This window comes from Xanthomonas sp. NCPPB 1638, from assembly GCF_041475635.2.
Lineage (GTDB): Bacteria > Pseudomonadota > Gammaproteobacteria > Xanthomonadales > Xanthomonadaceae > Xanthomonas > Xanthomonas cucurbitae.
The window spans coordinates 1085013-1200355 of the sequence record NZ_CM192984.1; the positions used below are offsets into that span (position 1 = coordinate 1085013).

Annotated in this window: 92 protein-coding genes, 1 tRNA gene, 4 pseudogenes and 1 riboswitch (2 of these 98 cut by a window edge); of the genes and pseudogenes, 58 read left to right on the forward strand and 39 right to left on the reverse strand. The window is 65.1% G+C overall.

Annotated elements, in window-relative coordinates; translation table 11 throughout:
- On the forward strand, nt 1–2882 hold the final stretch of the coding sequence (locus ACCQ13_RS04730; protein ID WP_159407925.1) for a transducer protein car. Its footprint begins 3121 nt before the window's first position; 2882 of the gene's 6003 nt are visible here — the last part of the coding sequence; its start codon lies beyond the left edge, outside the window; it ends in the stop codon at nt 2880–2882.
- Between the two features lie 22 nt (nt 2883–2904).
- On the opposite strand, the gene ACCQ13_RS04735 is transcribed toward ACCQ13_RS04730, so the two are convergent.
- From ACCQ13_RS04735 to ACCQ13_RS04760, 6 genes are all read right to left on the reverse strand, one after another.
- Nucleotides 2905–3426, reverse strand: a complete 522-nt coding sequence (locus ACCQ13_RS04735; RefSeq protein ID WP_223214401.1) for a fibronectin type III-like domain-contianing protein — start codon at nt 3424–3426, stop codon at nt 2905–2907.
- 177 nt (nt 3427–3603) lie between these two features.
- Nucleotides 3604–5901, reverse strand: a complete 2298-nt coding sequence (locus tag ACCQ13_RS04740) for a xanthine dehydrogenase family protein molybdopterin-binding subunit (protein ID WP_159406718.1) — start codon at nt 5899–5901, stop codon at nt 3604–3606.
- Complete coding sequence (locus tag ACCQ13_RS04745) at nt 5898–6986, reverse strand: FAD binding domain-containing protein (protein WP_167526994.1); 1089 nt, start codon at nt 6984–6986, stop codon at nt 5898–5900. The genes ACCQ13_RS04740 and ACCQ13_RS04745 overlap by 4 nt, the downstream gene beginning before the upstream one ends.
- Nucleotides 6959–7534, reverse strand: coding sequence for a (2Fe-2S)-binding protein (locus tag ACCQ13_RS04750; RefSeq protein ID WP_104605477.1), 576 nt, complete (start codon nt 7532–7534; stop codon nt 6959–6961). Before ACCQ13_RS04750 ends, ACCQ13_RS04745 begins: the two co-directional genes overlap by 28 nt.
- Before the next feature lie 202 nt (nt 7535–7736).
- Nucleotides 7737–8162: a type II toxin-antitoxin system death-on-curing family toxin gene (locus ACCQ13_RS04755; protein ID WP_104605469.1), complete on the reverse strand. Its 426-nt coding sequence runs from the start codon at nt 8160–8162 to the stop codon at nt 7737–7739.
- A 9-nt stretch (nt 8163–8171) separates the two neighbouring features.
- Entirely contained in the window at nt 8172–8393 is a 222-nt protein-coding gene (locus ACCQ13_RS04760) for an AbrB/MazE/SpoVT family DNA-binding domain-containing protein (protein ID WP_104605471.1), read from the reverse strand.
- Between the two features lie 147 nt (nt 8394–8540).
- Here ACCQ13_RS04760 and lexA point away from each other — a divergent pair, with 147 nt between their 5' ends.
- The 4 genes from lexA to ACCQ13_RS04780 all read left to right on the forward strand — a co-directional run bounded on the left by lexA (nt 8541) and on the right by ACCQ13_RS04780 (nt 14653).
- Nucleotides 8541–9146 (forward strand): transcriptional repressor LexA, encoded by a 606-nt coding sequence (gene lexA, locus ACCQ13_RS04765; protein WP_104605473.1) that lies wholly within the window; start codon nt 8541–8543, stop codon nt 9144–9146.
- Between the two features lies 1 nt (nt 9147).
- On the forward strand, nt 9148–9798 hold the full coding sequence (gene imuA, locus ACCQ13_RS04770; RefSeq protein ID WP_167526827.1) for a translesion DNA synthesis-associated protein ImuA: 651 nt from the start codon (nt 9148–9150) through the stop codon (nt 9796–9798).
- A gap of 9 nt (nt 9799–9807) precedes the next feature.
- Nucleotides 9808–11226: a Y-family DNA polymerase gene (locus ACCQ13_RS04775; protein ID WP_104605475.1), complete on the forward strand. Its 1419-nt coding sequence runs from the start codon at nt 9808–9810 to the stop codon at nt 11224–11226.
- Nucleotides 11227–11401: 175 nt separating this feature from the next.
- Complete coding sequence (locus ACCQ13_RS04780) at nt 11402–14653, forward strand: error-prone DNA polymerase (RefSeq protein ID WP_167526828.1); 3252 nt, start codon at nt 11402–11404, stop codon at nt 14651–14653.
- Nucleotides 14654–14962: 309 nt separating this feature from the next.
- On the opposite strand, the gene ACCQ13_RS04785 is transcribed toward ACCQ13_RS04780, so the two are convergent.
- The 3 genes and pseudogenes from ACCQ13_RS04785 to ACCQ13_RS04795 form a co-directional block, all read right to left on the reverse strand.
- Entirely contained in the window at nt 14963–17983 is a 3021-nt protein-coding gene (locus ACCQ13_RS04785; RefSeq protein WP_159406721.1) for a zeta toxin family protein, read from the reverse strand.
- Between the two features lie 14 nt (nt 17984–17997).
- Nucleotides 17998–18621, reverse strand: a complete 624-nt coding sequence (locus ACCQ13_RS04790) for a hypothetical protein (RefSeq protein ID WP_159406722.1) — start codon at nt 18619–18621, stop codon at nt 17998–18000.
- A 216-nt stretch (nt 18622–18837) separates the two neighbouring features.
- A pseudogene (locus ACCQ13_RS04795) lies at nt 18838–19676 on the reverse strand (zeta toxin family protein); the annotation flags it as partial.
- Nucleotides 19677–19923: 247 nt separating this feature from the next.
- On the opposite strand from ACCQ13_RS04795, the gene ACCQ13_RS04800 reads away from it, so the two are divergent.
- Nucleotides 19924–21042 (forward strand): ISL3 family transposase, encoded by a 1119-nt coding sequence (locus ACCQ13_RS04800; RefSeq protein ID WP_159406724.1) that lies wholly within the window; start codon nt 19924–19926, stop codon nt 21040–21042.
- Between the two features lie 66 nt (nt 21043–21108).
- Here the strand turns inward: ACCQ13_RS04800 and ACCQ13_RS04805 are convergent, their stop codons facing one another.
- Together ACCQ13_RS04805 and ACCQ13_RS04810 are read right to left on the reverse strand one after the other, a co-directional pair.
- Nucleotides 21109–21471, reverse strand: a complete 363-nt coding sequence (locus tag ACCQ13_RS04805; protein ID WP_223214402.1) for a hypothetical protein — start codon at nt 21469–21471, stop codon at nt 21109–21111.
- A gap of 87 nt (nt 21472–21558) precedes the next feature.
- Nucleotides 21559–21738, reverse strand: a complete 180-nt coding sequence (locus ACCQ13_RS04810) for a hypothetical protein (protein ID WP_223214403.1) — start codon at nt 21736–21738, stop codon at nt 21559–21561.
- A 288-nt stretch (nt 21739–22026) separates the two neighbouring features.
- On the opposite strand from ACCQ13_RS04810, the gene ACCQ13_RS04815 reads away from it, so the two are divergent.
- A complete protein-coding gene (locus ACCQ13_RS04815; RefSeq protein WP_159406725.1) occupies nt 22027–22845 on the forward strand; it encodes an HDOD domain-containing protein in 819 nt (272 codons plus the stop codon).
- Nucleotides 22846–22863: 18 nt separating this feature from the next.
- On the opposite strand, the gene ACCQ13_RS04820 is transcribed toward ACCQ13_RS04815, so the two are convergent.
- Nucleotides 22864–23373, reverse strand: a complete 510-nt coding sequence (locus ACCQ13_RS04820; RefSeq protein ID WP_159406726.1) for a DUF3757 domain-containing protein — start codon at nt 23371–23373, stop codon at nt 22864–22866.
- A 364-nt stretch (nt 23374–23737) separates the two neighbouring features.
- Between ACCQ13_RS04820 and ACCQ13_RS04825 the strand changes: the two genes are divergently transcribed.
- The 7 genes and pseudogenes from ACCQ13_RS04825 to ACCQ13_RS04855 all read left to right on the forward strand — a co-directional run.
- A complete protein-coding gene (locus ACCQ13_RS04825) occupies nt 23738–25708 on the forward strand; it encodes an OPT family oligopeptide transporter (RefSeq protein WP_159406727.1) in 1971 nt (656 codons plus the stop codon).
- Between the two features lie 553 nt (nt 25709–26261).
- A complete protein-coding gene (locus ACCQ13_RS04830; protein ID WP_159406728.1) occupies nt 26262–27107 on the forward strand; it encodes a transporter in 846 nt (281 codons plus the stop codon).
- A gap of 127 nt (nt 27108–27234) precedes the next feature.
- Nucleotides 27235–29370 carry an alpha/beta hydrolase family protein gene (locus ACCQ13_RS04835; RefSeq protein WP_159406729.1) on the forward strand — a complete coding sequence of 712 codons (2136 nt, stop codon included), beginning with the start codon at nt 27235–27237 and terminating at the stop codon, nt 29368–29370.
- Between the two features lie 365 nt (nt 29371–29735).
- Complete coding sequence (locus ACCQ13_RS04840; protein ID WP_159406730.1) at nt 29736–30218, forward strand: hypothetical protein; 483 nt, start codon at nt 29736–29738, stop codon at nt 30216–30218.
- Between the two features lie 123 nt (nt 30219–30341).
- Entirely contained in the window at nt 30342–31067 is a 726-nt protein-coding gene (locus tag ACCQ13_RS04845) for an AraC family transcriptional regulator (protein ID WP_159406731.1), read from the forward strand.
- Nucleotides 31068–31338: 271 nt separating this feature from the next.
- Nucleotides 31339–32457, forward strand: a complete 1119-nt coding sequence (locus ACCQ13_RS04850; RefSeq protein WP_159406429.1) for an ISL3 family transposase — start codon at nt 31339–31341, stop codon at nt 32455–32457.
- A gap of 611 nt (nt 32458–33068) precedes the next feature.
- A pseudogene (locus tag ACCQ13_RS04855) lies at nt 33069–33227 on the forward strand (transposase); the annotation flags it as partial.
- 113 nt (nt 33228–33340) lie between these two features.
- Here the strand turns inward: ACCQ13_RS04855 and ACCQ13_RS04860 are convergent.
- Nucleotides 33341–34051, reverse strand: a complete 711-nt coding sequence (locus ACCQ13_RS04860; protein ID WP_159406733.1) for a transposase — start codon at nt 34049–34051, stop codon at nt 33341–33343.
- Nucleotides 34052–34376: 325 nt separating this feature from the next.
- On the opposite strand from ACCQ13_RS04860, the gene ACCQ13_RS04865 reads away from it, so the two are divergent.
- On the forward strand, nt 34377–35783 hold the full coding sequence (locus ACCQ13_RS04865; RefSeq protein WP_159406734.1) for a serine hydrolase domain-containing protein: 1407 nt from the start codon (nt 34377–34379) through the stop codon (nt 35781–35783).
- Between the two features lie 242 nt (nt 35784–36025).
- Here ACCQ13_RS04865 and ACCQ13_RS04870 read toward each other — a convergent pair.
- The 4 genes and pseudogenes from ACCQ13_RS04870 to raxX all read right to left on the reverse strand — a co-directional run.
- Nucleotides 36026–36430 (reverse strand): annotated as a pseudogene (locus ACCQ13_RS04870) (transposase); the annotation flags it as partial.
- A gap of 334 nt (nt 36431–36764) precedes the next feature.
- Nucleotides 36765–38867 (reverse strand): catalase, encoded by a 2103-nt coding sequence (locus ACCQ13_RS04875; protein WP_159406735.1) that lies wholly within the window; start codon nt 38865–38867, stop codon nt 36765–36767.
- A 324-nt stretch (nt 38868–39191) separates the two neighbouring features.
- Entirely contained in the window at nt 39192–42176 is a 2985-nt protein-coding gene (gene gcvP / locus ACCQ13_RS04880) for an aminomethyl-transferring glycine dehydrogenase (RefSeq protein WP_159406736.1), read from the reverse strand.
- Between the two features lie 99 nt (nt 42177–42275).
- A riboswitch (glycine riboswitch) is annotated at nt 42276–42390 on the reverse strand.
- Nucleotides 42391–42648: 258 nt separating this feature from the next.
- A complete protein-coding gene (gene raxX / locus ACCQ13_RS04885) occupies nt 42649–43077 on the reverse strand; it encodes a RaxX family RiPP (protein WP_104602200.1) in 429 nt (142 codons plus the stop codon).
- Between the two features lie 196 nt (nt 43078–43273).
- Here raxX and raxST point away from each other — a divergent pair, with 196 nt between their 5' ends.
- The 5 genes from raxST to ACCQ13_RS04910 all read left to right on the forward strand — a co-directional run bounded on the left by raxST (nt 43274) and on the right by ACCQ13_RS04910 (nt 49510).
- On the forward strand, nt 43274–44077 hold the full coding sequence (gene raxST, locus ACCQ13_RS04890) for a RiPP modification sulfotransferase RaxST (protein WP_159406737.1): 804 nt from the start codon (nt 43274–43276) through the stop codon (nt 44075–44077).
- Nucleotides 44078–44171: 94 nt separating this feature from the next.
- Nucleotides 44172–45410 carry an HlyD family secretion protein gene (locus tag ACCQ13_RS04895; RefSeq protein WP_104602198.1) on the forward strand — a complete coding sequence of 413 codons (1239 nt, stop codon included), beginning with the start codon at nt 44172–44174 and terminating at the stop codon, nt 45408–45410.
- Nucleotides 45407–47566, forward strand: a complete 2160-nt coding sequence (gene raxB, locus ACCQ13_RS04900) for a peptidase domain-containing ABC transporter RaxB (protein ID WP_104602197.1) — start codon at nt 45407–45409, stop codon at nt 47564–47566. Before ACCQ13_RS04895 ends, raxB begins: the two co-directional genes overlap by 4 nt.
- A gap of 266 nt (nt 47567–47832) precedes the next feature.
- Nucleotides 47833–49089: a multidrug effflux MFS transporter gene (locus ACCQ13_RS04905; RefSeq protein WP_104602196.1), complete on the forward strand. Its 1257-nt coding sequence runs from the start codon at nt 47833–47835 to the stop codon at nt 49087–49089.
- Nucleotides 49090–49105: 16 nt separating this feature from the next.
- The gene (locus ACCQ13_RS04910) at nt 49106–49510 is read left to right on the forward strand and encodes a hypothetical protein (RefSeq protein ID WP_159406738.1); all 405 of its coding nucleotides are present in this window, start codon (nt 49106–49108) and stop codon (nt 49508–49510) included.
- Between the two features lie 108 nt (nt 49511–49618).
- On the opposite strand, the gene ACCQ13_RS04915 is transcribed toward ACCQ13_RS04910, so the two are convergent.
- The 4 genes from ACCQ13_RS04915 to ACCQ13_RS04930 form a co-directional block, all read right to left on the reverse strand.
- Nucleotides 49619–51634 (reverse strand): M2 family metallopeptidase, encoded by a 2016-nt coding sequence (locus ACCQ13_RS04915; protein WP_159406739.1) that lies wholly within the window; start codon nt 51632–51634, stop codon nt 49619–49621.
- A 236-nt stretch (nt 51635–51870) separates the two neighbouring features.
- Nucleotides 51871–53535, reverse strand: coding sequence for a phosphoethanolamine transferase (locus tag ACCQ13_RS04920; protein WP_104602193.1), 1665 nt, complete (start codon nt 53533–53535; stop codon nt 51871–51873).
- Complete coding sequence (locus ACCQ13_RS04925; protein WP_372372347.1) at nt 53532–54296, reverse strand: phosphatase PAP2 family protein; 765 nt, start codon at nt 54294–54296, stop codon at nt 53532–53534. Before ACCQ13_RS04925 ends, ACCQ13_RS04920 begins: the two co-directional genes overlap by 4 nt.
- Before the next feature lie 88 nt (nt 54297–54384).
- Complete coding sequence (locus ACCQ13_RS04930) at nt 54385–56118, reverse strand: ArnT family glycosyltransferase (protein ID WP_159407927.1); 1734 nt, start codon at nt 56116–56118, stop codon at nt 54385–54387.
- Between the two features lie 170 nt (nt 56119–56288).
- On the opposite strand from ACCQ13_RS04930, the gene ACCQ13_RS04935 reads away from it, so the two are divergent.
- Both ACCQ13_RS04935 and ACCQ13_RS04940 read left to right on the forward strand, forming a co-directional pair.
- Nucleotides 56289–57014 carry a response regulator transcription factor gene (locus ACCQ13_RS04935; RefSeq protein ID WP_104602190.1) on the forward strand — a complete coding sequence of 242 codons (726 nt, stop codon included), beginning with the start codon at nt 56289–56291 and terminating at the stop codon, nt 57012–57014.
- Nucleotides 57007–58308: a sensor histidine kinase gene (locus ACCQ13_RS04940; RefSeq protein WP_372372348.1), complete on the forward strand. Its 1302-nt coding sequence runs from the start codon at nt 57007–57009 to the stop codon at nt 58306–58308. Before ACCQ13_RS04935 ends, ACCQ13_RS04940 begins: the two co-directional genes overlap by 8 nt.
- 61 nt (nt 58309–58369) lie before the next feature.
- Here ACCQ13_RS04940 and ACCQ13_RS04945 read toward each other — a convergent pair whose 3' ends face one another.
- The 5 genes from ACCQ13_RS04945 to ACCQ13_RS04965 all read right to left on the reverse strand — a co-directional run bounded on the left by ACCQ13_RS04945 (nt 58370) and on the right by ACCQ13_RS04965 (nt 61469).
- Nucleotides 58370–58870 (reverse strand): hypothetical protein, encoded by a 501-nt coding sequence (locus ACCQ13_RS04945; RefSeq protein WP_104602188.1) that lies wholly within the window; start codon nt 58868–58870, stop codon nt 58370–58372.
- A gap of 154 nt (nt 58871–59024) precedes the next feature.
- On the reverse strand, nt 59025–59282 hold the full coding sequence (gene minE / locus ACCQ13_RS04950; RefSeq protein WP_003484370.1) for a cell division topological specificity factor MinE: 258 nt from the start codon (nt 59280–59282) through the stop codon (nt 59025–59027).
- Nucleotides 59283–59284: 2 nt separating this feature from the next.
- Entirely contained in the window at nt 59285–60094 is an 810-nt protein-coding gene (gene minD / locus ACCQ13_RS04955; RefSeq protein ID WP_104602187.1) for a septum site-determining protein MinD, read from the reverse strand.
- Between the two features lie 35 nt (nt 60095–60129).
- A complete protein-coding gene (gene minC, locus ACCQ13_RS04960; protein WP_104602186.1) occupies nt 60130–60873 on the reverse strand; it encodes a septum site-determining protein MinC in 744 nt (247 codons plus the stop codon).
- A 2-nt stretch (nt 60874–60875) separates the two neighbouring features.
- A complete protein-coding gene (locus ACCQ13_RS04965) occupies nt 60876–61469 on the reverse strand; it encodes a GNAT family N-acetyltransferase (protein ID WP_159406741.1) in 594 nt (197 codons plus the stop codon).
- Nucleotides 61470–61682: 213 nt separating this feature from the next.
- Here ACCQ13_RS04965 and ACCQ13_RS04970 point away from each other — a divergent pair, with 213 nt between their 5' ends.
- The 5 genes from ACCQ13_RS04970 (at nt 61683) to ACCQ13_RS04990 (ending at nt 66128) form a co-directional block, all read left to right on the forward strand.
- Nucleotides 61683–62876: a sensor histidine kinase gene (locus ACCQ13_RS04970; protein WP_372372349.1), complete on the forward strand. Its 1194-nt coding sequence runs from the start codon at nt 61683–61685 to the stop codon at nt 62874–62876.
- On the forward strand, nt 62877–63518 hold the full coding sequence (locus tag ACCQ13_RS04975) for a response regulator (protein ID WP_104602183.1): 642 nt from the start codon (nt 62877–62879) through the stop codon (nt 63516–63518). It begins immediately after the preceding gene.
- Nucleotides 63519–63802: 284 nt separating this feature from the next.
- A complete protein-coding gene (locus tag ACCQ13_RS04980; RefSeq protein ID WP_159406742.1) occupies nt 63803–64984 on the forward strand; it encodes a polyketide cyclase in 1182 nt (393 codons plus the stop codon).
- Nucleotides 64985–65080: 96 nt separating this feature from the next.
- A complete protein-coding gene (locus ACCQ13_RS04985; RefSeq protein ID WP_167526829.1) occupies nt 65081–65452 on the forward strand; it encodes a DUF423 domain-containing protein in 372 nt (123 codons plus the stop codon).
- A 1-nt stretch (nt 65453) separates the two neighbouring features.
- Complete coding sequence (locus ACCQ13_RS04990; protein ID WP_104602180.1) at nt 65454–66128, forward strand: DNA-3-methyladenine glycosylase family protein; 675 nt, start codon at nt 65454–65456, stop codon at nt 66126–66128.
- Nucleotides 66129–66159: 31 nt separating this feature from the next.
- Here ACCQ13_RS04990 and ACCQ13_RS04995 read toward each other — a convergent pair whose 3' ends face one another.
- From ACCQ13_RS04995 to ACCQ13_RS05010, 4 genes are all read right to left on the reverse strand, one after another.
- The gene (locus ACCQ13_RS04995) at nt 66160–66957 is read right to left on the reverse strand and encodes a M15 family metallopeptidase (RefSeq protein WP_159406744.1); all 798 of its coding nucleotides are present in this window, start codon (nt 66955–66957) and stop codon (nt 66160–66162) included.
- A 110-nt stretch (nt 66958–67067) separates the two neighbouring features.
- Nucleotides 67068–67247 (reverse strand): type II toxin-antitoxin system antitoxin, encoded by a 180-nt coding sequence (locus ACCQ13_RS05000; protein ID WP_104602178.1) that lies wholly within the window; start codon nt 67245–67247, stop codon nt 67068–67070.
- Nucleotides 67244–67528: a hypothetical protein gene (locus ACCQ13_RS05005; RefSeq protein ID WP_159406745.1), complete on the reverse strand. Its 285-nt coding sequence runs from the start codon at nt 67526–67528 to the stop codon at nt 67244–67246. Before ACCQ13_RS05005 ends, ACCQ13_RS05000 begins: the two co-directional genes overlap by 4 nt.
- A gap of 9 nt (nt 67529–67537) precedes the next feature.
- Complete coding sequence (locus tag ACCQ13_RS05010) at nt 67538–68404, reverse strand: SPFH domain-containing protein (protein ID WP_159406746.1); 867 nt, start codon at nt 68402–68404, stop codon at nt 67538–67540.
- Nucleotides 68405–68530: 126 nt separating this feature from the next.
- Here ACCQ13_RS05010 and purT point away from each other — a divergent pair, with 126 nt between their 5' ends.
- Nucleotides 68531–69733 (forward strand): formate-dependent phosphoribosylglycinamide formyltransferase, encoded by a 1203-nt coding sequence (purT, locus tag ACCQ13_RS05015; protein ID WP_159406747.1) that lies wholly within the window; start codon nt 68531–68533, stop codon nt 69731–69733.
- A gap of 6 nt (nt 69734–69739) precedes the next feature.
- Here the strand turns inward: purT and ACCQ13_RS05020 are convergent, their stop codons facing one another.
- Together ACCQ13_RS05020 and ACCQ13_RS05025 are read right to left on the reverse strand one after the other, a co-directional pair.
- Nucleotides 69740–70969, reverse strand: coding sequence for an endonuclease/exonuclease/phosphatase family protein (locus ACCQ13_RS05020; RefSeq protein ID WP_159406748.1), 1230 nt, complete (start codon nt 70967–70969; stop codon nt 69740–69742).
- A 52-nt stretch (nt 70970–71021) separates the two neighbouring features.
- A complete protein-coding gene (locus ACCQ13_RS05025) occupies nt 71022–71936 on the reverse strand; it encodes an arginyltransferase (protein WP_159406749.1) in 915 nt (304 codons plus the stop codon).
- On the opposite strand from ACCQ13_RS05025, the gene ACCQ13_RS05030 reads away from it, so the two are divergent.
- Complete coding sequence (locus ACCQ13_RS05030; RefSeq protein WP_208800482.1) at nt 71827–72558, forward strand: EF-hand domain-containing protein; 732 nt, start codon at nt 71827–71829, stop codon at nt 72556–72558. The genes ACCQ13_RS05025 and ACCQ13_RS05030 overlap by 110 nt on opposite strands.
- Nucleotides 72559–72795: 237 nt before the next feature.
- On the opposite strand, the gene ACCQ13_RS05035 is transcribed toward ACCQ13_RS05030, so the two are convergent.
- The 5 genes from ACCQ13_RS05035 to uvrA form a co-directional block, all read right to left on the reverse strand.
- On the reverse strand, nt 72796–73299 hold the full coding sequence (locus tag ACCQ13_RS05035; protein ID WP_159406751.1) for a putative signal transducing protein: 504 nt from the start codon (nt 73297–73299) through the stop codon (nt 72796–72798).
- 227 nt (nt 73300–73526) lie between these two features.
- Entirely contained in the window at nt 73527–74432 is a 906-nt protein-coding gene (gene tesB / locus ACCQ13_RS05040) for an acyl-CoA thioesterase II (protein ID WP_104602171.1), read from the reverse strand.
- A gap of 73 nt (nt 74433–74505) precedes the next feature.
- On the reverse strand, nt 74506–75276 hold the full coding sequence (locus tag ACCQ13_RS05045; RefSeq protein WP_159406752.1) for an enoyl-CoA hydratase/isomerase family protein: 771 nt from the start codon (nt 75274–75276) through the stop codon (nt 74506–74508).
- Between the two features lie 49 nt (nt 75277–75325).
- A complete protein-coding gene (locus ACCQ13_RS05050) occupies nt 75326–75730 on the reverse strand; it encodes an acyl-CoA thioesterase (RefSeq protein WP_159406753.1) in 405 nt (134 codons plus the stop codon).
- The gene (gene uvrA / locus ACCQ13_RS05055; RefSeq protein ID WP_372372350.1) at nt 75727–78696 is read right to left on the reverse strand and encodes an excinuclease ABC subunit UvrA; all 2970 of its coding nucleotides are present in this window, start codon (nt 78694–78696) and stop codon (nt 75727–75729) included. Before uvrA ends, ACCQ13_RS05050 begins: the two co-directional genes overlap by 4 nt.
- Before the next feature lie 291 nt (nt 78697–78987).
- On the opposite strand from uvrA, the gene rplU reads away from it, so the two are divergent.
- The 3 genes from rplU (at nt 78988) to obgE (ending at nt 80873) form a co-directional block, all read left to right on the forward strand.
- Entirely contained in the window at nt 78988–79308 is a 321-nt protein-coding gene (gene rplU / locus ACCQ13_RS05060) for a 50S ribosomal protein L21 (protein WP_104602167.1), read from the forward strand.
- Nucleotides 79309–79320: 12 nt separating this feature from the next.
- Entirely contained in the window at nt 79321–79581 is a 261-nt protein-coding gene (gene rpmA, locus ACCQ13_RS05065; RefSeq protein WP_003484326.1) for a 50S ribosomal protein L27, read from the forward strand.
- Between the two features lie 239 nt (nt 79582–79820).
- Entirely contained in the window at nt 79821–80873 is a 1053-nt protein-coding gene (obgE, locus tag ACCQ13_RS05070; RefSeq protein WP_104602166.1) for a GTPase ObgE, read from the forward strand.
- Nucleotides 80874–80964: 91 nt separating this feature from the next.
- Here the strand turns inward: obgE and rpsT are convergent, their stop codons facing one another.
- Entirely contained in the window at nt 80965–81234 is a 270-nt protein-coding gene (gene rpsT, locus ACCQ13_RS05075) for a 30S ribosomal protein S20 (RefSeq protein WP_002807888.1), read from the reverse strand.
- 116 nt (nt 81235–81350) lie between these two features.
- On the opposite strand from rpsT, the gene murJ reads away from it, so the two are divergent.
- The 14 genes and pseudogenes from murJ to ACCQ13_RS05145 all read left to right on the forward strand — a co-directional run.
- The gene (murJ, locus tag ACCQ13_RS05080) at nt 81351–82955 is read left to right on the forward strand and encodes a murein biosynthesis integral membrane protein MurJ (RefSeq protein ID WP_104602165.1); all 1605 of its coding nucleotides are present in this window, start codon (nt 81351–81353) and stop codon (nt 82953–82955) included.
- 293 nt (nt 82956–83248) lie between these two features.
- Complete coding sequence (locus ACCQ13_RS05085) at nt 83249–84253, forward strand: bifunctional riboflavin kinase/FAD synthetase (RefSeq protein WP_104602164.1); 1005 nt, start codon at nt 83249–83251, stop codon at nt 84251–84253.
- A gap of 12 nt (nt 84254–84265) precedes the next feature.
- Entirely contained in the window at nt 84266–87097 is a 2832-nt protein-coding gene (ileS, locus tag ACCQ13_RS05090; RefSeq protein ID WP_104602163.1) for an isoleucine--tRNA ligase, read from the forward strand.
- A gap of 269 nt (nt 87098–87366) precedes the next feature.
- The gene (lspA, locus tag ACCQ13_RS05095) at nt 87367–87885 is read left to right on the forward strand and encodes a signal peptidase II (RefSeq protein ID WP_159406755.1); all 519 of its coding nucleotides are present in this window, start codon (nt 87367–87369) and stop codon (nt 87883–87885) included.
- 64 nt (nt 87886–87949) lie between these two features.
- Entirely contained in the window at nt 87950–88900 is a 951-nt protein-coding gene (ispH, locus tag ACCQ13_RS05100; RefSeq protein WP_372372351.1) for a 4-hydroxy-3-methylbut-2-enyl diphosphate reductase, read from the forward strand.
- Between the two features lie 84 nt (nt 88901–88984).
- A tRNA-Thr gene (locus ACCQ13_RS05105) sits at nt 88985–89060 on the forward strand.
- Nucleotides 89061–89419: 359 nt separating this feature from the next.
- Nucleotides 89420–90358, forward strand: a complete 939-nt coding sequence (gene cyoA, locus ACCQ13_RS05110; protein WP_104602149.1) for a ubiquinol oxidase subunit II — start codon at nt 89420–89422, stop codon at nt 90356–90358.
- Nucleotides 90358–92358: a cytochrome o ubiquinol oxidase subunit I gene (gene cyoB, locus ACCQ13_RS05115; protein WP_104602148.1), complete on the forward strand. Its 2001-nt coding sequence runs from the start codon at nt 90358–90360 to the stop codon at nt 92356–92358. Before cyoA ends, cyoB begins: the two co-directional genes overlap by 1 nt.
- The gene (cyoC, locus tag ACCQ13_RS05120) at nt 92355–92987 is read left to right on the forward strand and encodes a cytochrome o ubiquinol oxidase subunit III (RefSeq protein ID WP_208800484.1); all 633 of its coding nucleotides are present in this window, start codon (nt 92355–92357) and stop codon (nt 92985–92987) included. The genes cyoB and cyoC overlap by 4 nt, the downstream gene beginning before the upstream one ends.
- Nucleotides 92987–93322 carry a cytochrome o ubiquinol oxidase subunit IV gene (gene cyoD / locus ACCQ13_RS05125; RefSeq protein WP_104602147.1) on the forward strand — a complete coding sequence of 112 codons (336 nt, stop codon included), beginning with the start codon at nt 92987–92989 and terminating at the stop codon, nt 93320–93322. The genes cyoC and cyoD overlap by 1 nt, the downstream gene beginning before the upstream one ends.
- A 155-nt stretch (nt 93323–93477) precedes the next feature.
- Nucleotides 93478–95358 carry a M61 family metallopeptidase gene (locus ACCQ13_RS05130; protein ID WP_159406758.1) on the forward strand — a complete coding sequence of 627 codons (1881 nt, stop codon included), beginning with the start codon at nt 93478–93480 and terminating at the stop codon, nt 95356–95358.
- A 399-nt stretch (nt 95359–95757) separates the two neighbouring features.
- Nucleotides 95758–97167, forward strand: coding sequence for an aminotransferase class I/II-fold pyridoxal phosphate-dependent enzyme (locus tag ACCQ13_RS05135; protein WP_223214404.1), 1410 nt, complete (start codon nt 95758–95760; stop codon nt 97165–97167).
- Between the two features lie 128 nt (nt 97168–97295).
- On the forward strand, nt 97296–98687 hold the full coding sequence (gene radA, locus ACCQ13_RS05140) for a DNA repair protein RadA (protein WP_104602145.1): 1392 nt from the start codon (nt 97296–97298) through the stop codon (nt 98685–98687).
- Nucleotides 98688–98720: 33 nt separating this feature from the next.
- Nucleotides 98721–98819 (forward strand): annotated as a pseudogene (locus tag ACCQ13_RS05145) (DUF805 domain-containing protein); the annotation flags it as partial.
- A gap of 190 nt (nt 98820–99009) precedes the next feature.
- Here ACCQ13_RS05145 and ACCQ13_RS05150 read toward each other — a convergent pair.
- Complete coding sequence (locus ACCQ13_RS05150; protein ID WP_104602144.1) at nt 99010–99795, reverse strand: response regulator transcription factor; 786 nt, start codon at nt 99793–99795, stop codon at nt 99010–99012.
- An 890-nt stretch (nt 99796–100685) separates the two neighbouring features.
- On the opposite strand from ACCQ13_RS05150, the gene ACCQ13_RS05155 reads away from it, so the two are divergent.
- The 12 genes from ACCQ13_RS05155 to ACCQ13_RS05210 form a co-directional block, all read left to right on the forward strand.
- On the forward strand, nt 100686–102041 hold the full coding sequence (locus tag ACCQ13_RS05155; protein ID WP_208800631.1) for a helix-turn-helix transcriptional regulator: 1356 nt from the start codon (nt 100686–100688) through the stop codon (nt 102039–102041).
- Between the two features lie 208 nt (nt 102042–102249).
- Nucleotides 102250–104118, forward strand: a complete 1869-nt coding sequence (locus ACCQ13_RS05160; protein WP_159406759.1) for an ATP-binding protein — start codon at nt 102250–102252, stop codon at nt 104116–104118.
- Nucleotides 104119–104142: 24 nt separating this feature from the next.
- Nucleotides 104143–106467, forward strand: a complete 2325-nt coding sequence (locus ACCQ13_RS05165; RefSeq protein ID WP_372372352.1) for a hypothetical protein — start codon at nt 104143–104145, stop codon at nt 106465–106467.
- Nucleotides 106468–106643: 176 nt separating this feature from the next.
- Entirely contained in the window at nt 106644–106976 is a 333-nt protein-coding gene (locus tag ACCQ13_RS05170) for a helix-turn-helix domain-containing protein (RefSeq protein WP_104602141.1), read from the forward strand.
- Complete coding sequence (locus tag ACCQ13_RS05175) at nt 106973–108199, forward strand: type II toxin-antitoxin system HipA family toxin (RefSeq protein WP_104602140.1); 1227 nt, start codon at nt 106973–106975, stop codon at nt 108197–108199. Before ACCQ13_RS05170 ends, ACCQ13_RS05175 begins: the two co-directional genes overlap by 4 nt.
- Nucleotides 108200–108581: 382 nt before the next feature.
- Nucleotides 108582–109424: an STAS domain-containing protein gene (locus ACCQ13_RS05180; RefSeq protein WP_159406761.1), complete on the forward strand. Its 843-nt coding sequence runs from the start codon at nt 108582–108584 to the stop codon at nt 109422–109424.
- A 1-nt stretch (nt 109425) separates the two neighbouring features.
- Nucleotides 109426–109788, forward strand: a complete 363-nt coding sequence (locus ACCQ13_RS05185; RefSeq protein ID WP_104602138.1) for an STAS domain-containing protein — start codon at nt 109426–109428, stop codon at nt 109786–109788.
- Nucleotides 109785–110180 (forward strand): ATP-binding protein, encoded by a 396-nt coding sequence (locus ACCQ13_RS05190; protein WP_104602137.1) that lies wholly within the window; start codon nt 109785–109787, stop codon nt 110178–110180. Before ACCQ13_RS05185 ends, ACCQ13_RS05190 begins: the two co-directional genes overlap by 4 nt.
- On the forward strand, nt 110171–111181 hold the full coding sequence (locus ACCQ13_RS05195) for an ATP-binding protein (RefSeq protein WP_104602136.1): 1011 nt from the start codon (nt 110171–110173) through the stop codon (nt 111179–111181). The genes ACCQ13_RS05190 and ACCQ13_RS05195 overlap by 10 nt, the downstream gene beginning before the upstream one ends.
- Nucleotides 111178–112053 carry a sensor histidine kinase gene (locus ACCQ13_RS05200; RefSeq protein WP_104602135.1) on the forward strand — a complete coding sequence of 292 codons (876 nt, stop codon included), beginning with the start codon at nt 111178–111180 and terminating at the stop codon, nt 112051–112053. The genes ACCQ13_RS05195 and ACCQ13_RS05200 overlap by 4 nt, the downstream gene beginning before the upstream one ends.
- On the forward strand, nt 112043–113998 hold the full coding sequence (locus tag ACCQ13_RS05205) for a response regulator (RefSeq protein WP_104602134.1): 1956 nt from the start codon (nt 112043–112045) through the stop codon (nt 113996–113998). The genes ACCQ13_RS05200 and ACCQ13_RS05205 overlap by 11 nt, the downstream gene beginning before the upstream one ends.
- Nucleotides 113999–114304: 306 nt before the next feature.
- Nucleotides 114305–115343 carry the start of a TonB-dependent receptor gene (locus tag ACCQ13_RS05210; protein WP_104602133.1) on the forward strand. The gene runs 1328 nt beyond the window's last position, so 1039 of the gene's 2367 nt are visible here — the first part of the coding sequence; its start codon is at nt 114305–114307; the stop codon falls past the right edge of the window.

The following is a 115343-nucleotide window of genomic DNA, read 5'->3' on the forward strand; positions in this document are numbered from 1 at the left end:
CGTTGGGCGTCGAGCGCATCGGCGATTCGAAGGACGGCGATGCGGGCCTGGTTGCCTTCTTCGTGCGCCACGCAAAAGCCACCGCGTCCGGAAGCGCAGGCCTGCGCATCGATCTTCGTCCCGGACCGGGAACCGGCGGGCATGTATATGTCAACTCGACACCAACGGTGTCTGCAACCTGGGGCGGCGCAGCAAATCTCGGGATGGGCGGGAGCTATCAACACGGCATGGGTGCCGCCGTCATCCTGTCACCGGACACCATCCCCGAATTCGCCAGACTGTTGTTCGACCGGCACGCCGACGATACCACCAGCCTGTTACGCGCTGGCGTGGATGGTGGGGCGATCGGCCTGGATCTGTTCGAAACCAATATCAACGCGTCGCTCAACGTCAACCTGACCGTGCAGCCACTGGCAGTGCGGCATCCCTTCGGTGTGAAACAGCCTGTCGCACCTGGTGCAGCCACCGGTAATCCGCGCAGCGCGGTTGTGGGGTCTTTCCCGTTCGGCGTGACGGCGCAGATAGGTATGCAATGGAGCCAGATGGAATTGCATCTGGATCACGCCTGGCAAGACATCATCGGCCTGGAATTCCAGGGTCGTGTCGGCATCAACGCCGAGGTCAATGCCGGCATCAATCTTGGCGGCGCATTGACATCGGTACTGGGTCGCAATTTCAAGCGGCTGGTCAATGCCATCACTGGCGCCGGCTCGCTGCAGCTGGCAGGCGTACGCGTGGCATCCAGCGACGTGCAGTTGCCAACCGACGCGCTCCGGGACAATGCGCGCACAGGCGCGCTATTGGGCACTGCCAGCTACAAGCGCACCCTTGATGCGCGTGCAGCGCAGCCGGTGACGCGGCAGGGATGGGACACGTTGCGTGCACGGCTCAAGGCCATCTTTCCGGAAGGCAGCACCGAACTGGGCGCGATGGAGTATCCGGCCACGCCGGAAGAGCGCAGCGTCGTGCTGTGCAACGTGCTTCAACGAATCCAGGGGCCCGACGCACTGGCCATCGAAGCCGGCGCGGCGCTGGCCGGGGAGGCCCTGTCACAACAGCGGGCGCAGGCTGCGGATGCGACCGATGCCGCGGCGGCATCGTTATGGACAGGCGGCACGCCGTCCGAGCGCGCGTCGGTCGTCGACCTGCTGCATCAGCTGCGGCAGGAGGACGCCGCAGCCATCCAGCAACGGGCGTGCGTCATTCCCGGCGCCCGTGTGGAGATCAATATGTTCGGACGCGAATCGCTGGATGCGGTGGTCAGTCACGCCATCGGCCACTACGCGCTGGGCGAGAAGATGCGCGACGTTGCCGAGATGCGACGCAAGATTCCCGGCCTGGACGAGGTGTTGCGCAGGTTCAAGGACATCCCGCATGTCAATCAGGTCCGCTTCGTGTTTGAGATGCGGCCGCAGGCCATGGTGGCGATCAACGACGCGCTGGTCGCCAGGCAGCATGCACAAGCAGCAGCGGCACTGGGGTTGCCTGCGTCCAGCGACAAGATGTCTTGGCAGGACGTTCTTATCGCTGCTCAGCAATCGCCGGATCTGTACCGGCTTGCGGCCATCGCCGTGCACAACACCGACGAGAATCCGGTCACCAGCCGTGTCGGCTTGCCGCTGTTGAATGTGGCGTCAACTTCAGTGGCGTCGCATCAGCTGTTCGAGGCGGAGATTCAGTTCCGTTACGGGCTGTACGACCGCATCGAAGGGGCGGAAGTCCTCGAAGCCGGTGCGCGTGCGCTGCGCCGTCCACTGGACCGCCTGCAGCAGGCCGGCGTGCAGGCACTTGGTCAAGCTCAGCGGGCGCAGGTTCCGCCACCGGACCCGGTCTCTCCGCGTGGTGACCGCCCAGGATTACAGGAGGCGCGCGATGCTTCCTTCGAGCGGTATCTGCAGGCGGGCACGCTGCCGGATCGCCCGCACCTGCGCGCACTGACCCGCGAACTTACCCGCTTGGACCAACAGACCCAGCGCGTTGATGAGCAGCGCCGCACCTGCGCTGCCCTGCTGGAGAAGCTGGGCCCGACACAGGCTAAGGCACGCGAACGCATCGACCGGCTACTGGCCAGACTTGCGCCAACAGGCGAGGGCATCTCCGTCGCGGCGATTGCGCCGCCGTGGAGCTTGCGCCAGGTGCTTGCGTCGCTGCAGGCTGATCGCGCCGCGGTGACACAGGCCGATGACGCGCTCGCCCAGGCTTACCATCGCTTGCGCGACCATATGGACAAGCCTGGCAGGGTGCAAGACATTGCGGCCGCTCAGCATGCGTTTGAATTCCTGCTGCAGGCTGCACAAGGCGAGTTCAGCCTGGTTGAAGCGGTCGATTCCCTCCTGCGTCGGACCCAAGAAGCATATGACGCGCAAGAGGCGCAACTGCGCGACGTGGGCGAAAGGTTGGACGACCTAATGCGTCGCCTAAATGATCTGCAGAGCGTGTCTGATCGTGAGCGCGAGTTGATCGAAGACGCCGAGCGCGTTGTCGAGGCCCGACGCCAGAGGCTGCAGGCACTGCAAATGCAGCCGCCGAGCGCCGATGCTTCAGCGAACGATACAACCCGCAAGGTTGAGGCGGTCAGGGCCCTTGAAGATGCTCAAACCAAGCTGGACAGAATGCGGCAGCAATGGGCCGAAACGCGCGATCGCATCGGTGCTCTGGCCTCGTTGGCGCAAGGCCTGCGCGCCTGGCTGGTTGAAGAAGCCGATGCGTTGCGCGAGATCGATGCACACACCAGTGCCGCAGAGCAGACCATGATGCGGGCGCGCTCTATGGGTGACGAGGCGCGGGTTGCCGTGATGGCGACAGTGACGGTCACCGCTCGCGACGATGGCGTGCCCGGGACGATTGCCGAAGGCGAGCTCACCTTGGGCGATAAGCAATGAACAGGGATGCGCCTTGCTCGCTTCAATGCGCTCCTGCCAGCGGGCACCCTTGCAATACGCATCTGGGCTGCTTCACCCGACGGCGTAAGCCCGGCAGCGTCAGGGCGTCGATGATGGTTGGCGTACCAGTGCCGCGTTTACGGCAGTGGGTGATTAGACGGGGAGCCGCCCTGCCGTGCACCCGCGTCGATGACCAGCGCCGCCACGCTGGTCGTCGCAGCAGGCATAAGCCCAATAGTCCAAAACTGGCTGGCAGGCCGTCGGCTGATGCAGACGGTGCGAGCCAGACATCCAACAGGCCCGGCTTCGCGATCGCGGTCATTGCTTGCCCGACAAATATCAGATGCGCGCGACGCAGCTCGAACTGCACGGTAACGTTGCCGCCGCCAGGCAGCCTGACCCTCCGGAAGTCCTCGAGCTCGCGCACCGGGCGCACGACGCTGGCAGTGCGGTCGCGCAGATAGAGCTGCACCACTTCGTCGACGTCGCGGCTGACTTGGTTGCTGATGCGGGCGCTGATTTGCAGGCTGCCGGTGGCTGTCATCCGCGACGCACTCAGCTGCAGATCGGTGTAGGCGATTGGCCTATAGGTCGGGCCATGGCCAAAAAGGGGAACAATGCCGTGTTGGGCACGCCATGGTAGTGCGTGGTGCGATGTCGGGCCCGTCAGTAGATGCCATTACACCGTACTGCGGAATCCGCCGATCCCGCAAGGGGGCGCTCACTCGGCCATCACCTTGTCCGGTGTCATCGGCGTACTGCGGATGCGTTTGCCGGTGGCGTGGAAGATGGCGTTACAGATGGCCGCAGAGACGCCCACTTGGCCGATCTCGCCCACGCCCTTTGCGCCCAGGCTGCTGACCACGCGATCGTCTTCGTTGGCAAAGATCACCTCGACGTCGTGGATATCGGCATTGGCGGACACGTGATACTGGGCAAGATCGTGATTCATGAAGCGGCCGAAGCGATGGTCGCACTGGGTATGTTCGTGCAGCGCCTGGCCGATGCCCCACACCACGCCGCCGATGATCTGGCTGCGCGCAGTGGTGGGGTTGAGGATGCGCCCGGCCGCAATGGCGCTGACCACACGCGTTACCCGCACCGTGCCCAGTTCTTCGTCCACACGCACTTCCACGAACACGGCCCCATGCGTGGCGCGGGTGTACTTGCGTTGCTTGAGCAGATTGGGCAGCAGCAGGAACTTGTCTTGGATCTGCTCCCGTCCGGCCGCCCGCAGCAGTTCCCGCAAGGCGATGGCACTGCTGGAGTCCGCGCGCAGGGCGATGTTGCCATCGGCAAACACCACATCGTCCAGCCTTGCCCGCGCAAAGCGCGAATCGGGCAGGGCCTGCGCTAGCCGCAACAGCTGCGTGCGCAATTTTCCGCAGACGCCATCCACCGCCGAGCCAATCGTGCTCACATGCGAAGAGCCGCCTTCGATGGGAGCGACCGGCAAGGTGGAATCGCCGAGCTGGAAGGTGACCTGTTCCAGCGGCAGGCCCAGGGCCTCGGCCGCAATCATTGCCATCACCGTATAGGTGCCGGTGCCGATATCGCTGGCGGCGCTGCTCACGACCAAGCGCCCGTCGGCATGCAGTACGGCATGCGCACGCGCGAACATCTGCATCGCGTCCCATTGGCCGGTGGCCATGCCCCAGCCCACCCATTCGCGGCCTTCCATGCGCGCGCGCGGCTGCGGCGGACGCTGCGACCAGCCGAAGCGTTCGGCGCCTTGCTGATAGCACTCGCGCAAGGCCTTGCTGGAAAACGGTTTGCCGTCGGCCGGATTGACCTCGGCGTAGTTCTTCAGCCGCAACGCCAGCGGATCGATGCCGACTGCATAAGACAGTTCGTCCATCGCCACTTCCAGTGCATGCATGCCATGGGTGGCACCGGGCGCACGCATGTCCATCGGGCTGTACTGGTCCAGGCTGACCAAGTTGTAGCCCAGGTGCACGTTATCGCAGGCGTACAGTTGCCCGCTCCAGTTGACCACCACTTCCACATAGTCTTCGCTGCGCGAGGTTTCGGCGATCGCCTCGTGCCAGATCGCACGCAGCGTACCGTCGCGGTCGGCACCGAGCTTGAGCCGCTGTACGGTTTCCGGGCGGTGGCCGAAAGTAAACATCTGTTGGCGGGTGAGCACCACGCGCACCGAGCGGTCCAGCAGGATGGAGGCCATCACCGCCAGTGCCAGCTGGTATTGCGGGCGCAGCCCGGAGCCAAACGCGCCGCCCACGTAGGGGTTGCGCACGGTCACCTTGCGCTTGCTCAGGCCGAACACATGCGAGACGTACCAGCGGCTGTTCTGCGAGCCCTGGGTCTTGTCGTAGATGGTGAAGTGACCATCGGCCTCGCGGATCACGGTAGAGGCGAACAGCTCCATCGGATTGTGGTGCTCCACACCGCTGTAATAGTCGGCCTGCACCTGGCAGGCGGCATTGACGAAGGCACTGTCCGGCTCGCCCTTGTCCTTGGGCGGCGGTGTGAAGCCGGCGCGCATGCCCTTGGGCTTGTGCGCGCGGCCCAGCTGGGTCATCAGGTCGGTTTCCTGCGGTTCCTGCGCGTACTCCACCTGCACCAGATGTGCAGCATGCCGCGCCGCCTCGAATGTTTCGGCCACCACCAGCGCGATGGGCTGGCCGCTGTAGCGAATGACGTTGTCGTAGAGCGGGCGGAATGGCGAGCCGGGTGGGGCAGTCATGTCCTTGTAGAACAGATCCATGCCGCGCATATGCGGACGATTCTCATGGGTGACGATCTCCAGCACGCCGGGGACCGCGCGCGCGGCCGCCAAGTCGAAGCCGACGATGGTGCCCTTCGCAATGCTGCTGCTGACCACCACGCCATGGGCCAGATCCGGCACCGGCCATTCGGCGGCATAGCGTGCCTGGCCGGTGACTTTTGCACGTCCATCGATGCGCGGTACACCAGTGCCCGTGGGGCGGAAGCCGGTGCCTTGATCGGCGACCGGTGGCGTCAATTCGGTGTTGGATAGATCGGTGCTACGTGCGTTCATGGCGATTCCTCCAGCGCATGGGGGCGCCCGCGATTGTCGATGCTGCCCTCGCGCGCGACCTCGAGCGCGCGCACGATGGCGCGACGTGCCAGCGGCAGCTTGAAGGCGTTGGCGCCCTGCGGCTGCGCGCCCTCCAGCAACGCGTCGGCCAGGCGCGCGAAACTGTCTGCGTTGGCGGGTAGACCCACCAACTGTGCTTCGGCCTCGGGCCTGCGCCAGGGCTTGTGCGCCACGCCACCCAGGGCAACGCGTACATCGCGGATGCTGTCGTCTTCGGCCAGATCCAGCGCGGCAGCGACCGATACCAGCGCAAACGCATACGACAGGCGCTCGCGGATTTTCAGGTAGGCGCTATGCGCTGCGAACCGCTGCGCCTCGGGCAGGTCGATATGCACGATCAACTCATCCGGTGCCAGGGTGCTGTCCAGCTCCGGATGTTCGCCGGGCAGGCGATGGAAATCGGCGAATGCGATATCGCGTTCGCCCGTGCGGCCTTGCACATGCACCACGGCATTCAGTGCCGCCAGTGCCACGCACATGTCCGAGGGGTGCGTGGCGATGCAATGCGGGCTGGCACCGAGAATGGCGTTGTATTTGGTCAGCCCGCCAATGGCCGAGCAACCACTACCTGGCGTGTGCTTGTTGCACGCCGTGGCGCTGTCGTAGAAATACATGCAGCGCGTGCGCTGCAGCAGGTTGCCACCATTGCTGGCCATGTTGCGGATCTGCGCCGACGCGCCGGCCAGGATCGCCGCACTCAGCAATGGGTAACGTGTTTCCACTTCCGGGTGATAGGCGGTGTCGGCGTTGCGCGCGAGTGCGCCCAGGCGCATGCCGCCATCGGGCTGGCTGGTGATGCTGTCCAACGGCAGGCGATTGATGTCGAACAGGTGGCTGGGCCGCATTAGCTGCAGCTTCATCAGGTCGGTGAGGTTGGTACCGCCGGCAATCAGCCGCACGGGCGCTTCCGACGGCAGTGGATGCACAGCGTGGCCGCGTGGTGCGATGGCAGTGAGCGTCGCCTCGATGCTGTCTGCGCGCGCATAGCTGAGCGGCATCATGCCGGCACCGTCCCTGGTTCCCAGTGGTTACTCGCGCCGTCGCTTGCCTGGCCGGATGCGCCAAGCACATCCATCACCGCGTCGGTGATCTGCGGGTAGGCGCCGCAGCGGCACAGGTTGCCGCTCATCAATTCGCGCACCTGGTCGCGGGTGTGCGCCTTGCCTTCGTTGATCAGGCCGGCGGCCGAGCACAACTGGCCCGGTGTGCAATAGCCGCACTGGAAGGCATCGCGTTCGATGAAGGCGCGTTGCAGCGGATGCAGCTGCTCGCCGTCGGCCAGGCCTTCGACCGTGGTGATGTCGGCACCGTCCTGCATTACCGCCAGTGTCAGGCAGCTATTGATGCGGCGCCCGTTCACCAGCACCGTGCAGGCGCCGCATTGGCCGTGATCGCAGCCTTTCTTGGTGCCGGTGAGATCGAGCCGGTCGCGCAACAGGTCGAGCAGGCTGACCCAGGCTTCCAGCTGCAATTGATGAGGCTGGCCGTTGATGCGCAGGTTGACCGGATAGGTGGGCGCGGACGTGGCCGGTGCCGATGACGTGTCATGGGCGGCGGCGGGCGTGGCATGCATGCGAACCCCGTGGCGATGGCTGAGGAGGGTCACCACCATGACCATGCTGCGGTCAACGCAGGGTGACCACGCCGACACCGAAGCGATGCTTGCAAGGCGATTCCGAGCAGGCCTGGGCATGGTATTGCGATGGGTGCAGTGAGCGTGGTGGCGAGCCGTTGCCGGCTGAGCATCCCGCAGGCGGCGCATCGGCCAGCCCGCTTCAGCCGTAGTGAGGCGTTGATTCGTTGACGCGCTGCTGGTGGCGCACTTGCAGGCGAGGCCGCAACCATGCCGCGCAGGCCGCCTCGTCCAACGTGCCGTCGGCCAGCCCGATATAGAACCCGTAGAGCTCCAGATCGTCTGCCACCAAACTTGCGCCGTTGAGCACGATGAAGGTTTCGCAGGCGACGGCGGCGGTGCGTTTGTTGCCGTCGACAAACGGATGATTGCGCGCCAGGCCATACACCAAGCTGGCGGCAAGTGCCGCCAGATCCGGCGGCGGGTCGCCGTAGGACAGCAACTGCCTGGGTCTAGCCAGCGCCGAGTCGAGCAGCGCATCGGCGCGCACGCCGCTGGCGCCGCCATGCTCGGCCAGCTGACGGTCATGGATGGCCAGTACCAGCGGCCGTTCGATCCAGACGATCATGGCGGCAGGTTACTGCGCCAGCTTGTGCAGCAGCGTGCGTCGCTCGCGCATCACCTGTTCGGCCACGTCCATCTGTGCGGCCAGGGTGGGGTCGAAGGCCGTCAGCTTGACGCCGTCGGGCGTTTCCAAGGCATACAGCTCGTCGCCCTTGCCCAGGCGCAGGCGGGCCAGCAGTTCTTTGGGCAGGATGACCCCGGCGGAATTGCCGATGGCGGTGATCTTGAGTTTCATGGTGGCGTCATGTTTGTACGAAAGTTATAACTCGGCAATCGGTTGCCTGCAAGTCGCATGCATGAAGCGGCTCAGCAAGCCAATCTCGCCTGCTGCGACGGCTTGGTGTACAAATGTACACCTTGTCACGTTGATGCTCGCTCATCCATGTCTACCCTGTCCCCCCAACGCGCTGCGGTACTGGCCTTCCTGCAGGAGCAGGCCCATGCCGGTGTCTCGCCCAGCCTGGCCGAGATCGCACAGGCGTTCGGGTTCGCCTCGCGCACCGCGGCGCAAAAGCATGTGCAGGCGCTGGCCGAGGCCGGCTTGATCGAACTGCGGCCCAATCAGAAGCGCGGTATCCGCATGCCCGGCGCTGCTGGGCGCGATGCCTTGCTGGCGTTGCCGGTGCTGGGGCGGGTGGCGGCTGGTGTGCCGATCGGGGCCGACATCGGCCTGGACCGGCAACTATGGCTGGACCGCGCGCTGTTTTCGCTGCAGCCGGATTACCTGCTGCAGGTGCAGGGTGATTCGATGATCGACGACGGTATCCTGGATGGCGATCTGGTCGGCGTGCACCGCAGCAACGAGGCGCGCGACGGGCAGATCGTGGTGGCGCGGGTGGATGGCGAAATCACCATCAAGCGGCTGGAGCGTGGCCCCGAGCGTCTCCGCCTGCTGCCGCGCAACCGTGCGCATGCGCCGATCGTGGTGGCGGCCGATGCCGACTTCGCGATCGAAGGACTTTACTGCGGCCTGATCCGGCAGGGCTGAGATGAGCGAGCCGGTGCCACTGCGACAACACGGCAATGCGGCGGTGGCCATGCCGCTGGACGCATTGCTGGCGGCGCGCACGGTGTGGCGGGCCGGCCAGGGCACGGCCACCGTCACCGGCGGTGAAGCCACCGGGCATGCCGGGCTGGATGCGGTGCTGCCCGATGGCGGCTGGCCGCGGCGCGCGCTCACCGAACTTTTATTGCCCGCCCATGGCGTAGGCGAGATCGCCTTGCTGCTGCCCACGCTGGCACGCATGACCGGCGCCGGTAGTCGGGTGGTGTTGGTGGCGCCGCCGTTCATTCCGTATGCGCCGGCCTGGCAGGCGGGCGGGGTGGTGTTGCAACAGCTGGAAGTGGTGCAGGCCGAGCCGCGCGAAGCACTGTGGGCGTTCGAGCAATGCCTGCGCAGCGGTGCCTGTGCGGCCGTGCTGGGCTGGCCGCAGACCGGCGATGCCCGCGCATTGCGGCGCCTGCAGGTGGCGGCCGACAGCGGCAACTGCTGCGCGTTCGCGTTACGCGACCGTCGCCATGCGGTGAACGCCTCGCCGGCGGCGCTGCGGCTGGAATTCCTGCCCGAGCGCGATGCCTGGCAGGTGCGCAAGTGCCGCGGCGGGCAGGTGCCGTCGCAGCCGCTACGGCTGGCGCATTGAGGCGCGCGCATGTTGTGGGCCTGTCTATTGCTGCCGCAGCTGGCGCTGGACGCTGTCCTGCGGCGTCTGGAAGAACCGCAGGCACCGTTGGTGCTGGTGCAGGGGCCGGCGCAGCTGCGCAACCTGCATTCGGTCAATGCCGCAGCCGCAGCGGCCGGCTTGAAGGCGGGGATGCGGCTGTCGGCGGCGCATGCGCTGATGACGCAGGTGCGCACCCTCGATTACGACGCGCAGAACGAAGCGCGCACGCAGCGGTTTCTGGCGGCCTGGGCATACCGGCATAGCTCGCTGGTGAGCCAGCAGTGGTCGCGTGCCATCGTGCTGGAAGCGGCAGCCAGCTTTCGCTTGTTCGGCCCCTGGCCACGCTTCGAGCGCCGCTTGCGCGATGAACTGCAGGCGCTGGGCTTCCAGCACCGGCTTGCGCTGGCGCCCACACCGCGCGCGGCGCGCGTGCTGGCCGGCCTGCGCGATGGCATGGTGGTGACCGAACTGCCGGCCTTGCACCGCACGCTGGACACCGTTCCGGTGCGCCGCGCGGCCTTGCCGGGCGATGCCGGCGAGCGCCTGCAGCACATGGGCGTGCGTACGCTCGCCGCAGTGCGTGCGCTGCCGCGCGACGGCCTGCGCCGGCGTTTCGGTGTCGACTTGCTGGAACATCTGGATCGTCTCTACGGCGATGCCGATGACCCGCTGGACTGCTATGCGCCGCCGGACCATTTCGACCAGCGCGTGGAGCTGGGCTACGAGGTGGAAACGCACCCGGCCTTGTTGTTCCCGCTGCGCCGATTGATCGGCGACCTGTGCACCTATCTGTCGATCCGCGATGGTGGCGTGCAGCGCTTTTTGCTGCGGCTGGAACACGAAGCAGGCGCCACCGATGTCGAGATCGGCCTGCTCACGCCCGAGCGTGCGCCCACGCTGTTGTTCGAACTGGCCCGCAACCGGCTGGAACGGGTGGAGATTCCGCAGCCGGTGGTGGCAATGCGGTTGCTGGCACGCCAACTGCCGCCCTTCGTGCCGGCCATGCGCGACCTGTTCGATCAACGCGCGCAACAATCGGTGGACTGGCCGCAGCTGCGCGAGCGGCTGCGTGCGCGGCTGGGCGACGAGGCGGTGTACCGCGTGTTGCCCGCCGCCGACCCGCGTCCGGAACGCGCCTGGCGCCGCGCCATCGGCGATGCGGTGCACGAAGCCGCCGCGCCGGCCCGCCCGCCGCGACCCACCTGGCTGCTGCCGCAACCGGTGCCGCTGCACGATGCGCAGCTGCGCATCGTGTCCGGCCCGGAACGCCTGGAAAGCGGTTGGTGGGACGACGACGAAGCGCGGCGCGACTACTACGTGGTGGAAACCGCGCGCGGCCGGCGTGCCTGGGTGTTTGCCGCGCCCGGCCGCGTGGAGGGGTGGATGCTACACGGGTGGTTTGCGTGATCGGGGGCATGCGCGTGCGGTACGGGGATATCTCCTGGTCGGCGGTTTGTCGTGACAGTGGCCTATGCCGCCGCTGCCCGCACCGCGTGCAATCCGCCGCAGCGCCGGCAGCCAGGCGATCTGTCGCGCAGCGGAAAATCCGTGTGTCCTGGCGCGCTATCGACGAGGTCTGCCCATGAGCGGGGACGACGCCGTCGATGGGGTGGACCGCGACACCCCCGGCGGCCGCATGCCGCGTGGCTGGAACGTTGCGGCACGGCTGCGCGCGGCCAACGACGACATTGTCCATGCCCAGGAGGCCGATGGCCTGCCTGCGTATGCCGAACTACACTGTCTGTCGGACTTTTCGTTCCTGCGTGGCGCGTCCAGCGCCGAGCAGCTGTTCTCCCGTGCGCAGTACTGCGGCTACAACGCGATGGCGATCACCGACGAATGCTCGCTGGCCGGCATCGTGCGCGGCCTGGAAGCGGCGCGTGCCACCGGGGTGCGGCTGATCGTCGGCAGCGAATTCACCCTGGTCGATGGCACCCGCTTGGTGTTGCTGGTGGAACATGCGCAAGGCTATCGGCAGCTGTGTGCGCTGATTACCAGTGCACGGCGCGCGGCAGGCAAGGGCGCCTATCGGCTGGGGCGCGCCGAGGTGGCAGCGCAGTTTCGCGATGGGGTGCCGGGCGTGTTCGCGTTGTGGCTGCCCGGCGTGCAGCCACAGGCCGAGCAGGGTGCGTGGCTGCAGCAGGTATTCGGCGAGCGTGTGTTTCTGGCGGTGGAACTGCATCGCGAACAGGACGACGCCGCACGCCTGCAGGCGTTGCAACTGCTGGCCCAGCGCCTGGGCATGACCGCGTTGGCCAGCGGCGATGTGCACATGGCGCAGCGGCGCGAGCGCATCGTGCAGGACACCTTGACTGCCATCCGCCACGGCCTGCCGCTGGCCGAGTGCGGTGCGCAGCTGTTCCGCAACGGCGAGCGGCATCTGCGCACCCGGCGCGCGCTGGGCAATATCTATCCGCCGGCCTTGCTGCAGGCTGCGGTGGCGTTGGCGCAGCGCTGCACCTTCGATATCTCCACGCTTCAATACACCTATCCCAAGGAGTTGGTGCCGGAAGGACACACGCCTGCCAGTTATCTGCGTCAGCTCACCGAGGCCGGCATCCGCCAGCGTTGGCCAGGTGGCATCTCGGCCAAGGTGCGCGAGGACATCGAAAAAGAGCTGGCGTTGATCGCCCACAAGAACTACGAGGCATTCTTTCTCACCGTGCAGGATGTGGTGCGGTTTGCACGGTCCAGGAACATCCTCTGCCAGGGCCGCGGCTCATCGGCCAATTCGGCGGTGTGCTATGCGCTGGGCATCACGGCCGTCAATCCCGATGAAACCCGCTTGCTGATGGCGCGCTTCCTATCGGAAAAACGCGACGAGCCACCGGATATCGACGTGGATTTCGAGCACGAACGCCGCGAGGAAGTGCTGCAGTATGTCTACGCCAAATATGGACGCGAACGTGCAGCCCTGGCCGCCACGGTGATCTGCTACCGAGGCAAGAGCGCGGTGCGCGATGTGGCCAAGGCCTTTGGCCTGCCGCCGGACCAGATCGCCCTGCTGGCCAATTGCTACGGCTGGGGAAACGGCGACACACCGATGGAACAGCGCATCGAAGAAGCCGGCTTCGATCTGGCCAACCCGCTGATCGGCAAGGTCCTGGCGGTGACCGAGCAGCTGCGCGATCACCCGCGGCATCTGTCGCAGCATGTCGGCGGATTCGTCATTTCCGACGCGCCGCTGTCGTTGCTGGTGCCGGTGGAAAACGCCGCGATGGCCGATCGCACCATCATCCAGTGGGACAAGGACGACCTGGAAACCATGAAGCTGCTCAAGGTCGATTGCCTGGCCCTGGGCATGCTCACCTGCATCCGCAAGACACTGGAGCTGGTGCGCGGCCACCGTGGCCGTCATTACAGCATTGCCACGCTGCCGGGTGACGATGCGCCGACCTACAAGATGATCCAGCGTGCCGATACCGTGGGCGTGTTCCAGATCGAATCGCGCGCGCAGATGGCAATGCTGCCGCGGCTCAAGCCTGCGGTGTTCTACGACCTGGTGATCGAAGTGGCGATCGTACGCCCCGGGCCGATCCAGGGCGACATGGTGCACCCGTATCTGCGCAGGCGGCAGGGCCGCGAGGAAGTGAACTATCCCTCGCCGGAAGTGGAAGACATCCTCAAGCCGACCCTTGGTGTTCCGCTGTTCCAGGAACAGGTGATGGAGCTGCTGATGCATGCGGCCGACTACACCGAGAGCGAGGCGGACAATCTGCGCCGCTCCATGGCGGCCTGGCGACGCGGCGGCGACATGGAGCAACACCGTGCCCGCGTGCGCGAACGCATGCAGGGCAAAGGCTACGCTTCCAGCTTCATCGACCAGATCTTCGAACAGATCAAGGGCTTCGGTTCCTACGGCTTTCCGCAGAGCCATGCCGCCTCGTTCGCCAAGCTCGTCTATGCCAGTTGCTGGCTAAAGCGCCACGAGCCGGCCGCATTCGCCTGTGGCCTGCTCAATGCGCAGCCGATGGGCTTCTATTCGGCCAGCCAGATCGTGCAGGACGCGCGCCGCGGCAGCCAGGAGCGCGCGCGCGTGGAGGTGCTGCCGGTGGATGTGCTGCACAGCGACTGGGACAACATCCTGGTGGGCGGGCGACCGTGGCGCAGCGATGCAGACCCCGGCGAACAACCGGCGATCCGGCTGGGCATGCGCCAGGTCAGCGGCTTGTCGAAAGAGGTGGCCATACGCATCGTCGCCGCACGCGCGCAACGGGCCTTCGCCGATATCGGCGACCTGTGCCTGCGCGCCGCACTCGATGAAAAGGCTCGCCTGGTACTGGCCGAAGCCGGGACGCTGCAGTCGATCGTGGGCAACCGCAACGCCGCGCGCTGGGCCATGGCTGGAGTGGAAGCGCGGCGGCCCTTGTTGCCGGGTAGCCCGGCCGAACGCCCGGTGCACTTCGAGGCCCCGCGCGCCGGCGAGGAGATCCTGGCCGACTACCGTGCGGTGGGCTTGAGCCTGCGCCAGCACCCCATGGCATTGCTGCGCCCGCAGATGCTGCAACGGCGCATCCTGGGCCTGCGCGAGCTGCAAGGGCGCCGCCACGGCAGCGGCGTGCACGTGGCCGGGCTGGTCACCCAGCGCCAGCGCCCGGCCACCGCCAAGGGCACCATCTTCGTCACCCTGGAGGACGAGCACGGCATGATGAACGTCATCGTCTGGGCGCACCTCGCGCTGCGCCGCCGCCGCGCGCTGCTGGAATCGCGCCTGCTCGCAGTGCGCGGCCGCTGGGAACGCGTGGACGGCGTGGAGCACCTGATCGCCGGCGATCTGTACGACCTCAGCGAATTGCTCGGCCAGATGCAGTTGCCTTCGCGCGATTTCCACTAAGAATGTGTTTCCACACTCCGCCAGTCAGTCGCCGCAGTCGCTGTCCTGCCTGGGGCAGCCATCCCCGAGCTTCTGCAACGAAGCTTCGCCGATCATGGTGCGTGGTGGCTCGGTGTGTGCACGCGTGCCAGGTCTGCGTGCGCTTGGCCGCACAGCGCTTGTGCCAGCAGCACCACTCCCTGAGCGTGGGCATTTTCCCTCAACAGGCCTGTTTGTGCTGGGCCAATCCAACGCCCTGCGGTCTTGTTGGCTCGACGGCGCACGAGCGAGGGGCTGCGCCATACCCACTGCAGACGTCGCCTGGGTGTCTCACATGCCCATGCCGGGCTGCGACTGTGCTTGCGATTGGGCTTGCTGGCGGTCCTGGGCGATGATCTGGTTGATGCGTGCATGCTCCAGATCGCCAGCCTGCGCGACCTGCATCGAGGCCTGGATCGATGGTGCCGGCTCGTGTATCGGCAGGCACGCCAATCCCAGCGGATGGTCGTAACTGGCCGCATACACGGTGTCGCGTGCCACATAGAACTCCCCCTTCCAGCCGGGCTTGAAGTAAGACTCGTTCAGCGCTGCGGTGATCTGGGTCAGGCGTTCCTCCGAAAACTGATGGCCTTGCGCCTGCATCCGCTCTTGCACGTCCGCATAAAGTGCATGCCGGGGATGGGCGGGGTCGCTGTAGGGGCGTAGACCTGGCGGCGGTGTGTGCGCGTCGTCTTGGACGGCGGTGGCCGACAGCTCCTTGTCGCGCTGCGCCTTGCGGCTGTTCTCGTCTTCGTCGCGCTGCGCCTGGTCCTGCTGATGTTGCCGGGCCTGCAACTGCAGCTGTTGATCCTGCTGCAGTTGCAGCTGGCGTTGCTGCTCCAGCGCTTGTTGCTGCTGTTGCGCATGCAGATCGGGTTGGCTGCGTTCGGGCGCTGTTGCCGGCGATGGTGTGGAGGGCATGACCATCGTGCGATGTGGCGCATCCTGCAGCGCGACGCCACGGTCGCCAGGGCGTAGCGCCGTGTCTGGTGAGTGGGTGTGGTCGGGTGCGGCGTGTTCGGTTGGCGCCGCGTGCGCCGTGGCCGATTCCAGGGACTGCGCCTGGAGTTGGTCTACGGCCTCGCGGATCTCCCCGGTGGTGGTGGTTGCCGCAACCCGAACCGTGCCATCGGCATCGCGACGCAAATGCCGTACCGGGCTGTCCACCGAGTAATGGCCGGACCCATCGCGCTCCAGCGCCAGCGAGGTGGTGGAGGCGTCGATGGCGTTTGCATCGCGGGTGTGTTGTAGCGCCTGCTGGATGGCCGCTGCGGTCGTGGCGTTGGGCGCAACCCCATAGGCGGCATAGGTCGCCTGGAGATTGGCCTGATCCTGCTGTTGCGCCGTGGGGAGCTGCCGTTGGGGCATCTGCGCCATCGCCTGCGCGTGCTGCGCCAGGGCGGGCTGCAGCTGTTGGCGGGTGGCATCCAGCTCCGCTGCGAGCGTGCCGTGCGCCACGTCCTCGCCAGCGCGCCATTGGCCACGCGTATCGCGCAGGTAGTGCCTGCCGTCAGAGGCCTGCAGGGCGTCCGCGCTCAACGCGGCCTGCACGGCGGCGGGCATCGGGCCGAAATCGTCCCAGCCGTTGCGCCGGTGGGCGGCTTGATAGGTCGCTGCAATGGCTGCTTGCCCATGGGCGATGTTGCCGTCGATCACCTGCGCCGCTTGCTGGTCCAGTTGCACAGCGCGCTCGGGGCTGGCCGGGTCGAGTTTCCAAACTGGCCGGTCATTACGATCGACCTCGTCGGCCACCATCCGCGACCATTGCCCGTTGTCGGCATCACGCCGCCAATCGCGTTGGTACAGATGCGCGGCATCTGCCTGGCTGGACGGCTGCACGAAGGGATTGCGCGGCTGTACCGCGCCAAGCGCCTGCTCGGTCGCCTGGCCACTGGCGTAGTAATTGAGCTCGCGCGCCTTCTCGGGCAGCGCGAACATGGCCTGCCGGTGTGGTGCATCGACACCGTCGCGCAACAGGTCGGCCCGCTCATGCCGCAACCACTGGCTGCCATCGAATTCCCAGCGCACATGCTGCTTGTCGGTCTGGGTATGGATCTGACGCTGATCCCAGAGCGTGGCGGCCTTGTCTGCTGCCATGCTGAACAGATAGGCGTCGGCCATGACCAGCCCCACCGGCCCGGCTCCCGTGGTACCCACCACCGCAGCAGCGGCCGTTCCGCCGACCCAGCCACCCACCCCGCGCGCACTGAAGTGCAGCGCTTGCGAACGGGCAGCGGCAAGATTGTCCTGCGCCAGCAAGCTGCCGATGCGATCGCCGGTCTGCACGGCATCGTAGGCGCTTGCGGCAACTCCTACACCCGCCAGCCCCGCTGTCATGCCTGCACGACGCAGGCCGGGAATGTCGGGTTCGGGCACCGGCGCGCGTGCGGGTGGCGCACCTGGGCGTACCAGTTCGTCGACGGTGGCGATGCCTTCCAGACGACTTGCAGCCCCATCCTTGACGTGCAGATCGGCATGCTCTGCCAGCAAATGCTGCTGGATGGCACCGGTGGTGTTGGGGATCTGCTGCACATGTGACGGCAAATCGCGATGCCAATCGGCTTGTTGCTGCCAGGCGTCCCGAAGCTGCCGGGTAAACTCCGGGTCCTTCAGGCGCGCATGACGTGCGGCTTCCAGCGCCTGGCCCGGCGGGCGTGCATCGCTGCGGCTGTCATAGACCTCGGTGCCTTGGCGATTGAAAATGCGGATCGGTGCAGTGGTCTGCGCGTGCACGAAATCCAGGCTTTGCGGCAATTTGGTGTAGATCGCGTCGCGGGCGCCTTCGGGGACGTAGCGGCCATGGCCGCGCTGATCGAGCGAGACTGAAAAGCGCTCATCGACGCCATGCTCGCTTTCCAGCTTGGGCGCGGCCATTGCCCTCACCTCGACGACATAACCGCGTGACTGTAATTGCTGGATTAACTCCGCGCTCCACTGGCCGTTGCTGAGCGTGGTGTCGAAGATCAGGTTCCTCTTGCCTTCCACCGTGGCCTGCAGCAACTCTTCAGCCCATTGGCTGGCATCGGTCTGGGTGTAACCGGACCAGGTGTAGGGGTGTGCGTTGCGGAGCGCTGATATTTGGGGGTGGAATTCGCGCAACTCATCCGGATCAATCGGAACAACATCTCCTTGAAGCTCAAGTGCTGCCGACTTGGCAAGTCCACCTTTGCCGGCACCGGGCTGCCCTGCCAGGATAATTGCTTTGGGTTCCAATTGAGTAGTGGCATCATTCAAGCCACTTTCAGGGATAATTTCATCAGAAAAAATATGGCTATGTAATTCATCATCGACCTTGCCTGGAGCGATGCTCATTGATTTATCCTCAATCAACTGAAGTAAGATCCAAACTCATCATCGGTAATCCATACATACTTTGAGCTAGCCCGAAGCATTAGGAGCTTTTTCTGCTCGGCGCTCTTTATTTTTTCAGCATCATCATCGGCCTGTGCGCGCTCAATCTCCTCGCGAGCCTCGGAGATAAATGAACCGAGTTCATCCTCCAACATCCATATCGCCCACTCGAATGGCGGAGTTACTTTTGATGGTCGCCGCACGGCAAAGTTCAGCTGCTGTTGAAGCCGCTCGATGAGCTCGGGGTAGTCCTTCAATAGCTCGCGCAATTTTTGCGGAACAGGAGGCGCAAGCAAGCCATTTTCAATGGAAGAAGTAGTGGGCTTGGACATGGAAAGGTCTTGTCTCTCGGCAATAGCCGCGTGCGGCGCAGGGGGCGCGGCAGCATGCGGTGTTGTGGGATGCTGGATCGGCTGCGCCCACGGCGCTGGCTTGGGCTTGCGCTTGACCTGTACCGGCAGTCCGCCACGCGGCAATGGACCAAGCTCACGCAGCGTGCGCTCATTGATCCGTTGCACATCGTGCAGCAGCTGCGCTGCATGCGCCTCCACCACACGGCGCGCCAGGGCGGCGTAACGGGATTCTTTGGCATCGCTCATATGCGTTTCCTTGCAGATGTTGCGTTGATAGCGGCTAGCGGCTAGCGGGACGTTATCGCACGGATCCGGCCGGGATGCCTGAAGGTCGCGGTGGTTCTATTGGCGGCCAATTGCACGATGATAAGCCCGTTCCCAGGCAGCGCGAAGTGGCCTGCAGATGCGGCGTATCGACACCATCGCACACCGGGTCAGCCTGCTCCTGCCGCAACCATTGGGTGCCATGCCTTCCAGACGGCCTGCACCCCCCCCATGACATGCAGATCGGCATGCTCTGCCAGCAAATGCTGCTGGATGGCGCCAGTGGCGTTTGGGATCTGCTGCACATGTGACGGCAGATCGCGATGCCAATCGGCTTGTTGCTGCCAGGCGTCCCGAAGCTGCCGGGTAAACTCCGGGTCCTTCAGGCGCGCATGACGTGCGGCTTCCAGCGCCTGCCCCGGCGGACGTGCATCGCTGCGGCTGTCATAGACCTCGGTGCCTTGGCGGTTGAAAATGCGGATCGGTGCAGTGGTCTGCGCGTGCACGATATCCAGGCTTTGCGGCAATTTGGTGTAGATCGCGTCGCGGGCGCCTTCGGGGACGTAGCGGCCATGGCCTTCCAGATCGAGCTGCTGAGAAAACCGTGAGTCGACGCCGTGCTCGCTTTCCAGCTTGGGTGCAGCCATCGCCCGCACTTCGACGACATAACCGCGTGACTGCAATTGCTGGATTAACTCCGAACTCCACTGACCGTTGCTGAGCGTGGTGTCGAAGATCAGGTTCTTCTTGCCTTCCACCGTGGCCTGCAGCAACTCTTCGGCCCATTGGCTGGCATCGGCCTGGGTGTAACCGGACCAGGTGTAGGGGTGTGCGTTGCGGAGGGCTGATACTTGCGGGTGGAAGGCACGCAACTCATCTGGATCAATCTTTACGACATCTCCATTCAGCTCAAGCTCTGCTGTTCTGGCGAGCCCTCCCTTACCTGCACCCGGCTGGCCTGCCAGAATCACGGCACTGGGAGTATCGAATGATGATCTTTTTGCCCAACCAGTTTTCGGAAAAATTTCTTGGCTCATCGCGGATTCGTGTGGGTGCCTTGAGGCCCCTGAAGCTGCGTTGAGCCTTGGAAACAGGCCCTTCCCGCCGTCCCAGACGGTGATGCATCCTGTGCTGACTTCTTGACGCGGTGTTGTGCATGAAAACGGGCCGTCGGCTGAGTGAGTTGTTTTCCTTCCCTGGCTTCGCGGCGGAGTCCACGCTCAAGGGCGTGTTCGGCGCCCCGAAGGCGCGGATCGTGACCTTGCGGCGCCGAAAAAAACGGCCGTGTGTTCCAACTGTGGCCATCGGTGTCGCAGCCGCTACGACAAGCGCCTGTGCCGCGCCCGCGACTTGCGGGCGGCCGGCTGGATGCTGTTCGTGGAGTTTGAGCGCTGGCGTGTCGATTGTCCGGGGTGCGGCGGCGTGCACGTAGAGCGGCTGGACTGGCTGGCCAAGAATCCGCGCTACACCGAGCGATTCGCCCTGCATGTGGGCAATCTGTGCCGGAGCATGACGCACAAGGCCGTGGCTGAGCTGGAGCGCCTGCACGACAGCACGGTCAAGGAGTTGTCCACGCTGTACATGGCCGAGCAGGTGCGCCGGGCGGGGACGCCGGCGCCGCGCGCCATCGGCATCGACGAGATCGCGATCCACAAGGGCCATGACTACCGCGTTGTGGTCAGCGATCTGGAGCGCGGCCGACCGATCTGGTTCGGCGGCAGTGGGCGCACCGAGGCGGACATCGACCAGTTCTTTGCCGAATTGGGCCCAAAACGCAGTGCCGGCATCGACGTCGCGGTGATGGACATGTGGCGGCCGTTTCGCAACTCGGTGGGCAAAAATGCGCCCAACGCCAGTATCGTGTTCGACAAGTTCCACATCGAGCGCTACCTGTCCGACGCGCTCGATCAGGTGCGGCGCGACGAATACAAGCGCCTTCAAGGCCAGGATCGCAGTTACATCAAAGGCCAGCGTTACACCCTGCTGAGCAACCGCGAAAACCTTACCCTGGACGGTCGAAAGGCGCTCGCCAAGCTGCTGGCGGCCAACAAACGTCTGAACACGGCGTACCTGCTGAAAGAGTCCTTCGGGCAGCTGTGGAGCTACCGCACCGAGCGAGGTGCACGGGAGTTCTTCGAGCGCTGGAAGCAGAGTCTGCGCTGGCAGCGGCTGGCGCCTTACCAGACGTTCGTGGGGATGATCGAGCGGCACTGGGACGGCATCGCGGCGTACTGCAGGCCGGAGAACAAGGTCAGCCTCGGCTTGGTGGAAGGGCTCAACAACAAGATCCGGGTCATCCAGCGCAGCGCCTACGGCTATCGCGACGAGGAGTTCCTGAGGCTCAAGATCATCGCCAGCTTCCTGCCCCCGTTACACGAAAACACTCGATTGCACCCACAGTGATCCGCGAAGACCCAATTTCTTCCTCAAGCACTCGCTCGTGCTGATCGATGGGGAGCTTGTAATCGTTCATCGACTCTCCTCACCTTCAAGATAAGAGCGCAATTCGGACATTGCCCCCATATTGAAGCGGGCATAACCAACGGCGAAGTCTTTATTCTTTGCAATCTCAATCCTTTGCGAAACCCCTTCAAGCTTTGCTGATTCAAGCTCCTCGTGGGCTTCGGAGATAAACGACTCGAGCCTTCCTTCAAGTGCCCAGATGGCACCATCGAACGGAGTTATTGGATTGGGCCTTCTAACGTAGTCATCCAGGACATCCTGCAAGCGCTGAATCAACTCGGGATACTCTTGAAGGATTTCACACAGTTCCTGCGGCACGAGAGGCGCAGGCAGATCGTTTTCAACGGATGGAGCAGCAGGCCGGGACATGGCAAGGTTTTTCCTCTCGGCAATGGGCACGCGCGGTACAGGGCGCGCGTCGACATGCGGTGGTGTGGAATGCTGGACTGACTGCGCCTAGGGTGCCGGCTTGGGCTTGCGCTTGACCTGTACCGGCAGTCCGCCACGCGGCAATGGACCAAGCTCACGCAGCGTGCGCTCATTGATCCGTTGCACATCGTGCAGCAGCTGCGCTGCATGCGCCTCCACCACACGGCGCGCCAGGGCAGCATAACGGGATTCTTGGGCATCGCTCATATGCGTTTCCTTGCAGATGTTGCGTTGATAGCGGCTAGCGGCTAGCGGGACGTTATCGCACGGATCCGGCAGTGATGCTTGCACGTTGCGTTGGTATTACTGACGACCAATTGCGCGATGGTAAGCCCGTTCCCAGGCAGTGCGAAGTGGCCTGCCGGGTTCATGCCCCGCGTGCTCACGCACAAATGAACCCGTCCACGCCCCAGTCACCGGGGACCAACCGGTCTGTGCTACACCATGCACTTCCGCGCGCATCGCGCGGCCTGTCCGTTTACCTGTGAGGCGATCATGAAGTTGGAGGCGTTGTTCGACCAGTTGCACACCTTGCCCACCGTGCCCAAGGTGGCGCAGGACCTGATCCGCCAGTTCGACGATCCGGACACCAATATCGATACGTTGGCGCACACCATCGAGCGCGATCCGGTGATCGCCGCCAAGGTGCTGCGGCTGGCCAATTCGGCGCGCTTCCATGGCCTGCGCGACTCCACCAGCGTGGAAGATGCCGCCATGCGCCTGGGCTTCAATACACTGCGCACGCTGGTGCTGGCCTCGGCGATGACCGGGGCCTTCCGGGCCGGCCCGGGTTTCGACCTCAAGGCATTCTGGCGGCACAGTTTCGAAGTGGCCGGCATCTGCCGCCTGTTGGCGCGCCAGCACGGGCTCGATCCGGAGACCGCTTTCACCTGCGGCATGATGCACAACATCGGCGAGCTGCTGATCCAGTCCGGTGCGCCGGATTACGCCAGCCGCATCAACCACGACAGTTCCTCGGCCGGCCATGCCGCCGAAGAGACCCTGCAACTTGGCTTCGGCTATCCGGAGGTCGGCGCCGAGCTGGCGCGCCGCTGGCAGTTGCCGACCGTGATCCAGAATGCGATCGCCTACCAGGTGCGCCCTGCGGCGGCGCCGGATGGCGCGCGGATGCCGCTGCTGGTTGCCCAGGCGGTACAGGTCTCCGATGCGCTGCATGCCCATGGCGGCGCTACCCCGGCGGCCCTGGAAGCGGTGCGTGGGCCGTTGATGGATGGCGTGGACCTGGACGCCTTGTTCGCGGCGCTGCCGGATGTGATCGAAGGCGACCGCGCGTTTGTCGAGTTGCTACGCTGAACGGTGCTTGCCGCTGTGTTACTCCAGACGCAGCGGCTCGAACGCGCAGTTAGCCGCGCTCCGGATGTTCTCGGTCCCGGAACAGACATAGAACTGATCCTGCCCCGGGGCTGGCGCTTGATCGAGCTGCCAGCGGGATGGGCGCTGCAGGGTGACGATCAGGTTGCGTTGCGTATCCGGCATGTTGCGATTGAAGTAAGCCAGATCCACCACCGCGCCACCGCGTAACGCGTAGCTGCAATTGACCAGCACTCCGGTGCTGGGCGCCGTCGCGACGAGGGTGCCGTAGTAGAGTGCCGATGACAGATGCCTTGGGCTGCCCGCGTTGGGTTGCAGCGTACTGGCCCACACACCGCTTCCGGAGCCGACGTTGAGCCGGACAGGGGCGCGATAACGTCCGGCCTCGTAGTGCACTGCTTCAGGCGCCGGGCATTGTGCCGCGTCCTGGGCAGGCTGCTTGCCAGATGCACCGGCTGCGGCGGGTAGCAGCATGCTGGCCAGAATCAACGGTGTCAGTGGACGGATCATGTGTTGGACCTTTCGGCACGCGGCCGCAGTGTGTGATGGAGGGCCGATGAAAGAGGCTTGGCGGTCAGCGCATGCCACATCAGCCTGAGAGGGGGGCGGGCTCTTATCGACGCGCTGCTGTACAGGACGATAGCGAGCGCCACGCCCTGACCGGCGTCGTGTGCGAACCAATGGCGCCACGGGCGCGCCGATCTGCACGGGCTTCCGCCAGTTGGCGTCTCCATCGCGCCACGCAAGACCTCGTCGCCGATGTTGTTTGCGCCACACGCCATGCCTTGCACACTGTCACGCGGCGCCGCAGCTGGACTCGCGTAGGCACAGGCGCTAGCGTGGTGCGGATATCTTGCCCACAGGGGAATGCCCAATGCGCCACGACGCGCAACCGCGCCAGCTCACCTTCCGCGCCGTCGTGCTGGCCATCGTGCTGGCAGTGGTGCTTTCGGCCGCCAATGCCTATCTCGGGCTGTTTGCCGGCCTGACCATCGCCACCGCCATTCCGGCGGCAGTCGTCTCGATGGGCGTGCTGCGCCTGCTCGGCGGCGGCACCATCCTGGAGAACAACATCGTCCAGACCGGTGCCTCGGCCGGTTCGTCGATCGCCGCCGGGGTGATCTTCACCATCCCGGCGCTGGTCATCATGGGCTACTGGCCGGACTTCAAGTACTGGTGGGTGCTGGGCATCGCCGGCATGGGGGGCCTGTTGGGCGTGCTGTTCTCGGTGCCGCTGCGGCGCTCGATGATCGTCGAAGACCCGCTGCCGTTCCCCGAGGGCAAGGCCGCGGCCGAAGTGCTCAAGGCCGGCGAAAATCCTGGCCCGGGCCTGAAGATCCTGGCGGTGTCCGGTGCCATCGGCGCACTGGTCAAACTGGCCGCCGCCAGCGGCCTGCGGGTGATCCCGGACACCTGGGCGCAGGCCAGCTACCTGGGCAGCAGCCGGGTGGTGGGTTATCTCGGCACCAACCTGTCGCCGGCGCTGCTGGGCGTGGGCTACATCGTCGGTCTGAATGTCGGCATCGTGGTGCTGTCCGGCTCGATCCTGTCCTGGCATATCGCCATTCCGCTGTACCAGCAGTTCTTCATGGGCAGCGATCCGGCGCTGGCGCAGAGCCTGGCCGGTGCATCGGCGGCCGATGCCGCGTTCGGCATCTGGGGTGCGAAGATCCGCTACCTGGGCGTGGGCGCGATGCTGATCGGTGGCGTGTGGACGCTGTTCTCGCTGCGCAAGTCGCTGTTGTCCGGGGTGAAGAGCGGCTTTGCCGCCGCGCGCAAGAGCGGTGGCGGCGTGGTGGCCGAGACCGAGCGCGACCTGCCGATGAAGTGGATGCTGGTGGCGCTGGTGGTGTGCACGCTGCCACTGCTGGGCCTGTACCAGGCCATCGTGCAGCAGTGGCATGTGTCGATCCCGATGACCATCATCATGATCGTGGCCGGGTTCCTGTTCGTGTCGGTGTCCGGCTATCTGGCCGGGCTGATCGGCTCGTCGAACAACCCGGTCTCCGGCATCACCATCTCCACCATCCTGTTCGCCTCGGCGGTGCTGGTACTGCTGCTGGGCAAGAGCGGCCTGGTACCGGTGGGCATCGGCGCCGCGCCCCTGGGCGCGGTGGCGGCCATCATGATCGGCGCGGTGGTGTGCTGCGCGGCGGCGGTGGGCGGCGACAACCTGCAGGATCTCAAGGCCGGCTACCTGGTGGGTGCCACGCCGTGGAAGCAGCAACTGATGCTGGGCATCGGTGCGTTTTCCTGCGCGCTAATCATGGCGCCGGTGCTGAACCTGCTGGCGCAGGCCTACGGTATCGGCCCGGCCACGCCGCAGCATCCCAATTCGCTGGGCGCGCCGCAGGCCACGCTGATGGCCTCGGTGGCCAAGGGCCTGTTTGGTGGTCAGTTGCCATGGAGCATGATCGCCATCGGCGCGGTGGTGGGCGCGGCCATCATCGCGTTGGACGAATGGTTGAAGGCCACCGGCAAGCGCTTTCGCGTGCCGGTGCTGGCAGCGGCGATCGGTATCTACCTGCCGCTGGAGCTGATGGTGCCGATCTTCCTGGGTGGGTTAATCGCGCATCTGGTCGAGCGCTTCCACAACATTCGTGCCGACGATGAAGACGGCCGCGACCGCGTGCATCGTCCGGGCGTGCTGTTCGCCGCTGGCCTGATTACCGGCGAGGCCTTGATGGGGATCGCCATTGCCGTGCCGATCGTGTTGTCCAGCCGCGCCGATGTGCTGGCATTGCCGGCTGCGTTGCAGCTCAACCAGTGGTTCGGCCTGGTCATTCTGGCCTTGGTCGGCTGGCTGCTGTATCGCGTGGGCAAGCGCGGCGAGGCGGCCGCCTAGCGCAAGGCGATGGCGCACGTGATGCAGGCGCCATCCTTGCGGGACGCCTCGTGCAGTCGCGCGGGGCGTGCGCGGCTTGAAGAGTCAGCGCGCCCGGATCGAGGACAGCCTGCCCGCCGCGCGCAGAGACGGGCGGCCACCATTTGGCGCGCCGTTGCTGGCGCGCACTTTGCGTCGGCTTTACGCAACGCCCAGGCCAGAGGCATAGCGCCTTTATGCCACAGATCCTTATCGTGCCGTCTCCCGCACGGATGGTGCGCCTGGACTGCAACATGCCTGGATCGACTCGATGACGCACCGCGACGCAAGGCCGTCGCTTCGATAACGCTGGAACAGCGAGCGCCAGCCGTCTGCCTTGCCCGATGCAGTAGCGCATCGCGCGGCCGAGGGCGTGCACCGCCAGCGCAGCACGCCGGGCAGCTGCCCCCTGCGCGCGACTGTCCGGCCGCCGGGACGCCTGTCCGGCCACGTTGCCGTTCTGCACCCTGCTTCTTCACTTCATTCACGCTGCCGATTATCCGATCGTGTCAGCGGTTCACCCTGGATCATTGCAATGCACACCCTTAGCTCGCCCCATTCCGCTGCCACGCGTCGCCTGCCGCTGCTTGCCGTCGTCATCGCCGGCGTTCTCGCCAGCGTTGCGCTGCAGGCCCAGGCGCAGGACGCCACCGAGGCGCCGCTGTGTACCGACCGCCCGACCAAGGCCAACGCCACCTGCACCGTGCCGACCGGCGCCTGGCAGCTGGAAACCGACATCGGCAACTACACCCGCGACACCCAGGCCGGCACGCGCACGGAAACGTCGTACTTCACCAATCCCACGCTCAAGTATGGCGTCAGCGACCGCATCGACCTGCAACTCAACTGGGCCCCGCAGGTGCAGGTCAAGACCACCGACCGTGCGACCGGCGAGCGCAGCAGCCTCAGCGGCGGTGGCGACGTCTACCTGCGCATGAAGGCGCGCGTGTACGAAAGCGATACCGCCAGCGTGGCGCTGCTGCCGTTCGTCAAGGCCCCCACCGCACGCACGGGCCTGGGCAACGACACCTGGGAAGGTGGCCTGGCGTTGCCCATCAACTTCGTGCTGCCGAGCAGTTTCTCGTTGACCTTCGGCCCGGAGCTGGACTGGCTGGCCGATAGCGACGGCAGCGGCAAGCACCTGGCGATCGTCAACCTGGTCAACCTGGCGCGACCGCTGACGCCGCGCCTGTCGGTGGCGGTGGAGCTGTGGTCCTCGATCAATCGCGACCCGGCACAGACCGTTGAGCAGGCATCGGCCGACGTCGCCGCCACCTACCTGCTCAATCCGCTGCTGCAGCTGGACGTGGGTGCCAACTTCGGTCTCAACGACCGTACCCCGGCCAGGCAGCTGTACTTGGGCCTGTCGCACCGCTTCTGAACCCGCTGGCCGCCCCTGCCGTTGGCGACGGCAGGGGTGGCGCAGATGGCAGGGGCATGACCTCCTGCCTTTGCGCGTGCGCCGCAGCAACGCCTACCATCGACGTTTTGCCCTTACGGGAATCCCGATGAAGCTTCGTTACGCCGTGTTGCCCCTGTGCCTGTTGGCCGCCTTGCCAACGTTGTCCGCCGCGCGCGGTTTCGACGTGCGCGACATGGTGGCGCTGGACCGGGTGTCCGCGCCCACGCTCAGCCCCGATGGCAGCGTGGTGATCTTCGCCAAGCGCCAGGCCAAGACCGCCAACAGCAAGCCGGCCACCAGCCTGTGGGTGCGCAACCTGCGCACGCGCGACGCGTCGCCGCCCAAGCGGCTCACCCCCGAAGGCTGGAACGTCAACAGCCCGGCGTTGTCGCCGGATGGCAAAACGGTGTACTTCCTCGGCAGCAAGTCCGGTAGCCAGCAGCTGTACGCGCAACCGCTGGCCGGCGGCACGCCGCAACAGCTCACCGCCTTTGCGGTGGACGTGGACAGCTTCAAGCTCTCGCCCGACGGCAAGCGCATCGCCTTCAGTGCCGGCGTGTTCCAGGACTGCGGTTCGGATCTGGGCTGCACCAAGAAGAAGCTGGGTGAGCGCAAGAACAGCAAGGCCAGCGGCGTGGTGTACGACCAGTTGTTCGTCCGCCATTGGGACACCTGGAACGATGGCCGTCGCAATACCTTGTTCGTGGCCGAGTTGCCGGCCGCAGGCGCCAAGCCGGTCGTCGGCGCGTCGGCGATCAGCGCCACCCTGGCCGGCGATGCGCCGTCCAAGCCGTTTGGTGGCAACGATGACTACACCTGGTCGCCCGATGGCAGCAGCGTGGTGGCCAGCGTGCGCATCCCGCAGCCGCATGGCCCGGAAGCGGGCAAGAACGCCAAGGCCGCCGGCAGGCCCACCGGCAACGACGAATCCTGGCAGACCAACTTCGACCTGTATCGCCTGGATGCCAGCGGCAAGTCCGCACCGGTCAACCTGACCGCGGCCAACCCGGCCTGGGACGCCGGCCCGGTGTTCAGCGCTGATGGCAAGACGCTGTACTATCGCGCCATGCAGCGCCCCGGCTTCGAGGCCGACCGCTTCGGCTTGATGGCGATGGACGTGGCCAGCGGCAAGACCCGCGAGATTGCGCCAAAGTGGGACCGCTCGGCCGGCGAGATCGTGTTGAGCGACGACGGTACCAGCCTGTACACCAGCGCCGACGAGCTCGGCGAGCATCCGTTGTTCAAGATCGACATCGCCACCGGTACGCCGACCAAGCTGGTGGGCGAGGGCAGCGTGCACGCGCCGATGCTGGCCGGCAACACCTTGGCGTTTACCCGCAATTCGCTCAAGAGCGGTGACCAGATCTTTGTCAGCGACGTACAGGGCCAGAATCTGCGTGCCATCACCCAGACTGCAGGCGAGCAGCTACCGGACGTGCAGTTCGGCGACTACGAGCAGTTCCAGTTCAAGGGCTGGAACAACGACACCGTCTACGGCTACGTGGTCAAGCCGTACAACTACCAGGAAGGCAAGACCTACCCGGTGGCATTCCTGATCCACGGCGGCCCGCAGGGCAGCTTCGGCAATGGCTGGAGCAACCGCTGGAATCCGCAGACCTACGCCGGCCAGGGCTATGCGGTGGTGATGATCGACTTCCACGGCTCCACCGGCTACGGCCAGGCGTTCACCGATGCGATCAGCCAGCATTGGGGCGACCGCCCGCTGGAAGACCTGCAGAAGGGCTGGGCCGCTGCGCAGAAGCAGTATGGCTTCCTCAACGGCGACAAGGCCTGTGCGCTGGGCGCCAGCTACGGCGGCTACATGGTCTATTGGATGGCGGGCAACTGGTTCGAGCGCGATGGAAGCTCGCCGTGGAAATGCCTGGTGGACCACGACGGCGTGTTCGACAACCGCACCATGGGCTACGCCACCGAGGAATTGTGGTTCAGCGAATGGGAGAACGGCGGCACGCCGTGGCAGAACCCGGCCGGCTACGAGAAGTTCAACCCGGTGCTGCATGTGGACAAGTGGAAGGTGCCGATGCTGGTGATCCACGGCCAGCAGGATTTCCGCATCCCGGTCGAACAGGGGTTGGCCGCGTTCACCGCCCTGCAGCGCAAGGGCATCGAGTCCAAGTTCCTGTACTTCCCGGACGAAAACCACTGGGTGCTCAAGCCGGACAACAGCATCCTGTGGCACGACACCGTCAATGGCTGGCTGAAGCAGCATATCGGCCAGTGACCAGGCCGTCCCTGCACGCCGCCTGGTGGCGTGCAGGGATTTCTAGACGGCGTTGCGGCCTGCCGGGCCGGGGCGAACCGGACGATGCCTGCCATGGCCGCGCGTGGCGCACCGACAGTGATCGCCGCCGCTCCCGTCCGCCGGGTCAGGCCCTTGCGCATCGGGTTTGTAGCAGCAGCGCCGGGCCGCGTTTGGTGGTCGTCATCGCAGCAGGTGCCGGTACCCGGCAGGTGCCAGCCGGTTGCCTGCAAGGCAACGCCGGCTGATCGTGCAGGGCCGGCATTCCCCCTGGCATCTTGCCGGCGTGGCAACATAGCGTTTCCTTAACTTCCCAAATCCCTGCCAGGATCGCAAGGATCTTTCGCATGCGTAGCTTCGTCCGTCTCGCCATTCTCGGCTCTGCCCTGATCGTCAGTCCTGCCTGGAGCGCCGCGCCGCCGCATGCGGGCAGTGGTGCGGCGCCTGTGCGTGCAGCGGCCGAGACCGCTGCCGTGGCGGCCGCGACCGGCAGCGGCGAGTTGCTGGTGCCGTTGCCGGCCACGCTCAAGCCGGGCATGAGCTACCGCGCCTTTTCGCAAGCGGTCGCCGAGCGCGGCTGGCAGCCAGTAGATCCGCTGGCGGCCGATAGCTGCATGGCAGTGGGTGATTGCGATGTTGAATTCGTCGCCCCCGCCGAGGGCGCGCGCCTGCGCGTGCAGGTCGGCTCGCGTGCCGGAGCGGCCGTGGTGCAGGGCTGGGCGGCGCGGCGCACGCCGGCCGATCGCATGGGCGCGACCAGCGCCTCGCTCGACAACGCCAAGGCCGGCCCCGCCGCAGCCACGGCCACCGTGGCCGAACAGCCGCGCTGAGCGTGGGCAGGCCGCGCGGCCTGCGCGGCGTATCATGAGGCCGCGCGCGGAGGGTGCTCGCAAGCATGCTTGCGTCGCCGCCTTGTCGCCGCGTCTTTCCTGGTCACGAGTCCCACGTCCTGCATGAAGAGCATCGATCCTGCCGATCTGGAAGCGTTGTTCGATGCGGTGCCGGACGTATTGTTCTTCGTCAAGGATTGCGAAGGACGCTATACCCACGTCAACCAGACCATGCTGCGACGGCTGGGTCTGAAATCACGCAAGGAATTGATCGGCAAGCGCGTGGCCGAGGTCTACCCCAGCGGGCTTGGCGCCAACTATGCCAATCAGGACGAGCAGGTGCTGGCCGGCGAGGTGATCGACAACCTGCTGGAACTGCATCTGTTCGCCAATCGCGAGCCAGGTTGGTGCCTGACCTGCAAGCGTCCGTTGCTGGTGGATGGCGAGGTGCAGGGCATCATCGGCATCTCGCGCGATCTGGGCCCGCAGGATGGCCACGAATCGCAGTATGAAAAGCTGCGCCTGGCGCTGGCCTATCTCAACGCCAACTATGCGCAGAACGTGCGCATGCAGGCACTGGTGGATATCACCGGTTTCTCGATGTCCAAGCTGCAGCGTTCGTTCCGCAAGGTCTTTCAGCTCACGCCGCAGCAGGTGCTGGCCAAGCTGCGCCTGCAGATGGCCATGCACCTGCTGCACGGCCACAAAAGCCTGACCGAAATCGGCCACGCCTGCGGTTTCAGCGATCAGAGCGCGTTTGCGCGGCAATTCAAGCTGGCAGTGGGCATGACGCCGCGCGAGTATCGCGCGTTGGCAAATGCGCAGCGGCTTCCTGTTGAAGCCTTGTAAGCGGTTGATAAAAAAACGGCTCATCGCGGATTCGTGTGGGTGCCTTGAGGCCCCTGAATCTGCGTTGAGCCTTGGAAACAGGCCCTTTCCACCGTCCCAGAAGGTGGTACATCCTGTGCTGACTTCTTGACGCGGTGTTCTGCATGAAAACGGGCCGTCGGCTGAGTGAGTTGTTTTCCTTCCCTGGCTTCGCGGCGGAGTCCACGCTCAAGGGCGTGTTCGGCGCCCCGAAGGCGCGGATCGTGACCTTGCGGCGCCGAAAAAAACGGCCGTGTGTTCCAACTGTGGCCATCGGTGTCGCAGCCGCTACGACAAGCGCCTGTGCCGCGCCCGCGACTTGCGGGCGGCCGGCTGGATGCTGTTCGTGGAGTTCGAGCGCTGGCGGGTCGATTGCCCGGGGTGCGGCGGCGTGCACGTAGAGCGGCTGGACTGGCTGGCCAAGAATCCGCGCTACACCGAGCGATTCGCCCTGCATGTGGGCAATCTGTGCCGAAGCATGACGCACAAGGCCGTGGCTGAGCTGGAGCGCCTGCACGACAGCACGGTCAAGGAGCTGTCCAAGCTGTACATGGCCGAGCAGGTGCGCCGGGCGGGGACGCCGGCGCCGCGCGCCATCGGCATCGACGAGATCGCGATCCACAAGGGCCATGACTACCGCGTTGTGGTCAGCGATCTGGAGCGCGGCCGACCGATCTGGTTCGGCGGCAGTGGGCGCACCGAGGCGGACATCGACCAGTTCTTCGCCGAATTGGGCCCAAAACGCAGTGCTGGCATCGACGTGGCGGTGATGGACATGTGGCGGCCGTTTCGCAACTCGGTGGGCAAGAACGCGCCCAACGCCAGCATCGTGTTCGACAAATTCCACATCATGCGCCACCTGTCCGACGCGCTCGATCAGGTGCGGCGCGACGAGTACAAGCGCCTTCAAGGCCAGGATCGCAGTTACATCAAGGGCCAGCGTTACACCCTGCTGAGCAATCGCGAAAACCTTACCCTGGACGGTCGGAAGGCGCTCGCCAAGTTGCTGGCGGCCAACAAACGTCTGAACACGGCGTACCTGCTGAAAGAGTCCTTCGGGCAGCTGTGGAGCTACCGCACCGAGCGAGGTGCACGGGAGTTCTTCGAGCGCTGGAAGCAGAGTCTGCGCTGGCAGCGGCTTGCGCCCTACCAGACGTTCGTGGGGATGATCGAGCGGCACTGGGACGGCATCGCGGCGTACTGCAGGCCGGAGAACAAGGTCAGCCTCGGCCTGGTGGAAGGGCTCAACAACAAGATCCGGGTCATCCAGCGCAGCGCCTACGGCTATCGCGACGAGGAGTTCCTGAGGCTCAAGATCATCGCCAGCTTCCTGCCCGCGCTACCCGAAAATGCTCGATTGCACCCACAGTGATCCGCGAAGACCCAAAAAAACTGCGCAGCTGGTGCGTGTGCGCAGTTGTCATCGGCAATTGGCATATGCCGTTCCATGTTTGCAGGTTGATAGCACCGCTTACACGTCAACGATGCAAAGCAGTGCGTTTCAGGACCGCCTTAATCTGCTCTTGCCAATGCATCTCCTGCGTACAGACGCCCAGAAGCATGCCGTCATGGACCTGCATAACCGCAGACTTCGCTCTACAGCAGAGCCTCGGGAGCAAATAAAGCAATTCACTTCATGTTAAATTTGATAAGTACATCACGTTTTTAAACCGGACTGTACCGCAAGAATGCACTCCATACGGGGTGACGCTGCGGAATAAGACGGACACAAGCAAGGATGAACAGCCTCTATCGAAAGGAAGTCTATGAGCACCGGCAATCCCAGTCCGCAGGGTCGATCATCCTTCGTCCGCCCAGGATAGGCTGGGCGTTCTTGGTGCTATCCGGCTGTTTCATACTTGCGGCGATACTTTTCTTAGTCTTTGGTCATTATGTAAGGCACGAAACGGTGTCTGGATACCTAGTCCTACTGTGTCATAAAAATGTTATTCTGCAGGCAATCCACACCGTGCTGAGATGAACATGGCCGCAGTCAGTCACCAAGCGCGTTTTTCCGCCTATTTGGATGACCTATCCGCTGCGCTTGGTCATGCTGATCGCGCGGCGAGCTTACACGGTTATTGCCGAGGATTGATGCTGCCGTTGGAGCGCAAAAGCGTAGAGCCGCTGGCGGCGCATGTGCGGGATAACGGGGTCCGGGATAACGGGGTCAGGTTGACTTATCAGTCGATGGCGCTCGGCTGCGCTGCCGATGGGCGGGCCTGACGCCCGCAAAGCGGTGAGGAGTAACGGGGTCAGGTTAACTTATAAGGCGATGGGGCTAGGCTGCGCGGCCGATGAGCGGGCCTGACGCCCGCAAAGCGGTGAGTCTTGGCTTCGACCATCGCGCGGAAGGCATCGTGGCCCAGGGCGCGCTGCTGCTGTAGATGGAGGCGGATGCTGGCGAGCAATTCGTCGGACAGGACTTCATCGAGCAGGGCACGGTGGGCATTGGATCGCTCGATCGGGTTGCTGCCAAGTGCAAGCCAAGAGTGATGTGGTGTCAGTGCAGAGTGCCCGCGCTGGCCCAGATTGGCTGGGCCGCTGGACCAGCGATATGCCACAGGGTCGTCGGTCAGGCGAGCGCGCATCGGATTGAGCTCAATGTAGCGATAGCAACGAAGCACGTAGTCAGCACTATCCACAAGACAGGCTTTATAACGACCTTCCCATAGCGTGCCGGTGCGCCCGTGGCGGCCATTGAATAGCGCGACATAGTTGCGCCCAAGCCGCTGCATCATCTGCCCAAGCCGTCCTTTGGCAGGTGGCGTGGCAAGCAAGTGCACGTGGTTATCCATCAACACATAGGCGTGCAACTTGCAGCCGGTGGCGTGCAGAGCCTCATGCAGTAGGTGCAGGTAGCGCAATCGGTCGCCATCATCCAGAAAGCACGGCAAGCGGTTGTTGCCACGCTGCACGATGTGCTGCGGGATGCCGGGAAGGTCGATGCGTGTGAGTCTGGCCATATCGCAAGAATCGCAGCCAGGTGGTGGTGCTGATATCGAAGAAACCTCCCGAAATCTGAAGCCGTAGTCTGGAATTTTCGTAGGAAGTGAACCTGACCCTGAGGCCTCGCTGAGGCCCTTGACTGTGCGGCGGCCCGGCACCGCCAGACGGTACGTCCTATGGGCGCTATCTCCGCCCCGGAACAGCAGGAGAAAAGCACTGCAATGCAATGACACTTTGGGACATGGCGCTGTTAATTGATAAGCTCATATGAGCCAGCTATTATGCATAAAATTTACTAACTCCTTGCGCCTCGCCTATCCACACAATTATTAGGCCCTAACGATGAAAGTCGCCAAATATCTCACCATCGTCCTACTGCTATTTGTGAGCAATGCTTGGGGTGCTGTACACAAGAGTGCTGAGACACCAGAGCAGATCTTCAAACACTGGTTATCAGCCTTCAACCGTGGAGATGAGCAGGCGTTGCTAACCATCAGCACTAAATACGGAATGCAGCGCGATGCAGCCCGTGATATTGCGCTGCATGAATCGATGGGTCGCTTCAAAATTCTTGAATTCATGTCAAGTACTTCCGCAAAAGTTGAAGTTGTCGTGCTGGTGGAAGCAAGCGAGCGCGCATTGCTGGCCACAGTCACGCTGGACCAAGCCAAACCATCAGAGGTGAGTCTGTTCCAGTTGGAGGGCATGGAGATGCCGGTCAAGTATCGGCCCAAGCGCATGAAGATCGCTTCGCTGACGCGCATCGCCAAGCAACGTCTGGAGAGATTGGCCGCATCAGACTCAATGTATGGCGCGCTGATTGTGGCTAAAGACAACAAGATTCTGCTTCAGTGGCAAGGCGGTCTGGCAGATCGGGAAGTTGCCTTACCCATTAGCACCAACACGCAGTTCAGGCTTGCATCGTTGAACAAGATGTTTACCGCAGTGGCAGTCCTGCAGTTGGTCGAGGCTGGCAAGCTCACGCTGGACGGCACCATCAGTCGTTACCTGCCTGATTATCCCAATCCGTCAGTTGCCAAATCTATCACACTGAGGCAGTTGCTCAACCATACAAGTGGACTTGGCGATATCTTCGGTGAAGATTTCAGCACGTACTCACAGGCCTTACGAACACATACTGATTACATAAATCAGTTTTCAGCGACACCGCCCGAGCATGCGCCAGGTACGCAGGACGGTTATTCAAACTATGGCTACATCGTGCTTGGTGCAGTGATTGAAGCTGTCAGCGGCCAGTCTTACTACGACTACGTGGATGAGCACATTTACCGGATTGCCGGGATGAAATCGACCGGATCAAACCCGGAATCGATGCCAGTACCCGGTAGAGCGGTGGCATACGCCAGAAAAGAAGGTATATGGCAAGCCGAAACAGCATCGCTACCATGGCGCGGCATGGCTGCCGGAGGCGCTTACAGCACTGTCGCCGACATACTGAGATTTGCTGAGGCATTGCGTACTGGCAAATTATTGTCACCAGCGCTAATCGAGGCCGCGACCACTGCACAGAACCACAAGCACTGGTATGGCTACGGCTTCATGGTCAGCGGCCAAGGCAAAGAACGGCAGTATGGGCACGAAGGAGGCGCACCTGGAGCAAATACAGCTCTGGTCGTATTCCCTTCTGAAGGCTACGTTGTGGTGGGACTGAGCAACACGGACCCGGATCTTATGGAAAACATGGTGAACTTCATTGCACGACGGCTACCCTTAGATTCACCTAACTAGTTCTTCCCTCTTATCTAGCGAGATCAAGTTTATGAGTCTTTGCGGATCAATGGGGCTCAACCTGGCGTTTTCGGGTAACGCGCGCAGGAAGGAGTAACGAGACCAAAAGGGGACGGAGGCTGAGGTATCCCCACGTTCTACACCACCAACGTCATCTGCGCACACACCGCTTCCGGTAGTGTACGCAAGCAACCCAACGCAAGAACGGGAAGAACGGGAAGAACAGGGTCAGATTCTTAGTCCTACTGCGTCATTAAATACGAAGGTGCGGAGACATTGCTCCAAGTAGTGTCACTGCAATTTCTACGGCGATTGTCCAGCGCAGCGTCGCGATCGAGTCCACTACATGGCGCTGAGCCCGCATCGGCCGCCCCGCGCGGGCGGTAATCTTCGGGTAGGGCAGGTTGCGGGTGTTGTGACGGTTTTTTTTGATGCGCTCCACGCAAGCGCTCAGCAACCAGAAACCCGTAAGCAGCAATGCATAGCGTGGCGTGATGATGAAACCCCCGCCAACCGCGCCCTTCGTAGTGATCCAGGCCAAACTCCTGCTTCAGGTCCTGATAATCGCGTTCAACCCGCCAGCGCGCTTTGACCGTATTCACCAGATCCTTGCGAAGCGTGTTTGCCGGCAAGTTGGAGAGGACGTAGTCGCCCCTGAAAAACCCCTTTCAAGCCCCAATCGGCATCATTTCCGGCCACAGGGTGCGGGACCTTATGCGGCAGGGATGCCGCATAAGAGCCTCCATGGATGGATTCACGGCGTGCCCCGCGACGGTGGGCGGGCAAGGGCCCTGCAGGCAACCTGCCGACCAGCCGCTTTGCAATTGACTCTTCCGCGGTGTCCAGGGCCCAGGGCAATACGCCCAGAGCAATCGAGACTTCAAACCATCGCGGCGCTGAGGCGCGATCAGATCCCAGCGATTTGGGCGCGAACGACGTAGAGTCGTTCACGCCAAGCCTGTACAGCCTACGCTGATGCGGTTACGCCAACATGCGCACCTTGGTCTCGCGCGCCCACTGGCGCGTCTTGGCTGCAGCGATGAAGGCCTTGGTGTCGGCGGCCGGAACGATGCCTGCGTCCTTGCCGACGTTGCCGGCCTTGAGCAGCAGTTGCGCGCCATCGTCGAAGGCAATCGCCTTCAGGTGCGCCCAGGCGTTGCTGACGAAATCCAGCGCGGCCGACTCGCGCGTGAGCAGCTTGGCCGCCTCCGAAGACAACAGCACCGCCACCGCATCGAACACGACCGATGGCGTACCGGCCAGCTGCCCGTCGGCTGCGAGCTGTTTGCCATCGCTGAGCCTGGCGCCGCCAAGCTTGGGCGCCACGATCTTGACCGTGGCGCCTGCGGCTTCGGCCGCCTTGCGCACGGCCTTGATCGCCGCAGCATCGGAGCCGTCGTGGATCAGGATGCCCACCGTGCGGCCCTGCAAGGTGTCCTTCATCTTGCCGATCAGTTGCAGGGCCCGCGACAACGGCATGTCGGTGGGTGCGACAGCGGCAGGCGGGGCCGGCGGCAAGCTCGTCATGCCCATGCCGTCGGCGACACGCTTGGCCAGGCTTTCGTCGATATGGCGCAAGTGGCCGACGATGGCCTCGCGGACGTGTGCGGTCTCCACCTTGGATAGTTCGAATACCAGCGCCGAAGCGATATGCGCCTGTTCCGGCGCACTTTGACTACGGAAGAACAGCCGTGCCTGGCTGTAGTGATCGGCAAAGCTCTCTGCACGCACGCGACCCTTCGCACCATCCTCGGCCGGCGTGGCATGGCTGGGGAATCCACGCAGCGCCTCGCGTGGCGCATCGGTCTGTAACGAACTCGGTTCATAGGCCACGCGGCCCTTGGGCACGCCCATCTGCATGTGTCCATCGCGCTGATTGTTGGCGAACGGGCACTTGGGCGCGTTGATCGGAATCTGGTGGAAATTTGGCCCGCCCAGCCGGCTCAACTGGGTGTCCAGATAGGAGAACAGCCTGCCTTGCAGCAGCGGATCGTTGCTGAAGTCGATACCCGGCACGATGTTGGCCGGGCAGTACGCCACCTGCTCGGTCTCGGCAAAGAAATTGTCCGGCCAACGGTCCAGCACCATGCGTCCGACGATCTGCAACGGCACCAGTTCTTCCGGAATGACCTTGGTCGAATCCAGATGGTCGAAGGAGAAGGCCTCGGCCTGCGCCTCGGTAAAGAGCTGCACGCCCAGTTCCCATTCCGGGAAGTCGCCGTTCTGGATGGCTTCGAACAAGTCGCGGCGCTGGAAGTCCGGGTCGGCACCGGCGATCTTCACCGCCTCGTCCCAGATGGTCGATTGCAGGCCGAGCTTGGGCCGCCAATGGAACTTGACGAACGTGCTCTGGCCCTTGTCATTGAGAAAGCGGAAGCTGTGGATGCCGAAACCTTCGATCATGCGCAAGGAGCGCGGGATGGTGCGGTCGCTCATGGCCCACATCACCATATGCATCGATTCTGGCGTGAGCGAGATGAAATCCCAGAACGTGTCGTGCGCGCTGGCGGCCTGCGGGAAGCCGCGGTCCGGTTCCATCTTCACCGCGTGGATCAGGTCGGGGAACTTCATCGCGTCCTGGATGAAGAACACGGGGATGTTGTTGCCCACCAGATCCCAGTTGCCTTCCTTGGTGTAGAACTTCACCGCAAATCCGCGTACATCGCGCGGCGTATCCACCGAGCCGGCGCCCCCTGCGACGGTGGAAAAACGCGTGAACAGCGGTGTCTTCTCGCCGACTTCGGTAAAGATCTTCGCAGTGGTGTACTGGCTCAACGACTTGGTCAGCTCGAAGTAGCCGTGCGCAGCGCTACCGCGCGCATGCACGATGCGCTCGGGAATGCGCTCGTGATCGAAGTGGGTGATCTTCTCGCGCAGGATGAAGTCTTCCAGCAGCGTCGGCCCGCGCGGAGTGGCACGCAACGAGTTCTGGTTGTCGCCAACCGGAATGCCCTGGTTGGTGGTCAACTGCGGATGCGTACCGCCGGCCTTCTGATGCAATTCATCGCCGATGCCGCGCACATCGTGCGCATTTGAAGAACTGCCAGTAGCGGGCGGCTGTGCGGGCTTGGGGGACTTGGCCATGGGAACTCCAGGTTGGCGGGCTTGAGAGGCGAGCTATTGCATCGAGCCTGGGAGCGTGGCCGTTAATGACATGTGTCTACATGCGAACGAATGTTCACGCGCGTGGGAAACGCGGTCGCCAGCCGTGTGCCGATCTGAGTGACACGTTCAACAGTCAAAACCGGGCACGAGCGTGAACAGGCACGGCAGCGACGTGTGGTGTGTCATGTCCCGGCATGCGTGTGCAGGCAGCCAAGCGTGCCGCGTCTGCTTGCCATTGCGATAGTCCATAAAAAACCCGGCCGTTACCGGCCGGGTCTTGGACGAACGCGACGGGCGCGCCGCTCAGGCGTCGGCGTCTTCCTTATACGCATCTACCGGGATGCAGGCGCACATCACGTTCTTGTCGCCGTAGACGTTGTCCACGCGGCCCACCGGCGGCCAGTATTTCTGCTGTTTGAGGCTGGGCAGTGGGAAAGCGGCCAGTTCGCGCGGGTAGGCATGCGTCCACTCGCTCGCCGACACCTGGGTTGCAGTGTGCGGTGCGTGCTTGAGCGGGTTGTCCTCGCGGTCCAGGCGGCCATCCTCGATGGCGCGGATCTCTTCGCGGATCTGGATCATCGCGTCGATGAAACGATCCAGCTCGTGCTGCGATTCGCTTTCGGTCGGTTCCACCATCAGCGTGCCGGCGACCGGGAAGCTCAAGGTCGGTGCGTGGAAGCCGAAGTCGATCAGCCGCTTGGCGATATCCTCGGCACCGATGCCGCTGGTCTTCTCCAGCGGGCGGATGTCCAGGATGCATTCGTGCGCGACCAGGCCGTTGCGGCCGGTATACAGCGTCTTGTAGTGCGGCGCCAAGCGCTTGGCGATGTAGTTGGCATTGAGCAATGCCACCTGGGTGGCCTTGCGCAAACCGCTACTGCCCATCATGGTCACGTACATCCAGCTGATCGGCAGGATGGAGGCGGAGCCGTAGCTGGCGGCGCTGACCATGCCGCCGATGCGCTGGAAGTCTCTTGCCCCGCTTTCGGAGTTGAATCCGCCGCCATGGATGGCGGCAGTTTGACCTTCGCCGGCATGGATGCCGGCACGAGGCAAGTACGGCGCCAGGTGCGACTTTACCGCACACGGGCCCACGCCCGGGCCGCCGCCGCCATGCGGGATGCAGAAGGTCTTGTGCAGGTTCAGATGCGACACGTCCGAGCCCCACTTGCCGGGCTTGGCCACGCCGACCAGGGCGTTCATGTTGGCGCCGTCGGTATAGACCTGGCCGCCGTGCGCATGCACCGCTTCGCAGATCGCCACCACGTCTTCTTCGAACACGCCGTGGGTGGACGGGTAGGTAATCATCAGCGCGGCCAAGCGATCGGAATACTTCTCGGCCTTGGCGCGGATGTCATCCACGTCCACATTGCCGTTGGCATCGCACTTGGTGACTACCACCGTCATGCCACACATCTGCGCGGAGGCCGGGTTGGTGCCGTGCGCGGATTCGGGGATCAGGCAGATGTCGCGATGCGCGTCACCGCGCGCGCGGTGATAGGCGCGGATCGCCAGCAGGCCGGCGTATTCGCCCTGCGCGCCGGAATTGGGCTGCAGGCTCACCGCGTCGTAGCCGGTGCACTCGACCAGCATCGCTTCCAGTTCGTCGATCAGCTGCGCGTAACCGGCCGACTGCTCGGCCGGGGCCAGCGGGTGGATCGCGCCGAATTCCGGCCAGGTCACCGGAATCATTTCGGCGGTGGCATTGAGCTTCATGGTGCAGCTGCCCAGCGGGATCATGGTGCGATCCATTGCCAGGTCCTTGTCGGCCAGCGAGCGCATGTAGCGCAGCAGTTCGTGTTCGCTGTGGTGGGTGTTGAACACCGGGTGGGTCAGGAACGCGCTGCTGCGCAGCAGGCCTGGCGGCAGTGCATCGGCGGTGGCTGCATCGAGTGCGTCCACCGTCGCTCCCGGCATCCTGCCTTCCGCGACACTCGCACATCCTTGTGCATCGTCCACCTGTACGCCGAACAGCGCGGCCAGCGCGACCACGTCGGCACGCGTGGTGGTTTCGTCCAGGCTGATGCCGACCGCTTCGCTGTCGATGGCGCGCAGGTTGATGCCGGCCGCACGCGCACGGGCGTGAATGGCATCGGCATCGATGGCCTTGACGTGCAGCGTGTCGAAGAAGCGCTCGCCCACGCTGACACCGGCGCTGCGCAGGGCAGCGGCCAGGATCGCCGCCAGGCGGTGGGTGCGGCGCGCGATGCGGGTCAGGCCCTCGGGGCCGTGGTAGACCGCGTACATCGAGGCCATCACCGCCAGCAGCACCTGCGCGGTGCAGATGTTGGAGGTGGCCTTTTCGCGGCGGATATGTTGCTCGCGTGTCTGCAGGGTCAAGCGGTACGCGGGGTTGCCGGCAGCGTCGATCGACACGCCGATCAGGCGGCCGGGCATCGAGCGCTTGTAGGCATCGCGGCAGGCCATGAAGGCCGCATGCGGGCCGCCGAAACCGAACGGCACGCCAAAGCGCTGCGAATTGCCGACCACGATGTCCGCGCCCCATTCGCCGGGTGCGGCGATCAGGGTGAGCGCCAGAAGGTCGGTGGCTACCGCGACCAGGCCACCTTGCGCGTGCACCGCATCGGCCAGCGCGGCGTGGTCGCCGATGTGACCAAAGCTGTCCGGATACTGCAGCAGCACGCCGAAGCATTCGGCCTGCAGCGCTTCTTCCGGGGTGCCGACGCGCAGCACGATGCCCAGTGGCTCGGCGCGCGTGCGCAGCAGTTCCAGCGTCTGCGGATGCACGGCGTCGTGCACGAAAAAGATGTCTGAATTCGACTTGGCCGAGCGCTTGGCCAGCGTCATCGCTTCGGCTGCGGCGGTGGCTTCGTCCAGCAGCGAGGCATTGGCGATCTGCATGCCGGTCAGGTCCGCGCACAGGGTCTGGAAGTTGATCAGCGCTTCCATCCGCCCCTGCGAAATCTCCGCCTGGTACGGCGTGTAGGCGGTGTACCAGGCCGGGTTTTCCAGGATGTTGCGCAGGATCACCTTCGGGGTATGGGTGCCGTAGTAGCCCTGCCCGATAAAGGTGCGCTGTACCTGATTCTTGCTGGCGATCGTGCGGATCTTGGCCAGCGCTTCTTCCTCGGTGATCGCCTCGGGCAACGCGAGCGCGGCCGGCGATTTGATATTGCCCGGTACGATGGCATCGGTCAGCGCATCCAGGCTGGCGTGGCCGACCACCTCCAGCATCTGCGCGATTTCTGCGTCGTTGGGGCCGATATGGCGTTCGACGAACGCGCCGTGGTGTTCGAGGTCGCGCAGGGAAGACGGAGTGTGGGACATGGCGGGCATCCGGGGCAGAGGGCATGCGAAAGGTCGGAAGCACCGCGACCGGCATGACACGCGTGGGCGCGCCATCACCTGCCGCAGCGGCGGTCTTCCTCGCGCCCCTCTGTCCTTTTGCCTGAGAGTTTAAGAACGCGGCCTGGCGCTGGGCCTGCCTGCATTCCGTGCCCCTTCGGCGCCGGCATCGGCCGGTCTCTCCAGAGTTGTGTTGAAGATGGTATCGAGCCTGAGCGATTACGGGCTGTTGCGCCTTCGGCAGCGGCAGTGCCGCTTCTCCCACCGTGTTGCGCCGGTAGTATAGCCAGGGCGGTGGGTTTGGTCGAAACGTTTATCGTCTTGTCCAGGCTGGCTGGGCAAGACCGCGCGAGCCGCCGGCCCGGGAGTGGGTTCCCCCCGATCCGTGGCCCTGGATGGCGCCGCCAGGTCCAGGCGGGCCGCACCTTGGTTGCCCTACCAGATGGGGTCAACCCTATGGATTGCGTGGCGGCTTATTGTATTCCATCGGAGGGTAGTCCCCGCCGTGAGGGGCATCCCCGCCGCCAACATGCTTCCAAAAACGCTCGTCCAGCAACTGCATCCGGTCCTGGTCGGCGGAGCGGCGGTTCAGCGCGTCCGATGTCTCGGCTTGGGACGTGTTCAATCGTTTCATCATGAAGTCCTCGTGAGTAAGCCCTCCGCTGACTGACGTCATCCGGTTCGAAGGGAGAAACCGGATGACCGCCTTGGCTTGCCGCCCAAAGAACAGCAGGTGGATCAACTGCTGGGCGCGGAGCGTTTGCCGCGACGATTTCAGAATCCAGGATTGCACAATGCGCGCTGCGCCGGCCTGTACCGGGAGCGGGATACGACAGCATGTCTCTGCCAGCGAACTGCTACAGCCGGAAGAGGTGTCGAACATAGGGAAATGTGATTGCGATCATATTCAGACGACACCTATGTTCAGACCGGCGATCGAACACATTCGCAAAGCGCGGTGTCTTTGCGCTGCCCGACAGATCAGGTCACACAGCACCGTGCAACCCTGACGCGCACTGCATCGTCGCGGCAGCGTGTTGCGACGAGTGCAGATCCATCAGACGGGAAGCACTGCGCGTTTGGACTATCACTTCATATCCGGTTTGCCACGGGCAGGTTCGTCGCTCCTGGCGGCGTTGCTACGGCAAAATCCGCAGGTGCATGCCGATGTCACCTCTCCGGTGGCGCGGTTGTATGCGGCGATGCTCATGGGCATGAGCGAAGAATATCCTTCCAGTGTGCAGATCGACGACGCGCAGCGCATACGCTTGTTACGTGGGGTCTTCCATGCCTATCACCAGGATCGCCCGGGCGTGCAGACGGTCCTGGATACCAATCGTGCCTGGTGTAGCCGTTTATCCGGCCTGGCGACCCTGTTTCCAGAAGGCCGTGTCGTCTGTTGCGTACGCGATGTCGGCTGGATTGTGGAGAGTTTCGAACGGCTGGCGCAGGCACAGCCGCTGCGGTTGTCTTCGGTGTTCGGGTACGATCCGGAAGATTCGATAACGATGCGCGCGGACCTGCTGACCTCTCCGCGAGGCGTGGTCGGTTATGCGCTGGATGGCTTGCGGCAGGCGTTTTACGGCGAGCATGCGAGCCGCCTGCTGCTGTTTCGCTACGAAACCCTGGCACAGCGCCCGGCGCAGGCGATGGAGCAGGTCTACGCGTTCTTGCAGTTGCCCGCGTTCGCTCACGACTATGACAGCGTGGAGGCCAATGCAGACCGGTTCGATGCCGCGCTGCAGGCGCCTGGCCTGCACCGCGTCCGGCGTGGCGTGGACTATGTGCCGCGCCGCAGCGTGCTGCCACCGATGCTGTTCGATCGGCTGCAGCAGCTGGCCTTCTGGGAGAACGGGCCCACACACGGCGCGGTGCTGGTATGAGCGTGCAAGTCCCTTGGGAGCGGGCGTCGGCGCGCGAGGTGCCCTGCCGCAGTGTCTGCATTCGGTATCGGCGGCCGCTGGCGACAACCGTCGGATGACGACGCTGTTCCGGCGCGAGGCCGTGGATTACCTGCAACGTAATCGGTTGGGACCGGTGGTGTTGCGGCAGCGCCGCGTAGTGCGGTGGTGCGTGCTGGTGGTGGTGGTGACGGTGTTGCTGCTGGTGGTGGGGTTCTTCCGCCTGGGCTTCGCGCGCAGCCAGACCTTGTCTGGCACTGTGACTCCTGCGGGTGGGGTGATCGCGATGACCACGCCGCAGCCGGGGGTGGTCGTGCGGGTGGGGGCCGTGCAGGGGCAAACCGTCTCGGCTGGCCAGATGTTGTTCGAGCTGTCGGCCGAGCATCGCGATGATCCCGGGCGGCCGGGATTGCAGGCTGCTCAGGCGCTGGCAGAGCGGCAACGTCTGGCGACCGAGGCGCTGGAGCAACTGCGTGCGCAGGGCGGGTTGCGGCAGCAGGCGGCCGCCCAGTCGCTGGCCGGGCTGCGCGCCCGGCAGCAGCAGGTGGGTCACGAACTGCAGGTGTTGCGACACCGGCTGCAGTTGGCCGAGCGCATCGAGCAGCGCTACCGCATCGCTCTGGCGCGTGGCCTGGTGAGCGAGCAGTTCGCCGATGAGCGGTTGGCCGATGTGCTCGATCAACGCGCGCACGGCCTGGAACTGGAACGCGAACGCATGGCGTTGGCCGATGCGGTCGTACAGGCCGAGAGCAGCGTGCGACAGACGACTGTGGAGGTGCGCGCGCAGCTGGCGGTTGCAGGCGCCGATCTTCAGGAGGATCGGCGTGCGGTCATCGAGCAATCCGCGGCATCGCGCTGGGAAGTGCGCGCGCCGCGCGCCGGACGCGTTGCGTTGCGGCCGGTACAGCCCGGGCAGGCGGTCGGCCAGGGGCAGCGCCTGGCCGATCTGTTGCCGCCGCTACCAACGGTGGAGGTTGCATTGTTCGCGCCGTCCCGTGCCGCTGGACTGATTGGGGCCGGCATGCCCGTGCAGTTACGCTTCGATGCCTTGCCCTATCAGCACTACGGACAATTTGCCGGGCGGGTCGTCGAGGTGGCGGCGGTGCCCGAGTCCCCGAGCGGCGGTGCGCCATCGGGAATCGATCCGATGTATCGCGTGCGGGTACGCCTGGTCGGGGATGCATCGGCCAATACCCGATTGGCGGCGATCCTGCGCCCGGGAATGGGGGTGCGGGGCACGCTCGAACTGGAGTGGCGGCGCTTTTCGCAGTGGGCCTTCGAGCCGCTCTCCAGTCTGCGCGGTACGCTGCGGTGAGCCGGTGGGTGGCGCAGTTGCGTCGATTGTCCGGCACGCGTGCACTGCCGATGATCCTGCAGGGGCAGGCGGGCGAATGTGGCCTGGCGGCGATGGCCATGGTGGCGCACTACCACGGTTGTCATGTCGGTCTGGCAGAGCTGCGCCGCCGTTTCCTGCTGTCGCGGCAGGGGACGAACCTGGCCAGTTTAGTGTCGATCGCACAGGCGCTGGGCCTGCAGGCGCGCGCACTGCGCCTGGAGATGGATGCACTGCCGGATCTGCAACTGCCGTGCATCGTGCATTGGGATCTGAACCATTTCGTGGTACTCAAGCGCGTCGGGACGCGGCGCCTGCAGATCCATGATCCGGCCAACGGGCCGCGAACGCTGTCATGGAGCGAATTTGCCCGGCATTTTTCCGGGATTGCGCTGGAGCTGAGCCCGACCACCGACTTCCGCCCACGCCGCGCTGCGGCGCCGGTGGCGTTGTCCTCGTTGATCGGTCGCGTGCACGGGCTGGGGCGGGCGGTGTGGCAGATACTGGCGCTGGCGTTCGCGCTGGAAGTGCTCAGTCTGGGCATGCCGTTCCAGCTGCAGTGGCTGGTGGATCAGGCCGTGCCGGCTGCCGATACCGGCCTGATCCACGTACTTGGCGCCGGCTTCCTGTTGCTGGTGGTCGTGCAAGGCGGCATCAGCCTGCTGCGCGGATGGTTGATCGCCACCGTTTCGGCGCAACTGGGCTTCCAATGGTTGGGGCAGGTGTTTGCGCACCTGCTTGCGCTTCCGCTGCCGTATTTCGAGAAGCGCCACCTGGGCGGGATCCAGTCGCGCTTCGCCTCCATCGTGCAGGTCCAGCGCACCTTGACCACCGGCTTCACGCAGACGCTGGTCGATGGCGTTCTGGTGGTCGGCACGTTCAGCCTGATGCTGGTCTACAGCGCCGCGCTCAGCGCGATCTCCGTGTCAGCGGTGGTGCTCTACGCCTTGGCGCGTCTGTTCTGGCTCGGCAGGATGCGCGAAGCGGCGGTCGAACAATTGGTCTGGGACGCCCGGCAGCACACCCATTTCCTGGAGAGCGTGCGCGGGATCCAAAGCGTCCGGCTGTTTGGTCGGCAGCACGTGCGGCAGATGGACTGGACCCATCTGCTGGCCGAACAGACCAATGCGCAGCTGCGTCTGGGCCAGTACGAGGTGCTGCAGTCGTCAGCCAAGTTGTTGCTATTCGGGGTCGAGCGCGTGCTGGTGATCTGGTTGGCGGCCCTGGCCATCCTGCGTTCGGAGCTCTCGCTTGGCATGCTGCTGGCTTTCATTGCCTACCGTGAGCAATTTTCGCGGCGTCTGTCGGAGCTGATCGACCGGCTCGTGGAATTTCGCCTGTTGCGGGTTCATCTCGAACGCGTCGCCGACATCGTTCACCAGCCACGCGAGAATGCCGGCCAGGTTGCAGAGGCCGCGTCGTGGAGCGAGACCACGATCGAATTGTGCGGGGTGGGCTTTCGCTATGCCGACGACATCCCGGCGGTGCTCGAGGACCTCACCCTGCGCATCGACAGCGGCGAGTGCGTCGCCATCACCGGCACCTCCGGCTGCGGCAAGACGACCCTGGTCAGGGTGATCCTGGGATTGCTGCAACCCACTAGCGGCCAGGTCAGGATTGGTGGTCGTCCGCTGTCCAGTGCGGCGCTGCCGCAGTATCGCGCCATGGTCGGCACGGTGATGCAGGACGATCTGCTGTTCACCGGATCGGTGGCCGACAACATCAGCTTCTTCGATCCGGAGTCGGATCAGGCCCAGGTGGAGCGCTGCGCGCGGATTGCCGCCTTGCACGAGGAGGTGGAGCAGATGCCGCTGGGCTACGCTTCGCCGCTGAGCGAGGCCGGTACCGGGTTGTCTGGTGGTCAGCGCCAACGTGTGCTGCTTGCGCGCGCCCTGTACCGATCGCCGCGCATCCTGGTGATGGACGAGGCGACCAGCCACCTGGATGTGATGAACGAACACCGCGTCAATGCGGCCATCCAGGCGATGCAGATCACGCGGATCATCGTTGCGCATCGGCGCGAAACGCTCGACATGGCCGAGCGCGTGGTGACCCTGGAGCGCGGGCGTGTGGTGGCCGACCAGACCATCGCGCAATGGCGGCGTTCGCACGAGCTGCTGCCGCGCGATCGGCAGTAACGGTGCCGGGCGCGTCGTGTCGAGCGGCCGGTGCGGTGTGCAACCGTGGCCAATCCACGCTGTGCAGGAGAGGGCGCAGCAGACCCTGCCATCATCCTGACGAACTCGACCGGTCGGGGCGACGCGGGGCGGGAGCGGTGACTCAGCGCTGCAGGCGTTGGCGTAACATGTCCGGTTGTTTGCCTTCGTTTGCATCGGAGCAGTCGGTGTCCTGACCGCCAATGCCGGTGTGCGCGTGCTGGCGAGCTTTTCGGATACCGTTGCGCATGACCTCTGTTGTTTCCTCCACCCGACGCATGGCGCTGCTGCTGGCCGGGTTGGCGATGTTCGGCCCGTTCTCCATCGACACCATCTTCCCGGCGTTCTCGCGGCTCAGCCGCAGCCTGGCGGTGGACCAGGTGGCGATCCAGCAGACCATCAGCGTCTACCTGCTGGCCTACGGGGGCATGAGCCTTGCGCACGGGCCGCTGTCTGACGCCTGGGGCCGCAAGCGGGTGATCCTGGGCGGGTTGGTGCTGTTCATCGCCGGCTCGATCGGCTGTGCGTTGTCTCAGGACCTGCCCACGCTGCTGGCATTCCGCGCGTTGCAGGGCCTGTCCGCAGGCGTGGGCATGATCGTGGGCCGGGCGGTGATCCGCGACCTGTTCCAGGGGCCAGACGCGCAACGGCTGATGAGCCAGGTGTCGATGATCTTCGGCATTGCGCCGGCCATCGCGCCGATCATCGGCGGCTGGATTCTGCTCAGTGGCGCCGGCTGGCCGCTGATCTTCTGGTTCTTGGTCGCGTTCGGGTTGGTGCTGCTGGTGGCCACGCTGATCTGGCTGCCGGAAACCCACCCGGTGGAGGCACGCACCCCGTTGCAGTTCAAACGCCTGCTGCAGGACTACAGACGGATCGGCTTCAATCCGCGGTTCCAGCGGCTGGCTGCGGCCGGGTCGTTCAATTTTGCCGGCATCTTCCTGTACATCGCCTCGGCGCCGGTGCTGCTCATGCAACACCTGCAACTGGGCGAGGGTGACTTCGCCTGGCTGTTCATCCCCACCATCGGCGGCATGACGCTGGGGTCGTTCCTGTCCGGGCGGATGGCCGGGCGCATGCAGCCGGTGCGGCAGATCCGTATCGGCTTCATCTGCTGCGGGGTGGCCGCGCTGGCCAACCTGGGCTACACCCTGGCAGTGGTGCAGATCGCCCTGCCGTGGGCGGTGCTGCCAATCTTCCTGGCCGGGGTGGGCATGGCGTTGATCTTCCCGATCCTGGCGCTGGCGGTACTGGACATGTACCCGCACCAGCGCGGCCTGGCGTCCTCGCTGCAGGCCTTCACCCAGCTGATGACCAATACGCTGGTGGCCGGGGTGCTGTCGCCGCTGCTGAGCGCGCGTCCCCTGCATCTGGCGATCGGCATGACCGGTTTTTTCTTGCTTGGCTGGCTATTCTGGCGTTGGGAGCGCCGCAGCGGCCGCCGTTTGCGCGATCGCCAGACGGCCGACGCCGCGGCGCCGCCGGAACCGGCCACCCACCTTTGACCTGACAGGAGCCTGCATGTCCACCGATTCCAAGTTGCGCCGCGATGCCCGCAAACGCGCCGCCGAGCGCCAGCGCAACCAGGCCGCCGCCAATCCCGCGCCGGTCTCGCCGATCGAGCCGCACGCCGAACTGCGCGACCAGCAACGCACGCTGTTGGCCGGCATCGTCCGCCGTGACGGCGAATGGGTTTTGGGCATGGACGGCCGCATCGCCGGTGAAAGCACCAGTGCCGCGCAGGTGCTGGCGCTCATCATGCGCGCAGCCGAACTGCACGAGCGCCAGGGCACACCGGTACGGCTGACCTATTCGGACGCGTTGAAGGACGCCGCACATGCCGAAGCCCAGGCCGACGGCATGGAGTTCGAGCAGTTCAAGACCCGGCTGAGCGAGCGTTTGCAGGCGGACAGCAAGCTCAACTGAGCGCTGCCGGCGCGGCGTGTTCCCTGGGAAACGCCGCGCGCGCTGGGGTGTTGCCCGCAGCACCCCGGCGCGCGCGACCGCGTTTCCGACCACGCGACCGACGCGACTTCAGGGGGCAGGTGCCGGGGAGGCTGGCGCGGTGGCGGCCGTTGCGGGCGCCTGCCAGCCGCACAGCTGGCCTTGATTCTGCTGCTTCAGCCAGTCGTTCACGGGCGCGAAATAGTCCAGCATCGGCCCGGCATCGAGGGTGTCACTGCCGGTGAGTTCCTTCAGCGTGGTCTGCCACGGTTGGCTGGAGCCGCGTTGCAACATGGACCAGAATTTCTGCCCGGCGTCCTTGTTGCCGTAGAAGCTGCACTCGTAGAGCGGGCCCTGGTGGCCGGCCGCCTGGCACAGGCCCTTGTAGAACTGGAACTGCAGGATGTGCGCAAGGAAGTACCGCGTGTACGGTGTATTGCCTGGCACATGGTATTTGGCACCGGGGTCGAAGAACTCCTCGCCGCGCGCGCTCACCGGCGCCACGCCCTGGTACTTGGCCTTCAGGTCCCACCAGGCCTGGTTGTAGTGCTCCGGCGTGATCGAGCCATCGAACACCCCCCAGCGCCAGCGGTCGATCATCAGGCCGAACGGCAGGAATGCCACCTTGCTCAAGGCCATGCGCATCTGCGCATTGATGACCGCTTCGCGGCTGGTCTGTTGCTCGCCGACCATGCCGATCGACTGCAGATACTTCGGCGTCATCGCCAGCACGATGGTGTCGCCGATCGCCTCGTGGAAGCCATCGTTGGCGCCGTTCTGGAACAGTGGCGGCAACGGGTTGTAGGCCAGGTCGTAATAAAGGTGGCCGAGCTCGTGGTAGATGGTGGTGAAGTCTTCTTCGGTGGGCCTGATGCACATCTTGGTGCGCACGTCCGCGCCGGTGTTCTGGCCTGGTTCGCCGCCCATGTTCATGTCCCAGGCGCTGGCGTGACAGACCACGTCGCGGTCCAGCGGCTTGATGAACTGCGAACGCTGCCAATAGGTCTCCGGCAGCTTGGGCATGCCCAGCGAGGTGTAGAAGTCCTGCGCACGCTCGGTCATCTGCATGGCGGTGCGCAGCTGTGCCTGGCGCTCGGCGTTGAAGCGTGCGGCGGTACCACCATCGCCACCGGTGTTGCGTGCCAGCAGCGCGCTCAGATTGCCCTGGTACTGTTTTTCCAGGGCGGAGGTGATGTCCAGATCGCCGGCACCGGGGTAGGGCTGCAGCAGATCCCACAGGTTGCTCCAGTCCTGCTGCCACATATTGCCCATTAGGTGCGCCGGCAACAGCCCGCCGGGCAGCTCGCCCTTGTCCTTGCCGTACTGGGTGTCCAACTTGCCACGCGCGTAGCACTGCAGCTGCGTGTACAGCGGTTTGACCTGTTGCCATAACCGGTCGGTTTCGCTGGCCAGTTGCGCCGGCGGCATGTCGTAGCCGCTGCGCCACAGTACCCCGACATCGGCAAACCCCAGTCCGCGTGCGCCCTCGTTGGCCAGCTCGACAAAGCGCTGGTAGTCCTTGCGCATCGGCTGCGCGGTGCCATGCCAGCCCTGCCAGGCATCGAGTTGCTCGTTGTAGTCGCGGCTGCTGGCCAATACCTGTTCCAGCTCGCCGAGTTGGCGGCAGCGGCGCTGCTCGCCCTCGCCCACGCAGTAGCTGCCGGCGCCGTAGTCGCCTTCCATCTTGGCCGCGATGCGGGTGAGTTCGGCCAGTTTGGCCGCATCGCGCGGTGCAGGCAGGGCGCTCATCAGCGTGAGCAATTGCAGGGCACGCGCACTGTCGGCGGACATCGGCGTGCCGGCGTACTGCCTGGATTGTTCGATCCAGCGATCCAGTTGCGCCAGCGAGCGCTCGTTGGCCTTGGCTGCCAGCAATTGCGAATCGCCGTTGATGTAGGTCGACGACAGCCACTGCGCGGCGGTGGTCTCCGGATAGGCGGCCTTGTAGTCGGCATTGATGCGCGCAACGAAGGCATCGGCACTTTCGGCGGGCGCGGCCTTGGTCGCGGCAGGTGCGCTTGGCGGCGCCGCATCCCGGCGGCAGGCCGACAGCGACAAGGTGCCGGCGGCCACAGCCAGTGCCAGCAACAGCAGACGAGGATTCACGGAGGGTCCTTGCGGTGAAGTCCGGCGAAGGCTAGAGCGCGCCAGGCGTCAGGGCAAGCGGCAGCGCCGCCTCCATCGCTGTAGCGGCGACTCAGCCGGGTGTGGTCAGTGCGCAACCCCGGCATCGGCAGTGGCAGCCCCATTCGGCTGCGCAACGCCGGTCAGGGACTGCCGATACCCGGGTGTGGCCGATCGGCCCCGGCACCATGGTGGCGGCAGCCTGTTGGCACGCTGGGTCAGCCGGCCTTCGTCATGCATTGCGCGAACACATCGCGCTCGCGTGCGTAGATGCTGGTCTTGACCTGCATCAGACCCAGCACCGAGGGGAACAGCGCGTCCTGGTCGGTGTACTGGCCGGCGCGGTGGCGCAGGCAGGTCTCGTCCAGGCCACGATTGCGGGCGAATTCCGGCGAGAACCACATCACCATCGGGATATGGGTCTGTTCCTTCGGCGCGATGGCGTACGGCACGCCATGCAGGTACAGCCCTTTTTCGCCCAGCGATTCGCCATGGTCGGAGAGATAGATCATGGCGGTGTCGTAGTCGGGCAGGCCACGCAGGGTGTGGATGGCCTGGCTCAGGAAATGATCGGTATAGCTGATGGAATTGTCGTAGGCGTTGACGATGTCCTGGCGGCTGCAACTGCCCAGGTCGGCGGTCTTGCAGACCGGCTTGTAGCGTTCGAATGCGGCCGGGTAGCGTTCGAAGTAGCTGGGGCCATGGCTGCCGAGCTGATGCACCACCACCACCCGATCGCCCGGCTTGGCGCGCACCTGCGCCGCCAGGTCGCTCAACAGGATTTCGTCCATGCAGCGGCCATCGGCGCACAGCCCCGGCGTGGTGGCGTCGTCGAGTTTCTGCAGTTCCAGGCCGTCGCACACGCCCTTGCAACCGGATTGGTTGTCGCGCCACAGGGTCGAAATACCGGCGTGCTCAAGCACATGCAGCAACGACTGGTGGCTGCGGATCTTGTCTTCGTTGTAATCGCGGCGGCCGAACGGCGAGAACATGCAGGGCACCGAAACTTCGGTACTGGTGCCGCAGGAATGCATGTCCGGGAAATTGATGACCCCGGCCTGCGCCAGTTCCGGCGTGGTCTGCCGCGCATAGCCGTTGAGGCCCCAGTTCTGTGCACGCGCGGTTTCGCCCAGCACGACCAGCAACAGGCGCGGCCGGCTGCCGGCCGCGCGCGGGGTGGCCATGGCATCGTGCTCGATCGGCTGCTTGGGGGCATGCTGGATCGGCGAATCGGATTTAAGGTTCTGGCGCAGCGCGACGATGTAGTTGATCGGCGTGGCCAGGTAGCGCACCTCGCGGTGATTGCGCATCAGCGCGGAGATATCCTGGAACGACAGCATGGCACCGCCTGCGCCCACCACGGCCACGGCCAGCAGGAAGCCGGCCCGCCACAGCAATGACTTGCCGACGCTGCGCACGCGCAGGCGGGTGCGCCACAGCAGCACGGTGGGAATCAGGAAGTAGCACAGCAGCGGCAAGACCAGCCCGGGGGTGAGCAGTTCGCGCGATTCCTTGTGGTCGGTATGCAGCACGTTGCGCAGCATGTCTGCGTCCAGATAGACGTTGTAGCTGTCCATGTAGTGCGCCGCCAGCGCCGTCGTGAACAGCAAGAGCGTCAGCAGCGGCTTGGCGTTCCAGCGCCACACCAGCAGACCCAGCAGCAAGGCATGCACGGCGACCAGCAGTGCCAGCAACGACAGGGCAAAGCCCACACTGCCTGGGTGGGTGGCCATTGCCGTGCGCCAGAACAACTGGTTGCAGACCACTGCAAAGAACAAGCTAGACAGCAGGATCAGCGTCTCGGCCGAGACGGTCGGACGAACGCGCCATGTCAGCGCGCGCACGCCGCTGCGCCCGTGCGATTCCGGTGACCAGGTGCTCATGCCGATTCCCCCGATGACAACAGTGCCGCAGACGCCTGGCGCCGACGCGATAGCAGCAGGCAGTACAGCGCAAGCGCGGTCAGCCAGCACACCGCCAGCGACCAAAGATCATGCGACATAAAATGCGCGCCGCGCAGCTGCTGTGCAACGCCGAACACCAGGCCTGCGCCCAGCCCCACCAGCAGGCCCGGTGTGCGCCAGGCCGGACGCACGGCGAGCGCGCAGAAGTACAGCGCGACCCAGGCGTAGCCGGCGCTGGCATGCCCGGCGGGAAAGCATCCCGAGGCGGCCAGGCCATGGCGCGGTTCGAACAGGCCAATCAGCGCGCGGTTGCCGCCGTAGCGGCTCAGATCCCAGGGGCAATCCATCGCGGTCCACGACTTGAGCAGGGAGACCAGCAAGGTCGACGCTGCCACCGATGCGGCCAGGTAGGCGAGCGGCCAGCGCAAGCCGCGCAGGCGCGGCCGGCACCACGCCGCCACGGCCAGTAGCAGCACGCCGACTCCGGCCGCGGTGCTCAGCCATTTGCCGAGGCGGTGAATCGCGCCGCTGGTGAGCCAGTGGTCCTTGAGAATCCACTGCCCACCCTCCATCCGGTACACCAGATCGGCGATCCATTGATCGCCGCCGGCGCCCATCAACACGGCGCTGGCCAGCAATACGCCCGCCAGCGGTAACCACAGATGCACGGCAAGAAAACGCGTCGGCGCGATGCCGGTGGTGCGGCTGAGGACGGGGACGTAGGCGTGGAGCGTGGTCATGGCAGGAGGTGGCCGGGGCGATGTCGGGCATCTTCGAAACCGGCGTGTCGGAGAGTGGTCGGACCGGCGCTGCGCCGACAACGCGCGTTCAGTCTGTATCGGCATCCCCGGCGGCGGATTCGGTGTTGGATGCGTCGGTGACGCAACCCGCATGCCACGCGGTGCCCGGCAGCAACTGCCAATGGTTGCGATTGGCTTCACCGATGTCGATGCGTTGGGCGGGGTCGATGCAGGCCGGCACCGCTTCGCTGAGCACGAATAGCCAGCGCTTGTCCGGTGCCTGCGCCAGCCACGGCCCGGCCTTGGCCCATTGCTGTTGCCAACTGGCCTTGAAGCCGAAGTCGGTGACCGGGCGATCGGCCTGCAGCAGGTTCTGTTCGCGCCAGGCCAGCATGCCCAGTTCGGCGTCCGGGCCAAGACGCTGCGCGACGCGCTGCATCACGCGCGCCGATGAGCTGTATGGGTCCAGTGCCGGCATCAGTCCCAGGCCATGCACCATCCACAGCGCTGCCGTCATGGCCACCACGGCGGTGCCGGCGCGGCGCCCGCGCGACCACGCGATCGCCACCAGACCCGCCGCCCCCAGACCGATCAGCCACACACCCACCGGCCGCAGCGTGGCCAGATCCATGCCACGCTGCACGGCGCTGCGTTCGGCCCAGTGCAGATGCAAGGCGATGCCGCCGCCCAGTACCAGCCCGGCCAGTGCAAGCAGCAGCACATAGCCGGTCAGCAGCCGACGGACGCCGCGGCGGCGCAATAACCCGGCCAGCAGCGGCGCTGCGGCCACGCACAGCGCCGGCAGTATCGGAAACAGGTAGACCTCGCGCTTGCCCGGGCTGGCAGTGAAGAACAGCAGCACCAGCACGCTCCAGGCAAGCAACAGCACATAGCGCGGATCGCCGCGCCGCAAGCGCCGCCACCACGCCGGCAGCAGCCAGGGCAGCAGCAGGCAGCCCGGCAGCCACAGCGTGGCGATCACCTGCAGGTAGTACCAGGCCGGTTTGACGTGGTGCCAGGCGTGCGCGTAGCGCGTGCCGGTCTGCTTGAACAGCAATTCGTGCGCATAGGCGTGCAGTTGCGGGTCGTCGCTGCGCAACAAGGCGATGCACAACGGTGCCAGCCACACCGCCGTGCCGGCCACGAAGGCCGGCAACACCAGCAACCAGCTGCGTCCGGCGCAGGCGCGCGCCGGCAATACGCACCAGTGCCGGCGCGGCAATGCCATCCACGGCAACAACAGCAGCAAGGGCAGGAATCCGACTCCCTTGGTCACCGTGCCGACGCCGGCCGCGCACAGCCCCACCACCCAGGCACGCCAGTCCGGCCCGCGTAGCAGGTGTCGCAGCATGCCCCATAGCGACAGCGTGGTCAGCGCCACCAGCACCATGTCGATCTGCGCGCGCTTGGCCATCAGGCCGAACTGCAGCACTGCGAACAGGGCCAGTACCGCATGGCAGGCCACGCGCCGGTTCCACAGCCGGCGTGCCAGGTCCCAGGTCAGCCACAGCGTGACCAGCGCAGCCAGCAGCGAGGGCAACAGGAACGCCACCGGCCAGTGCGGTACCAGCTCATAGGTCGCCGCCTGCAGCCACATGAACACCGGAGGTTTTTCTGCGTACAACTCGCTGCCGCGATGCGGCAGCAGCCATTGGCCGCTTTCGACCATGGTGCGCGCCGCCAGTACGAAGCGCGGCTCGTCCGGTGGCGTGGGCTGTCGCATGCCAAGCCCGGCCAGCAGGCTCATCACGATCAGGACCAGCGCGGCGACCAGGGCGCGCCGACGGCGCACGGACACGGAAATGGCAGGCGACACGCGCACGCCTTGTCGAAAAGGGGGGTAGACCATAGCGGTCGGGCAGGTCGGAATTCTGTCGGCGCTTCGGCGCCCGCGCCATTGCCTCGTGCGGCGGGTCGCCGTGCGACCGGGCGTGGTCATGCTCGGTTAGGATGCCAGGACCGCCCTTGCCGGGCTGTCCTGGAACTGCGTGCATGCGGCTGCTGGTGATCGAAGACAACCGCAACATGGTTGCCAACCTGTTCGACTATTTCGAAGCGCGCGGCCACACCCTGGACGCGGCGCCCGACGGCATTACCGGCCTGCATCTGGCCACCACCCAGCATTACGACGTGCTGGTGCTGGACTGGATGATGCCGCGCATGGACGGCCCGGAACTGCTGCGCCGCCTGCGCGAGGAACACCACAGCGCGTTGCCGGTCATCATGTTGACTGCGCGCGACGAGTTGCCCGACAAGATTGCCGGTTTCCGTGCCGGTGCCGACGATTACCTGACCAAGCCGTTCGCGCTGCCCGAACTGGAGGTGCGCATCGACGCCTTGCTGGCGCGTGCGCAGGGGCGGCGCCGCAGCAAAGTGTTGCAGGTGGCCGACCTGCGGCTGGATCTGGATACGCTGGAAGCCACCCGTGCCGGACAGGTGCTGCACCTGTATCCGGCCTGTCGCAAATTGCTGGAAGTCTTGATGCAGGCCAGCCCCGCAGCGGTCACCCGGCAGCGTCTGGAGCAGGCACTGTGGGACGACGACCCGCCCGATGGCGACATGCTGCGCTCGCATATCTACGAACTGCGCCGCAGTGTGGATGGCCCGTTCGCGCAGAAGCTGATCCACACGCTGCCACGCCTGGGCTATCGCCTGGCCGTTTCCGAGCGCAGCGACGGCGGCGATGGAGGTGATGGCGGCGAGCGTGGCGATGGCTAGGCAACCCCCGCTGGGCCGCCGGGTAATGGTGTGGCTGTTCGGTTACACCTTGCTGATGACGCTGGCGGTCTTCGCCACCGCGCAATACCTGCACGAGCGCGCCGAGCACGGGGTCTGGCGCGCGCTGCTCAATTCCGAACTGGACAGCATCCTGGAGCGGAGTGCGCGCAACCGGGCGTACCGCTGGCAAGACTCCGATACCTTGCGGCTCTACCGCGTCGACGGGGCCGAACCGGTGCCGCCGATCCTGCGCACCCTGCATCCGGGCCTGCACGACGAGCTGCAGATCGGCGGACGGCAGAGCGCGGTGATGGTGCGCGATACCCCGCAGGCAGGCCGCCTGGCGCTGGTGCTGGACATCACCGACTTCGAAGCGCTGGAGAAATTCCTCACCCGCTGGATGCTGGCGGCCGGCATTGCGCTGATCGGCATCAGCGTGGTGATGGGCCGCTACGCGATGACCCGCCTGGTGCGACCGCTGGCCGAGCTGGCGCGCGACATCGGCGCATTGCGTCCCGAACGCCGTGCACAGCAGATCACCGTGGGCGTGCAGGGCAGTGCCGAGCTCTACGTCATCGCCGATGCGCTCAACGATTACCTGGAACGCAACCGCCAGTTCGTCGAACGCGAACGCGCCTTCATCGACAGCGCCAGCCACGAGCTGCGCACGCCGATCGCGGTGATCGGCAATGCGGTGGAACTGGCGCTGGAACAACCGGGCACGCCGCCGGCGGTCTGCCACCAGCTCAAGCGCATCGCGCAGACCAGTGCCTCGGTGGAGCAGCTCATCACCCTGCTGCTCGTGCTTGCAAAGGATCCGGGGCGGCTGGTGCGCAGCAGTGATGCCGTGCGGCTGGATCAACTGCTGCCGGAGATCGTCGCCGACCATGCACACCTGTGTGTCGACAAGGATCTGCAGGTGGTCATCGACCCGCTCCCTGCGTGCAGCCTGACCGCCCCGGTGGCCATCGTGCAGACCGCCATCGGCAACCTGCTGCGCAACGCGATCGAGAACAGCGATCGTGGCGTCATTCGCGTCGGGCTGTCCGCACCCGGCGTGGTGCACATCGCCGATCCCGGGCATGGCATGACGCCGGAGGAGATCAGCGCCATCTACGCGCGCCTGGCGCGCGGCGATGCACGCCAGGGCAATGGCATCGGCCTGGAGCTGATCGGTCGGCTGTGCGCGCACCTGGGTTGGCACCTGCAACTCGAATCCGATACAGGTCAGGGCACCGTGGCCACGCTGGAGCTGTCCGGTGCGGCTGCGGTAGGCGAATCGAGAACGAGGTAAGCATCGCGGTTCCCACTCGCCGTCCGCGCCCCTTTGGCGGCCGCTAACGGCACGCGTCCGGTCACCGCTCCAGGGCAGGCAGCAAACCACGTGCATCCAGCCAGCTGCGCGCGTTTTCCGCATCCTGTTCGAACCAGGCGCGGGTGGAGCCCAGACGGTAGGTGTACCCCCAGGCATCCATGTCGGCCATCAGGCGCGCGCTGCCCACGCCGGGCAATTGCGCGGCCAGCAGGATCTGCAGATAACAGGTGGCATCTTCCTCATCCACCGAGTCAGTGGCATCGGTATGCACGGCGGCGCGCTGGTCGGCCGGCAGTACGATCAGATGCCCGGCCTCGTGCAGCAGGGAGTGCACCGGCGTGTCGTCGCGCACGTAGACATCGCAACCGATGATGCCGGCCTCCGGTTCACCCCAGAAGCTGCCCGGGATCGGCGCACCGGCGGCCACCCGATGCAGGCGCAGCCCGTAGCGGGCCAGCAGGGCGGCTGGTGCATCCAGGCCGATATCGGCCACGCGCAGCACGCTGGGCGTGTTGGAGTCGGTATCAGGATCAGGGATCACGCGCAGTGGCTCATGGTCAGGTACGCGGCTGGCGCGCAGTGGGCAGAAACCAAAACGGCACCGTGCTGCCACGGTACCGTCGGGAGGATGACGTGGCTATTGCCATACAGCGCGCCCTCGGATGCAGACGGCGCGCCTGCATCCATGGCCGCGCTTACTTGTCGCCGTCTTCCGGCAGCGCGACCGAAATATCCAGCACGTCGTGTTCGCCATCCTTGACCAGATCCACGCGCACCGCATCGGCATCGATGTTGACGTACTTCTTGATGACTTCCAGCAATTCGCGCTGCATCAACGGCAGGTAATCCGGCCCGCCGCGGTGGTTGCGCTCCTGCGCAATGATGATCTGCAGGCGGTTCTTGGCCGTCTCGGCGGTGTTTTTCTTGCTCTTGAGAAAATCGAGCAGGCCCATGCTTAGCCTCCGAACAGCTTGCTGAAGAAGCCTTTCTTCTCCACGGATATGAATCGCATCGGGCGCTCCTCGCCCATGATGCGGGCGACTGCGTCGTCATACGCCTGGCCGGCCGGGGATTCGGCATCCAGGATCACCGGCTCGCCCTTGTTGGAGGCGTTGAGCACGTCGCCGGATTCGGGAATCACGCCGATGGCCTTCAGGCCCAGTACTTCTTCCACGTCGGTGATGCTGAGCATTTCACCGCCTTCCACGCGGCCCGGGCTGTAGCGGGTCAACAGCAGGAAGGCCGGCACGTTCTGCCCTTCCTCGGCCTTGCGGGTCTTGGAATCGAGCAGGCCGATGATGCGGTCGGAGTCGCGCACCGAAGACACTTCCGGGTTCACCACCACCACCGCGCGGTCGGCGAAATACATCGCCAGGAACGCGCCTTTTTCGATGCCGGCCGGCGAATCGCAAACGATGTAGTCGAAGCCGTCGGCGGCCAGGTCCTTGAGTACCTTTTCCACGCCTTCCTGGGTCAGCGCGTCCTTGTCGCGGGTCTGCGAGGCAGCCAGCACGTACAGGTTGTCGAAGCGCTTGTCCTTGATGAGCGACTGCTTGAGCGTGGCTTCGCCGTGCACGACATTGACGAAGTCGTACACCACGCGCCGCTCGCAGCCCATGATGAGGTCAAGGTTGCGCAGGCCGACGTCGAAGTCGATGACGGCGACCTTCTTGCCGCGCCGCGCCAGCCCGCAGGCCAGGCTCGCGCTGGTGGTGGTCTTGCCGACGCCGCCCTTGCCGGAGGTGACTACAATGATTTCAGCCAAAGGATTTCTCCGAGTATTTCTGTGGTTGGGCCGCGTCAATCAAGCGCAGCGATCTTGATCTGATCCTGCTCCAGCCAGACCTGGACGGCCTTGCCACGCAGGTCCATGGGAACATCGTCCAGCACCTTGTAGTGGCCAGCGATGGCCACCAGTTCGGCGTGGAAGTCGCGGCAGAAGATGCGCGCGTCCGGGTTGCCCTGCGCGCCGGCCAGAGCGCGGCCACGCAGGGTACCGTAGATATGGATGCTGCCGTCGGCGATGACTTCCGCCCCGGCACCCACCGTATTGAGTACGGTCAGGTCGCAGTGTTCCGCATACAGCTGCTGGCCCGAGCGCACGGCCGTGCGTTGCATGCGGCCAGGCGCGGGGCGCGCAGCCGGGGGCGGCGGCTCGACACGGGCGGGCGGTGGCGGGGGGGGCGGGCTTGTCGCCGCCGCTTCGTACTGGGCGCGGAACTTGGCCAGCAATGGCAGGCCGAGCTGTTGCGACAGCAGGTCGATCTCGCTGGTGCCGTAGGCCAGCGCCACCGGCAGCACGCCGGCATCGCGCAGGCCGTCCAGCAGCGCCTTGGCCGTGGCCAGGTCCGGCACCTGCGACAGCCCGCCGAAATCCAGGATCACCGCTGCGCGCCCGAACAGCTTGGGCGCGCGGGTCACGCGCTCACGCATCTCCTGCACGAGTCGCGGCACATCCAGGGTACGCACGCGCAGGTTGGCGATGCCCACCTGGCCGATCTTCAGTTCGCCGGCCTGTTCGAAGTCCACCGTTACGCTGGCCACGCTCAGGCCCCCGTCGCTGGGTTGGCGGTGGCCAGGCGTGGCCGACCCACCCACGGCAATTCTTCGGGCAGGTTGCCGCCATAGGTCTCCTTGATCCATGGATAGCTGCACATGTCCTTCATCAGCATGCTGGCGCGCACGTCCACGTCGGGCATGGTGTTCTGGCCCACCTCGCGAAAACCGAAGCTGCCATGGAACAGCAGTGCCGCATCGGCGCCGTGGTCCAGGAATACCTCGCAGGCCAGCTGCGGGTAGCGCAGCTCGGTGTAGCTCTGCACATCGGCGTAGAACGCCCGGCCGACGCCACCGCCGCGACGGCGGCTGGCCACCACGATGCGGTCGATATAGAAGAACTCCGGATGACGGTCCCGGAACCAGGCGAAGTTGCTGCTGTCATGGGCACTGCCGCTGCCAAACCCGACCAGGAACCCGGCCAGATTGCCGTCGCGCTCGGCGACGCGGAAGTACTCGGCCTGCGTATAGAAGCGTTGCAGCCTGGTTGAATCCAGCGGCAGGATCGCCAGTCCGGCATTGTTGTTCAGGGCCAGGACGGAATCGAGCTCGTGCTCACGCACGTCGCGGATGACGATCGACATTAGGGCTCCGTGGGGTAACGCGTTCGATCCGAAATCGGATCTGCACCGGATTATTGCATGCGTGGCCTGAGGCGGCGACCTGGACGGTGTCACCGGCCCGGCGCAGGACCCGCACCGGGCATCGCCCAGCCGGCCGGGGATGCCGATGGGCGAGCCTGCAGACATGACTTCCGGCAGCAGGGCAGCGGCACCGCTTGGGCTTAAGATGCAGGCATGTTGGGATACCTCAGTCATACGCGCGTCCTGCGCTTCGCCGGCCTGTTCACCTGGGCGATGATCGCCATGCCCCTGGTGTTCATCTATTGGGCGCCCGCCGATGAAGCCGACCACCGCAGCCTGTTCGAGGCGGTGACCATGTCGGCGTTCTTCGTCTGCTTCGGGGTCGGCTACTTCTGGGTGACGCGCGGGCTCAGCAGTGGCGGCCACGCGCACTGGTACGACCGGCTGATCCTGCTATTGCTCACGGTCTGTGCGCTGGCGGTCAGCTACCTCACCAGGACCGGGCTGGGCAGCATTCTGATGATGGTGACCGCCGGGGTGATCCCCTGGCTGCTGCCGCTGCGCGTGGGCGTGGTGTGGCTGGTACTGAGCCAGTTGGCGGTGTTGCCGGTCTACAATCTGTTGCTCGGGTTCCCGGTCTCCGGCGCGCTGATGCAGTCGCTGCTGTACGGCGGCTTCTCGATGTTCATTTTCGTGACCAGCCTGGTCGCGCGGCAGCAGACCGAGGCCCGCGAGGAGCAGCGCCGCCTCAATGCCGAACTGCGCGCCACCCGTGCGCTACTGGCCGAAAGTGCCCGCGTCAACGAGCGCACGCGCATCTCGCGCGAGCTGCACGACCTGCTCGGCCACCACCTGACCGCACTCAGCCTCAATCTGGAAGTGGCCGGCCACATCACCGAAGGCCAGGCCCAGGAGCATGTGCGCCAGGCCCACACCCTGGCCCGGCTGTTGCTCACCGACGTGCGCGAGGCCGTCAGCCAGCTGCGCGACAGCGGCGCGATCGACCTGGAGGCGGCACTGCGCCCGCTGGTCACCCAGGTGCCCTCGCTGGATATCCACCTGGATATTTCCCAGCCGCTGACCCTGGACGACCCCGAGCGTGCGCACGTGCTGCTGCGCTGCACGCAGGAAATCATCACCAATGCAGTGCGCCATGCCGCTGCCCGCAACCTGTGGATCCAGGTGCGCCGCGACGGCGACTGCGTGCTGGTGGATGCGCGCGACGACGGCCGCGGCGCCGAAACGGTGTCGCCGGGCAATGGGTTGCGCGGCATGCGCGAGCGGCTCACCCAGTATGGTGGCAAGGTGGAGATCCAAACCCGGCGGGGTGGCGGCTTCGGCCTGCGTATCTCGGTTCCAGGCGCGCCGGCACTGATGCCTGCGGCCATCCTTCAAGGAGTGTTCTAGATGATCCGTGTCTGCCTGGTCGACGACCAAACCCTGGTGCGCCAGGGGATCCGCTCGCTGCTGGCGCTGGACGGCGGCATCGAGGTGGTGGCCGAGGCCGCCGATGGCAAGCAGGCGGTGGAGCAGATTCCGCAGATCCAGCCCGACGTGGTGCTGATGGACATGCGCATGCCGGTGATGTCCGGGCTGGAGGCATTGCAGATGCTCTCGCACAACGGCACGCTGCCGCCGACCATCATCCTGACCACCTTCGACGACGACCAGCTGGTGCTGGCCGGGCTCAAGGCCGGTGCCAAGGGCTACCTGCTCAAGGATGTCTCGCTGGAGCAATTGGTCGGTGCCATCCGCACCGTGGCCGATGGCGGTTCGCTGGTGCAGCCGGCGGTGACCCAGCGCCTGTTGTCCGGCCTGGAGCACATGCACAATGAATTCGTCAGCCTGGACCGGCCCGATCCGCTCACCGACCGCGAAACCGAGATCCTGCGGCTGATGGCCAGCGGCTTTTCCAACAAGGAAATCGCCAATTCGCTGGGCGTGGCCGAGGGCACCATCAAGAATCACGTCTCCAATATTTTGTCCAAGCTGGGCGTACGCGACCGCACCCGCGCGGTGCTAAAGGCGTTCGAGCTGCAGTTGGTGTGAAGGCAGGATGTCCCGCCCTGCGCAGCCTGTGCCGAAGCGGCCGTCTGCCGGCATGGCCGCATCACGCGCACGCCGCGCGCGATGTGCATGATGGCGTCGCTACATCGCCTCAAACCCCTGTGCAGGCTCGGAAAACGGCGTTCGCCGGCACCATCGCGCGCGCCGGATGACACCGCAAGACCGCGCTACCCGTCGCACAACTGAACATCTTTGCCGAAGCCTGCTAGGATGGTGGCTTCGCTTCACTCAACCCGGCCGTGGGATCGGCCCCGGAGACCTCCTGAATGACCCGTATTATCGAGTTCCTGATCGCCTTGGGGATCGTGGCTGGCTTGTTTGTCGTGGTGGGCTTGGTGTTGCCCTCGGAGCGACAGATGTCCGAGAGTGTTGAGACCAACCGCAGAATGACGATTGTTTACGACACCGTGAACAGCTTCCGTCGGTTCAAGGATTGGAACCCGCTCGTGCTGCGCGACCCGAAGATCCAGCTGAAGCTGGCCGGCCCGGAAGAGGGCAAGGGTGCACGCGTCGAGTACAGCTCCACCGAGGGCTACATCGGCAACGGCAGCTGGGAAATCAAAAACACCGTCAAGAACGAGCGTGTCGAGATCGCGATCGAAGATCCCACCAAGGGCTACGACAAGGTCACCAACTTCACCCTGGCAGCGACCGGCAAGAACAACCGCAACGTCAAGATCACCCAGGACTACAGCGTCAAGTACGGCTGGAACCTGTTCGGTCGCTACGCTGGCTTGTATGTCAGCCGGCATGTTGGCGACGACCTGAAGCTGGGCCTGGCGCGTCTGGCCACGGCGCTGGCCACGGTGCCGAACTTCGACTACCGCGCCGAGCTGGACGGCAAGCCCGTGCTGAGCGATCTGAAGGTCGTCGACGTGCCGGCCGAGGACCTGTTGGTCGTCACTGCGGGCAACATCGATCGTGACAACGAGACGATCAAGAAGTCGATCAAGGACAACCAGGAGTGGATCAAGCGCGTGATGGACGCCAATGGCCTGGAAGCTGTCGGGCCTGTGCGTATCGTCACCACCGACTTCGCCACCGACAAGTACGCGTTCGACGTTGTGCAGCCGGTTCGCAAGCGTGCCGGTGGCGCGCCGAAGGCCGATGCCAAGACCGACACCGCCAAGACGGATGCCAAGAAGGATGATGCTGCGGCTGCCGCTCCGGTCGATGCGACCCCGGTCGCTGCCACCGGCGAGGAGCTCAAGCTCACCATCCCGTCCGAGGCACCGGTGAAGTACCAGCGCACTCCGGCACACCGTTCGGCGTTTGCGACCTACGCAGGGCATATGGCCGGCCTGGATGCCGTACGTAACTCGCTGCGTGCCTGGGCCGCCACCAGCGGCATGGACGTGACCGAGCGCCCGTACGAAGCCTGGAAGGGTGGCGTGGACAAGTCCTTCACCCAGGACGGTACCTACGATGTCTACTGGGCCATCAAGTAATCGTCCCACCGCGATGACCTGATCCAGACCAAAGCGCGCCGCAGTCCTGCGGCGCGCTTTTTTTTGCGCTACGGCGCTGCCAGGGAAGTTGCCTGCATGTCCTTGCTCGATCGTCGAAAAAAACACCCCTCGTTGCTGGCGTTCTGCGGTGGCCTGCTTGCCGCCATTTCGGTCGGATTGTCGGCTTACGCCGCGCATGGCGTGGCCGATGCACTGCTGCAGTCGCGGCTGCAGCTGGCGTCGCTGTATGCGTTCGGCCATGGCGCGGTGCTGACCGTACTGGGCGCCACCGAAACGCGTGTCCTCGGGCGGGTGGGGCTGTACCTGCTATTGCTGGGGACGTTGCTGTTCGCCGGTAGCCTGGTCGGTGGCACCTTGCTGCACTGGCCGACCAGCCTGGCTCCGGTGGGCGGCGTCAGTCTGATGTTGGGCTGGGTGGTGCTGGCCATCGGTGCCTTGAGGCGCTGAGATGCCGCGTCACGCCCGCGGGTTCGAGGTAGAGGCCGCCTTCGCCCATCTGGCCCGGCGCGATCGCGCGCTGGGTGCATGGATGAAGCGGATCGGCCCCATCGCGCCCCAGCCGGGCTGGGGCAAACCATTCGACCCCGTGGATGCGTTGGCGCGCGCGATCCTGTTCCAGCAGCTCAGCGGCAAGGCGGCGTCCACCATCGTGGCGCGGGTGGAACTGGCGGTTGACTCAAGCCGGCTGCATGCCGACACGCTTGCGCGCGTGGACGATGCCGCGCTGCGCGCCTGCGGTGTGTCCGGCAACAAGGCATTGGCGCTGCGCGACCTGGCGCAGCGTGAGCTCGCCGGTGAGATTCCTTCGCTGCGCAGATTGGCCTTCATGCCCGATGAAGCCATTATCGAAGCGCTGGTGCCGGTCCGCGGCATCGGCCGCTGGACGGTGGAGATGATGCTGATGTTCCGCCTGGGCCGCCCGGACCTGCTGCCCATTGATGACCTGGGCGTGCGCAAGGGGGCCCAACGCGTGGACAAGCACGAACAGATGCCCACGCCAAAGGAACTTGCCGAGCGCGGACAACGCTGGGGGCCGTACCGCACCTACGCCGCGTTCTACCTGTGGAAGATCGCCGACTTCAGCATGGCTGCCAAGGTGCCGACGCCGCGTTCGCAGGAGTGAGCAGATGCCGCATGCGCGGCGTGGCGACGCCTCAAGCGGCGTGCCAGCGCCAATGCCACGGCTCGTAGACGATGCCGTGTGGGTTGTGGCGTGGGTAGCTCAGGCGATAGCCAAAATGCGGCGCATGGTCGCTTAGCCAGGCAAAGGCGGCCGTGGCCTCGAACGATTCCTCCGCCGGCGCCTGGCCCGGGGTGCCGATATCCAGCGCGTCGCCACCGTGGTGTTCGCTGAAACCAGGCGCGGCATTGACGGCCAGGATCTGGTCCAGGGCAAGCCCGCGCGCGAACTTGCGTTCGAAGATGCCCAATTGGTAATCGTGGCTGCGATAGCCGGAGATCGCATCGAGCACGATGTTCGCGCGCAACGCTGCGGCGCGCATCAGGCGCCACGCACGCACCGCGCCGCTGCTGAGCCATAGCGGCCGCCCGAAGCGATCGCGCCCGGCATGGTGCAATGTCGCCGGCTCGGCGATCAGCTGCAGGCCGGTGCGTTGCACATAGTCATCTGCATCCAGCCCGAGTTGTCCCAGGCGGCGTTGCAAGCCCTCGATGGCCAGCGTCGTGCCGTGCGGCGATTGCGCGCGGTCAGAGGCGGCCTGCAGCCGGTCCAGCGCCTCGTCCAGCCCCGGTTCGCGTGGCAGCCGCGGAATCAGCGGCATGAGGCCGTGCGGCAACTGTGCCGCCAGATACCGCCCATCGCGCTTGCGCCGCAGCACCCAGTTGGCCTGCGCCAGGACGCGTGCGTCGGCATTGCTGCGCGCGCGCAGCAGGGCGGCGGGCAGCAGTTCGATGGCGGTGGTGTTGAGCAGCAGGGTCTGGGTCGGGCGCATCGCAACAGGGTAGGGCTAGGCGTGGGGTTCGGCCAACTTGCGTAGATCCTCGGGTAACTGGTGTGGCTGCCCTGGACTGAGAGCGGCCGACAGACCTTCGCACGCAGACATCAGGTCAACGGTTCCTGGTCATCGCGCGGCTTCGGCAGCCGCCCGGCCTTGCGCAGCGCATCGCGCAGCAGGTATTCGATCTGCGCATTGAGGCTGCGCAACTCGTCGTCGGCCCAGCGTTGCGCGGCGGCCAGCACCTCGGCATTGATGCGCAGCGGATAGGCCTTCTTTTCGCTCATTGGCCGCCACTGCGGTTGCCGTGGCGGCGCAGGTGCATGACCATCGACACGATTAGCGTATTGACGCCGATAATCATGCCGATCACCACCGCATAGATGCCGGCGCGGTTGTCGCCTGCCCAATACAGGCACGCGGCGCCAACCAGGATCACCAGGCTGATCAACGCCCAGCGCAGGCCCAGGCCGCGCGCGCGGTCGTCGTCGTTCGCCCCGATCGAGGCGGCGATCGCCAGCGCGGGCAAGCCCGACAGCGCAACCACCAGCGGCACCATGATATTCATTGCATCACCTCAATACAGCGAGCCGGCGTTGACCACCGGCTGGGTCCCGCGATCAGAACACAGCACGGTGAGCAGGTTGCTGACCATGTGCGCCTTGCGCTCTTCGTCCAACTGCACCACGCCGTTCTTCTGCAGCTCGGCCAGCGCCATTTCGACCATGCCGACCGCGCCCGCCACGATGCGGGTACGTGCAGCGATCACCGCGTTGGCCTGCTGGCGCTGCAGCATGGCCTGGGCAATTTCCGGTGCATAGGCCAGGTGGCTGATGCGCGCCTCGATCACATCCACTCCGGCTTGAGTGAGCCGTTCGTCCAGATGCCGCTTGAGCTGTTCGCTGATTTCGGCGGGGTGGCTACGCAGCGAAATCTGGCCGTCTTCGTGTTGGTCGTATGGGTAGCTGGTGGCCATCGCGCGCAATGCGGCTTCCGACTGGATATGCACGAAGCTTTCGTAGTCGTCCACGTTGTACACGGCCTCGGAGGCATCCAGTACCTGCCACACGATCACCGCAGCGATCTCGATCGGGCTGCCGTCCAGTTCATTGACCTTGAGCCGTCCGCTTTCGAAATTGCGCACGCGCTGGCTGACCCGGCGCTTGGCGTAGAAGGGGCTGTTCCAGCGCACACCTTGGTCCTTGACCGTGCCGACGTACTTGCCAAACAGGCTCAGGACGGCCGCCTGGTTCGGCTCCAGCGTGTACAGGCCGACCAGAACGAACACGTTGCCGGCAGCGATCAAAATGGCTGGCAGCATGGACAGGATCGGCAGGTGGCCCATGCCTGCGGCGATCAGTGCCGTGGCGGCCAGCAACAGGACGACGACACTGATAGCGATCACCGGAATGCCGGGAAAAGAACCGAGCGACTTCTCTTTCATGGTTGGGCGTCTTTGTGGTTTGAAGTTAAGATATCAAAGTGATATCAGATCTGAAGGATTCTCCGACCGGCGGTCGTGCCGTCGGCCCGTTAAAATGGCCGCCCCCTTCGATCCGGATAACGCCCCATGACCACACTTGGCACTCCGTTGTCGCCTTCCGCCACCCGCGTGCTGCTACTGGGCTCAGGCGAACTGGGCAAGGAAGTGGCGATCGAGCTGCAGCGCTTCGGTGTGGAGGTGATCGCGGCCGACCGCTATGCGCATGCGCCGGCGATGCAGGTGGCGCATCGCTCGCACGTGCTGGACATGCTCGACCCCGTGGCACTGCGCGCGCTGATCGCCAGCGAGCGGCCGCATTTGATCGTGCCGGAGATCGAGGCGATCCATACCGAAACCCTGGTGGCGCTGGAACGCGAACAGGGCCAGAAGGTCATCCCCACCGCGCGCGCCGCACGCCTGACCATGGACCGCGAAGGCATCCGCCGTCTGGCCGCCGAAACGCTGGGTCTGCCAACCTCGCCATACCGCTTCGTCGACACCGCTGCCGAATATCGCGAGGCGATCGCTGCGGTTGGCCTGCCCTGCGTGGTCAAGCCGGTGATGTCCTCCTCCGGCAAGGGCCAGAGCACGCTGCGCAGCGTGGCCGATATCGATGCCGCGTGGGAGTACGCGCAGACCGGTGGGCGTGCCGGTGCCGGCCGTTGCATTGTCGAAGGCTTCATCGACTTCGATTACGAAATCACCTTGCTCACCGTGCGGCACGCTGGCGGCACCTCGTACTGCGACCCCATTGGCCACTGGCAGCAGGACGGCGATTACCGCGAGAGCTGGCAGCCGCAGCCGATGTCGGCCGCCGCATTGCGTTGCTCGCAACAGATCGCAAAAGCCATCACCGACGACCTCGGTGGCTGGGGCCTGTTCGGTGTGGAGCTGTTCGTCAAGGGCGACGAGGTGTGGTTCAGCGAAGTCTCGCCGCGCCCGCACGACACCGGGCTGGTCACGCTGGTCTCGCAGGACCTGAGCGAATTCGCGCTGCATGCCCGCGCGATTCTCGGCCTGCCGGTCGGCGCAGAAGACGGCGGTGTGATCCGCCAGGGCGGCCCGTCGGCTTCTTGCGCACTGTTGGCGCATGGCAACGGTGTGCCTGTGTTCGACTCGGTTGCCGATGCGCTGCGCGACCCGGACACCGCGCTGCGCCTGTTCGGCAAACCACGCGTGGATGGCCACCGCCGTGTCGGCGTGACGCTGGCGCGTGCCGGCAGCATCGACGACGCACGCGAGAAGGCGCGCGTGGCGGCTGCGGCGTTGACGATCCAGCTGCAGGGCTGATCCCGGCTACCAAACAACATCCACCCACACCGCATGATGGTCGCTACCGTCGGCAATCGCCGCTTCCGGCGCGCTGCTGGCCGGCCAGAAAATGCCGCTACCGATCAGGGTGAATTCGCGCGATGGCAGCACGTAGTCCAGGCGCATGGTGCCGGCCTGCGGGCCGAAGTCGCCGGTGACCTGGTGCGGGTCGCCGGCGTGCGTGATCCCTTGCGCGGCGTAGTGGGCGGTCTTTTCCGGACCACCGATGCTGAGCGGAGCGGGATACTGAAGAACGCGCGGGTGATCGATCAGCGCGCGGATCGCCTGGTGGCGGCCGGCGCCATCGACCGGATCGTTGTTCAAATCGCCCAGGATGACAAAGCGCGCATCGGCAGGCAGGCCGCCGCAGGTTCCGTTGTCGTCGCACAGCCAGCGCCGGCTGTCGTCCGCGTTGTCCAGATACGCGCGCCACAGGGCGAGCTCATCGTGGTTGCGTGCGGCGTTGCGTTTCTCCGCGCCATCGAACACCGGTGGAGTAGGGTGCGACACCAGCGCATGCACCACGCCCAGCGGCGTGCGTACCGGCACGTCCCAATGCGATTTGGACGATAGCCGCAGCTGCGCCCAGACCGCGTCGCTGTAAAACGAGGTCCGCGTGGTCGGATCGATCGGCCGCAGTGCACCCGGCAACGTGCTCCACTTCAAGAGCTGGAAACTGCGCACGGCCTGCGCATCGATGGGATACCGCGATAGCACCAGCATGCCGTACTGGCCTGGATGCAGGCCGAAGCCCCACGCATCGTTGCCGCGGCTGCGGCCATCGCCACCGACGCGGCCGCTGTTGTCCAGGTCCAATCCGCTCGGGACGCCGGTATTGACCGGTGCCAGATACCGGTACGGATAACGCAACGGCGTGCCACCACCCGGCTGCGCCACCTGCAGATACCGTTGCTGGAATAGATCGGCGGCGCGGTGCTGCGGATCGAAATCGAATTCGTTGAGCAGCACCAGGTCTGGGCGTACGCGTTGCAGCACGGCAGCGATCTTGCGCGCATGTGCGCTGTCGCCCTGTAGTTCGGCGATCAGGCCGCCCGCTTCGTTGGAATACAACGAAGTGTTATAGGTGGCGATGCGCAGTGGCGCTGTCGCCGGCTTGGCGGGCGATGGGTCGGATGTTGTCGTGGAGGACGGCACGCGATGGTTGCAGGCGGCGCACAGCGCGGTCAGCGCGAGCAGCAGGAAGGGTTTTCTCATCATCCGATTCTCGCATGGCCAATGCGACAGGCCGATGGCGCCGTTTGGCGGCTCACGGGGCCGGCGCGCTGGCAGGCAATCCACGCCAGTGGCGGCCGTCGTAGGCCTCCAGCGCGTTGAAGCGGCGCTTGTAGTGCATCTTGGCGTGGCCGTCGATCCAGTAGCCCAGATAGACATGTGCGCGTCGCTCGCGCTGTGCCCACTGGATCTGCTGCAGGATGGCGAACGTCCCCAGGCTGCGTGCAGCCGCCTCGGGCGCATAGAACGTGTACACCGCCGAGAGGGCGTGTTCGGTGACATCGGTGACCGCCACGGCGAGCAATTCCCCAGGGCCATGCGCGACAGGCGCCTGGCGGATTTCCAGGAAGCGCCCGTGCGACCAGCCACCGATCAGGAACTGATCGAACTCGGTGGCGCCATGCGCGTCCATGCCGCCACCGGGATGGCGGTGCGTGAGATAGCGACGGTACAGCGCAAGCTGCTCGTCGCTGCGTTCGGCGGCAACCACGCGCACCACCAGGTCCTGGTTGCGCGCCAGGCAGCGGCGCTGGCTGCGATCAGGGTGGAACGCGTCCACCGCGATGCGCACCGGCACGCAGGCGCGGCAGCGTTCGCAATGCGGGCGGTAGACCAGATCGCCGGAGCGGCGGAATCCCCATGCCAGGGCCTGCGGATAGAGTGTTCCCAGTCGTGGGTCGTGCGGGTCCAGCACCAGGTCGCGCGCCTGGCGGTCCGACCAGTAGCCACAGGGATGCTCGCCGGTCTGGAACAGGCGCAGGTCGTCGCGGGTGTCGGCGTGGATGGCCATGCGCGCAGGATAGCGCCTGCGCGTCGCAACAGCGGCGACTGTCCGCCGGATGAATACGGCCGATGCCGGCGTCAACGCACGCGCTGACGGCACGTTGATGTGGGTGTTGGTGGAAGCGCACGGTGGATCCGGCGGCGCCACCCACGCGATGCGGCCCATGCAGGTGCCGCGTGTGGTTCCCACAGATCAGGAGTGTCTCATGACGTCCCGCAAACCCTTTCTTGCCCTGGCCGTGCTGGCCGCGCTGTCCACCGGCGCAGTCGTCGCCGCCACGCCGCCGGGATCCGGCGATGCGCCGCGTGCCGCCAAACTCGACAGCAATGGCGATGGCGTGATCGATCGCGGTGAAGCGGCCGCCAACCCGACGCTGGCCGCGCAGTTCGACACGCTGGACACCAACAAGGACGGCAAGCTCTCGCGCGATGAGCGCCCGCGTCACCCTGGCCCCGGGCGCGAAGGTCGCGGCGCGTGGCTGACCAAGTTCGACACCAACAAGGACGGGCGCATCAGCCGCGAGGAGGCCAAGGCCGATCCGAAATTCGCTGCGCGCTTCGACCAGATGGACGTCAACAAGGATGGCTTTATCGATCGTGCCGACCGTGAGCTGCGCATGCAGCAGCATCGCGATGCGTGGTTTGCCAAGGCCGATACCGACAAGGACGGCAAGCTGAGCAAGGCCGAGTTCGATGCGGCTTCGAAATTGCGTGGCAAGCAGGGTCCGGGCGAGCCCGGCGGGCATGGCAAGCATCCACTGCCGGCCAGGCCTGCAGCGAGCAACTGATGCCGGCAACGCCCAGCCGTATCCCGGCGGTGTTGTCGCAGCCGGGGCAGCCGCCCGTCAGCAAGCAGTAGAGCGATAGCAACAGGTTAACAAGGCGCCGATCGACCGACGGCCTCCTGCGCAAGCAGGGGGCCGTTTCTACTGGCGTGCCGGTGAGCGCCTTGCAGCGCAGGTGATGCGTTGGCCGCAGTGCCAGCGAGCGTCCTGCATGAGGCCTGGTCACCGCAACCCGCCGGTTCAGCGCGCCGGCTGGATCCGCACGCGTACCTCGTCCTCGTCTGCCGGTGGCGTTGCATGCGGCGAGGGCTGCGACGCGGCGGGAGCTGGTTGCGCCCCCGGCGCCGGTGCGTTGCGATGGCGCATCACCACCACCATGGCCACCGCGCCGATCACCAGCAGCAATACCAGGCGGATGCGCCAGGCCCAGCCGCGCGCGCTGGCGCTGGAGCCGTTTTCGCCTTCGCGAAAGGTGTATTCCACGTTTGGCAGATCGCGGCGGGTAGTATCGAGCAACCGCGCGTCGCGCAGCAGGTCGCGCGCGCGCGGTTGATCGTTGGCGTGCACGATCCACACCGTGGGGTGTGCCTGCGCATTGCCCTGTTCCAGGTAGCTGAACTGGCCCCCGCGCTTGCTCTGATAGGAGCGGCCATTGCTGATGCGGATATCGATTCCGGCATCGCGCAATAGGTTGGCCACGCCTTCGGCGGTTTCGATACGTTGACTGCTGAAGATCTTGCGCATGGTGGAAAACGCCGTTGGGTCCGGAACAGATGGCGCCACTGCGACGCCGGTTCAAGATGCGTAGCGGGAATGCGGGGAAGTGCCAATGGTCGCGTGCGCTTCACGGGCATGCAGGCAAGCGTGCGGTCCGTGCAGCCCGCAAGGTGAAGGCTGGCGTTGCGTACCTTCTAGCGGTTCGGGAGATGCGGTGCCCAGGCGCCCCTCCGGTATCTGTGGCGCGCTGGCGCTTACCGCGTGGCCGGCACGGCGGCGGCGCTGCCATCGGGCACCACCCGGATCAGCCCTTCCTGCGTGGTGCTGGCCACCAGCACGCCGTCGCGCGTGAAGAACTGACCGCGCGCCAGGCCACGCGCGCCTTGCGCGGTGGGGCTGTCCAGCGCGTACAGCAGCCAGTCGTCGGTGCGGAACGGGCGATGGAACCACAGTGCGTGATCCAGCGAGGCCATCTGCACATTCGGCGTGTAGTAGCTGATGCCGTGCGGAAATGTGGAGGTACCCAGTAGCTGGAAATCCGAGGCATAGGCCAGCAGCGCTTGGTGCAGGCCGACGTCCTCGCCGATGGGATCGGTCAGGCGCAGCCACATCTGCTGGAACGGCGGGCGCTTGGGCGGCTTGAGTTCGTCGCGCGGGAACACATGGCGAAACTCGAACGGGCCACCGCGCGAAAGCCAGCGCTGCACTTTGGCCGGCAGCCTGGCCAGGACCTCCGGGGCCAGGGCGGCCGCAGGCTCGATGTCTTCCGGCGGTGGTACCACCGGCATCGCCGATTGGTGTTCGGCGCCATCTTCGTGTTCCTGGAACGAGGCCGCGCAGAAGAAGATCGCCTTGCCGTGCTGGATCGCGGTGACCCGGCGCACCGAAAAACTGCCGCCATCGCGAGTGCGGTCGACGTCGTAGACGATGGGGTGGTCGATGTTGCCGGCACGCAGGAAATAGGCGTGCAGCGAGTGTGCCTGTCGGCCGTTGTCCACCGTGGCCTGCGCTGCCGCCAGCGCCTGGCCCAGCACCTGGCCACCGAACACGTATTTGGTGCCGATGTCGCGGCTTTGGCCACGAAACAGGTTGTCTTCCAGGCGCTCCAGCGACAACAGGCTGATGAGTTCGGAGACCACGGGTTCGGCGTTGGCGGACAAGGGGCTGGCCTGGGGCATGCGATGGGCCGCGATTATAGCGGGCCGCCGTGCGCTCGCCGTGGCGTGGCCGCGCTCAGGCCTTGTGCAGGCGTGCCACCAGGCGGTGCAACGCAGCCTGCGCATCCGGGGCGTACCAGCCATCGACAAAGCGCTCCAGCTGGATCAGCTCCGGGGCCAGTGCCGCGTGCAGGTCCGCGCGTGCCACCGCGCGTGTGGCCAGCATCGGCTGGCGCGGTAGCTGCAGCAGGGCGTGCAGCCAGGCCACCGCGCGCGCGGTGACCAGTTCTCCATCGACCAGTTCGTCCACCAGGCCGATCTGCACCGCTTGTTCGGCCGGCAGCAGCTGCCCGGCGATCAGCAGGCGTTCGGCACGGTGCGCGCCCACCACCCGGCGCAGCAGGCGCTGGATGCCCTCCGGTGCCGCCAGGCCCACCTGCACTTCGTTCAAGCCGATCGCATACGGTTTGGCGGTGTCGGCGCTGCGCGCCATCACCCGGTAATCGCAGCACAGCGCCAATACGCAGCCACCGGCCGGCGCATGCCCGCCGATCGCCGCCACCACTGGAATCGGACTGTTGGCCAGCGCCTGGGCAGCGTCGAAGAACGCCGTCCAGCTGGCCAGCAGCGCGGCGCGGTCGGTGCCGTGCGCCAGCAGTTGCGGCACATCCATGCCGCCGGAAAAAATCCGCTCCCCGCCCGACAGCACGATGCCATCGGCTTCACTGCCGGCCTGTCGCACCGCCGCGCCCAGCGCCTGGCACAGCGCACTGTCCAAGGCATTGACCGGCGGACGTGTCAGGCGCAGCTCGCGCAGACGGCCATGGTCCAGGATCTGGATGCTCATTCGGAACTCCTTGAGGTCGGGTCACGCCTGCCGGCAGTGCCGTTCTGGCTCAGCTGCAGGCGCTGCGCACCGCGTCCGGAAGTGCAGCACTCTTGCCGGTCTGGGTGTCGATCCACACCACCACCACGTTGCCGTCCGAATACAGCAGGGCGTCGTCCTTCTGGTCGACGATGCGGTGGCCGATGGTGATGCTGCTGCTGCCCAGGCGTTCGACCAACAGTTCCACCACGATATCGTTGGGCCAGACCAGCGGGCGCTTGTAGTTGACGTTGGTCGCCGCCACCACCGGTGCAATCGGGTCGGTCATCGACACGCCTTGCACGCCCAACATCCAGCGCACGCGCGCCTCTTCCAGGTAAGAAATGTATTTGGCGTTGTTGACGTGGCCCATGCTGTCCATGTCGCGCCAGCGCACGCTGATCGGGACGCGTGCCAGCACCTTGTGTTCGCTCATCGGCTTGCCTTCTTGTTCGCAGTTTTCTTGGTGGCGGACTTGGCGACCTTGGCCACCTTCTCCGGTTTGACCTTGCGCGGAGGGCGCGCGTCGGGCTTGTTGGCCACGGCGGCCGGACGCGTCTGGCGCGCGGTCACCGACGGCAGCATCTTGGCCAGGAAGTGTCCCGTATAGGACGTTGGTTCGGCAGCCACGTCTTCCGGCGTGCCGGACACCAGCACGGTGCCACCGCGGTGGCCACCTTCCGGACCCAGGTCCACGATCCAGTCGGCGGTCTTGATGACATCCAGATTGTGTTCGATCACCACCACCGTGTTGCCCTCGTCGCGCAGCTTGTGCAGCACGCCGAGCAAGGCTTCGATATCGTGGAAATGCAGGCCGGTGGTCGGCTCGTCGAGGATGTACAAGGTGCGCCCGGTATCGCGCCGCGACAGTTCCTTGGACAGCTTGACGCGTTGCGCCTCGCCGCCGGACAAGGTGGTCGCGCTCTGGCCCAGCTTGATGTAGCTCAGGCCCACGTCCACCAGCGTTTCCAGCTTGCGCGCGATCGATGGCACCGGTTCGAACAGGCGCAGTGCATCTTCCACGGTCATCTGCAACACGTCGTTGATGGTGTAGCCCTTGTACAAAATCTCCAGCGTCTCGCGGTTATAGCGCTTGCCGTGGCACACATCGCAGGGCACGTACACGTCCGGCAGGAAGTGCATCTCCACCTTGATGAGGCCATCGCCCTGGCAGGCTTCGCAGCGACCGCCGCGAACATTGAAGCTGAAACGCCCGGGCGAATAGCCGCGTGCGCGCGCTTCCGGTACTTGGGCATACAGTTCGCGCAGCGGCGTGAACAGTCCGGTGTAGGTGGCCGGGTTGGAGCGCGGCGTGCGCCCGATCGGCGACTGGTCGATATCCACCACCTTGTCGAACAGGTCGAGATTCTCGATCTCCCGGTAGGCCGCCACCGGATGCGAGGCGCCATTGATCTCGTTGGCGGCCAGCGAGAACAAGGTGTCGTTGATCAGCGTGGACTTGCCCGAGCCGGACACGCCGGTGATGCAGGTCAGCAGCCCGGCCGGAATATCCAGGTCGACGTTCTTGAGATTGTTGCCGGTGGCCCCGCGTAGATGCAGCATCATCTTCGGGTTGGGCTTGTGGCGTTGCTTGGGAATCTCGATGCGTCGCTTGCCCGACAGGTATTGCCCGGTCAGCGAGCGTGGCGATTCCAGAATGTCCTTCAAGGTGCCTTGCGCGCAGATCTCGCCGCCATGCACGCCCGCGCCGGGGCCGATATCCAGCACATGGTCGGCCAGGCGGATTGCGTCCTCGTCGTGTTCGACCACGATCACGGTGTTACCCAGGTCGCGCAGCCGGGTCAGCGTGCCCAGCAGGCGTTCGTTGTCGCGCTGGTGCAGGCCGATCGACGGTTCGTCCAGCACATACATCACGCCGACCAGGCCGGCGCCGATCTGGCTGGCTAATCGAATCCGCTGCGCTTCGCCACCGGACAAGGTGTCGGCCTTGCGTTCCAGGGTGAGGTAGTCCAGGCCTACGTCGACCAGGAAGCCCAACCGCTCGGCGATCTCCTTGACGATCTTGGCCGCGATTTCGCCACGCCAGCCCGGCAGCGACAGGCCCTGGAAAAAGCCCAGCGCCTCGTTGACCGGCAGCACCACCAGCTCGGGCAGCGGGCGATCGGCCACGAACACATTGCGTGCGGCGCGATTCAGGCGGGTGCCGTTGCAGGCCGGGCAGGGCTGTTGGCTGACGTACTTGGTCAGCTCCTCGCGCACGGCCGGCGACTCGGTTTCGCGGTAGCGCCGTTCCAGGTTCGGCAGGATGCCTTCGAAGCGGTGCTTGCGCGTGGTGCGCCCGCCCGCATCGGTGAAGTAGGTGAAGTTGATGACCTCATCGCCGCTGCCGAACAGCACCGCCTGGCGCACCTTGGCCGGCAGCGTATTCCACACCGCATCCACGTCGAACTTGTAGTGCTTGGCCAGCGAGGCGATCAGCTGGAAGTAGTAGGCATTGCGCCGGTCCCAGCCGCGCACCGCACCGGCCGACAACGACAGCTCCGGATGCACCACCACCCGGTCTGGGTCGAAGAACTCGGCCACGCCCAGGCCATCGCAGCTCGGGCAGGCGCCCACTGGCGCGTTGAACGAAAACAGCCGCGGTTCCAGCTCCGGTAGCGAGTAGTCGCACACCGGGCAGCTGTACTTGGAGGAGAACAGATGCGGTGCTGCAGCCGGGTCATCCAGCGACTGCACCGCCACCATGCCTTCGCCCAGCTTGAGCGCGGTTTCGAAACTTTCTGCCAGGCGCTGCTTGATGTCTTCGCGCGGACGGAAGCGGTCGATCACCGCTTCGATGGTGTGCTTCTGGCGCAGTGCCAGCGCTGGCACCGCATCGATCTCGTACAGCTCGCCGTCCACGCGCACGCGCACGAAGCCTTGCGCGCGCAGTTGTTCGAACACCTGCGCATGCTCGCCCTTGCGGTCGCGGATCACCGGCGCCAGCAGCATGTAGCGCTGTTCCTGGTCCTGGCTGAGCATGTGGTCGACCATCTGGCTGACGGTCTGTGCCTCCAGCGGGAAGCCGTGGTCCGGGCAACGCGGCTGGCCCACGCGTGCGTACAGCAGGCGCAGGTAGTCGTAGATTTCGGTGATGGTGCCCACGGTGGAGCGCGGGTTGTGCGAGGTGGACTTCTGCTCGATCGAGATGGCCGGGGACAGGCCTTCGATGTGGTCCAGGTCCGGCTTTTCCATCACGCTGAGAAACTGGCGCGCATACGCCGACAGCGACTCGACGTAGCGGCGCTGGCCTTCTGCGCAGATGGTGTCGAACGCCAACGACGACTTGCCCGAGCCGGACAGGCCGGTAATCACGATCAGTTTGTCGCGAGGCAGGTCGAGGTCGATGTTCTTGAGGTTGTGCGTCCGCGCGCCGCGGATGCGGATGAAATCCATCGCCATGGGGGATCCGATGTCGGGCCGGCGAACCGGCGGTGATGCGAGCGTGCTCAGCAGGAATGAGTGGCAGTCGATCAGCCTACCCGCCGACCTAGATGAGGGCAATTGCCCCAAATGCCAGTCTGCCGGGGCCGTTGTGGCGGCCGGATGATGCGTTCCACGGCCCGGGTCGGGCCTGCTGCCGCAGCGGTGCTTGCGGGTTGACCCGAAACCCGTTAGGCCAGTACAATCCCGCTCCTGTCTGCCCCATGGGCAAGTCAGGCGACCATAATAACTACAGAGGAACACCTGGTCATGTACGCAGTTCTGGTAACCGGCGGTAAGCAATACCGCGTCGCGCAGGGCGAAACGCTCCGTGTGGAAAAGTTCGAAGTCGAAGCAGGCAACGAGATCAAGTTCGACACCATCCTGATGCTGGGCGACAGCGATGGCATCAAGCTGGGCGATGCGCTGAAGGGCGCCTCGGTCACCGCCAAGGTCGTGGCCCACGGCCGCGCCGACAAGGTGCGCATCATCAAGTTCCGTCGCCGCAAGCACCACATGAAGCGTCAGGGACACCGTCAGCACTACACCGAAATCGAGATCACCGGCATCGCCGGTGGCGACAAGAAGTAAGGAGAACCAGTCATGGCACATAAAAAGGGCGTAGGTTCCTCGCGCAACGGTCGCGATTCCAACCCGAAGTACCTCGGCGTGAAGATCTTCGGTGGCCAGGCCATCGACGCCGGCAACATCATCGTGCGTCAGCGCGGCACCCAGTTCCATCCGGGCGCCGGCGTCGGCCTGGGTCGTGACCACACGCTGTTTGCGCTGGTCGACGGCAAGGTGGAGTTCTCCACCAAGGGTCCGAAGAAGCGTCGCACCGTCAGCGTGGTTGCCGAGGCGTAATCGCCCGCGCCATGCAGGCCAGTCCGTCAGGCATCGCTGCCCGGCGAACGAGACGGAAAGCCCCGCTTCGGCGGGGTTTTGCGTTTGAAGGCCGGGAATCGGGAATGGGGAATCGGAAAAGCGGTTCTGCACCCCGACCGGATTCTGCAGCCATGCCGGCGAGCCGTCTTGCTGGCAGGAGGCGGACATTCGCTGTGCCGATTCCCCATTCCCCATTCCCCATTCCCGGTTGTCATCCCATGAAGTTAGTCGACGAAGCAGAAATCCTGGTCACCGCCGGTAATGGCGGCAATGGCTGTGTCGGCTTTCGCCGCGAGAAGTTCATTCCGCTGGGTGGGCCGGATGGTGGCGATGGGGGTGCCGGTGGCAGCGTGTGGATCGTGGCCAATGAGAACGTCAATACCCTGGTCGACTTCCGCCATGAGCGCACCTTCAAGGCGCAGCGCGGCGAGAACGGCATGGGCCGCCAGGCCTACGGCAAGGGTGGCGAGGATCGCGTCATCGTGGTGCCGGTCGGCACCGTGGTCATCAATGTACAGACCGACGAAGTGATCGGCGACCTGATCCAGCACGGCGATCGCCTGCTGGTGGCCAAGGGCGGCAAGGGCGGTCTGGGCAACATGCATTTCAAGAGTTCGGTCAACCGCGCGCCGCGCCAGTCCACCACCGGCGAAGAGGGCGAGGAGCGGCTGCTGAAGCTGGAACTCAAGCTGCTGGCCGATGTGGGCCTGCTGGGCTTCCCTAACGCCGGCAAGAGCACATTGATTCGCGCGGTGTCCTCGGCGACGCCAAAGGTGGCCGACTATCCTTTCACTACGCTGTATCCGAATCTGGGCGTGGTCAGTGTGGAGGCCTATCGCAGCTTCGTGATCGCCGACGTGCCGGGCCTGATCGAGGGTGCCGCCGATGGCGCCGGCCTGGGCACGCAGTTCCTGCGCCATCTGCAGCGCACCCGCCTGCTGCTGCATCTGGTGGATATGGCGCCGATGGATGGTGGCGTGGACGGTGTGTCGCCGGCCGACCAGGTGCGCACCCTCGAACGCGAGCTCGAACGGCATGATCCCGAGTTGCTGAAGAAGCCGCGCTGGCTGGTGCTCAACAAGGCCGACCTGATGTTCGAGGACGAGGCGCGCGCCGCTGCCGAGGCCATCGTGGCCGAACTGGGCTGGACGGCGCCGTGGTATCTGGTCTCGGCGCTGGGCCGCGACGGCACCTTCCCGATCATGAAGGACGTGATGGCGTTCTTCGATCGTCAGCGCGAGGACGAGCTCGAGGCGCGCAATGCAGGCTGAGTGCGCACACGCACACACAAAAAACCCGGCCAAGGCCGGGTTTTTCTGTGCCACCGGAAGCCAGGCTTCCGGCGACGTTGCAGCTGATCGCTTACGCGGCCTTGATGGCCTTGATGCGCGCGGTCAGGCGGCTCTTGTGACGGGCAGCCTTGTTCTTGTGAATCAGGCCGCGGGCGCTGAAACGGTCGAGGATCGGCTGTGCAACGGCGAAAGCGGCTTCGGCGCCTGCAGCATCGTTGGCGTCAAGGGCCTTGATCACCTTCTTGACGGCGGTGCGCAGCATCGAGCGCTGTCCGGTGTTGCGCTCATTGCGCACAACGGTCTGCTTGGCGCGCTTCTTGGCGGACTTGATATTGGCCACGGTGGTGGTTTCCTGAAAAATCGGTGTGGTGGAAAAAGCAAGCGCGAAAGTATGATGGACCCAGATATGTACGTCAAGTCAGTTGTCAAGAGGGATCACCCATGAGCACACCCCGCATGGTGAGGGGTCTGCTCTCGTTCAGCAGCATGACCATGGTCTCGCGGGTGCTGGGGCTGGTACGTGACCAGGTCATCACCACTACGTTCGGCACCAATGCGGTGACCGATGCATTCTGGGTGGCCTTCCGGGTCCCCAATTTCCTGCGTCGGCTATTTGCCGAAGGGTCCTTCGCCACTGCCTTTGTGCCGGTGTTTACCGAAGTCAAGGAGACCCGCCCGCATGCGGAGCTGCGCGAGCTGATGGCGCGCGTGGCCGGTACCCTGGGCGGGGTGCTGCTGCTGGTCACCGCGCTGGCACTGATCTTCGCCCCGCAGCTGGCCACGCTGTTCTCCAGTGGAGTGGATACGGACCCGGCCAAGCATGGCCTGCTGGTGGATCTGTTTCGTTTGACCTTCCCGTTCCTGCTGTTCGTCTCGCTGACCGCGCTCGCTGGCGGGGCGCTCAACAGTTTCCAGAAGTTCGCCATGCCGGCGCTGACCCCGGTGATCCTCAACCTGTGCATGATCGCCGGGGCGGTGTGGCTGGCGCCGCGGTTGGGCGGGACGCCGGAGAAACAGATCCTTGCGCTGGGCTGGGCGGTGCTGGCGGCGGGCATGCTGCAGTTGCTGTTCCAGCTGCCTTCGCTCAAAGGCATCCATCTGTTGACCCTGCCGCGCTGGGGCTGGCGGCATCCGGGCGTACGCAAGGTGCTGACCCTGATGGTGCCGACCCTGTTCGGCTCTTCGGTGGCGCAGATCAACCTGCTGCTGGACACCGTCATCGCCGCCAGGCTGATCGACGGCTCGCAGTCGTGGCTGTCGCTGGCCGACCGTTTCCTGGAGCTGCCGCTGGGCGTGTTTGGCGTGGCATTGGGCACGGTGATCCTGCCGGCGTTGGCGCGGCATCACGTCAAGACCGACCGCGCCGCGTTTTCTGGCGCACTGGACTGGGGCTTCCGGACCACCTTGCTGATCGCCATGCCGGCGATGCTGGGGTTGTTGTTGCTGGCCGAGCCGCTGGTGGCAACGTTGTTCCAGTACCGCCAGTTCACTGCCTTCGATACCCGGATGACGGCGATGTCGGTGTACGGGCTGAGCTTCGGCCTGCCGGCGTACGCGATGCTCAAGGTGGTGCTGCCGGCGTTCTATGCGCGCCAGGATACCCGCACCCCGGTGCGCGCCGGCGTGGCGGCGCTGGTAGCCAATATGGTCTTCAACGTCGTGTTGCTGGCAGTGCTGTACCAGCTCATGGTGCCGCCCGAGCTCAAGGCGCAGGGCGTGATGCAGGCGCTGGGCAAGCAGCCGGGGCTGCACCTGGCGCTGGGAATTGCCAGTGCGCTGTCGAGCTATCTCAACCTGGGGTTGCTGTGGTATTGGCTGGGCAAATCTGGCGTGTACCAGCGCCGGCCGGGCTGGGGCGGCTATGTGCTGCGTCTGGCGCTGGCGTGTGCGGCGATGGGCGTGGTGCTGTTGGGCCTGTTGTGGTGGTTGCCGTCGTTCACCGGGATGGACAAATGGCAGCGGATCGGTTGGCTGGCGGTGCTGGTTGGCAGTGGCGGGCTCACCTACGTGATGGCGCAGCTGGCGCTGGGCTTGCGGCCACGGCATCTGCGCGAGAGCTGAGTGTGGATTTCGAGTTCTGCGGTGATTCCTGGGCGAATGCTGCCTGGATCTGGAGTCGGCAAGGACCGTGCAGGCGTGGAAAGTCCACTGTAGTGCGTGCCGACGGTGACGGCCGACGGTCGGTTGCCAGCCGCCGCCTGCCTGCGCGGTGCCTGCTGAGGGCCGGCTCGGCGTCGTGCCGGTAAGCGCTGGCGTGCTCGGTGCGGGCCATGCGGGTTGACAGGCACGGCTATACTTACGCGTTATGCATCAACGAGGGTCGGCCACAGGCCGGCATCTGTTTGGATCGAGGAATGAGCAGGCTGTTTAGAGACGTCGAGGGCGGGACGCTGTTCCCGCACGGAAGCGTGGTCTGCATCGGCGCCTTCGATGGCCTGCACCTGGGGCATCGGGCATTGGTGCAACACGCAGTTGACCGCGCGCGCGCGCTGGGCGTGCCGGCGGTGGCGTTGAGTTTCGAGCCATTGCCGCGCGAGTTCTTCGCCCCGGCCGCTCCGCCGCCGCGGCTGACCCTGGCACGCGCCAAGATCGAAGGCTTGCTCGGCTTCGGCGCCGACAGCGTGGGCCTGATCCGCTTCGATGGCCACCTGTCGGCGATGAGTGCCGAGGATTTCGTGCGCCTGGCGCTGGTTGGCCGGCTCTGCGCCCGCGAGGTATGGATTGGCCCGGAGTTCCGTTTTGGCCATCGCCGCGGCGGCGACATCGCCTTGCTGCGCACCCTGGGCGAACAGCACGGATTTGCGGCCGGGGAGATCGCGCCGGTGCATCTGCATGGCGAGCGCATTTCCGCCACGCGCATCCGCGAGCTGCTGGTGACAGGCGAGTTTGCGCATGCCGCCGATCTGCTCGGCCGCCCGTATGCCATCGGAGGACGGGTGGTGCGCGGCAAACAGCTGGGGCGCACGCTGGGGTATCCCACTGCGAATCTGCGGTTTTCGCGCACGCCGGCGCTGTCGGGCATCTATGCAACCTGGGTGCATGGCGTGGCCGCGCAGCCATGGCCATCGGTGTCCAGCTTCGGCACGCGGCCGACCGTGGCTGGCGTGGAGCCGCTGCTGGAGGCGCATCTGTTCGATTTTCAGGGCGATCTGTATGGCCGGCATCTGGAGGTCGAATTCGTCGCCAAGCTGCGCGACGAGGAAAAGTTCGATGGCCTGGAGGCGCTGACCGTGCAGATGCATCGCGATGCCGAACAGGCGCGTGCCGTGTTGCTTGAGCATGCGCCTTCTGCAACACCCGTGAGCCATCCACAAGCGTCTGCACGCACACGTGCCGACACTCCAGACAACGCAGCGTAACGGTAGATTCCTGTGACCCAAGACTACAAAGCCACTCTCCATCTGCCTGCGACGGAATTTCCGATGCGCGGCGACCTGCCCAAGCGCGAGCCGGCGATGCTGGACCGCTGGGAGCGCGAGGGGCTGTATGCGCAGCTGCGCGCCAACGCGGCCGGGCGCCCGCTGTTCGTGCTGCACGATGGCCCGCCGTATGCCAACGGCCAGATCCACCTCGGCCATGCGGTCAACAAGATCCTCAAGGACATCATCGTCAAGTCCAAGTATCTGGCTGGCTTCGATGCGCCGTTTATCCCGGGCTGGGATTGCCATGGCCTGCCGATCGAGATCGCGATCGAAAAGAAGTACGGCAAGGTCGGCGTCAAGCTCGATGCTGCGCAGTTCCGGCAGAAGTGCCGCGAATACGCGACCGAGCAGATCGATCTGCAGCGCCGCGACTTCAAGCGATTGGGTGTGATCGGCGATTGGGACAACCCGTACAAGACGCTGGATTTCCACTTCGAAGCCAACGAGATCCGTGCGCTGGCGAAGATCGTCGACAACGGCCACCTCACCCGTGGCGTGAAGCCGGTGCACTGGTGCTTCGACTGCGGTTCGGCGCTGGCCGAGGCCGAGATCGAATATGCCGACAAGGTGTCGCCGACGGTGGATATCGCCTATCCGGCGCGTGATCCGGCGGCTATGGCTGCTGCCTTCGGCGCGCGCTTGCCGGCCGGCGTGGGTGTGGCGGTGCCGATCTGGACCACCACGCCCTGGACGCTGCCGGCCTCGCTGGCGGTGAGTCTGGGTGCGGAGCTGGATTATGTGCTGGTTCAAGGCCCGGTCGATCGCGGCCAGCCGCGCTGGCTGGTGGTGGCCGAGGCGCTGGCGGCCAAGGCGCTGGCCCGCTACGGCGTGGACGAGGTCGTGGTGCATGGCCATGCCAAGGGTGCGGCGCTGGAGCAACTGCTGCTGGCGCACCCGTTCTATGCCGAGCGCGAGATCCCGCTGCTGCTGGGCGACCACGTGTCGGCCGAGGACGGCACCGGTGCCGTGCACACCGCGCCTGGCCATGGCCAGGAGGACTACCAGGTGTCCAAGCAGTACGGCCTGCTGGAGCGCTATGGCGCCGCGCAGATCAACCCGGTGGACGGGCGCGGCGTGTACCTGCCGTCGACCCCGCCGCTGGGCGACACCGTGCTGGCCGGGCTGCATATCTGGAAGGCCAACGAGATCATCATCGAGGCCTTGCGCGACACCGGTGTGGTGCTGGCGGCGAGCAAGATGGAGCACAGCTACCCGCACTGCTGGCGCCACAAGACGCCGATCGCCTTCCGCGCCACGCCGCAGTGGTTTTTCTCGATGGAAAAGGCCGGTTTGCGTGCCGATGCGCTCAAGGCCATCGAAGGCGTGACCTGGTATCCGTCCTGGGGCCAGGCGCGCATCGCCGGGATGGTCGAGGGCCGCCCGGACTGGACCATTTCGCGCCAGCGCACCTGGGGCGTGCCGATCGCGCTGTTCGTGCACCGCGAAACCGGCGAGCCGCATCCGCGCAGCACCGAACTACTGCGCCAGGTGGCTGACCGGGTGGAGCAGGGCGGTGTGGACGTGTGGTACACGCTGGACGCGGCCGAGCTGCTGGGCGAGGAGGCCGCCGACTACGACAAGATCACCGACATCTTGGATGTGTGGTTCGATTCCGGCGTCACCCACGAGGCAGTGCTGGTGGACCGCGGCCTGCCCAAGCCGGCCGACCTCTACCTGGAAGGCTCGGACCAGCATCGCGGCTGGTTCCAGTCCTCGCTGTTGACCGGCGTGGCGATGGACAAGGCGGCACCGTACAAGCAGTGCCTGACCCACGGCTTCACCGTAGACGAGCACGGCCGCAAGATGTCCAAGTCGTTGGGCAACGGGATCGAGCCGCAGGACATCATGAAGACCCTGGGCGCGGACATCCTGCGCCTGTGGATCGCTTCGGCCGACTACAGCAACGAGATGTCGCTGTCGCAGGAAATCCTCAAGCGCAATGCCGATGCGTATCGTCGTCTGCGCAATACCGCGCGGTTTTTGCTCGGCAACCTGCATGGCTTCGATCCACGCCAGCACCTGGTGGCGCTGGAGGACATGGTGCTGCTGGACCGCTGGATCGTGCATCGCGCATACGAACTGCAGGAAAAGATCGTGGCCGCCTACGCGCGCTACGACTTCGCCGAGATCGTGCAGGCACTGCTGAACTTCTGCAGCGTGGACCTGGGCTCGCTGTACCTGGACGTCACCAAGGACCGTCTGTACACGATGGCCGAGGATTCGCGCGGACGGCGTTCGGCGCAGAGCGCGATGTATCACGTGGCCGAGGCGTTTGTGCGCTGGGTTGCGCCGGTGCTGAGCTTCACCGCCGACGAGCTATGGGCCTATCTGCCGGGCGAGCATGCCGGCAACGTGCTGTTTGCCACCTGGTACGACGGCCTGGCGCCGTTGCCGGCCGATGCCGCCTTGACCAGTGCGGACTTCGACAAGCTGCTGGCCCTGCGCGAGCAGGTGGCCAAGGTGCTGGAGCCGATGCGTGCCAATGGCGCCATCGGCGCGGCACTGGAAGCGGAGATCACCGTGGCCGCCGATGCGCAGACCGCCGCGCGCTGGCAGCCGCTGAGCCAGGAATTGCGCTTCCTGTTCATCAGTGGCGATGTGACCGTGACTGCGGCCAGCACCGACGACATCTTCGTCAGTGCACAGCCGACCACCAAGTCCAAGTGCGTGCGCTGCTGGCACCACCAGGCCAGCGTGGGCAGCGACCTGCGGCATCCGGAGCTGTGCAGCCGCTGCGTCAGCAACATTGAAGGCCCCGGCGAGAACCGTCGTTGGTTCTGATGGATTGATTGCGGGAGTCGGTTCCAATACTCCTTCTCCCGCAAGCGGGAGTCCGTTCCAATACTCCTTCTCCCGCAAGCGGGAGTCGGTTCCAATACTCCTTCTCCCGCAAGCGGGAGTCGGTTCCAATACTCCTTCTCCCGCAAGCGGGAGAAGGTGGCGCGCAGCGCCGGATGAGGGCCGTACTTGGCGCATCCGGCGCTGCCTGCCGATGTGCCCGTCGGCCAGCGTCTCCCGACCCCGGGAGTCGCACCACCTAAGGTGATTTCATGACCGCAAGACCTAAACCCTCCGCATTGATCTGGCTGTTGCTGTCGGCCGTGGTGATCGGGCTGGACCAATGGAGCAAGGCCTGGGTGCTGTCCAGCCTGCCTGAGTACACGCCGGTGCCGGTCATCGAGGGTTTTTGGAACTGGTACCGCACCTACAACACCGGTGCGGCCTTCAGTTTTCTGAGCGATGCCGGCGGCTGGCAGCTGTGGTTCTTCACCGCGCTGGCGGTGGGCATCAGCGGCCTGCTTGCCTTCTGGCTGTCGCGCACCGCGCGCGCGGATTGGCGCAGCGCACTGCCGTACGCGCTGGTGATCGGCGGGGCGATCGGTAACGTGATCGACCGGCTGATGCACGGCCACGTGGTCGATTTCATCCAGTGGTACATCGGCAGCCACACCTGGCCGTCCTTCAACATCGCCGATTCGGCGATCGTGGGGGGCGCCATCGGAATCGCCGTGTTCGGTCTGTTCGACAAGCGCGGGAATCGGGAACCGGGAATCGGGAATCGAGGCTGAAGCCGGTTGCCGGCTTCTATCATTCCAGCCGATCCCACTTCCCCATTGCCGTAGAATGCCCGTCATGGACGTCCTGCTCGCCAATCCCCGCGGTTTCTGTGCCGGTGTCGATCGCGCGATCGAGATCGTCAAGCGTGCGATCGAGACGCTGGGCGCGCCGATCTACGTACGGCACGAAGTGGTGCACAACCGTTTTGTAGTTGACGATCTCAAGGAACGCGGCGCGATCTTCGTCGAGGAACTGGACGAAGTACCAGATGCGGCCACGGTGATCTTCAGCGCGCACGGCGTCTCGCAGGCGGTGCGCCAGGAGGCCGAGCGGCGTGGGCTGAAGGTGTTCGACGCCACCTGCCCGCTGGTCACCAAGGTGCATTTCGAGGTGGCGCGGCATTGCCGGGCCGGCAGCGACGTGGTGCTGATCGGCCACGCCGGGCATCCGGAAGTGGAAGGTACGATGGGGCAGTGGAGCCGCGAACGCGGCGCCGGCAAGATCTATCTGGTGGAAGACATCGAGCAGGTCGCCACGCTGCAGATCGACCAGCCGGACAATCTTGCCTACACCACCCAGACCACGCTGTCGGTGGACGACACCATGGGCATCATCGAGGCGTTGCGTGCGCGCTATCCGGCCATGCAGGGGCCGCGGCACGACGACATCTGCTATGCCACCCAGAACCGCCAGGATGCGGTGCGCGACCTGGCGCGGCAGTGCGACCTGGTGCTGGTGGTGGGCTCGCCCAACAGCTCCAATTCCAATCGCCTGAGCGAGCTGGCCCGGCGCGACGGGGTGGAGTCGTACCTGATCGACAACGCCAGCGAGATCGATCCGGCCTGGATCGTCGGCAAGCAGCACATTGGCCTGACCGCCGGCGCCTCGGCGCCACAGGTGCTGGTCGATGGCGTGCTGGCGCGGCTGCGCGAGCTCGGCGCGGCGGGCGTCTCCGAACTGCAGGGCGAGCCGGAATCGATGGTATTCGCATTGCCCAAGGAGCTGCGGCTGCGCCTGGTCGGCTGAGCGGGGCAGGTATGTGCCGCCAGCCGGCGCGCCAGTTGCTGGAGATTGACCGCACGCTGTCCACGCTCCTACAATTGGCGGCTCGCCGGAATAGCTCAGTTGGTAGAGCGGCGCATTCGTAATGCGTAGGTCGTAGGTTCGATTCCTATTTCCGGCACCAGCACGCTCGCACCGGGTCGGCCCTTGGCCGGCCCGGTTGCGTTTTGCCAGGCGTGTAGTCAATCCGCGCCGTCGCTGCGCCTGTGCGCAGGTCACTTTCAGATCGTTGCGGGCAGGTGCCAGGGCGCACTGCGACGTTTGCCTGCGCTGCGACAACATGTCGCACAACGTTGCACGTATTTTATTGCGGCAGATCATTGCCAATGGGTTTCGTGCAGGTGCAGCAAAGTTTAAAATTAGGCAGCTAACCCGTGTCTTCGGTCTGCGCGGCGCCTTCCATCCAAAAAGCGCAGCCGTGGACAAGTCCCCCCACCGGATACGACGAACGAGGCTGGCGTTCCTTCGCACTTGGATCGACCGATGATTCCGCTGAAACATCTCGGGCGTTTACTTCGTCCAGGCCTGATGTTGCCGTTCCTGCTGCTGGCAGGCTGCAACTCGGCCATCCTCAATCCGAAAGGCCAGATCGGCCACGACGAGAAGCAGTTGCTCATCACCTCGGTGGTGCTGATGCTGATCGTGGTCATCCCGGTGATCGTGATGACGATTGCGTTCGCGTGGAAGTATCGCGCTTCCAACACCAAGGCCCGCTATGAGCCGGACTGGTCGCACTCCACCGCCATCGAAGTGGTGGTGTGGTCGATCCCGTGCGTCATCATCCTGGTGCTGGCGGTGCTGACCTGGCGCTCGTCGCACGCGCTGGACCCGTACCGGCCGCTGGATTCGGACGTCAAGCCGATCAACATCGAAGCGGTGTCGCTGGACTGGAAGTGGATGTTCATCTATCCCGACCAGAACATCGCTACCGTCAACGAAATCGCGTTTCCGGTGCACACGCCGCTGAACTTCAAGATCACCTCCGACACGGTGATGAACTCGTTCTTCATTCCGCACCTGGGCACCATGATCTACGCCATGGCGGGCATGGAAACCAAGCTGCATCTGGTGGCCGACGAGCCGGGCGAGTACTTCGGCCTGTCCACCAACTACAGCGGCCACGGCTTCTCGAAGATGAGCTTCAAGGCGCATGCGCTCGACCAGGCCGGCTTCGAGGCGTGGGTGGCCAAGGTCAAGGCGTCGCCGACCGCATTGAACGCAGCCGAATACCAGGTGCTGGCGGCCAATCGCAACGACAAGGAACAGTATCCGGTCACCTACTACTCGTCGGTGCAGGAGGGCATGTTCCGCGCGCTGGTCGACAAATACATGAATGGTCCGGGCCATAACAAGGGCAACCACGGCGACCATCAGGCACCGGCTGCAGAGCCGGTCGCCATGTGCACTTCCGGAGACAAGTGATGCTAGGCAAACTTACGATCGAGGCAGTTCCGTACCACGAGCCGATCATCATGGTCGCGCTGGGTGGTGCCGGCCTGCTCGGCCTGCTCATCGCGGGCGCCCTCACCAAGTACAAGCTGTGGGGCTACCTGTGGAAGGAGTGGTTCACCTCGGTGGATCACAAGCGCATCGGTGTGATGTACATCATCGTGGCGCTGGTCATGCTGCTGCGCGGCTTTGCCGATGCGGCGATGATGCGCGCCCAGCAGGCGCTGGCCGGTAACGGTGGCGAAGGCGTGCTGCCGCCGCACCACTACGACCAGATCTTTACCGCGCACGGCGTCATCATGATCTTCTTCATGGCCATGCCGTTCATGACCGGCCTGTTGAACCTGATCGTGCCGTTGCAGATCGGTGCGCGCGACGTGGCGTTCCCGTTCCTGAACTCGCTGAGCTTCTGGCTGTTCGTGGCCGGCGCGGCGTTGATCAACATCTCGCTGGGCGTGGGTGAATTCGCGCAGACCGGCTGGCTGGCGTATCCGCCGTTGTCGGGGCTGGAATATAGTCCGGGCGTCGGGGTGGACTACTACATCTGGGCGTTGCAGATCTCCGGGTTGGGCACCTTGCTGACCGGCGTGAACTTCTTCGTGACGATCATGCGCATGCGTGCGCCGGGCATGACCTTGATGCGCATGCCGATCTTCACCTGGACTGCGCTGATTACCAACATCCTGATCATCGCCGCGTTCCCGATCCTGACCGTGGCGCTGGCGTTGCTGGGTGCCGACCGCTACCTGGGCACGCACTTCTTCACCAACGACGGTGGCGGCAACGCCATGATGTACGTCAACCTGATCTGGATCTGGGGTCACCCGGAGGTCTACATCCTGATCCTGCCGGCGTTCGGCATCTTCTCCGAGTTGATCGCCACCTACAGCCGCAAGCGCCTGTTCGGTTACACCTCGATGGTGTACGCGACCTCGTGCATCGGCGTGCTGTCGTTCGTGGTGTGGTTGCACCACTTCTTTACCATGGGCTCGGGTGCCAACGTCAATGCCTTCTTCGGCATCACGACGATGATTATCTCGATCCCGACCGGCGTGAAGATCTTCAACTGGTTGTTCACCATGTTCCGCGGCCGCGTGCACATGACCTCGCCGGTGCTGTGGACGATCGGCTTCATCATCACCTTCACCATCGGCGGCATGACCGGCGTGATGCTGGCGATTCCGGCCGTGGACTTCGTGCTGCACAACAGCCTGTTCCTGATCGCGCACTTCCATAACGTCATCATCGGCGGCGTGGTGTTCGGTTACCTGGCAGGCCTGACCTATTGGTTCCCCAAGGCGTTCGGCTTCAAGCTCAACGAGAAGCTGGGCAAGGCCTCGTTCTGGTGCTGGATCGTGGGTTTCTTCGTGGCCTTCATGCCGCTGTACGTGCTCGGTTTCATGGGCATGACCCGGCGCATGAACACCTACAACCACCCGGAGTGGGCGCCGTGGCTGTACGTCGCTGCGGTGGGTGCGGCGATCATCGGCATGGGCATCTTCCTGAACCTGGTGCAGATCGGCTACAGCGTGTGGAAGCGCAAGGAGCACATGGACTACACCGGCGATCCGTGGGATGGCCGCACGCTGGAATGGGCGACCTCCTCGCCGCCGCCGTTCTACAACTTCGCCGTGCTGCCGCACATCGACGACCGCGATCAGTTCTGGGCCGACAAGCAGAACGGCAAGGGCTGGGTGCGTCCGTCCAAGTACGAAGCCATCCACATGCCGCGCAACACCGGTGCGGGCGTGTACATGGGTGCCTTCAGCGTGCTGCTGGGCTTCGGCCTGACCTGGCACATCTGGTGGCTGGCCATCGTCGGCCTGGTGGGCATGATCGGCAGCTTCATTGCGCGCACCTTCGATAACGACATCGATTACTGGGTGCCGGCCGAAGAAGTGGAGCGGATCGAGAACGCACGCTTTGCCCTGCTCGAACAGCAACAGGCGGCGCAGCCCGCGAAGGTGGTATGACCATGGCTTCCTCGACCACGCTTGACCACGCCGCCCACGCGGGTGGCCACGATCACGACCACGAACATCACGACGCCGGTGGCAACACCGTCTTCGGGTTCTGGGTCTACCTGATGAGCGACTGCCTGCTGTTCGCCGGCCTGTTCGCCACCTACGCGGTGCTGTCCGGCGCCACGGTGGACGGGCCGACGGCCAAGGAGCTGTTCGATCTCAAGTTCGTCCTGGTGGAAACCTTCCTGCTGTTGTTCAGCAGCCTGAGCTTCGGCTTTGCGATGATCGCCGCGCACAAGCGCAAGATGGGCGGCCTGTATGGTTGGCTGGCCGTCACCGCGCTGCTGGGCATCGGTTTTTTGTGCATGGAAATCTGGGAGTTCAACCACTTGATCCATGAAGGCGCAGGCCCGGGTCGCAGCGCGTTCCTGTCGGCGTTCTTCACCCTGGTGGGGACTCACGGCCTGCACGTTGCCTCGGGCCTGCTGTGGATGGCGGTGCTGGTGATCCAGATCTCCAAGCACGGCCTGACCGCGCGCAACAGCACGCGCCTGGCGTGCCTGAGCCTGTTCTGGCACTTCCTGGACATCATCTGGATCGGTGTGTTCACCGTCGTCTATCTGCTGGGAGCGCTGTAATGGCCAATCACCACCACACCGAAAATACCGCCGATGCACATGCTGGCGGTCTCAAGTCCTACCTGATCGGCTTCGTCATGGCGGTGATCCTGACCGTCATTCCGTTCGCGATGGTGATGAGCGGCGCGTTCTCCAAGGGCGTGACCGTGGTCGTGATCTCGCTGATGGCGGCGGTGCAGATGCTGGTGCACATGGTCTATTTCCTGCACATGGACCGCTCGCCGGAGCAGCGTTCCAACGTCCAGGTGGGCCTGTTCTCGTTGCTCATCATCGGCATCGTGATCGTCGGCTCGCTGTGGGTGTTGCACAACATGAACGTCAATATGATGCATTGAGACGGCTGCCGGCCGGACCCCAAAAAGCCCCCATCGCCTGGCGGCTTTTTTGGATGCACGATTTCGTGGGTGGCATGACCAATGGCATACGGGCAGGCGCCCGTTGCCGCTTAGCATCGTGGGCTTGCCTGTTCCAGGTCCCCTGCGGAGTTGCGATGAAGATGCCCACCCTGTTGTCCGTGTCGCTGCTGGCGGCGTTGTCCTTGCCGGCGGCGGCGCAAACCGCGCCGCCACAGGACGTGCCGTTCGAGGGCACCCTGAAGATCGACGTCGATGCCACCGACCTGGTGCGCCGCATCTTCAAGGTCAGGACCAGCATGCCGGCCAAGCCTGGCCCGATGACGCTGCTGTATCCGCAGTGGATTCCCGGCAATCACTCGCCGACCGGGCCGATCGACAAGCTTGCCGGCCTGGTGGTCAAGGTGGATGGCAAGGTGGTGCCATGGACGCGCGACCAATTCGATGTCTACGCCTTCAAGGTGGATGTGCCGCAGGGCGCCACCGAGCTGACGGCCGAGTTCAAGTTCCTCTCGCCGCAGGCCCCCAACCAGGGCCGGGTGATGATGACCCCGGAAATGCTCAACCTGCAGTGGAACACCACGGCGATCTATCCGGCTGGGTACTTCGCGCGCAACATCAAGGCGCAGGCCAGCGTCACCCTGCCGGCTGGCTGGAGTTATGCCACCGCGCTGGAGACCGATCGCCGCGTGGGCGACACGGTCACTTTCAAGCCGATCGATTTCGACGATCTGGTCGACTCGCCGATGTTTGCCGGCAAGTACTACAAGCGGGTGGAGCTGAGCGCCGGCAAGCAGCCGGTCTATCTCAACGTGTTCGCCGACGAGGCCAAGGCGCTGGAGGCCAAGCCCGAGCAGATCAAGGCGCACGCGGCGCTGGTGCAGCAGATGGACAAGCTGTATGGCGCGCGCCATTTCGATCATTACGAATTCCTGTTGGCGCTGACCAAGAAGCTGGGTGGCATCGGCCTGGAGCACCACCGCTCCAGCGAAAACAGCGGCCCGACCAATTACTTCACCGAGTGGGACAAGAGCTGGACCGGACGCGATCTTCTCGCGCACGAATTCAACCACTCCTGGAACGGCAAGTACCGCCGCGGCGCCGACCTGGCAACGCCCAATTTCAATGTGCCCATGGGCGACAGTTTGCTGTGGCTGTACGAGGGGCAGACCCAGTTTTGGGGCGAGGTGATGGCAGCGCGTTCGGGCTTGTGGACGCAGGAGCAGGCGCGCGACATGCTGGCCGGCGTGGCTGCAACCTATGAGCGCGGTCGCCCGGGCATGGCCTGGCGCACGGTGCAGGACACCACCAACGACCCCACCATGTCGCTGCGCCGGCCCAAGGCCTACCGCAGCTATCAGATGTCGGAAGACTATTATTCCGGCGGGCAGATGATGTGGCTGGAGGTGGACAGCAAGCTGCGTGCACTGACCAACAACAAGCGCTCGATCGACGACTTCGGCAAGGCCTTCTTCGGCATGAAGAACGGCGACTGGGACGTCAACCCGTACACCTTCGACGACATCGTCGCCACTCTCAACGGCGTGGCTGCCTACGACTGGGCCAGCCTGTTGCGCAGCCGCATGGACGGGCATGGTTCCTTGAATGGAGGGATCGAGGCCAATGGCTGGAAGCTGGTCTATACCGACGAGCCGAACCTGGTCATCAAGAACTACGAGAGTAACGAGAACGACGTGAGCCTGACCTACTTGATCGGCTTGTCGCTGGAAAGCTCGGGCGAGATCAACGAGGTGCTATGGGACAGCCCGGCATTCAATGCGGGGCTGGTCGGCGGCAACACCATCGCGGCCGTCAACGGCCGCGCGTTCGGGGGCGAGGTCATCAAGGACGCGATCAAGGCCGCAAAGGGCACCACGTCGCCGATCGAGCTGCTGGTCAAGCGTGGCGATCGCTACGAGACCGTCCGTCTCGATTACCACGGCGGCTTGCTGTATCCGCATCTGGAGCGTATCGCCGGCAAGCCGGATCGGTTGAGCGAGTTGTACCGGGCACGGTGATGGGCAGGCGCCGGCTTGCGCCTGTCCAAGTCGGCGCTTGCAGCGTGGTGGTCGTTGTCATGTGTGTTGTTTGCCGGGCAGTCGTCCACTGAGTCTGCCACTGTCGGGCATGCCGCATGTTTGCATCCGAGATGTCGCTGCGGGCAGTCAATGCCCGTAGCAGGTGCGGTTGCCGTTTGCGGTGTAACACGGCGCTGAGGTGGCAGTAGTTGGACCAAGCGCAGTGCGGGCGACGCGGCCGTCTGCTGGGACGCTAGTGAAGTTGATCTGCCTTGACTTTCAGCTTCAGCCCATAGTTTATATGGATAAATAAATAATACTATTGAATTGTAGGCTAAATGCATTTACTTCATTGCCCTTGAATTACGCAGTATTTACGCTGGCAGACTTAATCCTGGATTGCATCTTTACGCTTGGGGCGCGCAATCTTGTTCGGCTGCAACTGTGTGCAGGCCGATAGCCGGCGATACGGCAAATGTAAGGTGTTCAATGAATTCTGCAGTAGATTGCACGGACTTTGAAATGCCGCGTAGCGGCGAGAACTTCGATCCCGCAGCGCTGTTCGACGGACGTGATTTGACGCTCGCACAACGCGCTGTGTATATCGATACAATGGTGCGACAGGATCGCGCCGATGGGCGGATGCCCTATCACCGCGTGATCGGCTCGGCGGCTGGCCGGGAAGTATTGGTGCATGATCGCGATGGCGTGGGAGTACAGCGATTATTGATGTTTGGTTCCAACAACTATCTGGGACTGGCCACCCATCCTAAGGTGCGCGAGCGGGTGATGCGCGCCATCGATCAATACGGCACCGGCATCGGTGGCCCGCCATTGCTCAATGGATATCTACGCATTACCCGTCAGCTGGAAGAACGCCTGGCGGCGCACAAGCAGCAAGAAGATGCGATGATTTTTTCCAGCGGCTTCAGCGCCAATCTGGCCTTGCCCGGGGCGCTGGCGCGGCGTACCGATTGCATTTACTACGATGAATATTCGCATGCCTCGTTGTTCGATGGCCTGCGGCTTGGTGACATTCCCGCCAAGCGCTTTCCGCACAACGATGTGTCGCGTCTGGAGGCAATGCTGGCAAAGCCCCGCTCCAGTCGGCAGGATGTGTTCGTGGCGGTGGAGGGCGTTTATTCAATGGACGGCGATCTGGCACCACTGGACCGCATTGCGCCGCTCTGTCGTCGTTATGGCGCGCTGTTGGTGGTCGACGATGCGCATGGCACCGGCGTTATCGGCGCGCATGGTTGCGGTGCAGGCGAGCACTTCGGCGTGGCCTCGCAGATCGACGTGCTGATGGGTACCTTCAGCAAGGCGCTGGCGGTCAGCGGCGGCTTCGTCTGCGCATCGCGGCCATTGATCGAATATCTACGCTGCATGTCGCGCTCGTACGTGTTTTCTGCGGCACTGCCGCCGCCTACCATCGCGGCGGTGCATGGCGCGCTTGATGTCATTGAAAGCGAGCCTGAGCGCATGCAGGCGTTGCACGACAACGTGGCCTATGCGCTGGCGGCACTCAACGCCTTGCCCTGGGGCTTCACCTTGCATACCGACTCGGCGATCCTGATCGTGCCGACGCCGCCGCAAATGGATATCAGGAGGGCAAGTGCTTATCTGCATGAGCAGGGTCTGTTCATCAATCCCGTGCATTATCCTGCGGTGCCACGCGGCCAGGAACGCTTGCGCATCAGCCTGATGTGCACGCACACGCGTGATGACATCGACCGTCTGGCCGATGGCATCGATGGTCTCTGGCGGCAATACAGCGCCGGTGGCCTCCGCGTGGTCGGCAATTGCTGAGGGCAGCGCGCCGTCGGTTTGGGTGGTCCGACGGCGCGCTGCCGATCCTGTCGCGCGGATCTTCCTACGTCTCGCCGGATGCGACAGCGGCAGACTATGCTGCCGCATTGTCGAACGAGTCAACATCCATGGCGAAGGCGAAAACGGCCTATGTCTGCGGCGAATGCGGCGCCGAATACACCAAGTGGCAGGGGCAGTGCACCGAGTGCGGGGTGTGGAATACGCTCAGCGAAATCGTGCTCGAAAGCGCCACTGCCGGCGGCAAGGCGTCGCCAGCGGCGTCACGGCGCAGCGGCTGGGCTGGCAAGGCCGAGGCGCCCAAAATCACTGCGCTGAAGGATGTACGGCAGACCGAACAGGCGCGCGTGTCCACCGGCATCGGCGAGTTCGATCGCGTGCTGGGCGGCGGGTTGGTCGAAGGCGCGGTGGTGCTGATCGGTGGCGACCCCGGTATCGGTAAATCGACGCTGTTGCTGCAGGCGTTGGCCAGCATGGCCGGCACGCTGCCGGTGCTGTACGTCACCGGCGAGGAATCGCTGGCCCAGGTCGCCGGGCGCGCGGTGCGCCTGGATCTGCCGCTGGAAGGCTTGAATGCATTGGCCGAAACCGGCATCGAACATATCCTGCAGCATGCCAGCGCGGCGCGACCGAAGCTGATCGTGGCCGATTCGGTGCAGACGCTGTGGACCGAATCGCTGACCGCCGCGCCAGGCTCGGTCAGCCAGGTGCGCGAGAGCGCGGCGCGGCTGGTGCGCTTCGCCAAGGAAACCGGCACCGCCGTGTTCCTGGTCGGGCATGTCACCAAGGAGGGCGGCATCGCCGGCCCCCGCGTGCTCGAACACATGGTCGATGCGGTGCTGTATTTCGAAGGTGAGAGCGGCAGTCGGTTCCGCTTGCTGCGTGCCTTCAAGAATCGCTTCGGCGCGGTCAACGAATTGGGCGTGTTTGCGATGGGCGAAAAGGGACTCAAGGAGGTCTCCAACCCGTCGGCAATCTTCCTGTCCGGCGGCAGCACGCAACAGCCGGGCAGCTGCGTGATGGTGACGCGCGAAGGTACCCGGCCGCTGATGGTCGAAGTACAGGCACTGGTGGACGCCTCGCCCTTGTCCAACCCGCGTCGGGTGGCGGTGGGGCTGGAGCAGAACCGGCTGGCGATGCTGCTGGCGGTGCTGCATCGTCATGGCGGCATCGTGGTCGGTGACCAGGACGTGTTCGTCAACGTGGTCGGCGGCATCCGCGTGCAGGAAACCGCCGCCGACCTGCCGGTGCTGCTGGCAGTGCTGTCCTCGCTGCGCGACCGGCCACTGTCGGAAAAAACCATCGCTTTCGGCGAGGTGGGGCTGTCCGGCGAGATCCGCCCGGTGCCCAATGGCGAGGACCGGTTGAAGGAGGCCGCCACGCACGGATTCAAACGCGCCATCGTGCCGCGTGCCAACGCCCCCAAGACCTCCAGCATCAAGGGAATGGAGATCGTCGCGGTCGAGCGGCTGAGCCAGGCGCTGGAGGCGGCGGCGGACTGAGGCCGCCGGGCTGGGGTGGCCTCGCCGGCTCCCTGCGAGGCACCGCACGTGGGCGGCCTTGTCGTGCTGGTATTCATGTGCCTGGAAGGCACGCCGGGGCCGAACGAATACGGCGAAGATCCGAAGCAGTAATACCCGATTGCCTGGGCGAACGGAAACGGCGCAGGGAAGCCTGCGCCGTCTTTCTTTTCACTGGCAACGGCATGCGGCCCGGCAAGGCGCGCCTCACGTCTGTGCTGGAACGACGTCGGTGCTGGAACGGCGTCGGTGCTGGAACGGCGTCGGTGCGGCTACGCGGCACCGGACCTGTAGGCCGGCTCGCTCAGCAGGCCGCCGAATGATGCCCCGGGCTCTGGTTGCTGCCCTTGCCGGGTAGCGTTGCATCCTTGTCCTGCAGGGCAAGTTCCAGCTTGTAGCCGTGCGAATACACGGTTCTGATGCGCACCGGGCCAGTGTGATTGCACAGCTGCAATTTCTTGCGCAGCTTGTAGATGTGCTGCTCCATCGTGCGGTCGGTGAATTCGGTATGGCTGCCCCACACGGCCTTGGCCAGCTGACAACGACGAAAGCAGACTCCGGGGCTGGAAAACAGCAGCCAGGCGATCGAAAACTCGCGTGCCGTCAGGACGATCGGCTTGCCGTGCAGGTAGACCGTGTTTTGCTCACGGATCAGGCGATAGGGGCCGACGTTGAGCTGCTGCGCCTGCTCACAGGCGGCAGCCATCGGGGCGGTTGCCAGTGTCGCCCGCACCTGTAGTTCGTGCGAATTAACCGGCAGCGCCAGCACTTCCTGCGCCCCTGCGCGGTACCAGGCCAGGATGTCGTTGGCGCAATCGAAGCGCCCCAGGACGATCAACGGCATCGGGTGATCGCCATGGCATCGCTGCCACGCCAGCACGGAACTCTCGTCGCAGGCCACGCAGGTTGCATCGAAAATCAGCAATTCGCAGGGGGAATGACGCAGGAAGCGCAACAGTTCCAGTTCGTCGGAAAACACCGCGAAGTGCGCAGCCAGGGTGGCCAGGCTGGCGTGGATCTGCGAGGTCAGGCGTGCGTCCTGGCTCAGCAGGAACACCGACCCCTGGGTAACCGGAGGGTTGCCGTGCATCAGGTATCTTCCCCCTGCTCGATCTCGCACAGGACGGGTCCGGCAAACCGACGCCAGGCGCCGGGCGGGAAGGCCGTGCAGACCAGGAACGAGAAGTGCATCGCCATACCATCCAGTTGACAGGGAATGTGTCCGGTCGAGCTCGGACGCATTGGTATGTACCATTGCGGGAGTGGAAAGTTTCACTCCCGCGTACTTTTCTTCGGGTTGGAGTCACCGGGCTTTAATGTGCGCTCATGTACGCGTAACGCTACTCTGACCAAACAGGCATGAGCAGTGTGCTGCAGAGGCGGGCAGGTCATTCCGGACGACGAGCGCGGAATCCGACGAAGGTCTGGAAAGGTCTAGACCAATCTATTGCGATTCAGCAGAGATTCTGCCGTTTGGCGGAATACGCCGGGCGGAGATGGATGATGAGGCAGCTGTAGCGCGGGGTGACGACGCGGCTGCACACCACGCGCGGGCGACATCAGCAGGACAGACGTGGGAGATGTAATGACACCGGTAACTTGTCGTTGATGTCGCACATCCTGAGAGAACTTTACATAGTTTAGGGCTGCGTGCGCGGCTTCTCGCAGGGCAATACGCCGCCATACGGCGTGTCGTGTTCGGCAGATGGCGTGGGTTTCCGCATGCCAGATACCCCATCCAACAGCAAAACGTCTGCGGCGCGTGCAGGAAGACAGGTTGAGAATTTTTGATGTTTAGCGCGTTCGGGAGTGAGGGTTTCCATTGGATCGGCTGCATACAATCGGTTGCGCCAATACAACGGCGCATTGCGGTTTTTTGCGCATCCCCCACTGAGAGAGCTTGGCATGATCCTTTCCACGTACTTCGCAGCGATTTCTGCGTTGTCCTACGCAGACCGTCTTCCTATCTATACGAGCAGGATGCTGGTAGGTGCCTGGCCACAAGGTCTGCAACATCTTCAACAACGACGTGACGGACAGGCCGCGCCCGACACGCCCGATGACGAGGTTGCCCTGCTCGGCGCCAGTGGCGATGCGCTGCTGATCCTGGAGTATCAAGAGGAAGCCGAGGACGCCTACCGCCATGCGCTGAAGGCCGTGCGGGGCCAGCAGCGGCAGTTGCGGCTGCTGTCGTGCCGCAACACCGCCTGGCTGATGCTGAGCCAGCGCCGTCTGAGCGCGGCGCTGAACTGCTTCGCGCAGCTGGCGATGGATCGCGACACCCCGGCCTGCCTGCGCGGCGAAGGCTTGCTCGGAAAGGCGCTGACGCATTTCCATCTGGGTCAGAGCACGCTCGCCCTGCAGACCCTGGAGCGTGCCCAGGACGTGCTGTCGGAGCTGGAGGTCAATGCATCGGAATGGCAGCGGATTGCGTCCGCGCTGCGTCTGGACATGCTGGCGCAACTGCGTATCCGCCGCGCCGACCGGATGAGCGACCATGTGTTCTGGCAGGCCACGCTACGCCACGAAGATGCCGCGCATGCCTTCGAACCCAGCGATTTGCGCGCCTGTATCGCCGATCTGACCGCCACCATGCCGGTCCTGGCGCAGCGCATGCGCCATGTGCGCAATCTGTTGCGGATCGCCGGCGGCGACACCTTCGGCTTCGATGCCCAGATCGATGCACTGCCGGCAGCGGCAACCGGTTGCCCGCCCTGCGCGCGGCAGGACGCCCAGGTGGAGCTGGCGCTGGCGGCCCTGGCGGTGGGGCGCGCCGACCTGGCCGAGCGTGCATTGGCCGGTGCCGGCCGGCATCACGCGCCGCGCTGGAATCTTGAGTTCGAATACTGCCAGGCCAAGATCAGTCAGGCGCTGGGGCGCACCGAACAGGCCCTGTTGTTGTACAACCGCTATGCGTTGGGCGCGGTGCAATGCCTGCGCAGCGAAGTGCAGGCACCGCGGTTGCTGGAGAGCGGGGCGCCGGCGCATGTCAGCGATGACATCTCGGCACGGTTGCCCGCCAAGTACCGGCGCGCCTACGGTTACATGATTGCCAACGCACACCGCTCGGACCTGTCGATCAACGAGGTGGCCGCGCAGATCGGCGTCACCGGCCGCGCGTTGCAGCAGGCCTTCAAGTCTGCCACCGGGTTGTCGCCGACGCAGGTGCTGCGGCGTTATCGCATGCAGAGCATTCGCGACGAGTTGCTGGCCGAAGGTGGCTGCGGCAGCGTGCTGCAGGCGGCCAGCCGCTGGGGGGTCGGGAGTCGCTCGGCGCTGGCCAAGGGCTATCGCCAGCACTTCAACGAGGCACCGATGGAAACCCTGCAGCGCTGAGCAGGCGTGCGCCATGGTCCGGCAGCAACGTCGGGCCATGGCGCGTGTCGTGGCAGCCGGGTGGGGGCCGGTTTCGGCGATGTGTGGTGCATCTGGAAGGGCCGGGCGCGCGTAGGCAGTGGCTTGGGGTTACTCTTGCCGGCTTGCTCTTCCACTCCGCGCGGCGCTTCCGAGGATGGATGTGATCGCTCCAGAAACGATGACGATCATGCAAGATCACACCCCCGAGGCGACGGACGCCTCACAGATCCGCCGTGCCGGGGTCGATCTCACTGGGCTGATGTCCGTGCTGGGCAAACACCTGTACTCCACGCCGGTGGTGGCGCTGCGCGAATTGGTGCAGAACGCGCACGATTCGATCCTGCGGCGTCGGCTGGAACAACCCGGGTGGACCGGGATGGCGCGGATCCATGTCTACGCCGATCCTGCGCAGGGCGTCGTGCGCATCGTCGATACCGGTGCAGGATTGACCCGGCATGAAATTCACGACTACCTGGCGACCGTGGGCGTGGGTTACACGCGTGGATTGCGTCAGGGTGGGCACGAAGACAGCGGCCTGATCGGCATGTTCGGGCTGGGCTTTCTGTCGGCCTTCGTGTTGGCGCGGCGTGTGACCTTGCGCACCACCTCCTACCAGACGCCGACGCTGGGTCATTGCTACGTGTCCAGCACCGCCGAGCAGTACACGGTCAGCGTGATCCCGGCGCGTGCGCAGGTGGGAACGGAAGTGGTGCTGGAGTTGCACGATCAGTACCTGGCGCTGGCCCATGACGCGCGGCTGCACGAGATTCTGTCGCGGTACTGCGCGCTGTTGCGCGAGCCGATCTGGGTGGGTGCGCAGGCGCGATCCCTCAATCCCGAGCCGCCGCCGTGGCGCATGCATGCTGCGGTGCCGCTGCATCCGGTGCAGGGCTGGCGTTTGCAACGCGAGTTCGCGGCGCGTTTCGAGCGCAACTTCGAACCGCTGTGCTGTTTGCCGGTGCGCGCGCACGACAGCAGCGATGCGGTGGGGTTGCTCTGGGTACAGGATGGCGCCACCTATGGCACCAGCGACAACCGCACTCTGTCGGTGTTCCTGCGCGGGATGCTGCTGGACGACAACGCGCGCGAATTGCTCCCGTCCTGGGCCGGCTTCATCGGTGGAGTGATCGAATCGGACCGCTTGACGCCAACCGCCAGCCGCGAGGAGCTGCAGCGCGATGCGGTGTACGGTGCAGTCCAGCATGCCTTGTCCGAAGCCTTGGTGCAGGGCCTGGCGGAGGTCGCACGGCAGCAGCCGGAGGCCTGGCGGCGCATCCTGCTCAGGCATAACGAAGCGCTGCTGGGCGCGGCGCTGTGTGACGAGCGCCTGTTCGACCTGTTGCTGGAGCATGTGCGGGTGCCGACCTCGCAGGGCGATTTGCCGGCCCACCAGCTGCCCTCGCGCGGCGCGGTCCACGTGATCCTGGAGAGCGACAGCGGTTTCGAGGAGATGCTGTTCCGTGCGATGGGCGTGCCGGTGGCGTACGGAAACCGCTATGCGGTGGTGCCTTTCCTGCGCCGCTGGGCACAGGCCAAGGGTGTGCGCCTGGTCGAGCTGGGAACCGAGCAGGGCAATCGGCAGCTGTTTCGGCTGGAGGGATTGCCTGCCGACGAACTGGCATGGCTGGAGCAGCATCTGGGCGATGGCGAAGCGCTGGTGCCGGCACGCTTCAGCCCCGAAGCGCTACCCCTGGTGGTGGTGCCCGACCGCGAGGCCGAACTCAAGCACCGCCTGGAACAGGATGAGAACGACAAGCGCGTCTCGACTGCGGCATTGCGGCTGGCGCGGCAGTTCACCGCACGCATCGACGCGCGCCAGACCCGGCGTCTGTATCTCAATCTCGACAATCCGGCCTTGCAGGCCTTGCTGGCGGCATGGCGCCAAGGCAATCCGCAGGCGGCAGTGGCGGCGCAGCTGTTGCGCGCACTGAAGGTGATCGTGTCGGCGCAAGGGCGCACGCCGTCGCCGCCCGGTAGCACCGAAGCGGGCGGTTCGGATCTGAACAAGGCCTTGGGCGATCTCGCCGGGGCAGTGACCCAACTGCTGGCGCACTGAGCGCTGCACCGCAGGAACAACGCCGTGGAAATCTGGAACTGGGTGGAAAAGCTGCAGGACGACCTAAGCGAGGCAGGGCAGCCGCAGAACGCCCAGCTGCTGACGCGCCTGACCGATTACATCTGCGATCTGCAGATCGAGCGTGCCGAGGCCTTGTTGCCGGAAGCGCGCGCGCTGGGCAGGACGCTCGCCAATCCGTGGCTGGAGGTGTTCGTCGGTCATTGGGAGATGCGCAACCGGGTCGGCAATCTCTGCGAGGGCGAGCGTGCGCTGGGCGATGCAGTGACGCTGTTCGAGCGTGCGCATCGCCCCGATGCGGTGGAATGCCCGCAGTCGATCTGCGTGACCCAGGACCTGGCCGCCTGCTACGCCAATATCGACGGCCCGGGGTGGGTGGACGAGCGCATCGAGGTCTGCGATGAAACCCTGGCGCGTATCGATCCGGGTTGGTCGTGCTATCAATGCCTGAGCTGCGAAAAGGCCGATGCGCTGCTTGACGATGGGCGCGGCGAAGCGGCACTGCAGTATCTGGAACAGCCATCGCAGACCATCCTGGCGCACGGTGGCGAGATCTACGATGGCGTGCGTGACATGCGCATCTCGATCCTGTTGTCGCTAGGGCGTGCGGAAGCGGCGCTGGCGCTGATCGAGCAGCGTGAACGCGAAGCAGCGCGCGAGGGCGTGGAGTGGGCCAACTGCAGCCAGCCGCGTCGCCTGCAGAAGGCACGGGCGCTGGCATTGCTGTATCGCGACGATGCCGCGCTGGAGGCCCTGCTGCCGTGGCGCGAGGTGGCGCCGCGTTACCGCCTGCACTGGTTGCGCGCGGTGGCGCTGCTGGCGGCGCGTGCGCCGGAGCGCAATACCTGGGAGCTGGGTGGTCGGCTGCAGACGATGCTGGACCATTACGCCCAGGTCGGAGCGTACCGCATCCTGATCGAAGCGGCCGAGCTGGCGATCGAGCTGGCGTTGCGCCGCGGCGCGACCTGGACCGCGCGGCGGCATCTGGCATTGGCGCGTGCGCAGCTGCCCCGCTTGCGTCGGGACCGCGGCGCGGCGCAGCTGCTGGATGGTCTGGCGGCGCGCATCGACGCCGCGCCGACGGGCGAGCCGTCGCCAGTGCCTGCCGGGCAGTTGCTGGAGTGGCTGAACCGGCAGGGCGAGCAGAGCGTGCGCAATCCCGAGCGTGAAGCGCAATGGTTGCTGCAGGCCGTGGACGAGCGGCCCGACGATGCCGAACTGGTCGACACCACGGCATCGGCATTGAGTGCCTGTGCCGCCGACGAGCAGGCCATCGCCCTGCTGTGGGATTTCGTGCAGCGGCATGCCGATCGCGAAACCGGCCCGACCTTCCGGCTGATGCATCTGCTGCTGGGGCGGGGCGAGGAGGCCGGCGTGCGCCGGCTGGCGCAGCTGTATCGCCCGCAGGTGCCGGTGGTGGCGTTGTGGTGCCAGGCGCAGCTGGCGCAGCGACTGGCCGACTGGCCGGCACTGGAACAGGCCTGCATGGACTTGTTGCAACAGTCGCCCGGTTCGCATGGCGCGCGTGGGTTGCTGGCGCGCATGTATCTGGAGACCGGCCGCTTTGCCGATGCTGCGGCCGTCTACTGGCAGCTCACGCGGCTGATGGACGAACCGCGTTCCGCGCACTGGGACCATATGACCGCCGCCAGCGCTGCACAGGATTGGGCGGCGGTACGGGCATCGGCGCAGGCGGTCGGTCTGGATCTGTGCAGCGCCGAGGGCGTTGTCGAGGAGGCGTTGGGGTGGGTGATCGTGCGTTGCGTGGACGATGGCGAAGCGGTCGAGTATTACGCCCGCCGCACGGGCCCGGTCACCGCACGCATCGTCGAGAACGCGCCCGCCCATCGGCGGCAGCAGGTTGGCGATTGGGTGGTGTTCGATGCCGAACTGCTGCACGCGCCGCCGGAAGACGCCGCCGAGCGCGAACGGTTCGTGCCGACCTATGCGCAGGTGCATGTGCTGCAGCCCGGTGGCTATGGCAGCAGCTGGCTGGTGGATGGTGCGCATCCCGGAGAAGCGGCGATCGAGGCGCTGCGCGCGGACATCCAGGCGCGTGGCTGGACGCTGTGGGTGCATAGCCGCGACGATTACCGGGTGATCGACCCAGCCGACCCGGAGCGCTTCGATCCGGAGAACGCCGACGCGGGCCTGCAGGGCGTGTTGTTCACCGTGGCGCTCCCGGAGGCGGCTGCACCGCTGGAGCTGCATGGCGCCTTGCTCGCCACCACCGCGCAGTGGCCGCACCCGATGTGCTGGCTGCGGCTGGCCGAAGCCTGCGGTCAGGACCCGCGCCCGCACCTGCAGGCCCTGGAGCGTTATGGGTTGTAGGCCAGGCCATCGCCAGGACCGCGCGAACGGCGCGATGTAGCCGATGACGGCGTCGATACCGTAGAACTCCGCCGGGCCAGTCTTCCTGTGGCGCATTTAAAGGATTTTATTCAAACTCTTATTTGCGAAAACTGACGTTATCAGCTACAATTAGGCCCCTTAAAGAGGGGGGGCTCATGCGCGACGTCAGCTTTGCCACTGTCCCGGAGCTTATGGAGGTTCTGGGCCAGCGCCTGCGTTCCCAACGCATCGCACAGTCCCTGACCCAGTCGGAGCTGGCCACGCGCGCCGGCGTATCGGGCAGCGCCATCAAGACCCTGGAATCCACTGGCGCCACGACCCTGGAGACCATGGTACGCATCGTCCATGCCCTGGGCCTTGTCGATGCGCTTGCCGACCTGTTCAGCTTGCAGCCGACCGCCAGTATCGCCGCCATGGAGAAGGCGCAGGCCGCGCAGCGACAGCGCGTTCGCCATCCTCTCAGGTCTGCGTCGAAGGGCCGGCCATGAAGAAGCTCACCGTCTGCTACGAAGGCTGGGCCCAGCACTGGCCCCTGGGCACCTTGGCAGACGACGGGCGCCGGATCATCTTCGAGTATTCGGCAGACGCGCTTGCCAACGGTATCGAGTTCTCACCCAGGCACCTGAGGCTGCGGGCCGAGGCCTACGGGCCGTTTCCGAAAGACGTCGGCTACCTGCCGGGCCTGGTCTACGACTGCCTGCCCGATGGCTGGGGGCTGCTGCTGATGGATCGCCTGTTTCGCAAGGCCGGGCTTGACCCGGCGCGCGTTTCGCCACTGGACCGTCTGGCCTTCATCGGCGCGAGTGCGATGGGTGCGCTGACGTTCGTCCCGCCACGCGACGATGGTGCGCGCGCGGCCCAGTGGAGCTTGCAGCAACTGGCGCAGGCGGCGCAGAACCTCGCCGACGACGACGTGGTCGCGCTGCGCATGCTGGCCCAGGCCGGTGGCTCGCCACACGGCGCCCGTCCCAAGGCGCTGGTCATGTTCGACGCCACGACCCGCATCGTGAGCACCGCCAACGATGCCGCTGGCGAGCCCTGGCTGGTGAAGTTTCCAGCCCACTCCGAGCATCGCGAGGTCTGTGCCATCGAGCACGTCTATGCGCAGATGGCGCGCGAATGCGGGATCGTCATGGGGCCGACCGAATACTTCGCACTGGGCGAAAACCTCGCGGCCTTCGGCACCCAGCGGTTTGATCGGGTGGGACAGTTACGGGTGCCTGTGCATTCTCTGGCGGGTGCCCTGCATGCCGACTTCCGCGTCCCCTGCCTGGACTATGAGACCGTGCTGCGCGCCACCGCTTTTTTCACCCAGAACGCCCATGAGGTGATGGCCGCCTTCCGGCTGTGCGTATTCAACGTGGTGTTCAATAACCGGGACGACCACGCCAGGAATTTCTCGCTGCGGATGAACGCGCAGCATCGCTGGGATTTCGCGCCAGGCTACGACCTGACCTTCAATCCTGGCCCGGGCGGCTATCACCAGACGTCGGTGATGGGCGAGGCGCTTGCGCCTGGCAGAACCCACCTGTTGGCCCTGGCGGCCAAGTTGGGCCTGCGTGTTGGCGAGGTGCAGCACATCATCGACCGAACCTGCGCCGTCTCGGAGGGGGTGCCCATGGCGCTGCGCGAGGCCGCGGTGCGGCGCGAGACGGTGGGCGACATTGCAGGTGCCGTCGCCAGCAACGCGCGGCGCTGTCGCGGCGGTTAGCGGGTCTTTGCACGATGGTGTGACGGCATCGCTTCGCCACGACCCGCTATCCAGAGCCGCCCACAAAAGATTCCAGCCGGACACGAGGCCGCGTGGAGCGATTTTGTGACGTCGGATCCGGCTGCGGCGTCGAACAGGCAACCTGGCCCCGCAGGACGCGATGCACGCTCTACGCGTGTCCGAGGCCCCATGACCGTGACGCCAGCGCTGCTGCGCGGTCGCAACGCATTCCGGCCCTGGCTGACTGCGACAGGTTGGCTCGCTGGTTGCCGAATCTGAATTGTTTTACCCTGCTGCGCATCGGCGTGGGGGCGCCGCGTCGTCAAGGGCGCATCCGGCCTGCATGCTTGGCTTTTTCTTTAATCTTCTGGCGGGTGATCTCATGGTGGCATTGCAGCAGCGCTCGATCGACACGATTCGTGGCCAGGAACAGGCCTTGTTGGCGGCCTGGCTAGGCTCCGCTGTGGGCAACGATGCGCGCCTGCCCCGGCAGGAGCTGGAAACCCAGAGCGCACAATTCCTGAACCTGCTGGTGGCCGCGTTGAAGGACGGTGGTAGCAGCCTGGACAGTGCCGAATGGAGCGAGGTCCGTCGTTTCCTGGAAACCCTCTCGCGCGACCGCGCCACCCGCGGCTTCGATTCGCAGGAAACCGCCAACTTCATCTTCTCACTCAAGCGCGTGTTGTTTGCGCTGGTGCAGCGCGAATACGCCAGTGCCCCGGACGAGCTGGGCCAGCAGCTGTGGGCGCTGTCCGAGCTGCTCGATCGCCTGGGCCTGTACACCGTCAAGACGTTCCAGAAGACCCGCGAAGACATCATCGTGCGCCAGCAGGAAGAGATGCTGGAGTTGTCCACGCCGGTGGTGAAGCTATGGGACGGGGTGCTGGCGCTGCCGATGATCGGCACGCTGGATTCGCAGCGTACCCAGGTGGTGATGGAGTCGCTGCTGCAGCGCATCGTCGATACCGGCGCTGAGATCGCCATCATCGACATCACCGGCGTGCCTACCGTGGACACCCTGGTGGCGCAGCACCTGCTCAAGACCGTCACCGCGATCCGGCTGATGGGCGCCGACGCCATCATCAGCGGCGTACGCCCGCAGATTGCGCAGACCATCGTGCACCTGGGGCTGGACCTGCAGGGCATCGTGACCAAGGCCAACCTGGCCGATGCGCTGGCGCTGGCGCTCAAGCGCACCGGTCTGACCGTGAGCAAGGCAGGCTGACATGGAGCGCATCCCGATCCTGCGCATGGGCCAGCTGTTGCTGGTCACCATCCAGGTGGACATGCACGACCAGCTGGCGCTGCAGCTGCAGGAAGACCTGTCGGAAAAGATCAGCTTCACTTCCGCGCGCGGCGTGCTGATCGATATTTCCGCACTGGAGATCGTCGATTCGTTCATCGGCCGCATGATTAGTACCATCTCGGGTCTGGCCGCGCTGATGGGTGCGCAGACCGTGGTCGTGGGAATGCAGCCAGCGGTGGCGATCACTCTGGTGGAGCTGGGGTTGACCCTGCCGTCGGTACGCACCGCGCTCGACGTCGAACGTGGCATGCGCCTGCTGCAGCAACCCGACCGGCATTCATGACGGCCGGCTCGCAACCGGTGCGTACCGAACAGGACGTGGTGCTGGCACGACAGACCGTCCGCAAGCTGGTGGTGCAATGCGGGCTGCGGCTGGTCGATCAGACCAAGCTGGTGACTGCGGCCAGCGAGCTGGCGCGCAACACCGTGATCTACGGCGGTGGCGGCGACATGGACTGGGCATTGGTGGAGAGCGGCATCCGCAAGGGCGTGCAGCTGACCTTCCGCGACGAAGGCCCGGGCATTGCGGACCTGGATCTGGCACTCACCGATGGCTGGACCTCCGGCAGCGGACTGGGGTTGGGGCTGTCCGGCAGCCGGCGCCTGGTGGACGATTTCGTTCTGGAGAGTGCAGCCGGCACGGGCACCCGCATCACCATCACCAAATGGAAGTGACGGTTGCCGGCGCGCTCACCCAGCTGATCCGCGTCGAAGAGATCACCCAGGTAGGGCAGGTGCGCCGCGCCGCGGTGGCGCTGGCCCAGGCCTGCGGATTCGACGAAGCCGCCTGCGGGCGCGTGGCGCTGGTGGCCACCGAGCTGTGCACCAACCTGCTCAACCATGCCGGTGGCGGGCAGGTGCAGCTGTGTCGCGTGGCTGGCCGCGATGGTCCTGGCGTGGAGTTGTGCGCGCTCGATCACGGCCCGGGCTTCGTGCTTGCCGACTGCCTGCCGGACGGCTATTCCACCGGCAGCACGCCCGGTAATGGCCTTGGCGCCGTACAGCGGCAGGCGGCCCTGCTGGATGCGTATTCGGATGCGACCGGTGCGGTGGTGCTGGCGCGCGTCTACGCCGCTCCCGAGACCGCGGCGGACCTGCCTTACGGTGCGATCCGCCTGCCGTTGCATGGCGAAACCGTCTGCGGCGACGCCTGGCAGTTGTGCGTCGATGCGCAGCGCGTCACCGTCACCGTGATCGATGGCCTGGGCCACGGCCCGGGCGCGGCCGATGCCGCCGATGCGGGCGCCCATGCCGCTGCGGTGGCCAGCGGCGAGCCCAGCGAGCGTCTGGCGCGGCTGCATGCCGCCATGTCCGGCAGCCGTGGCGGCGCGGTGGCGGTCATGCAGTTCGATGCCGACACCGGCAGGGCGCGCTTTGCCGGAGTGGGCAATATCGCCGCGATGCTGTGCGATGGCGACGGCGTGCGCGGCATGCCCTCGCATCCGGGCATCGTCGGCGTGCAGTTCCGCAAGGCGCAACCGTTCGATTTTTCACAGGCCGCCGGCAAGGTACTGGTCATGCACAGCGACGGCCTGCAATCGCGCTGGAACCTGCGCGATCACCCGGGGCTGCTGTCGCGCCATCCACGTCTCATTGCGGCGGTGCTGATGCGCGATTACGCGCGCGGCCGCGACGATGCCTGCGTTTTCGTCATGCGCCTGGGAGCCATGCAATGACTGCATCCGGTGCGATACCGGTCAACGATCCGATGGCCGAGCTGGACGCCCTGCGCCAGCAGAACCAGGCCCTGCGCGAGGAACTGGAAGAAACCAACCAGGGCGTGCTCGCGTTGTATGCGGAATTGGACCAGCAGGCCGAACAGCTGCGTGACGTTTCCGAGCTCAAGAGCCGCTTCCTGTCGTACATGAGCCATGAGTTCCGCACCCCGCTGGGCTCGATCCTGAGCATCACCCGGCTGCTGGAAGATGGCATGGACGGTCCGCTCAACGACGAACAGCTCAAGCAGGTGCGCTTTGTCAGCGCCTCCACGCGCGAGCTCAGCGAGATGGTGGACGACCTGCTGGACCTGGCCAAGATCGAGGCCGGGCGCATCACCATCTCGCCGGGCTGGTTCGACCTGATGGACCTGTTCGCCGCATTGCGCGGCATGTTCCGCCCGCTCACCGATGTCGGCACCACCACCTTGATCTTCGAAGATCCGCCGGTGCTGCCGATGCTGTACACCGATGACAAGAAGCTGGCGCAGATCCTGCGCAACTTCATCTCCAACGCGCTCAAGTTCACCCCGCAAGGCCAGGTGCGCGTGATGGCGCAGCTGCAGGACGAGCACCATGTGCGCTTCAGCGTACAGGACACCGGCATCGGCATCGCGCCCGAGCTTCACGAGGCCTTGTTCGAGGATTTCGTACAGGTGGACTCGCCGTTGCAGAAGCGCCTGACCGGCACCGGGCTGGGTCTGTCGATCTGCAAGCGTTTCGCCGAATTGCTGGGCGGGCGGGTGGGTATCAACAGCGTGGTGGGGCAGGGGTCGGAATTTTTCGTGGTGCTGCCGGTGACGCCGGCAGCGGAGAAGGCACTTGGCCAGTAACCAGCACATCCTGGTCGTGGACGACAACGCGGTGACGCGCTATTCGGTGCGGCGCGTGCTCGAGCATCATCGTTTTGTGGTGGAAGAGGCCGGTACCGGTGGCGAAGGCCTGGCCAGGCTGGACGCCCAGCCCTTCGCGGCGGTGGTACTGGACGTCAACCTGCCGGACATGAGCGGTTTCGACATCGTGCGCACGCTGCGAGCCACGCCGCGCACCGCGTTGCTGCCGGTGGTGCACGTCTCGGCCGCCTCGATCGCCACTGGCGACATGATTACCGGGCTGGATGCCGGCGCCGATGCGTACCTGATCCATCCGGTGGACCCCAATGTGCTGGTCGCCACGCTGCGCACGCTGCTGCGCGCGCGCGAAGCGGAGGATGCGTTGCGCGTCAGCGAGGCGCGCTTTCGCGAGATCTTCGAACACATCAGTGCACCGATCGCGGTGGTGGACGCGCAATTGCGCATGCACGAGAGCAACGCGGCCTTCCAGCGGCTGATTGGCGAGGCCAGCCTGAGCGAGGCGATCCGTGCCGCAGCCTCGGATCAGGCGGCCACCGTGCAGGCATTGACCGCCGCGCTGGCGCAGCGCGAACGCTGGAGCGGGGCGTTGACCATCCTGCGCGATGGCAAGCCGCGCGAGACCGAATGGCGGGTCTCGCCATACCGCGAGCCGGATCTGGGCTTGCTGATGGTTGGAGACGTCACCGAGCAGCGCCAGCGCGAGCGCGCGCAACGTCAGGAGCTGGATACCGCCACCACCGAACTGGCGCACCAGATCGCCGAGCGCCAGCGCACCGAGATCCAGCTGCTGCAGGCGCAGAAGATGGAAGCGCTGGGCAAGCTCACCGGCGGCATCGCGCACGACTTCAACAACCTGCTGACCAGCATCATCTCCGGCCTGGACATGATCCAGCTGGCGGTGGAATCCAATCGCGTCGAACGGGTGCCACGGCTTGCCGAAATCGCTACCGGTTCGGCGCACCGCGCGGCGGCGCTGACCCAGCGCATGCTGGCCTTTGCGCGCAAGCAATCGCTGGATGCGCAGCCGTTCGACGTGAACCTGCGCGTGCGCTCGCTGGAAGACATGCTGCGCCGTTCGATTGGAGAGAACGTCGTGCTGGACCTGGAGCTGGCCGAGGCCACGTTGGTGGCGGTGGCCGATGCCAACCAGCTGGAAAACGTGGTGCTCAACCTGGTCATCAACGCCCGCGATGCCGTGCAGGGGCAAGGCCGTATCCGCGTGCAGACCGCCGCGCATACCGCCCACGACGACCCCGAGCTGGACGACGGCGATTACGTGGCGGTGAAGGTGATCGACAACGGCAGCGGGATCGCACCGGCCATCCTCGATCAGGTGTTCGAGCCGTTTTTCACCACCAAACCCATCGGCGAAGGCACCGGCCTGGGGTTGTCGATGACCTATGGCTTTGCCCGTCAGTCCGGTGGCACCGCGCGCATCACCAGCCAGCTGGGCAAGGGCACCACGGTGACGCTGCTGTTGCCGCGCGGGATGACCGCCAGCGAGCTGCCGCCGGCGCCGGTAGCGAGCAACCCGCGCACGCACAATGCACGCATCCTGCTGGTGGACGACACCGACGTGGTGCGCATGATGGTGAGCGAAGTCCTCACCGATGCCGGCTACCTGGTGCTGGAAGCCGAAGATGCCAACGGCGCACTGACCCATCTGCGCACCGAGGTGCCGATCGACCTGCTGGTGTCGGACGTCGGCCTGCCGGGCATGAACGGGCGCGACATGGCCGACGTGGCGCGCACGCTGCGCCCCGGGTTGCCGATCCTGTTCATCACCGGCTATGCAGAAAACGCGATCACCCGGCAGGAGTTCCTTGCCGACGGCATGGCCCTGCTACCCAAGCCATTCAGTCTCAACGACCTGCTCAATACGGTTGGGCAGATGCTCGACTGCAGTGCGCTGAAGCGCGCGTAGCGCGGTGGCCGTGACGGATGGCAGTGCGTGTGCCTGCAGGCAGCGGCACTCATTGCACGAGCCGCTATCCAGCTTTCTCAAAACGGCCTGTTGCGATTGCCGCCTGCGTGCCCTGCGTAGCATGCAGTACCAGGTCGTGCGTTGAAAACGCAGCGATCTACCGCCGGTTTGCAGGGGGGAGCCGTAGCTGCCACCTCGCTGCAACATCGCTGACATATCGTGCGCGCGGCACCCTGCTGCGCCCCTTCCGGCATGCCCATGCCGAACGGACTCATTCTCGCCTCACTCATCCAAGGACTCACCCGCATGCCGCTGTACTCGCCTGTCTCGCCGTCGCTGACGCCCGCTACCTCGCATGCCGTGCGCTGCCGCACCGTAGTGCAGCGCACGCCGCTGGCACGCGCCTGCGCCGGCCTGCTGCTGGCTTCGATGGCGGCCGCCGCATCGGCGCAGCAAACACCGGCAAGCCAGGGTGAGGGCAGCCCGACGGCGCTGGATGCGGTGACCGTCACCGCCGAGCACCGCGAGCAGAACCTGCAGGAGGTGCCGATCTCGGTGGGTGTGGTGCAGGGCGCGGCCATGCGCCAGTACACCGCCGGTGGCGACGACACCTTGCTGGCGCTGTCCGGCCGCGTGCCGGGCTTCTATGCCGAGACCACCACCGGGCGCATCTTCCCGCGCTTCTACATCCGTGGCCTGGGCAACATCGACTTCTATCTTGGTGCCTCGCAGCCGGTGTCCATCATCCAGGACGACGTGGTGCTGGAGCATGTGGTGCTCAAGTCCAACCCGGTCTACGACGTGGACCAGGTCGAAGTGCTACGCGGCCCGCAGGGCACCCTGTTCGGCCGCAACACCACCGCCGGCATCGTCAAGTTCGACACCGTCAAGCCCAGCGACACCTATACCGGCCGCCTCGATGCCAGTTACGGCAGCTACAACACGGTGTCGCTGGATGGCGGCTTCGGCGGGCCTATCAACGATGTGCTGTCGTTCCGCGTCTCGGCGTTGTACCAGCATCGCGACGACTGGGTGGACAACACCTTCGCCGGCAGCAGCGCCGACGGCACGCGCACCCCGCGCAAGGACGCGATGGGCGGCTACAACGACCGCAACGCGCGCCTGCAAGTGCTGTTGAAGCCCAACGAGGCGTTTTCGGTGCTGGGCTCGGTGCATACGCGGGACTACGACGGTACCTCCACGCTGTTCCTGCGCAATGCGGTCACCCGTGGCAGCGACACCGTGGACGTGCCGCGCGATCGGGTGGCCTACGATGAAGCGCACGACAATCCGCAGGCGTACCAGACCGACGGCGGCTCACTTAAGGCGATCTACGACTTCGGCG

What these genes read in the sequence shown, in the direction of transcription:
- ACCQ13_RS04735 (WP_223214401.1), bottom strand. Translation starts at nt 3,426, where the DNA reads ATGACAGCCACCGGCAGCCTGCAAATCAGCGCCCGCATCAGCAACCAA.
- ACCQ13_RS04740 (WP_159406718.1), bottom strand. Translation starts at nt 5,901, where the DNA reads ATGAACGCACGTAGCACCGATCTATCCAACACCGAATTGACGCCACCG.
- ACCQ13_RS04750 (WP_104605477.1), bottom strand. Translation starts at nt 7,534, where the DNA reads ATGCATGCCACGCCCGCCGCCGCCCATGACACGTCATCGGCACCGGCC.
- ACCQ13_RS04755 (WP_104605469.1), bottom strand. Translation starts at nt 8,162, where the DNA reads ATGATCGTCTGGATCGAACGGCCGCTGGTACTGGCCATCCATGACCGT.
- ACCQ13_RS04760 (WP_104605471.1), bottom strand. Translation starts at nt 8,393, where the DNA reads ATGAAACTCAAGATCACCGCCATCGGCAATTCCGCCGGGGTCATCCTG.
- lexA (WP_104605473.1), top strand. Translation starts at nt 8,541, where the DNA reads ATGTCTACCCTGTCCCCCCAACGCGCTGCGGTACTGGCCTTCCTGCAG.
- imuA (WP_167526827.1), top strand. Translation starts at nt 9,148, where the DNA reads ATGAGCGAGCCGGTGCCACTGCGACAACACGGCAATGCGGCGGTGGCC.
- ACCQ13_RS04775 (WP_104605475.1), top strand. Translation starts at nt 9,808, where the DNA reads ATGTTGTGGGCCTGTCTATTGCTGCCGCAGCTGGCGCTGGACGCTGTC.
- ACCQ13_RS04780 (WP_167526828.1), top strand. Translation starts at nt 11,402, where the DNA reads ATGAGCGGGGACGACGCCGTCGATGGGGTGGACCGCGACACCCCCGGC.
- ACCQ13_RS04785 (WP_159406721.1), bottom strand. Translation starts at nt 17,983, where the DNA reads ATGAGCATCGCTCCAGGCAAGGTCGATGATGAATTACATAGCCATATT.
- ACCQ13_RS04790 (WP_159406722.1), bottom strand. Translation starts at nt 18,621, where the DNA reads ATGAGCGATGCCAAAGAATCCCGTTACGCCGCCCTGGCGCGCCGTGTG.
- ACCQ13_RS04805 (WP_223214402.1), bottom strand. Translation starts at nt 21,471, where the DNA reads ATGTCCCGGCCTGCTGCTCCATCCGTTGAAAACGATCTGCCTGCGCCT.
- ACCQ13_RS04810 (WP_223214403.1), bottom strand. Translation starts at nt 21,738, where the DNA reads ATGAGCGATGCCCAAGAATCCCGTTATGCTGCCCTGGCGCGCCGTGTG.
- ACCQ13_RS04815 (WP_159406725.1), top strand. Translation starts at nt 22,027, where the DNA reads ATGAAGTTGGAGGCGTTGTTCGACCAGTTGCACACCTTGCCCACCGTG.
- ACCQ13_RS04820 (WP_159406726.1), bottom strand. Translation starts at nt 23,373, where the DNA reads ATGATCCGTCCACTGACACCGTTGATTCTGGCCAGCATGCTGCTACCC.
- ACCQ13_RS04825 (WP_159406727.1), top strand. Translation starts at nt 23,738, where the DNA reads ATGCGCCACGACGCGCAACCGCGCCAGCTCACCTTCCGCGCCGTCGTG.
- ACCQ13_RS04830 (WP_159406728.1), top strand. Translation starts at nt 26,262, where the DNA reads ATGCACACCCTTAGCTCGCCCCATTCCGCTGCCACGCGTCGCCTGCCG.
- ACCQ13_RS04835 (WP_159406729.1), top strand. Translation starts at nt 27,235, where the DNA reads ATGAAGCTTCGTTACGCCGTGTTGCCCCTGTGCCTGTTGGCCGCCTTG.
- ACCQ13_RS04840 (WP_159406730.1), top strand. Translation starts at nt 29,736, where the DNA reads ATGCGTAGCTTCGTCCGTCTCGCCATTCTCGGCTCTGCCCTGATCGTC.
- ACCQ13_RS04845 (WP_159406731.1), top strand. Translation starts at nt 30,342, where the DNA reads ATGAAGAGCATCGATCCTGCCGATCTGGAAGCGTTGTTCGATGCGGTG.
- ACCQ13_RS04860 (WP_159406733.1), bottom strand. Translation starts at nt 34,051, where the DNA reads ATGGCCAGACTCACACGCATCGACCTTCCCGGCATCCCGCAGCACATC.
- ACCQ13_RS04865 (WP_159406734.1), top strand. Translation starts at nt 34,377, where the DNA reads ATGAAAGTCGCCAAATATCTCACCATCGTCCTACTGCTATTTGTGAGC.
- ACCQ13_RS04875 (WP_159406735.1), bottom strand. Translation starts at nt 38,867, where the DNA reads ATGGCCAAGTCCCCCAAGCCCGCACAGCCGCCCGCTACTGGCAGTTCT.
- gcvP (WP_159406736.1), bottom strand. Translation starts at nt 42,176, where the DNA reads ATGTCCCACACTCCGTCTTCCCTGCGCGACCTCGAACACCACGGCGCG.
- raxX (WP_104602200.1), bottom strand. Translation starts at nt 43,077, where the DNA reads ATGTTCGACACCTCTTCCGGCTGTAGCAGTTCGCTGGCAGAGACATGC.
- ACCQ13_RS04895 (WP_104602198.1), top strand. Translation starts at nt 44,172, where the DNA reads ATGACGACGCTGTTCCGGCGCGAGGCCGTGGATTACCTGCAACGTAAT.
- ACCQ13_RS04905 (WP_104602196.1), top strand. Translation starts at nt 47,833, where the DNA reads ATGACCTCTGTTGTTTCCTCCACCCGACGCATGGCGCTGCTGCTGGCC.
- ACCQ13_RS04910 (WP_159406738.1), top strand. Translation starts at nt 49,106, where the DNA reads ATGTCCACCGATTCCAAGTTGCGCCGCGATGCCCGCAAACGCGCCGCC.
- ACCQ13_RS04920 (WP_104602193.1), bottom strand. Translation starts at nt 53,535, where the DNA reads ATGAGCACCTGGTCACCGGAATCGCACGGGCGCAGCGGCGTGCGCGCG.
- ACCQ13_RS04925 (WP_372372347.1), bottom strand. Translation starts at nt 54,296, where the DNA reads ATGACCACGCTCCACGCCTACGTCCCCGTCCTCAGCCGCACCACCGGC.
- ACCQ13_RS04935 (WP_104602190.1), top strand. Translation starts at nt 56,289, where the DNA reads ATGCGGCTGCTGGTGATCGAAGACAACCGCAACATGGTTGCCAACCTG.
- ACCQ13_RS04940 (WP_372372348.1), top strand. Translation starts at nt 57,007, where the DNA reads ATGGCTAGGCAACCCCCGCTGGGCCGCCGGGTAATGGTGTGGCTGTTC.
- minE (WP_003484370.1), bottom strand. Translation starts at nt 59,282, where the DNA reads ATGGGCCTGCTCGATTTTCTCAAGAGCAAGAAAAACACCGCCGAGACG.
- ACCQ13_RS04965 (WP_159406741.1), bottom strand. Translation starts at nt 61,469, where the DNA reads ATGTCGATCGTCATCCGCGACGTGCGTGAGCACGAGCTCGATTCCGTC.
- ACCQ13_RS04970 (WP_372372349.1), top strand. Translation starts at nt 61,683, where the DNA reads ATGTTGGGATACCTCAGTCATACGCGCGTCCTGCGCTTCGCCGGCCTG.
- ACCQ13_RS04975 (WP_104602183.1), top strand. Translation starts at nt 62,877, where the DNA reads ATGATCCGTGTCTGCCTGGTCGACGACCAAACCCTGGTGCGCCAGGGG.
- ACCQ13_RS04980 (WP_159406742.1), top strand. Translation starts at nt 63,803, where the DNA reads ATGACCCGTATTATCGAGTTCCTGATCGCCTTGGGGATCGTGGCTGGC.
- ACCQ13_RS04985 (WP_167526829.1), top strand. Translation starts at nt 65,081, where the DNA reads ATGTCCTTGCTCGATCGTCGAAAAAAACACCCCTCGTTGCTGGCGTTC.
- ACCQ13_RS04990 (WP_104602180.1), top strand. Translation starts at nt 65,454, where the DNA reads ATGCCGCGTCACGCCCGCGGGTTCGAGGTAGAGGCCGCCTTCGCCCAT.
- ACCQ13_RS04995 (WP_159406744.1), bottom strand. Translation starts at nt 66,957, where the DNA reads ATGCGCCCGACCCAGACCCTGCTGCTCAACACCACCGCCATCGAACTG.
- ACCQ13_RS05000 (WP_104602178.1), bottom strand. Translation starts at nt 67,247, where the DNA reads ATGAGCGAAAAGAAGGCCTATCCGCTGCGCATCAATGCCGAGGTGCTG.
- ACCQ13_RS05005 (WP_159406745.1), bottom strand. Translation starts at nt 67,528, where the DNA reads ATGAATATCATGGTGCCGCTGGTGGTTGCGCTGTCGGGCTTGCCCGCG.
- ACCQ13_RS05010 (WP_159406746.1), bottom strand. Translation starts at nt 68,404, where the DNA reads ATGAAAGAGAAGTCGCTCGGTTCTTTTCCCGGCATTCCGGTGATCGCT.
- purT (WP_159406747.1), top strand. Translation starts at nt 68,531, where the DNA reads ATGACCACACTTGGCACTCCGTTGTCGCCTTCCGCCACCCGCGTGCTG.
- ACCQ13_RS05020 (WP_159406748.1), bottom strand. Translation starts at nt 70,969, where the DNA reads ATGAGAAAACCCTTCCTGCTGCTCGCGCTGACCGCGCTGTGCGCCGCC.
- ACCQ13_RS05030 (WP_208800482.1), top strand. Translation starts at nt 71,827, where the DNA reads ATGAATACGGCCGATGCCGGCGTCAACGCACGCGCTGACGGCACGTTG.
- ACCQ13_RS05025 (WP_159406749.1), bottom strand. Translation starts at nt 71,936, where the DNA reads ATGGGCCGCATCGCGTGGGTGGCGCCGCCGGATCCACCGTGCGCTTCC.
- ACCQ13_RS05035 (WP_159406751.1), bottom strand. Translation starts at nt 73,299, where the DNA reads ATGCGCAAGATCTTCAGCAGTCAACGTATCGAAACCGCCGAAGGCGTG.
- ACCQ13_RS05045 (WP_159406752.1), bottom strand. Translation starts at nt 75,276, where the DNA reads ATGAGCATCCAGATCCTGGACCATGGCCGTCTGCGCGAGCTGCGCCTG.
- ACCQ13_RS05050 (WP_159406753.1), bottom strand. Translation starts at nt 75,730, where the DNA reads ATGAGCGAACACAAGGTGCTGGCACGCGTCCCGATCAGCGTGCGCTGG.
- uvrA (WP_372372350.1), bottom strand. Translation starts at nt 78,696, where the DNA reads ATGGCGATGGATTTCATCCGCATCCGCGGCGCGCGGACGCACAACCTC.
- rplU (WP_104602167.1), top strand. Translation starts at nt 78,988, where the DNA reads ATGTACGCAGTTCTGGTAACCGGCGGTAAGCAATACCGCGTCGCGCAG.
- rpmA (WP_003484326.1), top strand. Translation starts at nt 79,321, where the DNA reads ATGGCACATAAAAAGGGCGTAGGTTCCTCGCGCAACGGTCGCGATTCC.
- obgE (WP_104602166.1), top strand. Translation starts at nt 79,821, where the DNA reads ATGAAGTTAGTCGACGAAGCAGAAATCCTGGTCACCGCCGGTAATGGC.
- murJ (WP_104602165.1), top strand. Translation starts at nt 81,351, where the DNA reads ATGGTGAGGGGTCTGCTCTCGTTCAGCAGCATGACCATGGTCTCGCGG.
- ACCQ13_RS05085 (WP_104602164.1), top strand. Translation starts at nt 83,249, where the DNA reads ATGAGCAGGCTGTTTAGAGACGTCGAGGGCGGGACGCTGTTCCCGCAC.
- lspA (WP_159406755.1), top strand. Translation starts at nt 87,367, where the DNA reads ATGACCGCAAGACCTAAACCCTCCGCATTGATCTGGCTGTTGCTGTCG.
- ispH (WP_372372351.1), top strand. Translation starts at nt 87,950, where the DNA reads ATGGACGTCCTGCTCGCCAATCCCCGCGGTTTCTGTGCCGGTGTCGAT.
- cyoA (WP_104602149.1), top strand. Translation starts at nt 89,420, where the DNA reads ATGATTCCGCTGAAACATCTCGGGCGTTTACTTCGTCCAGGCCTGATG.
- cyoB (WP_104602148.1), top strand. Translation starts at nt 90,358, where the DNA reads ATGCTAGGCAAACTTACGATCGAGGCAGTTCCGTACCACGAGCCGATC.
- cyoC (WP_208800484.1), top strand. Translation starts at nt 92,355, where the DNA reads ATGACCATGGCTTCCTCGACCACGCTTGACCACGCCGCCCACGCGGGT.
- cyoD (WP_104602147.1), top strand. Translation starts at nt 92,987, where the DNA reads ATGGCCAATCACCACCACACCGAAAATACCGCCGATGCACATGCTGGC.
- ACCQ13_RS05130 (WP_159406758.1), top strand. Translation starts at nt 93,478, where the DNA reads ATGAAGATGCCCACCCTGTTGTCCGTGTCGCTGCTGGCGGCGTTGTCC.
- radA (WP_104602145.1), top strand. Translation starts at nt 97,296, where the DNA reads ATGGCGAAGGCGAAAACGGCCTATGTCTGCGGCGAATGCGGCGCCGAA.
- ACCQ13_RS05150 (WP_104602144.1), bottom strand. Translation starts at nt 99,795, where the DNA reads ATGCACGGCAACCCTCCGGTTACCCAGGGGTCGGTGTTCCTGCTGAGC.
- ACCQ13_RS05155 (WP_208800631.1), top strand. Translation starts at nt 100,686, where the DNA reads ATGCTGGTAGGTGCCTGGCCACAAGGTCTGCAACATCTTCAACAACGA.
- ACCQ13_RS05160 (WP_159406759.1), top strand. Translation starts at nt 102,250, where the DNA reads ATGCAAGATCACACCCCCGAGGCGACGGACGCCTCACAGATCCGCCGT.
- ACCQ13_RS05170 (WP_104602141.1), top strand. Translation starts at nt 106,644, where the DNA reads ATGCGCGACGTCAGCTTTGCCACTGTCCCGGAGCTTATGGAGGTTCTG.
- ACCQ13_RS05175 (WP_104602140.1), top strand. Translation starts at nt 106,973, where the DNA reads ATGAAGAAGCTCACCGTCTGCTACGAAGGCTGGGCCCAGCACTGGCCC.
- ACCQ13_RS05180 (WP_159406761.1), top strand. Translation starts at nt 108,582, where the DNA reads ATGGTGGCATTGCAGCAGCGCTCGATCGACACGATTCGTGGCCAGGAA.
- ACCQ13_RS05185 (WP_104602138.1), top strand. Translation starts at nt 109,426, where the DNA reads ATGGAGCGCATCCCGATCCTGCGCATGGGCCAGCTGTTGCTGGTCACC.
- ACCQ13_RS05190 (WP_104602137.1), top strand. Translation starts at nt 109,785, where the DNA reads ATGACGGCCGGCTCGCAACCGGTGCGTACCGAACAGGACGTGGTGCTG.
- ACCQ13_RS05195 (WP_104602136.1), top strand. Translation starts at nt 110,171, where the DNA reads ATGGAAGTGACGGTTGCCGGCGCGCTCACCCAGCTGATCCGCGTCGAA.
- ACCQ13_RS05200 (WP_104602135.1), top strand. Translation starts at nt 111,178, where the DNA reads ATGACTGCATCCGGTGCGATACCGGTCAACGATCCGATGGCCGAGCTG.